Here is a 115,343-nt window from a genome sequence, read left to right on the forward strand (position 1 = left end):
CGTCTCTGCGAGTGCCCACACAGATTGTCTGATAATTTGTTAAAGAGCAGTGCAACATTCGCTGCCGTTTCCGGTCTTCTGCGTTGTTGCGAGGAGGTGCATTCTACATCTTCCTCATTCGGTGTCAAGCGTTTATTTTCAAGGCTTTTCACTTTTTTTCTTTGTTCTCTCAGTCAGTTCGCTTAGCGCCCTGTGCCGTGACAACGAGGACGCATTATAGGGAGTTTTCTGAGGCTGGCAATAGTTTTTTTAAAAAAAATGTTCGTTTGTTGGTAAATTAAACGAAGTGCCTATTTTTTGTGGCTTTTTAGCCATTTTGGCAAGTCTGCAAGGCTATCGAGAACAAAATCTGCACACTGTTGTGCTTCTTCAGTTATCTCTTTTCCTGTGCGAACAAGAATTTTATGACCCACTCCCGCAGCTTTTGCTGCCAACATATCTTCTTTTTTATCACCTACCATATAAGAAGAAGCCATATCGATGTTTAATTGTGCTTTTGCATCCATAAACATACCTGAGGCTGGTTTGCGACAATCACACTCTTTCTTATATTCTTCTACAGTGGCATCAGGATGATGAGGACAATAATAGATACCGTCTAAATCAACACCTCTATCAGCCAAAGACCAATCCATCCATTCTGTTAGGTGTAAAAATTGATCTTCACTATAGTAGCCACGACCAATACCCGATTGATTAGTCACTAGTACCAAGGCATATCCCATAGCTTTTAATTCAGCCATTGCCTCAATGACGCCATCGATAAACTCAAAGTTATCACTTTCAGACACATAACCATGGTCTATATTAATAGTTCCATCGCGATCTAAGAAAATCGCAGAAATCCCCTTACTCACAGCATTACTCCATTTAGATATTTTTATTAGTATCGCATGTTTTTTCTTATATAGAGAATGATATCCACGGCTTTCTTTCTTTATTAGTCTTCAACTCTTTTTTATTGACTTAGCCGTCTAGACGCCTTAACATCTATTTTAACTCGGGCAGAATAGTCTTTATGTCCCATATCTACTTATATAAAGAAAAACATGATTAAACTGACGAATATAAACAAAGTGTTTAAGCAGGGAGAGCGTTCAATACAAGCGCTATCAAACATTAACCTGCATGTGCCTCAAGGGCAGATTTTTGGTGTTATCGGATCGTCAGGAGCGGGTAAAAGTACACTTATACGTTGTGTGAATATGTTAGAAAAGCCAACTTCAGGTGAAGTGCTTGTTGATGGTCGTGATCTAACAAAGTTATCTGATAAAGAGTTAACAAAAGCACGTCGTGGTATTGGCATGATTTTCCAACATTTCAACTTACTGTCTTCTCGTACAGTGTTTGATAATGTGGCGCTGCCATTAGAACTTGATAATACGCCTCGTACTGAAATTAATAAGCGTGTTAATGAATTACTTGAACTAGTCGGTTTGTCAGATAAGAAAGAGTATTACCCAGCAAACTTATCTGGCGGACAAAAGCAACGTGTTGCAATTGCACGCGCACTAGCAAACTCACCGAACGTTTTATTATGTGATGAAGCAACTAGCGCACTTGATCCAGCGACAACACGCTCTATTTTAGAATTATTAAAAGACATTAACCGTCGTTTAGACCTCACCATTTTATTAATCACTCATGAAATGGATGTTGTAAAACGCATTTGTGATCAGGTTGCAGTAATAAGTGGTGGTGAATTAGTTGAAAGTGATGCCGTGAGTGAAGTTTTCTCTCATCCCAAAACACCAGTTTCTCAGGCATTTATCCAATCAACACTACAATTGGATATTCCTGAAGATTACAAAGAACGTATGAAACCAGAGTGGGAAGAAGGTTTATTCCCATTATTGAAACTTGAATTTAACGGTCAATCAGTTGATGCACCATTAATGTCCATCGTTGCACGTCGTTTTGACGCAGATATTAATATCTTAAGTTCACAAATGGACTATGCCGGTGGGGTGAAGTTTGGCGTGATGTTAGCTGAACTACACGGTAAGAATGGTAATACTGAAAAGTCGATTGCGTTTTTAGAAGAGCATCATGTGAAAGTAGAGGTTCTCGGTTATGTCTGAAGGAATGGTTTATTTATTAATTAGTGGGATCTGGGAAACCTTAGTCATGACCTTCGTTTCAGGCTTCTTTGGTTTTGTTATTGGGCTACCACTTGGTGTTTTACTTTATGTCACACGTCCTGAACAAATTATGGCAAATCCACCTGCCTATCGTGTTATCTCAGCACTTGTGAATATTTTCAGGGCAATCCCTTTTATTATCTTACTTGTATGGATGATCCCGTTTACTCGTTTGGTTGTAGGAACATCTATTGGCTTACAAGCAGCTATCGTGCCATTAACTGTTGCAGCCGCACCTTTTATTGCTCGCATGGTCGAAAATACGCTATTGGAAATCCCACAAGGATTAATTGAAGCATCTCGTTCTATGGGTGCAACACCAATGCAAATTATTAAGAAAATTTTATTACCAGAATCTTTACCAGGCTTGATTAACGCTGCAACTATTACACTGATTACATTAGTTGGTTACTCAGCAATGGGTGGTGCTGTTGGTGCAGGTGGTTTAGGTCAAATTGGTTATCAATATGGTTACGTTGGCTATAATGCAACTGTAATGAATATTGTGATTGTTCTACTCGTTATTCTTGTTTTTATCATTCAGTTTTTCGGCGATCGCTTAGTGAAGCTGACAACACATAAATAATTAAATTGAAGGTTTCAATTATTAAATCGAAACCTTTTAGTTAACTGATCAAATAAGGGTGAATGTATGTCATTGAAATTTAAATCGCTCGCAGTCGTAAGTGCTTTAGTTGGCGCATTAGCATTAGCTGGTTGTGGTGAAAAAGAAAAAGATCCAAACCATATTCGTGTTGGTGTTATCTCTGGCTCTGAGCAACAAGTTGCCGAAGTAGCAAAACAAGTTGCTAAAGATAAATACGGTCTTGATGTAGAACTCGTTACTTTCAATGACTTCGTAATGCCGAATGAATCATTGAGTCGTGGTGATATCGATCTTAATGCATTCCAGCACAAACCTTATTTAGATCAGCAAATTAAAGATCGTAATTTCAAAATTACAGCTGTAGGAAATACCTTTATTTATCCTATTGCAGGTTACTCTAAAAAAATTACTGATTTAGCCGATTTACCTGATGGTGCTCAAGTCGCTATCCCTAACGATCCAACTAACTTAGGCCGTTCACTGCTGTTATTAGAAAAAGTAGGTTTAATTAAATTAAAAGATGGTGTGGGCTTATTACCAACTTCTTTAGATATTATTGAAAATCCTAAAAATCTAAAATTAGTAGAATTAGAAGCACCTCAATTACCACGTTCATTAGATGATCAAAAAATCTATTTAGCGGTAATCAATACAACTTATGCTAGCCAAGTAAACTTAACACCAGCAAAAGACGGTATTTTTGTTGAAGATAAAGACTCTCCATATGTAAATATCATTGTTGCCCGTGAAGATAATAAAGACAGTGAGAATGTGAAGAAATTTATCCAAGCTTACCAAACTGATGAAGTAGATAGTGCTGCAAATAAAATCTTTAACGGCGGTGCTGTAAAAGGCTGGTAATACGTTAAAATTTAACTTAATTATAAAAAAGGCGGACATTTGTTCGCCTTTCTCTTTTTTACTTGGCTAATTTGCATTAAATTAGTGCCGTTTAATTTTTGTATAGACAATAATAAAGAGGATATTACCCATGCACATGCGCTTGCTACTTATTGGCATCATGGCGCTGTTTATGACAGGCTGTTCAATGCAAAAATCATCTGATGTTGATCAGTCTAAATTTACGGATATGCGTTTAAATAAACCCGGACAGCCACCAAAACCAAGATCACAGACTTTACCTTCAGTGCGTATTGTTGAAAAAACAGAAGACCTTTTAGGTGCTCCTTTTAAAGATCTCGGTATCGTCGCTGGTGAATCTTGTCGTCAAACATTGCAAGATCCACCAGCAAGTTTACCTATTGCTAAAAAAAGTATGGCAGCAAAAGCAGCTTACAAAAATGCGAATGCCGTTTTATTGCATGAATGCCAAATTGTCACAGGCTTAGGTTGCTATCAATCCGCTATTTGTGAAGGCACAGCATTACTCATTACCAAATGAACACCTACCAAATGAATCCTATAGGGCATATCTCAAGCCCTTATAAAGAAAAATTTGCCGTTCCACGCCAACCTGGATTGATCCAGGATGGCGGCGGTCAACTTATTCTACATACACCTTATAATCACCCTGATGCAGTTCGAGGCTTAGAGCAATTTAGTCACCTTTGGTTGATCTTTGTTTTTCATCAAACAGCACAACAAGGTTGGCATCCTCTCGTTCGCCCCCCTAGATTAGGTGGAAATGCCAAAATTGGAGTATTTGCAACTCGCTCAACCTTTCGCCCCAACCCAATTGGCATGTCATTGGTTGAATTGAAAAAAGTAAATACGGACAACCAGTCTGTTATTTTAGAATTGGGTAGCCTTGATTTAGTGGATGGCACTCCTATTCTTGATATCAAACCTTATTTACCGTTTGCAGAATCGCGCCCAAATGCAATCGCAGGGTTTGCACAAGAAGCACCTAGTAGCGAAATGCCAATTTTCTTTTCACAGATTGCATCAGAACAACTGCAATACTATGCCAATGAGTACCCTCATCTTTCACGTTTTATTACCCAAGTATTACAGCAAGATCCTCGTCCTGCTTATAAAAAGGGCAAACAAAGTGATAGAATTTATGCGGTACACTTACTCGAATTTAATGTTCGCTGGCAAGTCAATGGACAACAGACACTTGTTCTTAGTATAGAACCGCGGTAACTTGCTATTATCTTCATTGATATTGCTATCATGGATAGTCTAATCTGAGAGTCATTCTCATGTCTTTAGACAAATCAGATTGAAAAAAATGCTTTGCCCCTTTTGGCAGACCTAAGTCACTGGTAGACTAAAGTCTTTCTCTAATTATATTGATGTAGACTGGCGTGACAGTCAGCCTAAGTATTTTTGTTCTAATGGAACCTAATAATGCGTACTAGCCACTATTTGCTCTCTACTTTAAAAGAGACACCTGCTGATGCAGAAATTGTCAGCCATCAACTTATGCTTCGCGCAGGCATGATCCGCAAACTCGCTTCTGGTCTTTATGATTGGATGCCGACAGGGGTTCGTGTTCTAAGAAAAATTGAAAAAATTGTTCGTGAAGAAATGGACAACGCTGGATCACTTGAGATTTCAATGCCCGTTGTTCAACCCGCTGACTTATGGCTAGAAAGTGGTCGTTGGGAACAGTATGGCCCTGAGTTACTGCGTTTTTCAGACAGAGGCGAGCGCCCATTTGTTTTAGGCCCAACCCACGAAGAGGTTGTTACTGATATTGTTCGTAATGAAATTACCTCTTACAAACAACTTCCACTGAATTTATATCAAATTCAAACTAAATTCCGCGATGAAGTACGCCCTCGTTTTGGTGTTATGCGCTCTCGCGAATTTATCATGAAAGATGCATACTCTTTCCATATCTCTCAAGAGTCTTTACAAGAGACTTACGACAGAATGTATGAAGCCTACAGCAAAATTTTCTCACGTATTGGTTTAGATTTCCGTCCAGTACTTGCAGATACAGGCTCTATTGGTGGTAACGCCTCTCATGAATTCCAAGTTTTAGCTGACAGCGGTGAAGATGATATCGTCTTCTCTACAGGCTCTGACTATGCAGCCAATATCGAATTAGCAGAAGCAGTAATGCCTGCCACGCCACGAACAGCTGCAACTGAAGAATTACGTTTAGTAGATACACCAAACGCTAAAACAATTGCTGAATTAGTTGAACAATTTAATTTACCAATTGAAAAAACAGTTAAGACACTGATTGTTCATGGTACGAAAGAAAGTGGTCACCCATTAGTTGCATTATTAGTTCGTGGCGATCACGAGCTTAATGAAGTTAAAGCAGAAAAATGCGCTATCGTTGCAACACCTTTAACTTTCGCTACTGAAGCAGAAATCCGCCAAGCTGTAAATGCAGGTCCAGGTTCATTAGGTCCAGTTAATCTGCCACTACCCGTTATTATGGATCGTTCTGTCTCTGTAATGAGTGATTTTGGTGCTGGTGCAAACGTTGATGGTAAACACTATTTTGGTATCAACTGGGAGCGTGACCTGCCTGTTGCTGAAATTGCTGATATCCGTAATGTTGTTGAAGGCGATCCAAGCCCTGACGGTAAAGGAACATTACTGATCAAACGTGGTATTGAAGTTGGTCATATTTTCCAACTTGGCACAAAATACTCAGAAGCATTAAAAGCAACGGTACAAAACGAAGAAGGTCATAACCAAATTGTTACTATGGGTTGTTATGGTATCGGTGTAACTCGTATTGTTGCTGCCGCTATTGAACAAAATCATGATGCTCGCGGTATTATTTGGCCAGATGCGATTGCACCATTCCAAGTAGCTATTTTACCAATGAATATGCATCGTTCTTATCGTGTTAAAGAAGTTGCTGACAGACTTTATGACGAATTGCGTGCTCAGGGTATTGATGTTCTGTTTGATGACCGTAAAGAACGCCCGGGTGTAATGTTTGCTGATATGGAACTTATCGGTATTCCACACACTATCGTGATTGGTGATCGTAATCTAGACAACAATCAAATCGAATATAAAGCGCGTCGTAGTGATGATAAATCACTAGTCAATGTTGACGATGTTGTTGCCTTTATTAAAGAACAACTCGCTTAATTATTAAGCCCTTTATCTTTAAGGGCTGGATTGATAAAACAAAAAACCCGCATCAGCGGGTTTTTTATTAGAAATAAATAGAGACTAAAACTTAACTTCTGCCACCACGATGGTTTCCACAAGAGCCATGGCGATTAAAACGAGGTTTTTCATCAGTAACCACTAACGCTCTGTCATATTTACCATCTTCCATTGAAGGACGAATGCTGTAATAACCATTAACTTCAAGGTAAACAGGTGTTCCACCATCAACACCAGTTGAGAAATAGCCTTTTTCCAATTCAATACCACTGGCTGCGTAAACACGCCCTGATTGGCAGTCTTTAAATGTTCCAGCATCGGCAAAATAGGTAAACTCGCCAGCAAGCTGTTTAGGCTGAACCTTAGCTAAAGTATAATTCAGCTCTGAATTAATCACGTTACCATCAATATCAAGCATGACTAATTTATCTTCACGAGGTAAGTAATAGCTTTTCTCACCATAGCTATTAGTCAACGTCAGCTTATCTTTACCTAATACCCATGTTCCTGATTCAAAGAAACTACGTTTATCATCAGGTGAACCTTGATAGCTTTGCTCCATAACATAAGAGCCATCTTGATTAACAAGAATTGTTGTGTCGATACCAGAGCAATCGGCACAAGGCAGAATACTATTGTAAGTTTGGTCTACAATTTTTCCATCAAGTGATAAGCCAATATTATTTTGGCAACCTGACAGTACAAATAACCCAGCAGCAACAGCTGCAAATAAAAGTTTTTTCCCCATCATCGACTCCCTACATTCTGGGTACTTTTTAATAAATCATTCTCAATATGATTCTAACATTTTTTAAAATAAAAGGGGGTAATAAAACAAGCTTTAAGATAAATGCACCCATAATTGTTAATTATTTCTCAAATCACTTCGAATAAAGAACTATTTCAGAAAATTATTATAATAACTATTGTGCTCACATCGAATAACAGCATAATGATTTTATTCTGAATTATTCACTGGCGGCAACACCGCCACGAACGAGTGGTGAGGGAATATGTCAACAAATACAGAATATCAACCAATTAACTGTGATGATTATGAGTATCTGGAGTTAGCATGCCAGCGTGGTTTAGCACTCCATATTGAACTGCATGATGGTGAGCTTATTGAAGGCGTTGCGGATGACCTTTTCTTAAGCAAGAAGGTTGAATACTTAAAAGTCAAAACATCTGAAGGTTCTAAAGACTTAAGGCTGGATATCATTGCCAGTTTTTCAAATCCCGAACTTGGGACTATTGTTATAAAATCGGAATAACCGAATAAAGAACAACCGCCAATTGGCGGTTGTTCATTCATGAGCCTCTTGCCACTCAATAGTAATAGCGTGTTCTGATGTTGCTTTTCCCTCAAAAGTAACAAACGTATTAATAGCTGCAATTAGCGTATCATTATAATAAATCAAAGGAATTCTAGTTCTACGCCAAGGCGCAACTTCAAGCTCTTGCCAAATCTTTTTACTATGTCGAGCGTGCTCTCGTCCTACAATACGCAAAGATGCTTGTGTTAAACCAAAACGTACTGTGACTTTTTCATCACTAAAAGGCGCTCTAACGGTATTTTTCCCTATTTCAGTTGTTATTGATAAAACACCCAATCCATTAGGTAAATATAAAGGCTCAGTAAGTGACCATTCAATAGCATGCTCAACGGGCTCATTAATCATTGGAACGAGATAAAGGCGCTGCTTATAGCGTCTAACTTCATCTTGATAAAATTGCAATCGAGGCTCGGCATCTTCTTTTGCTAAGGCAACCTCTTGCCATAATCGTAAAATTTGTTGTCTTGATGGCATGGTCTTATTGTGTTTAGCAAACCAGCGCCTCAATAAAGCATTGCGCTTAATAACACTACAGTGAGCCAATTGATTGATATCTAAACTGTGCTCACTGTCCATTAAAGCATTAAGTTCAGAATCTAATAGTTCATCTAATAGTGCTTCTTGTTCACCACACAGAGCCGCACTTCGAGTCACTGCTTGAGAAAAGTGAGGCCATCGTTGAGCCAATAAGGGCATAACACGTAAGCGCAAAAAATTACGATCATAACGATCATCTTGATTACTATCGTCTTCTATCCAATCTAGCCCTTGTTCAGTAGCATAAGATTCAATTTGCTCACGCGTAATATTGAGTAATGGTCGAAACAAATAGCTATTTTCAAATACCATTTTTGCTGGCATTGAAGAAAGCCCAGCAGGACCGCTGCCTCGCTTTAAAGCCAGTAAAAAGGTCTCGGCTTGATCATCTTGATGTTGAGCAGTCACTAACACTTGTTGTGGCTGTAAATATCGACGAAAGGCTTGGTAACGTGCCTCTCTTGCACCATTTTCAAGACCGCCTTCTTTAGGATCTACATTCACTTTTTCACTGATAAAATCGACACACCATTGCTGACAACATTGTTCACAATGAGCAAGCCAGTCATCCGCTTTGATGTTTAATCCATGATGAATATAGATAGCCGTTAATTCTAAAGGTAATTGAAATTCATCACGTAAACGCACAAGCCCTTGTAATAAAACTGTGGAATCTACTCCACCACTAAAACCCACCAAAATTTTAGTGTAAGGATCAATTTGTTGTTTGATTTCTCTAAGGAGTAAGCCGTATTCCTGTTTCATCGTATCGTCATTTATCAGTGAATTCAGATGATTATGTTAAGCTTTTCTACCTGATTTTGCACGAATACAACGTAGTCCTGAAAAATGAATGCGAAATTTAAGATATTGTATTACTCATGAAGAAAAATAAGGCGGAATAAACATCATTCTGCCTTAAATAAACATGATTTACGCAGTAAAACCACCATCTACTAAATAAGAGGCTCCAGTAACAAACGAGGCTGCATCACTAGCTAAAAATACCACAACATTAGCTACCTCTTCTGGCGTACCAAGGCGACCAATAGGATGTCGTGTTGCTAACTTTTGCTTATCAAGTTCACGACCATCTAATAAAGGTGTATCAATATATCCCGGACAAACTGCATTAACACGAATACCTTTGCTTGCATAATCAATTGCAAGTGTTTGTGTCAGTAATTTAACACCGCCTTTTGATGCACAATAGGCAGGAAATTCATGTTGACCAACAAAGGAACAAATCGAACTACAATTAACAATTGTACCAGATAGTTGGTTTTTCAGCCAATATTGGATTGCGGCACGATTAATCAGAAAGAGTCCATTAAGATTAACATCTAATACCCCTTTCCATTTTTCATACTCTAATTTATCTGCGATGTTATCGGTTAAAACACCTGCATTAGCAAAGATAAAATCCAATCGTCCATATTTGTTTACGACATAATCAATAAGTTGTTCATTTTCGTTTTCACTTTTCACATCCATTTGTATAAATTCACCTAAAAATCCTTTCTCTTTTAGGTATTTTTCTGCTGTTTTGCCTCGCTCTAAATTACTGCCAGTGATAACAACCGATGCACCTAAGGATAAAAACTTTTCCGCAGAAGCCAAACCAATACCACTATTACCACCTGTAATAATTCCAACTTTACCATTAAACGATATCATCGCTTTTTCCTCATAAAAGAAATAAATGACTCTATAAAATAATAGATATGACTAATTATTCTTTTAGTAAAAAAGTGAATTAATATTGTTTTTGAGATCAACTTAACACATTGATATATAATATATTATAGTTAATATCACTTGGTTTTATTGTCTTGGAAAGAGATAGTTCTATGGATAAAAAAACCTCATGTCATCAACATGAGGCTCTCTTTTATTTTTGAATAGCATCATGCTATCAGCAGTAACCGTATTCCATTAAACGTTGGTAACGACGGTTTGTTAGCTCTTCTGAGCCAAATGTATCTAGCTCTTCTAAATCAGATTTAATTTGTGCTTTTAAAGACGCTGCAATTTCATCATGATGACGATGTGCGCCACCTAAAGGCTCAGGGATAACCGTATCAATTAACTTCAGCTCTTTTAAACGGTTTGCAGTGATCCCCATTGCTTCTGCAGCTAGAGGGGCTTTATCTGCACTTTTCCAAAGGATAGACGCACAACCTTCTGGTGAAATAACAGAATAAGTGCTGTATTGCAGCATATTCACTTTGTCGCCAACACCAATGGCTAACGCACCACCAGAACCACCTTCACCAATAACAGTACAGATGATTGGCACACCAAAGCGTGACATTTCACGTAAGTTACGTGCGATTGCTTCTGATTGACCACGTTCTTCTGCACCCACGCCAGGATAAGCACCTGGAGTATCAATAAAGGTGATAATAGGAAGATTAAAACGTTGTGCCATTTCCATTAAACGAAGTGCTTTACGATAGCCTTCCGGTGCTGGCATGCCAAAGTTACGGCGGATTTTCTCTTTTGTTTCACGTCCTTTCTGGTGCCCAATAACCATAACAGGACGACCGTCTAAACGCGCGATACCACCAACAATAGCTTTATCATCAGCATAAGCACGATCGCCCGCTAATTCTTGGAAGTCAGTAAAGATACGATGAATATAATCCAGTGTGTAAGGTCTTAATGGATGACGTGCAAGTTGTGCAACTTGCCATGCACCAAGATCAGAAAAAATCTTACGCGTTAACTCTAGGCTTTTTTCTCTTAAGCGTGAAACTTCTTCATCGATATTAATATCAATTTTTTCATCATGTTGGCTAACTGCGGTTAGCGAATCAATTTTCGCTTCTAACTCGGCAATTGGCTGTTCAAAATCCAGAAAATTAAGACTCATAACATTCCTATTTTAGTCAAATTCTAATTCTACCTGCTCATTACCCAGCAGAGTTCGCAGATCCGTTAAAAGCATATCTGTTGGCGTTACACGCCAAGTCGCACCAAATCGTAAGCGTGCGCAGGCATCATGCTTTTCAAAATAAAGGTGAACCGGTATCGTGCCTGAACGATGAGGTTCTAAAACGCCGCGAAGACGATTTAATAATTGCTCATTAATTTGCCTGTCCGATAATGAGATAGCAAGTCCTCGTGCATATTTTTCACGGGCTTCGTTGATATCCATAAGTTCGCGGACTGTCATTTTAAGCCCACCATTGAAATCATCAAAGCTGACCTGCCCAGTGGCAATTAAAATCTTGTCTTGTTCTAATAAATGTTGGTATTTATCCAATGCATCAGAAAATAACATAATTTCTAAGCGACCTGAACGATCATCTAAGGTACAAACGCCGATCCGATTTCCACGTTTCGTTGTAAACACTTTAGAAGCAAGTACTAAGCCTGCAACCTTCACCATTTGACCACGAGGTGTTGGTACTAAATCTTTTAGACGCGTTCCTGCCGCATATCGTTCAATTTCTTTTAAATAACGAGTGATCGGATGACCTGTTAAATACAAACCTAAAGTCTCGCGCTCACCTTCTAAAACGACTTGGTCTGGCCATTTAGGTATATTGGCATAAGAACGCTCAACTTGTTCAGGAGCTTCAGCTAACACACCGAACATGTCCGATTGCCCTATTGCTTCAGCTTTGGCATGTTGGTCTGCGGCTTTTAACGCATCTTCTAATGAAGACATCAAAGCAGCTCGATGAGGCCCCAGCTTATCGAATGCGCCTGACATTATCAGTTTTTCCATCACTCGGCGATTCAATTTTTTCGTTTCTGTTCTAGCACAGAGATCAAAAATATCTTTAAAGTGACCGCCTTGTTGGCGCGCTTCTACAATTGCTTCAATTGGACCTTCACCCACACCTTTAATGGCACCAATACCATAAACGATTTCACCTTCATCATTTACATGGAAATGATAAAGCCCACTATTAATATCAGGAGGAAGAACCTTTAAGCCCATTCTCCAACATTCATCAACCAATCCCACCACTTTTTCAGTGTTATCCATATCTGCCGTCATTACAGCAGCCATAAATTCAGCTGGGTAGTGGGCTTTTAGCCATAATGTTTGATAAGAAACTAATGCATACGCTGCTGAGTGTGATTTGTTAAATCCATAACCGGCGAATTTCTCCACCAAGTCAAAGATCCTCATAGCAAGCTCACCATCGACGCCGTTTTTGATAGCTCCCTCTTCAAAAACAGAGCGCTGCTTTGCCATCTCTTCAGGTTTTTTCTTACCCATTGCGCGTCGTAGCATATCCGCGCCGCCCAGTGTATATCCCGCAAGAACCTGTGCAATTTGCATAACTTGTTCTTGGTATAGGATAACACCATAGGTTGGTTCTAGAACGGGCTGTAAGCTTTCATGTTGCCACTTAACATCAGGGTATGAAATTTCTTCAACACCATGTTTACGGTCGATAAAGTTATCTACCATGCCTGACTGCAATGGCCCCGGGCGAAATAGAGCAACAAGCGCAATCATATCTTCAAAGCAGTCAGGGCGTAGACGTTTGATAAGATCTTTCATACCACGGGATTCCAGCTGGAATACCGCGGTCGTTTCTGAACGCTGCAACATATCAAAGCTGCGCTGATCTGTTAATGGGATTGCTGAAATATCAACAGGTTCAAGTGACTTTTTAGCACGTCGGGCATTAATCATCTCTAATGCCCAGTTAATAATGGTTAGTGTTCTTAAACCTAAGAAGTCAAATTTAACAAGACCAGCATATTCAACGTCGTTCTTATCAAATTGTGTAACGGGGTTATTTCCCTCTGCATCACAATAAAGTGGCGCAAAATCGGTAATTTTTGTTGGTGAAATAACAACACCACCAGCGTGTTTACCTGCATTACGTGTTACCCCTTCTAATTTACGAGCCATATCAATAAGAGATTTAACCTCTTCATCAGCTTCATAAATTTCAGGTAATTGAGGCTCGGCTGCAAACGCTTTTTCCAGCGTCATACCCGGATCAGGAGGAACAAGTTTTGAAATTCTATCAACAAAACCGTAAGGGTGCCCTAAAACGCGGCCAACATCACGAATAACGGCTTTCGCCGCCATCGTACCAAATGTAATAATCTGAGAGACTGCATCTCGGCCGTACATTTCAGCAACGTGATCGATAACTCTATCGCGTTTTTCCATACAAAAATCGACGTCAAAGTCAGGCATCGAAACACGTTCAGGGTTAAGGAATCGTTCGAAAAGCAAGTCAAACTCAAGAGGATCAAGATCCGTGATTTTCAGTGAATACGCCACTAGTGAACCGGCACCTGAACCTCGTCCAGGACCAACAGGAACACCATTATCTTTAGACCACTGAATAAACTCCATTACGATAAGGAAGTAACCAGGGAATCCCATCTGGTTAATCACTTTCAGCTCGATATCAAGACGCTCATCATATTCAGGACGTCTTTTTTGTCGCTCTTCAGGATCTGGAAATAAAAAAGCTAAACGCTCTTCCAAACCTTCTTGTGATTTTTTGACGAGGAAATCTTCTGTACTCATATCCCCTGTTGGGAATTGTGGAAGGAAGTATTCCCCTAAGCGGATCGTAACATTACAGCGTTTAGCGATTTCAACACTGTTTTCTAATGCTTCAGGTATATCAGCAAATAATTCACACATTTCTTCTTCTGTGCGCATATATTGCTGAGGGCTATAATTCTTAGGACGCTTAGGATCAGATAACGTAAATCCATCATGAATAGCGACACGAATTTCGTGTGCATCAAAATCATCACTATCAAGAAAACAGACATCATTGGTTGCGACAACAGGCAGACCTTTTTCAGAAGCCAGTGCAACAGCTTCATGAAGATAAGTTTCCTCATCTGTACGACCTGTACGGATCAGTTCTAGATAATAACTATCAGGAAAGTGAGTTTGATAATACTCAAGGCATTGATCGACTAAAGCTCGATTACCACGAAGTAGGAACTTCCCCACATCCCCCATTCTACCGCCAGAAAGTAACAAGAGCCCTTCTTTATAGGTTGTTAACCACTCTTGTTTAATCGTCGGTCCAACAGCACCGTAACCGTGTTTGTAAGCCTCTGAAATCAGTAAAGTGAGATTTTGGTACCCTATATTATTGCGTGCAAGAATAGTGAGATGAGCATATTCATCACCTAATAATTCTGTTTCAAGGTAAACATCAGCACCAATGATAGGCTTAATGCCAGCACCATGTGCAGCACCATAGAATTTCACTAGCCCACACAAGTTAGTAAAATCAGTAATTGCAAAAGCAGGCATTCCTAGCGAAGCCACTTTCTTCACAAGAGGCCCTGTTTTTGCCAATCCATCGATCATTGAATAATCGCTGTGTACCCTAAGATGGATAAAACGAGGATCTGCCATAGTGTTTAGTTACTCTGTGGATTACTTTAAATTTAAAGCACGTTTTACAGGCGCAAAACTTTTTCGATGATAGGGTGTTGCCCCTAATAAGGCTAGTTTTTCCATATGGAAAACAGTTGGATACCCTTTATGTTTAGCAAAACCATAATCAGGGTAAAGCTTATCTAACTCTTCCATTTCTCTATCACGAGTCACTTTAGCAAGTATAGAAGCTGCACTAATTTCTTGAACTAAACTATCACCTTTTATAACCGCTTGAGAGTCCATAGGTAATTTAGGGCAACGGTTACCATCAATTAAGACCATATCAGGTGTTATTGATAACCCTCCAACAGCTCGTTCCATTGCTTTCATGGTTGCCCAAAGAATATTTAATTCATCAATTTCTTCAGGCTCTGCACGGCCTATCGCCCAGCATAATGCTTTTTCTTTTATTTCGTCGTAAAGAGCATTACGCTTTTTTTCTGTTAACTTTTTGGAGTCTGTTAACCCTTCAATTGGATTTGCTGGATCAAGAATAACGGCAGCGGTAACCACAGCCCCCACTAATGGGCCTCGACCAACTTCATCAACTCCAGCAATAAGATTTGCTTTTGGATATACAAATTCCATTATTTCTCTACCAATTCTAATACTGCATTTGCTGCTTGCTCATCCGCATTACAACGAATGGCGCTATGTAGCTGTAAAAATATCTCTTTTAATTGGCGTACTTTTTCTTCATCGGTTAAAAGAGGTAAAAGCTGTTCTGCTAATGCCGAAGGTTCACACTCTTCTTGCAATAATTCTTTGATAATTTCTCGACCAGCTAACAAATTAGGTAACGAGACATAAGGCGTTTTGACTAATCGTTTTGCTAACCAAAAAGTAAATGGTTTCATACGATAACCAACAACCATTGGGCATTTCGTTAGCATACATTCTAATGCGGCTGTACCTGATGCTAACAGAGTGGCATCACTCGCAGTCATTGCTTCTCTTGCTTGCCCATCAAGAAGTTGTATCTCAAGTTCGGGCGCCACATTTTGATGTATCTGTTCAAATTGGGCTCGTCGCTTAGCATTAACTAATGGTACAACAATATGAAGAGAGGGAATTTGCTGTTTTAGTAACTGTGCTGTTTTTATAAAATCAGCACTTAGCATCTCAACTTCAGCATGACGACTGCCAGGAAGAAGTGCTAAACAAGGAGTTTCTTCAGATATCTCTAGATGTTCACGAGCAGCCTTTTTGTCTGGATTTAAGGCTATGGCATCAGCCATTGTGTGACCAATAAAACGACAAGGAACCTGATACTTATCATAAAACGCTTTTTCAAAAGGCAGAAAAGCTAAGACAAGATCTGTCGCTTTACCAATTTTGAAAACACGTTTTTGACGCCAAGCCCATACAGAGGGACTGACATAATGAATAGTTTTGATCCCTTTTTGCTTTAAACGGCCTTCAAGGGTGATATTAAAATCAGGTGCGTCGATCCCCACGAAAACATCAGGCTTTAACTCTGAGAATCGTTGAGTGAGATCTTTTCTGATCTTTAATAAGCGAGGTAATCGTTCGAGAACTTCAACGATCCCCATGACGGCAAGCTCTTCCATCTCATACCAAGCTTCACAGCCTTCAGCTTGCATAAGAGGTCCTGCAACACCGACAAAGCGAACATTGGGATGCATTTGTTTTAGAGCGCGGATTAATCCCGCGCCCAAGATATCACCGGACGTTTCACCAGCAACTAAGCCGATAACTAACGGACGCTGAGTAGTAGATAATTGGCCTGACAAGGTCATATCCTAATTAGCGAATGATACCGCGGTTAGATTTTGCTGAGTTTTCTAGAAAATCACTGAACAATTTGACATGCGGATTATTATTATCAGCAACCAACTGTCCAATTTCTTCACGCGCTTCTTCCAGTGTTTTACCATTACGATAGAGCACTTTGTAAGCATTACGGATTGCATGAAGATCTTCTTTAGCAAAACCTCTGCGCTTTAATCCTTCAATATTCAGCCCATAAGGGGTTGCGTGGTTTCCTTGTGCAATAACAAAAGGAGGAACATCTTGTGCCACACCTGAACATCCACCGACCATCACGTGAGAACCAATTTGGCAAAACTGATGAACTGCACTCATACCACCGATAATCACAAAATCACCTAAAGTGACGTGACCACCCAGAGTGCCATTATTTGCAATAATACAACGATCACCAATGATACAATCATGTGCGACGTGAGTATTAATCATCAGTAAGTTATCGTTACCAATTTTTGTGATATTACCACCTTGGATTGTTCCACGATGAATAGTCACACTTTCACGAATAAGGTTTCGATCACCAATAATGACTTGCGTTGGTTCACCTCGATATTTCAGATCCTGATTAACTTCACCAATAGAAGTAAATTGATAGATCTGATTATCTCGACCAATGCGTGTGTGCCCATTGATAACAACGTGAGATTTGATGTCGGTTCCTTCACCAATCTCAACATTAGCACCAATGACACAAAAAGGGCCAATGCGAACATTAGCACCAATTACCGCACCCTCTTCAATAATTGAGGAAGGGTGAATTACTGCGGATTTATCTATCATAGGCTAGACCTCACGGCGGCGAGCACACATCATTTCAGCTTCGCAAGCAATTTCCCCATCAACTTTAGCGACGCCTTTAAAGCGAGCAACACCACGACGTTCTTTAATGAATTCTACCTCTAGGATCATTTGATCCCCAGGTAAGACAGGACGTTTAAAGCGAGCACCGTCAATAGCAGCAAAATAGTAGAGCTCACCAGGTTCCAGCTTTCCTACGCTTTTGAATGCTAAAATACCCGTTGCCTGTGCCATGGCTTCGAGGATCAGTACGCCCGGAAAAATTGGTTTTCCTGGAAAGTGACCTTGAAAGAAAGGCTCATTAAAAGATACATTTTTTACTGCTCTTAGAAATTTCTTTTCTTCAAAATCAAGGACACGATCAACCAATAAGAATGGATAACGGTGTGGAAGTAAATCTAAAATTTCTTCGATTTGCAGAGTATGATTCTCACTCATTGCAATACTCTTCCTGTCTAATAAAACTGAGTCTAATTAATAATGACACGACCTGCTGTGACTCAAAAAGTGAGTTAACCCGCAGGTCGCAAAATGGGTAACATTCGTCAATGACGTATATTGTTACTTGTCGCTACTTTTTACTTGACGTTCAAGCGACTTGAGCCTTTTTTGCATTTCATCAATTCGCAACACAAGTGCTGCGGTTTTACGCCATGCTTTATTCGATTGCAGCGGAATTCCTGAAGAATAAACACCCGGCTCAGTGATAGGACGCATTACCATTCCCATACCTGTTACCGTGACTTTATCACAGATTTCCATATGACCATTGATAACACTTGCTCCACCAATCATACAATAGCGACCTATTTTCAGGCTACCCGCCATGATGACACCACCAGCAACAGCGGTATTATCACCAATAATGACGTTATGTGCGATTTGGCACTGGTTATCAATGATAACACCATTACCGATAACTGTGTTATCTAATGCGCCTCGGTCGATTGTGGTGCATGCACCGATTTCAACGCGATCACCAATTACCACTGAACCTAATTGTGGAATTTTAATCCAATTACCACGTTCATTAGCATAACCAAAACCATCTGAACCAATCACAGTACCTGATTGAATTAGACAATCTTTACCAATGATAACCTCATGATAAACGGATACATTTGCCCATAAACGACTATTATCGCCAATATGTGCTTTTTTACCCACAAAACAACCGGCACCAATCACAACATTATCACCAAGGATAACATCAGATTCGATAACCGCATTTGCACCCACTGATACATTCTTTCCTAACTTAGCGTCAGGAGAAATAACAGCACTTGGGTGAATATCCTGTGCTGGCTGCGGTGTTGTATCCATAATCTGTGCCATTTGAGCATAGGCAAGATACGGGTTTTTCACCACAAGTGCGGCAACGGGACAAAATGGAAGATCAGCTTCTGTTAATACAACGGCAGCAGCCTGACATTCGCTTAATTTTTCACGATAGCGACTATCGGAAAGAAATGTAATTTGTTCGCTATTTGCTAGGCTCATTGAAGCAAGACCGGCGATAGTGATATCACCATCGCCGTGTAACTGTGCATTCAACTGCTGAGCAAGATCAGCTAATCGAATTGAAAACATCTATTATTTAACCTGTTTTTGAACCTGAGCAGTAATATCTTTACCATCTGCGAAATAAGGTACAGTGTTAGCATCAAGGATCACATCATAGCCTTCTTTCTTCGCTACTGCATCAACAGCGTCTAATACACGTTTCATGATTTTGTTACGTTCTTCAGCTTGACGACGGCTAAAGTCTTGCTCAAAAGCTTGTGCTTTTTGTGCATATGCTTCACGTTTAGCAACCAGATCTTTCTCTGTATTCGCACGTTGTGTTGCATTCATAGTTGGTGCATCTTTTTGATATTTCTCAACAGCGGTCTGTAGTGCTTTACCTAAGTTCTGCAATTCAGTATCACGTGATTTGAATTCATTTTCCAATTGTTTCTCTACCGCATCACGGTTAGGAATTTGTTGGAGAACTTGACCGATGTTCACAACACCTACTTTATCTGCGGCTTGAACACCTGCTGACATGGTCAATGCCATTCCTAGGGCAGCGGCACATAACAATTTTTTCACGATTAAACTCCTTAAAACCAAAAATAATTTTTTGTCAGAAATCGGATGCCTTTTTCAGCATTATGAATCAGGCATCAACTTTACTTACATCGCTACCACGTTCTACCAATATTAAACTGGAATTGCTCTGATTTATCGCCTTCGTAATCTTTTATTGGCTTCGCATAAGAGAATACTAACGGACCTAAAGGAGATAACCATTGTAACGCAACACCGGTTGAAACACGTATATCACTTGCACGACTATAATCTGGCATACCTGCTGTCCAAGCAGAGTTTGTACTACTCCAATTGGTATCCCATACTGTACCCGCATCAACAAACACCGACGTTCTGACCGAAGAGGAATATTTATCATCCACAAATGGGGTTGGTGTGATCAGCTCGAAACTTGCCACAGCCATAGCATTACCACCAATTGCGTCACTCGATGGTTCACCTGGTTTTGGCTTACCATTTTCACCAAGGTAAATGGCTTTAGGTCCGATATTATTTGAACGGAAACCACGAACGGTGCCAGAGCCCCCCGCATAGAAGTTTTCATAGAATGGTAATTCTTTACCACCTAAACCATCTCCGTAGCCTAAACGACCTTTAAACAGGGTTACCCAAGACTCTTTTTCATCAATTGGGTAGTACGCCATACCGTCCCAAGTTACTTTGTAGTACTTGTTATCAGAGCCAGGTACGGTCACACGTCCACTTAAGTTACTTCTCACACCAGATGTTGGGAAGAAACCTTTGTTTAAGTTATTGAATGTCCAACCAAGGCTGACAGTATAATCATCAGCATTAAAAGATTCGCGATCTTTAAAATTAGGATGTTCACCCATACTTTCAAGATAACGCCACATTGCAACCTGAGGTTCCATACGTGATAGACCATTATGAGTATAGCCTAAGCCAAGACGTGCCGAGTTATATTCATTAATTGGGAAGCCTAACGTACCATCTACACCGTAAGATTTATTGGTATAACCTGATAAATCAGCATCATTAGCGCGGAAGTCGTTATAGAAAATACGACCACCTAAACTCACACCATTAACGGTAAAGTATGGGTCAGTAACAGATAATTCTGCGTAAGTTGAGTAATCATTTTTACTCGCATTAATAGCGACTGCGTTACCTGTACCTAACCAGTTATCTTGAGTAACACCCACTTGGAAACTCACACCACTTTCAGTACCGAAACCGACACCAAAGTTAAGAGAACCCGTGTTACGCTCTTTTACACGATAAACTATATCAACCTGATCAGGAGAACCTGGAATACGCTGAGTTTCTGTTTCAACCGTTTCGAAATAACCTAAACGATTTAAACGCTCTTTACCTTGTTCAACTAAATCGCTACCTAACCACGCACCTTCCATTTGACGCATTTCACGGCGTAAAACAGAGTCTTTAGTGATGTCATTACCCGCAAAACGTACTTGACGAACATAGAAACGGTTTCCTGCATCTACGTTTACATGCAGTTTTACGGTTTTATTTTCATCGTTAATTTCAGGGTTTGTCATAACGCGAGGATAAGCATATCCATAACGACCTAACAGATTTTTAATGTCATTTTCTGTTTTAGTTACTTGTGCACCATTATAAAGAGAGCCCGGTGCAATTTCGATAAGCTCTTCAATTTGTTTAGTGTAGCCAGCCGTATTACCATTGATTTCAGTATTTTCTACTGTGTATTTGTCACCTTCTTTCAGGTTAATGGTAATGTAAATTCCTTTTTTGTCTGGCGTTAAACTGACATTCGTCGATTCAATATCAAAACGTGCATAACCACGATCAAGATAGAAGCTTCTTAATGTTTCTAAGTCACCAGCCAGTTTTTGCTTCTGATATTTTTCATCAGCCGCTAAGTTCCACCAAGGAACATCGTCACGTAATTGGAAGCGGTTAACGAGCTCAGCAGTAGAAAACGCTTTATTACCAACAATGTTGATTTGCTGAATAGTTGCTGAAACACCCTCTGCAAACACGAGTTTTAAGTCGACACGGTTACGAGGAAGAGGTGTAACAACTACTTTTACAGTTGCATTATATTTACCAACACTATAATAGAAATCTTCAAGCCCTTTCTCGATATTTGCTAGCATTGTACGGTCAAGTGTTTCACCGATACGAATGTTAGAAGCATCAAGGTTCTGTTTTAGCATCTCTTCCTTGATTGCTTTGTTACCAGAGAAAGTAATGCTGGCAATAGTTGGACGCTCTTTTACTTGAACAATCAGAGTATTTCCGTCACGCAGGACACGAACATCATCAAAGTTTCCTGTCGCAAATAATGAACGGATAGTTCGGCTGATATCATCATTACCGACCGAGTCTCCAACCCGGACAGGCATGTTCAGTAATGCTGCACCAACGGCGACGCGTTGAAGACCTTCAAATTGAATGTCCTGAACTACGAATCCGTCTGAACCGTATGCAGTGGCGCTGCCCAGCAGCAGCGACGCTATAAGCAACTTTTTCATCGCCATCGTTGTTTTGTGTTTTCCTAACCGGTCCCTGCTTACCAATTATAAGCGAGAGAAATCATTGAAAAGTGCAAGTCCCATTAAAAGCATCAGTGCCATAATACCAATACGATAACAGAAATCTTGTACACGCTCAGATACCGGCCCTCCCTTTATCTTCTCGATAACCAGGAAAAGCAGGTGCCCGCCATCTAAGACAGGCAGGGGAAACAAGTTAATGATCCCCAAATTGACACTGATAAGCGCCATAAACATCAAATAATAAATAAAACCAGAATCAGCGGACATTCCAGCGCCTTTCGCGATAGAAACAGGCCCACTAAGGTTAGTTAATTTGACGTCACCTACGACTAACTTGCCAATCATTTTGACAGTTAAACCCATCAACTGCCATGTTTTATCAGATGCTTCATAGAGCGCCGAAAATGGGTTGTATTGCTGCATTATCAAATATTGCTCATCAGGAGGTAATATTTGTAATTGCGCACCAACTTGCCCTACTTCAGTGCCATCTTTCAGTGCAACAGCTGTCGGTGTAACATTCAATATCAACGACGAGCCGTTACGTTCAACAAGAAGCTCCAAGGCCTTATTTGGGCTTTGTCGAACAAAATAAGTAAATGGATGCCATGTATCAATTGGCTGACCATCAACTTTAACGATACGATCCCCTGCCTGTAAACCTGCTTTTTCAGCAGCCGAGCCTTCGGTAACCTCAATAATTTTTGAGTCTAATCGAGCGCCAACAGGCATTATCCCTAGGGACAAGATAGGATCTTGTTTTTCAGGATCAAAACTCCACTGTTGTAAATTCAGTATATTCTCACTCTCAGAGAGAGAATTTGGATCTGAAACAACGAATGAAACCTCTTCGGCTCCAATTTTACTGACTAATGCTAAACGAACTGCATTCTGATCAGGCGTTTCGATACCTGCAACGGATTTTAGTTCCATTCCAGGCGTTAATTTTGCTTGTTCTGCGATAGAATTCGGACGAATGTCTGCAATTATAGGTTTTAATGCAGGAACACCTATCATAAAAACTATCCAATAGGCGACTATTGCTAACAAAAAGTTGGCAATAGGCCCTGCAGCAACAACAGCCGCACGTTGACCAACTGTTTTATTATTAAATGCTAGATGACGGCGCTCAGGTGCAACCTCAGCGACCCTCTCATCTAACATTTTTACATAGCCACCCAAAGGTATCCATGCGATAACAAATTCAGTGCCATGTTTATCTGTTTTGCGCCAAATTGCTTTTCCAAAACCAATAGAAAAACGCTCAACATAGATACCACAGCGCCTAGCTACCCAAAAATGCCCAAACTCATGTACCGTAATTAAAATACCTAAAACGATAATAAACGCGGCAAGATTCCACAGGATACCCATTACTTACCTTTATAGTTTAAAGCCAGAAGAAATCAGAAAGACCAATCCTGCAAAGACTGGAATAGCCGCAGTCAAACTATCAATTCTATCAAGCACACCACCATGCCCCGGTATCAATTGGCTACTGTCTTTAATACCTGAAACACGTTTAAACATGCTTTCTGCTAGATCACCAAATACCGATACAATGACAACAACGCCAGATATTAATAACAAGTTGCTAGGCACTTCAGTTACAGGTGCAAAATAAGTAAATAACCATGATGCAACACCAGCCGTAATCAACCCACCGATTAACCCTTCAAGGGTTTTACCCGGTGATACTTTAGGCGCCATTTTATGTTTACCCATTAGGCGTCCGAAGGCGTAGGCACCAGAGTCAGCAGCCCAAACTAATAACATGACATACAATAACCACCATGCGCCTGTATAAGTGTCAGTGTTATAACCCAACATACGCAACGCCATCATGCCACAATAAAAAGGAACAATCGTCAATATACCGAACAATAGCTTAATAAAAACTGAATTTTTCCACATATTGGCTGAATTCGGATAACTTACAACTAATAAAATTGCTGCTATCCACCAAATTAAACCCGCCCACAAACCATTTTTTATCATTGGAGTGTCTAGTAGGTGGTCAAAATTAGGCAAAGAAAACTGCATAACGAGTAACAATGCAACAAAGCCGATCCCTGTCGCAATACGTTTACCTTGAGAATGCCAGCCAATAAATTGTGCCCATTCCCAACCCGCTAAGCCTGATATTGCGATAATAACTAATCCGAAACCTGCAGGAGGAAGTAGAAATAGTGCAGCAATAACAATAGGGATTAAAATTAATGCAGTGATGACACGATACTTAAGCAAGTTATCCTCCCAGATTTATATTATCTGTTTCTGATGTAGTACCACCGAAACGTCTTTCCCGTTTAGCAAAAGCATCTAGTGCATTCTGAAAAACTTGTTCATCAAAATCAGGCCATAAAACCTGTGTAAAATAAAGCTCAGCATAAGCTATCTGCCAAATAAGAAAATTACTTATGCGATGCTCACCACCTGTACGTATCACAAGATCGACACCAGGTTGATTATGCAAGCAAAGATGTGAAGATATGGTATTTTCATTAATATCTTCGAGATTAATTTCTCCTTTTGAGAGAGAGGTCGCTAATTGTTTTACACTTTGAGTAATATCCCATCGTCCACCGTAATTAGCAGCAATATTTAAATTAAGCCCTGTATTATTCGCAGTTAGTGCAACAGAATTTTTAATCCTGTCTTGTAGACGACGACTAAAACGACTGATATCGCCAATAACCGTAAGTTTAACATTATGTTTATGTAGGCTTTTCACTTCGTTGTCTAAAGCGAAGACAAATAATTCCATAAGAGAGCTGACTTCTTGCTCAGGCCTATTCCAGTTTTCGCTACTAAATGCGTATAACGTTAGTGATTCAATTTTGTGTTTCACGGAAAAGCTAACCGCATCCCGAACTGCTTTAATTCCCGCGCGATGCCCCGTTACTCGGAGTTTCCCTTGCTTTTTAGCCCAGCGTCCATTGCCATCCATAATGATAGCAACATGCTTTGGTTTTGATGCGGATGAATCGTCACTGGATAAGTTCACTCAATTTAACCCTTTGCTAATCTGATACTGATACAGACAGTCCTCTTCGGATAACCCATGCACAAAAAAAACCGTGTCACCCACGGCCTTTGGCAAAGCCTCAAAGTTGCTAAAGCAGTAGCTTTAGTAATGAACTGTTAATTTTCATTATTGTCTTTAGTGATTCGGCAACTATACCATTAGCCAGAAAGACGAACAAACACCCTATATTAAATATAATCACCATTATACAAATTGAGTGATTATCTGATGAGTTTCTAATCTGGCTAATTTATCAATTTCTAGAACATCATTAATACTTTGAGGCTCTGATAGGTCAAAATGTTCAACAACTTTGCGATTAATTTTAGCAATATCAGTAAACTTCACTTTTTCGTGTAAAAAAGCATCAACAACGACTTCATTAGCCGCATTTAACACTGTTGTTGCCGCTTGCCCACGCTTAGATGCTTCGATGGCAAGTGCTAAACAAGGGTAACGTTGGTAATCTGGACGAATAAACTCTAGCGATTGAATCTCAAAAAAATCTAATGCTTTTGCACCTGATTGAGTACGATGAGGATAAGCCATTGAGTACGCAATCGGTGTTCTCATATCGGGTTCACCAATTTGAGCAATAATGCTGCCATCACGGTAGCGAACCATTGAATGAATAACTGATTGTGGATGAATGATTACTTCCATTTCTTCTTCAGAAGCATTGAAGAAATAACGAGCTTCAATATACTCAAGCCCTTTATTCATCATTGTTGCTGAATCAACTGAGATTTTGCGTCCCATAGACCAATTTGGATGCGCACACGCTTGATCTGGAGTCATTGCTTCCAGCTCTTCTAATGGTGTATAGCGAAATGGCCCGCCAGATCCCGTTAACAGAATACTTGTCACACCTTCATCAGCTAAAGATGCATGGCCTAAATTTTCTTGGATAGCTTTAGGTAAACTTTGATAAATTGCGTTATGTTCACTATCAATCGGCAATACAGTTGCACCATATTTGGCCACTGCATCAAAGAAAAGACGCCCACTGGTTATCAGTGATTCTTTATTTGCTAATAGAATTCTTTTACCTTTTTCAATGGCCGCAAGTGTCGGTTTTAATCCTGCAACACCTGTTATAGCAGACATGACTTGATCAGCTTCATCAAGAGCTGCAATTTCATTGATCGCGTGAGACCCAGATAGAATTTCTGTTTTACAAGATGTATTAGAGAGTAGCTGTTTAAGCTGATTTGCACTTTTTTCATCAGACATCACAGCGTATTTAGGCTGGAAAACAAGGCACTGTTGCGCCATTTTGTCTGCATTTTTTCCTGCGGCTAAAGCAAGAACCTGATACTCATCAGGATTATTTTCAATTACGGAAAGAGTGCTAGTTCCGATAGATCCTGTTGAACCTAATATAGTTATTTGTTTCATTTATTAATCAATCAGTATGTCTACAACGTTTTAATTAAAGAGAATTATATCAGTATGACGAGGTAAATGAGGATTAAAGATGAAAACTTTAATAAATAATGTGACAAAAGAAGGCATTAAGCACGAATTTTCAAATAAATAGTTAAAAATAATGCCGCTAAAAAGCGGCATTATCGAAAAAAGATATAAAAATTAGAATTCCATTAACTCTGCTTCTTTCAGCGCTAATGCATCATCAATTTTTTTAATGAACATATCAGTTAATTTCTGAATGTCATCTTGTGAGCGGCGCTCATCATCTTCGCTGATTTCTTTATCTTTCAGTAATGCTTTTACTTTATCGTTAGCATCACGACGGATATTACGAATAGAAACGCGACCTTGTTCTGCATCACCACGAACAACTTTGATTAGATCTTTACGACGTTCTTCAGTTAATGGAGGCAGTGGAACACGGATAATGGTACCAGCAGATGAAGGATTTAAACCTAAATCTGATGCCATAATTGCTTTTTCAACGGCAGGAGCTAAAGTACGGTCGAATACAGTGATTGCCAGTGTACGGCCATCTTCTGCGACAACGTTAGCAACTTGGTTTAATGGAGTTGGCGCTCCGTAGTATTCAACTACAATGCCATCTAAAAGGGCAGGAGACGCACGACCAGTACGAACTTTATTAATCTGGCTTTTTAGTGCTTCAACGCTTTTATCCATGCGTTCTTGAGCATCTTTTTTGATTTCATTAATCACGTTATAAACCCTTGGGAACTGGTTATCTTCCAGTCGATATGAAAAACATACCGACATAAATGAATTGGCGTACTCTAGATGTTAACGCCAAATTATACCGTTGTCTCTGTGTATTAAGCGTGAGAAATCAAAGTTCCTTCACTTTCACCCATTACAACCCGACGTAATGCACCCGGTTTATTCATATTGAATACGCGGATAGGTAAATTATGATCTCGGGCTAATGTGAATGCAGCAAGATCCATGACTTTCAATTCACGTTCTAATACATCCTGATAAGTCAGTGTTTCATAAAGTACTGCATCAGGATCTTTGGTTGGATCGGCAGAATAAACGCCGTCCACTTTCGTTGCTTTTAGTACAACGTCAGCTTCAATTTCAATACCGCGTAAACACGCAGCAGAATCGGTAGTAAAGAATGGGTTACCTGTACCAGCCGAGAAAATAACGACTCGACCGTGGCGTAATAAGCTAATTGCCTCTGCCCAACTGTAGTTATCGCAGACACCATTTAATGGAAACGCAGACATAAGGCGCGCGTTTACATAAGCACGGTGCAATGAATCACGCATTGCTAAACCATTCATTACTGTCGCGAGCATTCCCATGTGGTCACCCACAACACGGTTCATACCTGCCGCAGCAAGACCCGCGCCACGGAACAAGTTACCACCGCCAATTACGACACCGACTTGTATACCTAATTCAACGAGTTCTTTGATTTCCTGAGCCATGCGATCAAGTACGCTCGCATCGATACCGAAACCTTCTGCGCCTTGCAGGGCTTCGCCACTCAGCTTTAATAAAATTCGCTGATATACAGGTTTTGCATTGGTAGCCATGGTGTTCTGTCCTAAGCAGATTAGTTAATTGGAGGTTTTAGATAGCTTCTCTTTTAACAAAAAAAAGCAAACAGCCAGTGGAGATTACAACAAAACAGAACCGCCATTAGGCGGTTCTGTTAACGCTAAGCGTTATTATTTGCTCATTGCAGCAACTTCAGCTGCGAAATCAGCTTCAACTTTCTCAATACCTTCACCAACTTCGAAACGAACGAAGTTGATAACATCAGCATTGTTTTCTTTCAGCAGTTCACCAACAGTTTTGCTTGGATCCATTACGAAATGCTGACCAGTCAGAGAAATCTCACCGGTGAATTTGTTCATGCGACCGATAACCATTTTTTCTGCGATTTCGCGTGGTTTACCTGATTGCATTGCAATATCCATCTGAATTTGGTGCTCATGTTCAACAACATCAGCAGGAACATCTTCAGGACGAACATATTCTGGTTTGCTTGCAGCAACGTGCATAGCAATGTGTTTGATCAGTTCTTCGTTAGCGCCTTTAGCTGAAACTAAAACACCAATACGAGCACCGTGTAGATAAGTACCTAATTCTTCAGCTTCTAATACAGCAACACGACGAATGTTGATGTTTTCACCGATTTTAGCAACTAATGCAGTACGAGTTTCTTCGAATTTAGCTTTCAGAGCATCGATATCATCAGTTTTGTCTGCTAATACAGCAGCCATAACTTCTTTACCAAAAGCGATGAAACCAGCATCTTTAGCAACGAAGTCTGTTTCACAGTTCAGTTCAACCAGCGCACCGAATTTACCATCAGCAGCAACTTCTGCAAGGATGATGCCTTCAGCAGCAACACGGCCTGCTTTTTTAGCAGCTTTAGCTTGACCTGATTTACGCATGTTGTCGATTGCTAATTCGATATCACCATTAGCTTCAACCAGCGCTTTTTTACATTCCATCATGCCTGCGCCAGTACGTTCACGCAGTTCTTTTACCAATGCAGCGGTAATTCCAGACATTTGTTTCTTCCTCGACTTTTCTATGGGCTAACCATAGATGTTCTCATAGCAGATGTGTAAAGGGGGCCTATTGAGGCCCCCTAACCAATATATAGCAATACCTGGTTAAATAAGGGCTCTTACGAGCATGCCTTATTATTCAGCTTCGACTAAGCCTTCTTCAGCCTGAACAGCCAGATCTTGAGAACGACCTTCACGAACAGCTGTAGCTGCAGCGGTCAGATATAATTTAACCGCACGGATTGCATCGTCATTACCAGGGATAATGAAGTCGATACCATCTGGATCAGAGTTAGTATCAACGATAGCAAATACTGGGATCCCCAGGTTGTTTGCTTCTTTGATAGCAATGTGTTCGTGTTCAGCATCGATAACAAACAGAGCGTCAGGTAAACCGCCCATGTCTTTGATACCACCCAGGCTGTTTTCTAACTTACCAAGTTCACGAGAACGCATTAACGCTTCTTTCTTGGTCAGTTTGTCAAATGTACCGTCCTGAGATTGTGATTCTAAATCTTTCAGGCGTTTGATTGACTGACGAACAGTTTTCCAGTTAGTCAGCATACCGCCTAACCAGCGGTGGTTTACATAAAACTGGTCACAGCTTTCTGCTGCTTCTTTAACAGCTTCAACGGCAGAGCGCTTAGTACCAACAAACAGGATTTTGCCTTTACGAGAAGCAATTTTGTTCAGTTCAACCAGAGCTTCATTGAACATTGGAACAGTTTTTTCCAAGTTAATGATATGAACTTTGTTACGCGCACCAAAGATGAATGGTTTCATTTTTGGATTCCAGTAACGAGTTTGGTGACCGAAGTGAACACCGGCTTGCAGCATATCGCGCATTGAAACAGTTGCCATTTTAGACCTCTATAAATTTAAATTTGGGGTTATTTCGTCCACAAATCCCATACGACCGACTCATCAGCTGTAAAGGTTTAGCCTTTACATAAGAGCACCCCGGCGTTATGTGTCGATTTGTGTGTGTAATTAACACAATTGAATGTTTCAGATTTACTGCCATTACTCATGGTGTGATGCAATAACAGAACTCCGGCGCGCTTTATACCATAAATAACCTTAAGAAACCACTATTACTTACGATTGCCACGGCCTTATTTGACATAAAAACACATCATTTAGGCAAAGAAAAAAACGAGATTAGTGCAGTGATGATAAATATTGCTCTAATATCAATTTGCTAGAAAAACAGCAAATAGAAAAGCGCAATATGTAAAGACAGTCAGATAAAGAAAGCGTAATGTTCGTCATTATTCTCGATATCAGACAGATTGCACACATCCTCTTTATTGGCACACCTACATTCTGCTGATATCATAAATGGTAATCAGAATTATTTCTTATCATCATTCATACAATCTGCAATACAAAATATGAATACAACAAAGCGTGTTATCTAATTCGTATTGTGGCTTTTACTAGACGAAGAACTCAAATGGCTATTGTAATCAAGACAGAAGAAGATATTCAAAAAATGCGCGTCGCAGGTCGTCTTGCGGCAGAAGTTCTTGAAATTATCGCACCGTTCGTAAAACCAGGTGTAAACACCGCTGAATTAGACCGTATTTGTCACGAACATATTGTTAACGCACAACAGGCTATTCCTGCTTGTCTTAACTATCATGGTTTCCCTAAATCAGTCTGTATTTCGGTTAACGATGTTATTTGTCACGGTATTCCTAGTGAAGAAAAAATCCTTAAAGATGGTGATATCGTTAATATTGATGTCACTGTTATTAAAGATGGTTTTCATGGCGATACCTCAAAAATGTTTATTGTAGGTAAACCAACAATCCAAGGTGAACGTTTATGTCGTATCACTCAAGAAAGCCTCTACCTTGCCATTAAAATGGTTAAACCAGGCATTCGCTTACGTGAACTTGGCAAAGCAATTCAAAAATTTGTTGAAGGTCATGACTATTCTGTTGTTCGCGAATATTGCGGCCATGGTATTGGTGAAGGATTCCATGAAGAGCCCCAAGTTCTACACTATGATGCAGATGATAGCGGTGTTGTGTTACAAAAAGGCATGGCATTTACCATCGAGCCAATGGTAAACACAGGTGATTACCGTATTCGTACAATGAAAGATGGCTGGACTGTTAAAACTAAAGACAGAGGTTGGTCAGCACAGTACGAGCATACATTAGTTGTTACCGATAATGGCTGTGAAATCATGACATTACGCAAAGAAGAAGAGCCATTTATTTCAGCAGTATTAGTCAACGAATAAGCTTCTTTAGCTAAAATGTAAAAGCGACATATTTTTTCGAGATGTGTCGCTTTTTTTATTTTATTTGCTGCGAAATGGCAGAATCACTAGTCAGCTTAGCGTTTTAACATTAGTCTTAATGTCATAAGCAAACATTGAGAGAGAAGACGCATAATGACTAATAAAAACGCATTTCAAACACTGCCCCCTTCCCCTTTTTTGCTGACAGAAAATACACAAAATTGCGCTGAACTTAAGCAATCAATTGAACAATTTCAATCTTGGTTAACAGATGCTTTTCATCATGATGTTGATGTGGCTTTATTACTTCAGGCTCGTAGCCATTTCATTGACCAACTCTTAACACAATTATGGCACCATACACAGTTATCTGATTATTCTGATCTTAGTATTATTGCTGTTGGTGGTTACGGTAGACAAGAATTACATCCTCTTTCTGATATTGACCTTCTCTTTTTAAGTGAAACACCGTTATCACCAGAGGCTGAAGATAAAGTCAGTCAACTCATTACACTACTGTGGGATGTACGCCTTGAAATTGGAGCCAGTGTTAGAACAATGGAAGAATGTCTTTTAGAAGGCCTTTCAGATTTAACAGTTGCAACAAACTTACTAGAAGCTCGCCTTATTTGCGGCAATAACTCGCTTTACCAGCAATTAATTAATCATATTTTTAGCCAAGGTTTTTGGCCATCACCAGATTTTTTCGCAGCAAAAGTTGAAGAACAAAAGCAAAGACATCAACGATATCATAGTACTAGTTACAATCTCGAACCTGATATCAAAAGTAGCCCCGGTGGACTGCGTGATATCCATACTTTAATTTGGGTAGCACATCGTCATTTTGGTGCAACATCAGTTTCTGAAATGGTTAATTTTGGCTTTTTGACGCCAGCAGAAGGACAAGAGTTATTAGAGTGTCAATACACACTATGGAAAATTCGTTTTGCTCTCCATCTTGTGCTTTCTCGCTATGACAATCGACTTTTGTTTGATAGACAACTCAACGTTGCCCAACTTTTAAATTATGAAGGTGAAGGCAATCAACCTATTGAAAAAATGATGAAGGATTATTATCGCGTAACTCGTCGTGTTAGTGAGTTAAATGATATGTTACTTCAACTATTTGACGAAGCTATTCTTGCTCTGCAACCTAACGTAAAACCGCGCCCATTAGACAGTGAATTTCAGCTACGAGGTTCGTTAATTGATGTTGTTGATGACAGTTGCTTCCTTGATGATCCTATCGCTATTATGCGTCTCTTTTTGCGTATGGCAGAGCATAAAGAGATCACTGGAATCTATTCAACAACACTCCGCCATTTACGTTATGCTCGCCGACATTTAGTACAGCCTTTATGTGAGTACCCACTCGCACGTCAAGTTTTTATGCAGATATTACGCCACCCTCGTGCGGTTTCTGGTTCATTTGTCCCAATGCATAAACACAGTGTACTCGCGGCTTATTTCCCGCAATGGAATAATATCGTAGGCCAAATGCAGTTTGATTTATTTCATGCCTACACCGTTGATGAACATACTATTCGTGTTTTACAAAAACTTGAAAGCTTTGCTTCTTATGAAAACCATGAAAAACATCCGCTTTGTGTTGATATTTATCCCAAACTTCCTCAACTTGAATTACTACGTTTAGCTGCACTCTTTCATGATATTGCCAAAGGTCGCCATGGTGACCATTCCATATTAGGCGCTCAAGACGTTGCTCACTTTGCTCAGCAGCATGGTTTAAACCAGAGAGAATCAGCCTTAGTTGAGTGGCTTGTTAGTAATCACTTACTTATGTCTGTCACCGCGCAACGACGCGATATTCAAGATCCTGACATTATTTTTCAGTTTGCATCAGAAGTAAAAAATGAAAGCCGATTACGTTATCTTTTGTGCTTAACTGTTGCGGATATTTGTGCGACCAACAGCAGTCTATGGAATAGCTGGAAACAGAGCTTATTACGTGAACTTTTTCTATCAACAGAAAACCAGTTACGCCAAGGTATGCACTCTATTCCTGACCTACGTGAACGTATTCGACATCATCGTTTGCAAGCACTAACTATTTTACGAATGGAACAAGTCGATGAAGAGAAATTGCAAGCAATTTGGGGGCGCTGCCATGCCGACTATTTTTTACGGCATACACCAGAACAAATTGCATGGCATGCGCTTGCATTAATTGAGCATAATAGCGCTGAACCAATGGTGCTAATCAGTCAACAAACTGAACATGGTGGTACTGAAATCTTTATTTGGTGTGCAGATAGACCTTCCCTTTTTGCATCTGTTGCAGGTGAATTAGATAGACGTAATTTAAGTATCCATAACGCTCAAATTTTTACTAACCGCGATAATATGGCTATGGATACTTTTATTGTGTTAGAGCCTAATGGTAAACCACTGGCGATTGATAGATATAATGCTATTCGTAACGCATTGATCCAAGTCGTATCCGCCCCTTATAACGCCAATGCCAAAACTCGCTCATTACCAGCCAAATTGCGCCATTTTGACGTTCCAACAAAAATTAATTTTATAGCCTCTAATCATAATAAACGCACCTATATGGAACTATTTGCACGCGATCGCCCGGGATTATTAGCAATTATTGGTAAAGTTTTTGCTGATCTTTCTCTTTCATTGCATGGTGCCCGAATAACCACAATAGGCGAGCGTGTTGAGGATTTCTTTGTATTAACCGATAGCGAAAATAAGGCATTAAACCAAAAAATGAAGAATGAAGTCGTAGAAAGGTTGACAAAAGCCCTAGTTTCAAAGGATAAAATATAGGAACCCACGACAATACATATAGGAAATACTATTGATGCAAGCATTACAATCTATTATTGATAACGCCTTCGAACATCGTGCAGATATCACTCCAAACAACGTTGAGCCTCATATTCGTGATGCCATTAATAACGTTATTGCACTGCTAGACAGCGGAAAACTGCGTGTCGCGGAAAAAATTGACGGTCAGTGGGTGACTCATCAATGGTTAAAAAAAGCGGTTCTACTCTCTTTTCGTATTAATCACAATCAAGTGATAGATGGCAGTGAAAGTCGCTATTTTGACAAAGTACCTATGAAGTTCGCTGATTATGACCAAGCACGTTTTGAAAAAGAAGGCTTTCGTGTTGTTCCCCCTGCCGCAGTTAGACAAGGGGCTTACATCACTCGCAACACTGTTTTAATGCCATCTTATGTCAACATTGGTGCTTACGTCGATGAAGGTAGCATGGTTGATACATGGGCAACGGTAGGTTCATGTGCTCAAATCGGTAAAAATGTCCATCTCTCTGGTGGTGTTGGTATCGGCGGTGTTTTAGAGCCACTACAAGCAAACCCAACCATTATTGAAGATAACTGCTTTATTGGTGCTCGCTCTGAAATTGTTGAGGGTGTTATTGTCGAAGAAGGCGCTGTTATTTCAATGGGCGTTTATATTGGCCAAAGTACCAAAATTTATGACAGAGAAACAGGCGAAGTACATTATGGCCGAGTCCCTGCAGGCTCTGTCGTTGTATCAGGCAATTTACCCTCTAAAGATGGAAGCTACAGCCTTTACTGTGCTGTGATCGTGAAAAAAGTTGATGCTAAAACACGTGGAAAAGTTGGTATTAATGAATTGTTAAGAACTATCGACTAATATAAGAACAGCGGATAGAATTAATTCTATTCGCTATTCTTTCATTCATCTTTCTATCAGGTGCCAATATATGTACGATAATTTAAAAAATTTAGGGATCCCGCATCCTGAAGATATTGACCGCTATACCCTGCGCCAAGAAGCTAACAACGATATTTTAAAAATCTATTTTCGCAAAGATAAAGGTGAATTCTTTGCAAAAAGCGTAAAATTTAAATATCCACGCCAACGTAAAACAATTTCTGATGGTCAATCAGGACAAGGTTTTAAAGAAGTAAATGAAATCAATACTAACTTACGTTATGTAATTGAAGAATTAGATCAAATTTGCCAACAAGACCAAGTAGAAGTCGATTTAAAACATAAAATCCTAGATGACTTGCGCCACCTTGAACATGTTGTAGCAAATAAAATTGCTGAAATTGAAGCTGATTTAGAAAAGCTGACTCGCCGTTAATAACAGGCAATTTTAGCCAATATATAGGTTAGGTTTATAAAAAACACCGCTTACTTACTGTATAAAGCAGAAACAAGCGGTGTTTTAAAATCAAAAATATTATTCATTATTTTGTTAACCAACTAATTATTGGGTTCTTTTTTATTTAATCTAATAGATTGACCCAGTTTTCAAGCCAATCTATTGCAAATACTTCTGGCTCTGCGACATCCATTCCGTCTATTTTCAATATTTCACCGATACGTTTTGCTTGGTGCTCCTGTAACAACTCATCAAACTTCATCCCCGCACCACAAAAGTAGTCATAGCTACTGTCACCTAACGCAATTAGACCGTAACTTAGGTTTGGCTGATATCCCACATTATCACGCAATTCATGAAATAAAGGTGCGATAGTATCAGGTAAATCCCCTTGCCCTGTACTCGACGTTATCACTAATACGGTCGAATATTTTTTCCAATCCGCAAGAGTTCCTTCTTCATAAACATTAGCTTGGTGTTTATGCTCAAGTAAAATACGTTGAGCCTCTTCAGCAATCGCTAATGCATTTCCGTAAACTGTACCTACAAAAATACCAATTTTAGCCATAATGATTACCTACTTTATGCGGTTTAAAATTCAATAAATTTAGTGTGTCTAACATATAGAAAATTAATCTTTATCTCAAGCTTCAGTGTCTTTAATTACTTAACCTCATCCTTAAATTCACTAGAATAAATAAAATACTTATTATATTTTTATTAACAACATCTTAATTATCAATAACTCCTTTATGCCTTTATTTAACAATAAGCATGTTGAAAATTTTATTCCATTCTTTTCTTTCTTTTGAAAAAAGCCAAAGAATATCATTTTTAGGTTTTGATTCTTTTAAAGTTTTTGTTATTAATTTATTAGCCCACTCAGGTAGTTTTCCATCTTTAAAATCATCGCTATTCAATATGACATTTAAACTCTCGTGCATTAGTATTATATTGCCATGCGCTTTATTATTGATATCTAGTCGTTTTTGATATGATTTAGGAAAAAGAAACTTATATGCTTTAGAAAAAAAACCATTATAATTCTCTCGATCATTATTATTAATAAAAAGTACTGAAGCTATTTTATTAATATCCAATAAAATATTTTCTTTTGGTATTTCACTATTAATCCCAGCAGTGTATTTTTTCAATTTATTATCTAAACTTCTTAACAGTGAAATTTGTCTACCATTAACCGATTCAACAAAAATAAAATATTTATTTTTTATACTTTTTATTCTTTCCAAGCTAGATTTTAATTTCTTTAATTTATCAACCCCATCTATTTCCTCCATTGAATTTAATCTATTAACAATAATTACCTCATTATTAAATTCCGCTTCCTTTGCAATTAATATATCAAAATTTATTTTAGATAAATCATTATATTCTAAAAGATCAACAAGTTTATTTATTGCTAAGGTTGTATCAATTGTTTTTTTATTATTAATTATTATCTTAGAAGATAATTCATTTTCAAGTAATTTCATTTCATCTTGAACTTCTTTAATTTCATCTTTAATTTCATCTTTAATTTCTTGATTTTCTTTAATTTTCTTTTCCATTTTCATAATAGACATATTACATCCATAAAAATCAATATTATTATTTTTAGATGAAGATAAATTAAAAAGCTTATTCCTTTTATTACTCTTATTATCTAAATTATCATTAATATCATCTAATTTGTAAAACTTACCATTATGATTTATAAAACTATTTATAATTGGGTTTTTATCATTGAAGACTACTCCCTCAAAAGAGTTCGTATTATAAATACCCTTTCTCATTTTAGTACAAAAACTTTCCTCTTTTTTATAAGAAAGTAATCCATTAAATATTTTTTCAACATCACCAATATCATTAATGTTTTTCACACTAATTATTTTATCTTTATTATCAAAAAAAGCCTTAACACCTCCTAAGTTAATCCTTTTTCTTAGTTTTTCTATATGATTTTTATTTTCACCGTGATTAGTATATTTATCAATTGAATTGTCTAATTCTTTCTTTATATTGCTTAATAAGAATTTTTTATCTTTATTAGCAATAAAAACATTATCATTTTCTTTTTTAAAAAAAAGTGAAATACTATTTTTATCAAACTCAATACTCTTTCTATTTGTTTTATCACTTATATCTGTTATGGATAATAAAAAAATTCTATGACTATCTATGAAGGTTGTTGACATGATATCTCTCCACTCTGTTTAATACTTAACAGAATGCCATATCCAGTATCAATATTATTGCAATAAAAAAGCACTTCCTATTTTTATATGGGAGTGCTTTATGATTTGATATTACAATCAATAAGTTATTTATTCAGCACTATCCAAAGACCGAATATATTCATCCATTTCAGTTTTTAGATTATCTGACTTAGGACCAAAAATGGCTTGAATACCTGAGCCAACGACTACCACACCCGCAGCACCTAATCGTTTTAATTCATCACGATCCACTTTTTCAATTTCTTTAACACCAATACGTAAACGAGTAATGCAAGCATCTAAGCTGCTGATGTTATCTTTACCACCAAACGCGGCGACTAAAGATTGTCCCATGGCACTTTTATCAGCCTGTTTCGCATTTTTATCTTCCACTTCTCGACCCGGTGTTTTCAGGTTTAGTTTCACGATTAAGAAACGGAAAATAGAGTAATAAGTTATCGCATAAAGTATGCCAATAATTGGGAACAGATACAGTTTACTGCTGTTGCCACTTAATACGATAAAGTCAATTAAGCCATGAGAGAAACTTGTACCATCACGCATACCTAACAAGATACAAATAACAAATGCTAAGCCTGCTAAAATAGCGTGAATAACATAAAGAATAGGTGCAACGAACATAAATGAGAATTCGATAGGTTCAGTGATCCCTGTTAAGAAGGCAGTTAATGCCGCAGAAATCATGATACCGCCCACTTTTACACGATTCTCAGGGCGTGCTGAATGCCAAATCGCAATAGCAGCAGCAGGTAAACCAAACATCTTAAATAAAAAACCACCTGATAACATACCTGCAGTTGGGTCACCAGCCATATAGCGAGGAATATCGCCGTGGAAGACTTGTCCTGCACTATTTACATATTCACCCACTTGCATTTGGAACGGCACGTTCCAAATATGGTGTAAACCAAATGGCACTAATCCACGCTCTACAACACCATAAATACCAAAAGCAACAGCTGGGTTTTGATATGCAGCCCACTCAGAAAAATGTTGAATTGCTGTACCAATAGGAGGCCAAATAAAGGCTAAAATAATCCCAACAAAAATAGCTATTAAGCCTGAAATAATAGGAACAAAACGTTTTCCTGCAAAAAATCCTAAATACTCAGGTAATTTAATTCGATAAAAACGGTTAAACATCGAAGCGGCAATAATACCAGCAATGATCCCCCCTAACACCCCTGTATCAGTAAGGTGTTGAGCCTCAATTTCTGCTGGAGTTAAACCTAAAACCCAAGGAGCAACCACAATCATGGTTTTAGACATGATACCGTAAGCGACTACAGAGGCCAGTGCTGATACCCCGTCATTATTGGTAAAACCTAACGCAACACCAATAGCAAAAATAAGTGGCATATTAGAGAAAACCGAACCACCAGCCTCTGCCATAACTTGGGAAACAGAAGAAGGGATCCATGAAAGATCAGCGGAACCAACCCCTAATAAAATACCGGCAATAGGCAGTACAGATACCGGTAACATCAAGGACTTTCCGATTTTTTGTAAAACAACAAATAGGTTTTTAAACATCAAGCAGACTCCCGGAATGTGGTTTTTTATATGTTGTAAGTTTTTATTTGTTTAAAGTAGTGTGGGTTTTATTTCATAAACTTATCTAATGATAAGCCCTATTTATTTCACATCATAAAATAAATCGCTTAATGAATACATGATAGCTGTCACGTTTCAAAACATGTGATCAGATCAATTAATAGAATTATATATTTTACAAATAGTTAATAGAGATTATAAATTTGCGCAAACTATCAAGGCTTAAGTAAAAAAACCTTGATAGTCACAAATTAAAATCAATATTTGGAATAAGAAAGGAATTAAAAATGATGAGATAAATCTTCGCCATACTGCTCTAATTCAGGTCTCAATCCGCGCCAACCAAATTGATTAATAAGATGTTGCCAAGGCAGATCCCATTTAGCTGTTAAGTTAAGTGGTTGCAATGTAATTGGATGAATTAAGTTTAGATGGCTTGCATGTAACATCAAGCGATGAGATTGAAAATGATTTACAACACCACGGTTTTGACGTAAATCACCATGAGCGGTATCACCAATAATTGGATGTCGAATATGAGACATATGGCGGCGTAATTGATGCTTGCGACCCGTTTCAGGACGTAACTCTAATAGACTAAATCGAGATGTAGAGTAGCGTCCAATTGCAACCTCTTTTTCAACAGTTCCTAATGGCTGGCAATGCGTTACACAATCTTGAATTTGTGGTGGTTGAGTTGCAAATTTATCTGCAATTTTATCGAGTTCCTCGACTAAAGGGCTATCTATAACAGATGCCTCTTCAACGTATCCTCGAACAACAGCATGATAAATTTTTTCTGTTTTATGTTGTTCAAAAGATTGAGAAAGTGCTCTAGCAACATCAGAAGAAAGTGCCATTAATAGAACACCTGAAGTAGGCCTATCTAAACGATGCACAGGGAAAACATGTTGCCCAATTTGATCTCTTAATGTCTGCATGACAAACACGGTTTCATGTCTATCTAACCAACTGCGGTGAACAAGCCAACCCGCAGGTTTATTCACCGCAACAAGATGTTCATCTTGATAAATAATATCTAGCATTATCGGCCTTATGATTTAAACATTGCGTCAAGTTCACGCAAATGATTGAGTAAATCAGTAACATCTCGGCTCTTATCTTCTTTAAATGCTTCTTCGTAATAAGGTGCGATGGCAAATGTATTAGGTAATGGCGTTTCGCTTTCAATCATCGATGACAATCGCGGAATTAATACCCACTGTAGCCATTCATGAGCACTCATTGTATCAATACAGAAAGGCTCAACACTTTCAAATGCTTGTTCAGTAGGAGATTCTAATTGCCATAGCTCAATGTTCTTCATCTCTTCTTCAATCAAGAGCAATTTCGCTAAAATGCGTTGTTCTGGTGTCATCATTTATCCCTCATATAAAACTTACGAATAAGGATAACATTGGGATGGAATAGCAGAAAACAAATAAAAAAATAAAAGGAGCCGAAACTCCTTTTAGACAAGAAAAATAGTTGTCTGTACAACACGTGCATCCAAGCAAGACCGTTTTTATCTATCCCTGTGATTAAGTCCGTATCCACATTAATGGAAATATCCTATTTCCTGTGTCCTTGATTACTCTACATTTTATCGGTCACCAAGCAGTCCCTTAGTTGGTGGACGTAGAATGCCAATAATTGATTAGTTAAACAACCCACAAAACAGAAACAATTAAAGAGTTATAACTATAAATAAAAACAATAAGTTAATAACTTATTGCTCTGCTTAAATAAATCAATTTTATTTTTATCAGTGACATCTTTTTGATAAAAACACACACACTTTTTTGTAAGATATATCTCACAAGAAAAAAGGTTTATAGAGTACGTCAGTCATTATATACAGCGACTAATTCTGATAGAAAAAGAGATAAATTTTCAGCTAAAACTTCTCTTTTCTTTTTGCCGAAAGTTTCAAGAATGACTTCACCGGAAACATTACACACGGAAATTATTTCATTCTCTGAATCAGTGGTGCCAATAAACAATGTAGGTGTAAGTTTTAAACGTTTTTGTGTCACTAAATGACCAATAATATTTTCTTGTAAGCGAATAAAATCTTCTTCACTCCACACTTGGATCAAGCTGAAATCTACCTCTCTAAAACGAACTTGCATATCACCAGCATACTGAGTGGTAAAATAATCATGCAATTCTGGACGAATAATAATTCCCATTGCTTTTTCAACTTTTTCTAGTTTATCTGTTCCAACAAAAGGCTGTGGTAACCAGTAAACAACTTCATCTCCTGTTCTTGATATACAAATAGAAGGAACACCATAAAGATCTTCACTTGCAGGAGGTAAACCTGATTTTTCTTGCCATAAATCAACATATTTTTGCGTAAAAGCTTTTAATTCAGAGGAGATGTTTTCAGTCATGATTGTCTGTTTTATCTATTTAAATAAGAATTTCCTTCATGTTACCTGATTATGTCACTAATTCAGAGCATCAAAAATAAAGCATTCATATACTATTGATGTTTCAATAGTATAATTAACCTTCTTTTATTTTCAGCTAAAGTTAGGATGTAAATTATGTCGTTATATCAAGGCGATAAATCTCTTGAAGCATTATCTCTAGGTAAAGAGACTCAATACCATGACCAATATGATGCCGAATTATTGCAAGGTGTACCACGTAGCCTAAATCGAGATTCTCTCTCTTTAACTGCTGAAAATTTACCTTTTCATGGTGGTGACATTTGGACTCTGTATGAGCTTTCATGGCTTAATAGTAAAGGCTTACCTCAAGTTGCTATTGGTCATGTTGAATTAGATGCAAATACCGAGAATCTTATTGAATCTAAAAGCTTTAAATTATATCTCAACAGTTTTAATCAGACTCGTTTTGAAAGTTGGGATGTCGTCGAAAAAACCTTACTTAAAGATTTAACGACTTGTGCTAAAGGCAAAGTTAATCTGACCATTTATCCACTTTCGCATTTTACATCACAACCTATTGTTGATTTTGCTGGAGAGTGTATTGATGAACAAGATATTGAAATTAATAATTATCAGTTTGATGTGCAATGGTTAAACGAATCGACAACCGATACACTGGTTGAAGAAACCCTTGTCAGCCATCTGTTAAAATCAAATTGCCTGATTACTAATCAGCCAGATTGGGGATCAGTCGCTATTCAATATAAGGGTAAAAAGGTTGATCGTGAAAAACTACTGCGCTATTTAGTTTCATTTAGACAACACAATGAATTTCATGAACAGTGTGTTGAGCGAATTTTCCACGATATCATGCAATTATGTGCACCAGAAACATTAACTGTTTATGCAAGATATACGCGACGCGGTGGATTAGACATAAATCCTTGGCGTAGTAATTGTGAGTTTGTTCCAGAAATTAGTCGATTAGCCAGACAATAACGGGAATAATGCCTGTATGTTAATATGATCTGTGTTATACCAAGATCAGTTGCACTCAGTTTGTTATTTCAGGAGAAAAAGGAGTCCTACGTGATAACTCATGTCAGCCCATTAGGTTCCATGGATCTGCTTTCACAGCTAGAAGTTGATATGCTAAAGAGAACCGCAAGCAGTGATCTTTATCAGCTGTTTCGCAATTGTTCTCTCGCTGTTCTCAACTCTGGTAGCCTTACTGATAGTAGTAAAGAACTGTTATCTAAATACCAAGATTTTGATATTAACGTACTGCGCCGTGAACGTGGCGTAAAACTAGAGTTAGTCAATCCTCCTGAAGACGCCTTTGTTGACGGAAAAATTATTCGCTCACTACAAGCTAACTTATTTGCAGTGCTTCGTGACATATTGTTTGTTCATGGGCAGATCACAACAGCAAAGCGTGATCTTCACCTGAACTTAGAAAATAGTACTCATATCACTAATACTATTTTCTCGATTTTGCGCAATGCGCGAGCCCTTCATATTGATGAAGATCCTAATATGATCGTTTGCTGGGGAGGCCACTCAATTAATGAAACTGAGTACCTTTACGGCAGAAAAGTAGGTAACGAATTAGGGTTACGTGAACTCAATATCTGCACAGGTTGTGGACCCGGTGCGATGGAAGCACCAATGAAAGGGGCGGCCGTTGGTCATGCTCAACAACGTTATAAAAATAGCCGTTTTATTGGTATGACAGAGCCTTCAATCATTGCAGCTGAACCACCAAATCCATTAGTTAACGAACTGATTATTATGCCAGATATTGAAAAACGTCTGGAATCGTTCGTTCGAATTGGACACGGGATTATTATTTTCCCAGGTGGTGTAGGGACAGCGGAAGAATTACTGTATCTGCTTGGTATTCTTATGTCACCAGAAAACCAAGATCAAGTATTACCACTGATTTTAACTGGCCCTAAAGAGAGTGCGGACTACTTTAATGTATTAGATGATTTTATCGCAAATACATTAGGTGACGAAGCTCGACGCCATTACCAAATTATTATTGATGATGCACCTGAAGTTGCTCGTATCATGAAAAAATATATGCCATTGGTAAAAGATAATCGTCGCAGTACTGGTGATGCTTATAGCTTTAACTGGTCAATGAAGATCAATGCTGATTTACAGCTTCCTTTTGAACCAACACATGAAAATATGGCATCACTTAACTTAAGTACCGATCAATCACCTGAAAAATTAGCGGCTGACTTACGTCGTGCGTTCTCGGGTATTGTTGCAGGTAACGTAAAAGAAGTGGGTATGAAGGCGATTGAGGCTTATGGTCCTTATAAAATTCATGGTGATCGTGAAATTATGCGTCGCATGGATATTTTATTAGCTGGCTTTGTTGAGCAACATCGTATGAAACTTCCAGGCGGTACAGCTTACCAACCATGTTACGAGATTATCAGCTAATTTATTATGATACATTTGCTGATTATTGATGCTTTAAACCTGATCCGCCGCATTCATGCGGCATCAGGTTCTTCCTGCCAGACAGTGTGTGAACAGAGCGTCAACCAACTGCTTGGTCACACACAACCTACCCATGCCGTAGCAGTCTTTGATGAGGATGACAGAGACGGTAGTTGGCGACATCAGCTCTTACCTGATTATAAAGCGGGTCGCACGCCAATGCCTGATGACTTGCGACAACAATTACCTGAAATTAAAGCCATGTTGCTTAATTTAGGAATACAGAGCTGGCACTCGGGTGGTGATGAAGCAGATGATGTTGCCGCAACATTGGCAACAAAAGTGGCTAGCGCAGGTTTTCGAGTCACTATTATTTCAACGGACAAAGGTTATTGCCAACTACTTTCGCCCTCTATTCGTATACGTGATTATTTTCAACGACGCTGGTTAGATTTAGAGTTTATTAGAGCTGAATTTGGTGTCGAGCCATCTCAACTTACCGACTATTGGGGATTAACAGGTGTAAGCAGCAGTAAAGTTGCGGGTGTCCCCGGTATTGGACCGAAAAGTGCCACCGAGCTTTTACAAATTCATCCAGATCTAGAATCGCTTTATCAACATATTGATGATGTCCCTACTAAATGGCAAAACAAACTTATTACCCATAAAGAGTCCGCATTTATCAGTCGAAAAATCACCACATTACGTACTGATATTCAATTAAACGGTAATCTACAACAGTTACGTTTAAAATAGTTAAGTTCCCAATCATCAAGATTCAACTCACTGATATTTTTAAATAACTAGCCCATTTAAAAAAGCGAAGCTTATAAATAGAAGCTTCGCTTTTTATTGCCATCAATAAATCAATGTACTTGGGTCATTTTAAAATTCACGATCTGGTCGATAAGCAGCCCAAATATTTTGAATATGAACCGTGATCTCTTCTCTATCATGATAAAGGTGCTTAGCTTGGATCTTAGCGTTGATCCCTTTTTCCGCTAACTCTGACTTTATTTTTTCAAGGATATGAGAAACTTCCTCATAACGCTTTTTCATTGGCAGTTTTAGGTTAAAGATAGCTTCTCGACACCATTCATTAGCAATCCAAGTCGCCATTAATGCAGCAACTTTAGCTGGCTTCTCAACCATATCACAAACAAGCCATGTGATATTTTTAGATGTAGGTTCAAATTTAAAACCGTCAACTTGGTGATGACGAACTTGCCCTGTATCCATTAAAGATTGTGCCATTGGGCCATTATCAACAGCATGTACCATCATACTGCGTTTCACTAATTGATATGTCCAACCACCGGGGCATGCACCTAAATCGACCGCTTTCATTCCGCTTGCTAAACGCTCTTCCCACTCGTCATAAGGAATGAAAATATGAAATGCTTCTTCAAGTTTTAGTGTCGAACGACTTGGTGCATCTGATGGGAATTTTAATCGAGGAATCCCCATGTAAAATGCAGAATTATTGAAACTATAAGAATAGCCAACATAACAACATCCCGGTGCAATAAAAAACACATGGATAATAGGACGGCTAAAATTCTCAACTTTCAGCAAAATTTTCTCATTACGTAAATGATTACGTAATGGCACCGTAAATTTGCGGCAGAATTTTAATAATTCCTTACTTTCGTTAGTGTCTGCAACTTCAACTCGCAATTCACCCGCTTTTTCAACAACACCTTTCAACATTCCAACGATCGGTGTAATTCTATCTTCTGGCGATAAATCTTTAAGTAATTCACCAGTCACAAACATCTGACGAGCAAAAATTAATTCACGGAAACTCACTTCACGAGCGATCTTGTCCGCGTCACCTTCTTGGTAGCATTCAAAGATCACATAACCACTTCCCTCTTTAACACGAGGAAAGCCGTAAACGCCGATTTGACCTGCTTTATCCGTAATCTCAGCCGCGCACTCTTTTTCAAAACCTTGGCGACAATATAATGCAACTTTATTCATGGCGAGACGCCGGTGCCCTTAGACGCAAAGCGCCAATAAAAATTAAAACCCAACCAATAAGAAAACTAAATCCACCAATTGGCGTAAAATAAGATAACAATCTAACTTGTGTTAGCGCCATACAATAAAGGCTACCACTAAAAAGTAGAATACCAACACCAAAGAAAATACCTGCCCAGTAAAACCATAAAATGGTTTTACGCATTAACATTGCCGCGATCCCGACAAGTAATAAGGTATGGACGATTTGGTAGCGCATCGCTAACTGAATGTAATCCCAATGTTGTGGCGATAAATGAGGTGCTAGCTTATGAGTTGCAAATGCACCAAAAGCAACATAGAAGAAGCCACTAATCGCGGAAAACATAAGCAATGTACGACTATTCACTGTTTATTCCTTCCTATCTAGAAGATATTTGCCAATCGCAATATTAAGATGATGTCAGTAAACCCAGCTTTTCTTGCTCATTCGCTGCTTGAGATAAAATCCATTGGCGAAAAGCCGCAATTTTACCCAATTCAGCCTGACTATCTTGGCAAACTAAATAAAATGCATTTTTACTGACAAGGACATCTGGAAAAGGTCTTACTAATCGACCTGATTCTATTTCACTACGTGCCATTACATTATTAACTAATGCAACACCTTGTCCATGTACAGCAGCCTGTATCACCATTGAACTATGGCTAAAAATAGGCCCTTGTTGCACATTAATCTGATTTTGTATCTCTAATTGACGTACATAAGCTTGCCAATCTCGACGAGATGTATCATGTAATAGTGTATGATAAATCAGATCGGATGGGGTTTTTAGTGGTTTTTCACCTGTAAGTAAAGATGGCGCACAAACAGGAATTAAATATTCCGCATAAAGGCGGTCTGTACGTAACCCAGTCCAATTTCCTCGACCATAAAAAATAGCTACATCGACATCATCAGCCAGCTTATCTTCTTCTCTATCAACAGCCTGAATTCGTACATCAATCCCCGGATAAGCTTGGTTGAATCCAGATAACCGTGGTACTAACCATTGAATAGCAAAACTTGGAGAAAGGCTAACGGTAAGAGCGCCTTTCGCGCTTCGAGCTAATAATTTGCGAGTTGCCTCATTAATTGATGAAAAGATTTCTTTAATGTCGAGGTAATAACTTTGCCCTTCTTCTGTTAATAAGAGAGAGCGATTGCGCCTTCTAAATAATTTTAGCCCAAGAAATTCTTCTAATGTTTTAATTTGGTGGCTCACTGCTGCTTGTGTCACAAATAATTCTTCAGCGGCTTTAGTAAAACTTAAATGACGTGCCGCTGAATCAAAAACCCTAAGCGCATTTAATGGCGGTAAACGTTTAGACATATTCGGTTCTTAAACCCCTATTTTGGCTATTAGTAGACCCTAACTTTCATCATTAGTTTTTTTTATGCGAAGCATTATAAATTGTCCCTTGATGATTAGCCAGTAAATACCTATAGTAGGCGCACTTCCTAAGCCGGAACGAAAAGTTGTGTAGTAGTAGTACTGCAAAACTTTTGGCTTTGTGGTTGTGATGTTGTGTTTGCAAGTTGTCTGGAAATTCCAGACTTAGTAGCTGATGCTACTGTTTTTTTTCACTTCCTGTACATTTACCCTGTCTGTCCATAGTGATTTTATAGTGCACCGCCAAGGCGGTGCTTTTTTTACTCCCTATTTTTCTCTACTTTTTAATTACTCACACATACTGTTTTAATGTTTTCATCCATTTTTTATAATAAAGTTATCATCATTATTCTAAAAAAACTCACCACAAATTATCCAAAAAAAATTTAAACAAGAAAAAATAGAATATTAATCGGATCTCAGTGATTTTTTATTGAGTGAACTTTCACCATCTTAATCGTGTTATTATGGACTCAATGAGCCAGAACAAACGGATGCTCCTAGGTTTCCGTTATAAATAAATATAATTAACCGTATAATCTATACGCCCTATTTTTAACGACAAATCGCGAAAATTATTCGTCTACCAATACAGCCTAACTATGAACGTATTTTCACCTGATTTATTTCGACAACAATTTCCTGCTCTTAAAGAAAAAACTATTTATCTTGATAGTGCAGCGACCGCATTAAAGCCTCTCGCCATGATAGAAGCCTCAGATGCGTTTTATCGCTATAATTTTGCAACAGTTCACCGTAGCCAATATCAACATGCTAAAGAAACAACACAACAATATGAGGCGACGCGTCAACAAGTTGCCGAATTAATCAATAGTACTGATAGTGATACGATTATTTGGACAAAAGGCACCACAGAATCACTCAATTTTATTGCTCAAGGCTATTTTCGTCCGCGGTTACAGGCAGGTGATGAAATAATTGTTAGTGAGCAAGAGCATCATGCAAACCTTATACCTTGGTTGATACTGGCGGAACAGACAGGCGCACGCGTGATCCGCTGGGCAATAGAGGATAATTTTCTACCTTCTATTGATAGCTTAAATGCTTTAATCAATAAACGGACACGAATTGTCGCTGTAAGCCAAATGTCGAATGTAACAGGTGCTCAAATCGCATTAGATAAAGTGTCTCATTGTGTTCATCAATATGATAATTGCTTACTGGTTGTCGATGGTGCACAAGGTATTGTTCATCACCCAACAGATGTCACGGCACTCAATATCGACTTCTATGTTTTTTCTGCTCATAAACTTTATGGCCCTAATGGATTAGGTATTTGTTATGGTAAACGTGAGCTTTTAGAAGCGATGGCACCTTGGCATGGTGGTGGAAAAATGCTAACTAACACAACATTTGATAGCTTTACTCCAGCTCCTATCCCTCAGCGTTTTGAAGCTGGGACTCCTAATGTCGCAGGTGTTATTGCATTTTCAGCCACATTAGCATGGTTAGAAAAACAAGATATGCATCATGCTAACCAATATACTCTTGAGCTTGCAGATGAAGCAGAGAAGCGCCTCAGTGAGCTAAATGGGTTTATCAGTCACCGAGCAGCTAACTCATCGGTTGTTTCTTTCAATTTCGAAGGTGTTCATCATAGTGATTTAGCTACACTAATCGCAGAGAAAGATATTGCATTACGCACAGGGCAACACTGCGCTCAACCTCTTATTGATTCATTAAATATTTCGGGCTGTTTACGCATTTCTTTTATGCCTTATAATCAACACGCTGATATCGATGCGTTTATTAATGCCGTTAAATTTGCTCTATCACTCTTAAAAGATGAATAATTGAAATGAATAACAACACACCTCTACTTGCAACTCAGCACCCATTTGGTCATGAAATTACCTTGGCAATCTTGCTTGAAGATTTTCAAAAATCAAAAGCATGGGAAGACAAATACCGTCAATTAATTCAACTCTCGCGTAAATTACCTGCATTACCTGATGAATTAAAAACAACAGAAAAAGAGATCAAAGGCTGTGAAAATAGAGTGTGGCTTGGTGTCGAATTAAATAATAACGGCAAATACCATGTTTATGGCGATAGTGATGGTCGTATTGTAAAAGGCTTACTGACTATTATTTTAGCTACTGTTGAAAATAAAACAGCGCAAGAAATAGCTGATATCGATATGTTAGCTATTTTTGATCAATTAGGATTGGCTAATCAAATTAGCCAATCTCGCACTGACGGGGTGAATGCGATTATCGCACGATTAAAATCTCTCACCTCTCAATCATAACCTTAGCTGAGACTCAAGATCTCAAATAAGTTAATATATAACAAGTCGATACTCTAAATAATTCAAGTCACAGCTAGGCGACAAGTGCAATCAACAACGCTGTGGCCGAGTACGCTGCGCCTTCGCTAGCATCTTCTTCAACGCATGAGATACCGCAATAAAACCAAACGACGCCGTTACCATCGTTACGGCGCCAAAGCCAGCTGAACAATCCATTCTTTTTACGCCATCTGCCGTACTTTTTGCCGCGCAAACCGTACCATCACCTTGTGGGTAAACCAGTTGCTCTGTTGAAAAAACACAATCTATTCCTAGTTTTCCCTTACTATTTTTTACGACATTAAAATCAGATTTCAAACGTTCTCTTAATTTAGCCGCTAAAGGATCTTGAATTGTTTTTGCTAAATCAACCACTTGAATTTGTGTTGGATCGATTTGCCCACCAGCCCCCCCTGTTGTGATCACTGGAATTTTATAACGACGGCAATAAGCTAATAATGCAGCTTTTGGTCTTACACTATCAATTGCATCGATAACATAATCAAAGTTGTTATTCATCATTTCAGCGACATTATCCACCGTGACAAAATCATCAACACTAGTCACTTTGCATTCTGGATTAATTTCTAAAATACGCTGTTTCATCACTTCACATTTTGGTTGACCCACACTCTCTTTCAGCGCATGTATTTGCCGATTAGTGTTAGTCACACACACATCATCCATATCAATTAAGGTGATAGCACCAATACCACTGCGGGCTAATGCTTCAGCAGCCCAACTGCCGACGCCACCTATACCCACGACACAGATATGAGCCTGAGCAAAACAAGACAACGCTTTTTGCCCATAGAGTCGCCCTATTCCAGAAAAGCGTTGTAAATATGAATCTGATAATGAATTTTGCATAATGCGATAACAACCTAAATAACAGAAATAATCATGGCTATTAATATCAATAGCCATGTCGTTTGCATAATTTTACCGTTAATAACGAACAGATAAAGAGTAAATCGTTTTTATAACGAAGGGTTTAATGAATTAAGCTGTGATTTTTTTAATACCCAAACACGTCCATAATGATTATAAAAACCTGCCATATGACCGGCATCTTTACCAATTCCATGATAAATATCGAAATGATGCCCTTTAATTGCACCACCTACATCTAATGCCACCATTAAACGCATTTGATATTCACCTGTAAAATTACCTGCATTATCAAGTACAGGAATTTCAGCCAGTAACACCGTTCCTGCTGGAATAATGCTTCTATCTGAAGCCACTGAGGCAAGTGCAACAAGAGGGATAGCACTAGCACCTCTAACTGGTGTAAAAGGCTCTGGTTTGAAAAAAACAAATGATGGGTTTTCTTCTAATAATTTTCTCACTTCAGCATCATTGTGCTTATCAGCCCAATCTCTAATAGCGAGCATAGACATATCTTTTCTTTCTACTTCACCATTATCAATAAGCACTTTTCCAATACTACGGTAAGGGTGCCCGTTTTTCCCTGCATAACCAAAGAAAGTTAAAGGTTTACCATCACCAAAATCAACATAACCGCTTCCCTGAACTTCCATCATAAAATTATCCATAATGGAGTTACTATAAGCTGCAATTAAAGATTGGCTTAATGCACCATTATAAATAGCAGCACGGGAAGGCAATTTTGAACGACTGTTGGCTGGCATTTTATAAAGAGGATATTGAAACTCACCTTGTGGCGTTAAACGAGCTTCAAGAACAGGAGTGTAATATCCCGTAAATTGAACATTTCCGTAATTATCAACCCCTTCCATTTGAAATGCAGAAAGATTGAACTGACGTAATTGGCGTGTATCTGCACCAGAGCGTATCCAGTTTTCGACCGCCTGATAAGTCTCTTTATTACTATTATACAAACGAGATGATGTTTGGTTTATCTGACTTACTTGTTGTAAGTAATCAGGACCATTAATGGGTGTACCTTGCGTATTTGGCGAACTTACCTCAATGAGATCTTGCTTAAGCTTTCCATCTTTATACTGTTGCCCTTGCTCTGTTGGACGATGACATCCAGTCAAGGCAAGCGCTAACATACCTAAAATTAACGATTTTCGCCAAGTAACCATTTTTGACCCGCTTAATGACTAAATTTGAGTATTGATTTTGGCTTAGAAAGATACCAAAGCAAAATCAATAAAGATATGAATATACCGATTGCTAAAGAATTTCTATTATCACCCAATCAATATGACTTTTAAACATCAAGTATATATTCTAAATACCTTGAAGTAGGACGCGTATAACTGCCTAAATTTGCACCTTGATGTGTTATTTCTGACCGTTTTTAAAAGAAAACTGTAAAAATTTCATAAAAAACTTGCAACTCGGCAGATCCTGAGTATAGTGCCCCTCTGTGGAGACGCGGGGTGGAGCAGCTTGGTAGCTCGTCGGGCTCATAACCCGAAGGTCGTCAGTTCAAATCTGGCCCCCGCAACCAATTCACAAAGTAGTAAGTTATAGTATCAGTCGCGGGATGGAGCAGCATGGTAGCTCGTCGGGCTCATAACCCGAAGGTCGTTGGTTCAAATCCAGCTCCCGCAACCAATTCTATAAACAACAATTCAGTCGCGGGATGGAGCAGCATGGTAGCTCGTCGGGCTCATAACCCGAAGGTCGTTGGTTCAAATCCAGCTCCCGCAACCAATTTCTATTCAAAAGTTCTTCTCATTCTTACTTTCCCTCTTAATTCACAAGCCTAATCGTATCAATCGTAGATTTATTACATTAAATTTCTGTTATCTCAATAACGCATTGTATTGGATAGATTTATTCTGCTAAAAATACAATAAGAGACTCCAATAGAAAGCGAGTGTTCTTGGCTTTCTATTGGAATATAAGAAAAGGGTATAGGAAGAAATTAGCTACGATCAGCTAGCGTTAATTCACCGCCATTAGCGAAATAAGCTTTGATCCCTTTGAAAATAGACTCTGCGATCTGTTGCTGGAATTTAGCGGTTTTTAGTTTTTTCTCTTCTTCAATATTACTGATAAAAGCCGTTTCTACTAAGATAGAAGGGATCTCTGGAGCTTTTAATACCGCAAAACCTGCCTGATCGACTTTATTTTTATGCAGTTTATTAATCCCACCCAACAGCTTAAGTACTTCACTACCAAATTTTAGGCTATCATTAATAGTCGCCGTTTGTACGAGGTCGAGCATTGCATGGTCTACATAGCGATCGCCACTTTTACTCACCCCACCAATTAAGTCAGACTCATTTTGTGTTTGAGCAAGATAGCGTGCTGTGTTACTAGTTGCGCCCGTTTTTGATAATGCAAAAACAGAAGAACCTCTTGCAGAGCGGTTTGTAAACGCATCAGCATGAATAGAAACGAATAAGTCTGCCTGCATTTTTCTCGCTTTAGCAACACGTACTGTCAATGGAATAAACACATCTTCATTACGTGTCATATACGCCTTCATTTTGGCGTCTTTATCGATAAGCGTTCTTAAGCGACGAGCAATTTGTAAAACTACATCTTTTTCACGCGTTTTATATTTACCAATTGCGCCTGGATCTTCACCACCATGTCCTGGGTCGATCATAATAATAATAGGTCTATCTCGCCCTGCTCTGCCCGGTTTGCGTGTATCGGTTTGTGCTGGTACAGCTTGTTGTAAATCACCGTCATTATATTCACGCAATAGCGCTAAAAGAGGATCGTCTTCAGTGTCAGCACCGTGGCTTGGGTAGAAATCTAACACCAAACGGTTTTTAAACTCAGCCACAGGTTTAAGCGTAAACATTTGCGGTTGTACAGGCGTTTTTACTTCAAATACCAGTCGTACTGTTTTAGGTGTATTTTGACCAACGCGAATAAGTTTTAAATAGGGATCGCTAGTCTGAACCTGATTAGCGACACCTCTCAGCACGCTATTAAGTTGAATACCTTCTAAATCCACCACAATACGCTCAGGGTTTGATAATGCAAACTGACGATATTTCAGTGGGGTACTGGATTCTATAGTCACGCGAGTATAAGTCGAGGCAGGCCAAACCCTCACAGCAACAATAGATGCTGTGGCAGCAAGACCAACAGGACTAACACTTAACAATAATAACGCGCCAATTCCTTTAACAAGACGACGACGAGTTTGATTGTGCTCAGAATGACTCATGAAAATATTCCAAAAAAACGATTAACGTCAGTAAACTCTAAAAAGAGATAAAAAAAGTTAAGAACGAAAAACTTTACCCAATCCACACTTCACTGTCACTTAAAAACAGCACAATTACTCACTTTTACACGAATATTCTGCCTTCAGGGAAAACAATAAGATAGGATTTTACTTGCCATTCCTCTCCAAAAAGAATAAAAATACATTAAATGCGAATAAAAATTCACTTGAGAGGGTTTTATGAAAGAGCGTAGCACCGAATTGGTCGATGGATTCCGCCACTCGGTTCCGTATATTAATGCACATAGAGGCAAAACATTTGTCATTATGCTAGGTGGTGAAGCCATTGCTCACGAAAACTTCCCATCTATCATTAATGATATTGGGTTGTTACACAGCCTAGGCATTCGTTTAGTGGTTGTTTATGGTGCTCGCCCACAAATAGATACTGCTCTTGAAGTGCAAAAGGTATCTCCGATTTATCATAAATATACGCGCATCACAGATAGCAAAACCTTAGAAATTGTTAAACAAGCTGCGGGTACATTGCAACTCGATATTACGGCTCGTTTATCAATGAGTTTAAGCAATACGCCATTACAAGGTGCGCATATTAATGTTGTTAGTGGTAACTTTGTTATCGCACAACCATTAGGGGTTGATGATGGCGTTGATTATTGTCATAGCGGGAAAATCCGTCGTATCGATGAAGAAGCTATTCATCGCCAATTAGACAGTAATGCCATTGTATTAATTGGCCCAGTTGCGGTATCTGTGACCGGTGAAAGCTTTAACCTCACTTCAGAAGAAGTAGCAACACAGCTTGCGATAAAGCTTAAAGCACAAAAAATAATTGGTTTTTGTTCATTCCAAGGTGTTGTCGATGAAGAAGGACACATTGTTTCTGAACTATTACCTAATCAAGCCGAAGATAAAATTCAAGAGCTACAAACGGAAGGTGATTACCATTCAGGTACAGTAAGATTCTTACGGGGAGCAGTTAAAGCCTGCCGTCGCGGTGTAGAGCGTAGCCACTTACTAAGTTATCAATCTGATGGTGCTCTTATTCAAGAATTATTCTCTCGTGATGGTATTGGTACTCAAATCGTCATGGAGAGTGCAGAGAAAGTTCGTAGAGCGAATATTAATGATATTGGAGGCATACTCGAACTTATACGCCCATTAGAACAACAAGGTATTTTAGTCAGGCGTTCAAGAGAGCAATTGGAAGTTGAAATTGACCAATTCACCATTATTGAGCGCGATAATATGACTATTGCATGCGCAGCACTCTATCCTTATCCATCAGAAAAAATTGGTGAAATGGCTTGTGTTGCAGTACACCCTGATTATCGCAGCTCTTGTCGTGGTGAAGTTTTACTACAGCGTATTTCAGCACATGCTAAGCAATTAGGGTTAGAAAAGCTGTTTGTTTTGACAACTCGTAGCATACATTGGTTTCAAGAAAAAGGATTTGAACCGGCTGAAATAGATAAGCTACCGATTGAAAAACAAGCACTTTATAATTACCAACGCCGTTCTAAAATTTTGATTTTAGATTTACATAAAGAGTAATTACCAAATATAAAAAAAGACAGGTATCCCTCTCAATACCTGTCTTTTATTATTTTTCATTATTAACTAATGGCTAATAACGTAATTTATCAATTAATCCACTTCGGCGCTGAATACGCGTTTGTATTGCCATTTTCACCATCAGCTCTGAGGCATAAAGAGAAAGCTTCTGTTTAGCCCGTGTTAATGCGGTATATAACAATTCACGACTAACAACAGGTGAAAATTTATCGGGCAGTACTAACGCTGTATGGGTAAACTCAGAACCTTGTGATTTATGTACTGTCATTACATACGCAGTTTCGTGTTGTGGTAACCGGCTAGGTTGGATCGCTTTCAATTTTCCATCAGGTAGTTGGAAAAAAGCTTTCATTTCACCTTCATCATTATTGAGCATAATGCCAATATCGCCATTAAACAGACCTAGCGTACTGTCATTTCGTTGGATCATAATCGGGCGTCCAATATAATCACTTTGATAACTATTTGTAGGGCGGCGGATCAATCGCTGGCGATGCAATAGCATTTCAATTCTATCATTTAAACCACTCACACCAAAAGGACCGTCTCTTCGCGCGCACAATAAACGGTATTGGTTAAATGCATTAAGAATAATATCAGGAGATGCTTTTTCAGAAACTAAAGTGAGATATTTTTGATAAGCGTTAACGGCATCTTGTATCATCAGCAAATAGCTTTCTTTGGACTCTAAAGCAATAAAGCTCACATCTTGAGGCTCTAATGCTATTTCAAGCTGTTGTGGGCTAACCTCTGCTTTTTTCAACAACGCAATGGCTGTGTTGGTTTGTCCCTTATTAACCGCAAAAGCAAGTTGCCCTATCCCTGAATCCTCACCAAAGCGGTAGCTTTTTCGTAGCAGACACAGAGAATCACTAACGACAGAAACTGGTGTTTGAGAGACAGGAATGATACCGCTAGATTTAGCCAACTCACCTTGGGTTAAGTGATTAATCTGATCAAATCTCTTTTGACTAAAACCATCTTCAGAAAAACGGCAAATATCACCTAATACAGCGCCTGCTTCAACAGAAGCAAGTTGGTCTTTATCACCTAAGAAAATAACGTGACATTTTGGTGGAAGTGCATCAATCAATCGCGCCATCATAGGTAAATCAACCATTGATGCTTCATCAACAACTAAAATATCAAGCTGTAATGGATTATCTTTATGGTAACGCACTTGCTGGCTTTCAGGTTGAGCGCCTAATAAACGATGAATAGTTTGTGCCTGCTTTGGCATCCACTTATTTTCTTCTTCGCTTAAATTAAGTTGTGCCAAAGCGTTACCTAAAGATTCCGTTAATCTCGCTGCAGCTTTACCTGTAGGAGCCGCTAATTGAATAATCGGCTTTTCATTCGATGTGAGCATCACAAAAGCCGCTAAAATTTTAGCAACTGTTGTAGTTTTCCCTGTTCCAGGCCCTCCAGAAATAATAGAGATAGGGCTTGTGATAGCAACACTCGCAGCCACTTTTTGCCAATTTGTTTCTTGGCTTTCTTTCGTTGTTGGAAAAAGTTGGTCGAGTACTTTAATTAATTCATTCTCATCAATATCAACAATGGCATGCTCTTGCCTAAAAAACTGAGCTACTTTCTCTTCATAGCTCCACATTCTTTGTAGATAAAGAAGTTCATTATCTAAAATAATGGGGGAAGGTGAATCATCACTACTTTGATTAACACAATGACAATGAGTCAATTCCTCTACTATTTTTTTAGCAGAAGGCTTACCCATTTTTTGCCAAATTTCTTGTGCAAACTCCTTTTGTCTACCATCAAACAGTTGATCTTTTTGAATAATACTCAATGGTAAACAAACATGACCAGCTCCAGTTTGAGCACTTAAATAAGCAAATACAAACAGTAAAATAGGGTTTTCATCTTCCACCAGCATTTGTGCAAATCGAAGATCTAAAGGCCGTAATAAATTTTGTGTAATCGCTTGTTCTAATAGTTTGATCATTTTTATTTCTCACTGACTACATCGAGTTTGCTACTTTTACCTGCAAATAGTGAATCTAGCGCCAAAACAAAAGCTTCATCGGGTAAATAGGCATAAACTCCATTTCCGGGATGTGCTTTGTCTATACCACGTAAGAAGAGATAATAAATCCCACCAAAGTGGCTTTGGTAATCATAATCAGGGATGCGCTGTTGTAAAAAACGATGTAACGCTAAGGTATAGAGTTGATATTGCAAGTCGTAGCGATGATCCATCATTGCATTCATCATCGCTTCTTGTGTGTAATCCTCACTCGATTCACCTAGCCAGTTCGATTTATAATCCACAACATAATATTTACCCTCCCAAGAAAAGACTAAGTCAATAAAGCCTTTAAGCATTCCTTCTACTTGTTGAAATTGCAAAGCCGGGCAACGTTTTGATAGAGGATCAAACTGGCTAATTAACTGAGTCAATTGGGCTGATGATACCTCTTTCTCAATAGGTAAATAGAATTGTAATTCATCAAGTTGTTGTGATTTTGGGATATCAGCGAGACACAATCCTTGGGTATTAAGAGGTGTATGAAACAGAGTTTCCATCCATGAAACTAAAAGAGGAGCCCACTTTTCATCAAAACCTTGGGCAGTCAATTGTCCTTGCATCCACAGTTCATCAATAGGCTGTGAAAAATCTAATACTTCCAGCAAACTGTGTAAGAACGTTCCTGCTACTGCACCACGAGGGAAATGATGAATCGAATTTTCATCAACCTCTCCTTGTTGCTTCTCACCTTTAGCATCTGTATCAAGCCCCGGTGCGATAGATTGTACTAAAGCCTCAATATCACCTAAGTCAAAATGATAACTACGATTTGAATGTTGATAGGTTAACCCTGAATAGCTCGTTATACGCCAGTTATCATGGATCTGGCGTTTAAATATTGCAGCCTCAAGTTTTGTGTCAGCCATTAATTGAGGCTGATAACGATGTGCAGACATAATATCAAGCGTTGTTACACTAATATTATCATCTAATAAAGCATGGATTGATTGATGCAATAATTCACTATTACCCTCTTCGCCTTGCTGCAATAAATACCCTAAAGCATTTTTATGCAAATCGGTAAGGCCTGACTTACGTTTAGTCCCCTTAACAAGAGGAGCAACACCAACATAACAGCAGAATTTTGATCGTGTTAATGCTACATAAAGTAAGCGTAAATCTTCAGCTAAGCGTTCTTCATCCGCTAAGCGCAAACTTTCAGGTCGGCTAAAAATATCTAATTTTGCGTAAAACTTCTCTCTATCATGATAAAGCGCCCCTTTCTGTTCTTGATAATTACAAGCAAAAGGTAAGCAAACAATAGGATATTCAAGGCCTTTAGATTTATGGATAGTACAAATTCGCACAAGGTTTCGGTCGCTTTCCAAACGCATTTGTTGGCTTTCAGACTGCGCATCGGGATGAGAAATTTGTTGTGCTAACCAACGAATAAGGGCGTGTTCACTATCAAGTTGTAATGATGTTTCTTGTAATAATTCACCAATATGCATGATATCTGTAAGCCGACGCTCACCATCAATACTTGCGAGTAAATTTTCTGCAATTTGATTATCCATCATGATCTTACGCAACATTGGTAAAACGCCGCGCTTTTGCCATAGTATATAATAATCAGCAAATTTCTCTACATAGCTATTCCAGCGTGCCTCACTGCAATTCAGATCATCAATTTGCTTTGCGCTAAAACCAAATAATCGACTGGCTAAAGATGCCCTTAAAACACGTTCTTTCTCCGGTGTTACAACTGCTTGTAATAACCAAAGTAGATCTTTAGCTTCATTGGTTTCAAATACACTTTCACGATTGGATAAAAACACCGATTGTATTGAAAGCAAATTCAGTGCGTCACGAATAAGTACTGCTTCTCTACGGCTACGCACTAACACCATAATATCAGCAGATGTAACCGATTTTTTTGTACCTTGTTCAATCAGCCAAGCCTGTTGTTGATCCCCTGCTGATAACCAATCACGAATTTGTGCAGCACATTGTGCTGCCATGATTTGCTCGTAATTTCCTGTAGAAACACTTTCACCTTCAGCAAGCCAAAAATTAAAAGGAGGAATCGGTTTATCATGGTAAATAAAAGCCATGTCTTGGTTTTTTTCAGCCGAGCTTACTTCAATAAAAGGGATATGCTCAAATAAAAATGGGGCATTGGAACGCATAAAAAGCTTGTTAACAGCATTCACCATACCCGGTGCAGAGCGCCAGTTAGTGTTTAATGTGTAGTGATGAGATGTCTGCTTTCTAGCTTGAATATAAGTAAAAATATCTGCGCCACGGAAAGCATAAATAGCCTGTTTGGGATCACCAATAAACAACAAACCGCTGTTTTCATGCTCACCATAAATCGCATCAAAAATACGATATTGTTGGGGATCTGTATCTTGGAATTCATCAATCATTGCAACTGGATAGCGTTCACGAATGGCTTGCACTAAAGCTTCACCACCTTCACGTTTCAATGCGCTATCTAAACGTGTTAATAAATCATCGAACCCCATTTCGCCACGACGCATTTTTTCATTTTCAATACCTTGGCGTATTTCAGGGATCGCGTTGACCAAAATAACATCACGCAAAGTCAGGCTCTGCTTTGTTAATCGTTCAATTTCAACAAAAAGAATATGCTCTGGTGCTGGACCTTTAGTGGCCTTCTCATTCAATGTTTCTTGAGAAAAACGAATTAAACAATCAGGTAATTGATAGCTTTTCGTTTCTAGTGTTGACGCCCACAAAGTGATTTCTTCAATCCATTTAGGTAAAAAACGACTGCTGTAACTACGTTTATCAACACCTGAAGCGGTTATCCATGCTTCAACTTCATGATGATGTTCATTCCAACGAGTTTTAACGTTATTAATTGCTTCGATAACCGCTTGATGGCGCTCTTTTACTGATTCATTTTCGCTATCTAATGCCACACCTTCGATTTCAGGCATTTCACCTTGCAAATAAGGCTGTATTTCATAAAGCAGTTGTTCCGGGCCAGACCAAATCTGGCTTACTGCATTAGCAACATCATAAGAAAGTGGATAACAATGGCGACGCCAGAAGTCAGCACATACCCGTTTTTTGAGCTCATATTCATCTTGGATCAAGACTTGTTCAAACAAGACTCCTGATTCGAATGCATTGTTCGCCAACATACGCTGACAAAAGCCATGAATAGTGTAAATAGCCGCTTCATCCATTTGGCGTTCAGCTTCTAGCAACCACTGCGCAGCTAGCTCTTTATTAGGGATCTGTTTGAGTAACTCGAGGTACGTATTATCACTACTTTCAACATCATGACGGATACAGGCAAGTCTTAGTTCATGGATATTTTTACGAATACGTGCTCGTAATTCATCTGTCGCCGCATCCGTAAATGTCACAACTAAAATCTCTTCAACACTGAGAGGGCGATAGAATGCTGACTCTCCGCCTAATCCAAGAAGCAACCGTAAATACAACAACCCTATTGTATAAGTTTTTCCTGTTCCCGCGGACGCCTCAATAAGGCGTCTTTGGTATAGAGGAAGTGTATACGGGTTTAATGGCTGTGCCTGTATCACGTCACTCACTCTTTAATTTCCTCAACAGGTAAAGTTTTTTGTAATTCACTTACTGTGGTGTAACGTTTCCATTGCTTATTTTCTGCATAATCAGCATCTGTGCCATCTTTACCAATAACTTGAGAGACGAAAATAAATCCATTAGGTTTTATAATTGCTTTTTCATAAAATTCAATAGCTTGTTTTAATGTAACCTTATTAAGTTCAGCTAAGAATTTTTCACGGCCATCATATTTTAAATTATTACGATGGAAGTCATTTCGATAAAGAGAAACTTCTTCATAGAATGTTTGAGGTGGCTGTTTAACTTCGGTAATAATCGCTTGTTTATACTGATTAAAATCAGCTTCGTTCATTTTTTTCAAACGTTCGTAAGCTTGCTGATAAAATGCGTTATAGCGTTCATTCAAGTAGACAGGTGGTTTTGCATTACTTTGTAGTAAAAAGCCGATACCTGATTGCTCACCCATAGTGCCTTGATAAGCAAATACAGCGTAACCTAGTTGCTCTTCTGTTCTTAATTGATCATAGAACCAAGGTTTGATAACTGAGGCTAGCACTGAAGAAATGGCCTGACCTTCAAGACGACTATAACCTGTTGGGATATAAAGCTCACCTAATGCGTTATCGGTGCTCTTCGATTTATTTTGGAATTCAACCGCATCTAATTTATTGAATACTAATGTTTCACCGATCCAATATTCTGTGCCTTGATTACCTAATAATTCGTGTGCAGATTTAGCAATATCACGGCTTTGCTCTGGCGTTAAATTACCAATAATCAGTGCCTGAAGTGCCGCATTTTTAATGACTTCATGGCGATTATCAATAATATCTTGTAGTGTAATTGACTCTAATGCTTTGATTTTATCAGCTTCTTCATAGTACGGGATCGTATTTAATCGGCGAGCCGGCAGCATAGCTGCTTCAAATGCTTTTAAGTTATGAGTCACTTCAAGTTGTTCGCGATACCAAGATTTAGCCTGATCTAGCTCTTCTTGAGTTGATTCAAAGCTCATATAGCTTTTTAGTGTTGCATTAACTAATTCTGGTAAATGTTGTGTATATCCATTTATTGAAAAATCAATACCTTGTCCTGATGAGGATGAGATATTCATTCCGGCAACAGAAGCTTGATAAGATAATTCACTTAATGCTAAACCAGCAAGATAGTCAGTTAAGGTTTGTGTCACTTGCTGCTTAACGGTAATGTCTGATTTCTTATTCACTAAACTTAATGTCACACTAGCTTTAGGCTCATCAGAAAAATAATGTGATGGCATATAAAATAAGCGAGCGCTTTTATCTTGCCACAGCAATTGTGGTTTGATGATTTTGCTGTCCGCATCAATCAGTGAAAGGTTATCAGGGATGTAAGGGTTAAGTGCTGGCAGTGATAATGAAATATCATCCGATAATGTTTGCCATGTTTTTAATTGCTTATCTGTGATTTTATCCACCTGATAAGGTGCATTAACAAAATAGGCTTGTTTGTTGGAAGGTTCATTAGGACTTATCACCCAAATACGAGCCTTCTCTGGTGTAAGAGAGTCAAGACGAGAAAGGATCGCTGAAGGTTCATAATTATCAGCAATATAGTCTGCATTTAAGATATTTTTGATTGGATAGCGTAGCATCATATCCGAAATACCTTCTATGTAATTCATATCTCTTACAATAGAGCCATAACGGAATGAGAGATTTAATACATTCGCAATTTCATCAAAGTAACGCTGACTGATACCTTCGGTTTGAATTAAACGAATATACGAAAAGATAGCAGAAATCACTTTGTCTTTTTGCGCTAATCCTTTATCTGTCAACGCGACATAAATCGTAAATGAGCCTTGGTTACGATCGATATAAGGCTCTGAAGAGGCACTAATACTTTCAGCCAAGCCTTGATCTTGTAACCACGTTGCCAATGTTCCCGCGCTACGATTACCGATTAAATAGCCAATATATTCATCAGATTTACTACGAAAATCGGCGACATTATTATCAATACCAAATTCAATCTGTAAGGTTTTTTGTGGTAAAGCAGGTACAAGATGGATCATTAACCCTTTTTCTTTATCCGTCATAGCAGGTACTGTCGTGACAGGTACGTCAGCCTTTTTATTCGGGATCCGAGCAAAAGTCTCTGCGGCTAATTTAGATAATTCATCAAGTGATTTATTACTATAAATAACACCATTCATTAAATTGCCAGAATAGTGTGTTTGATAGAATTTAATCAATTCATCTTGAAGCTTACTATTTGGTTTATCACTTAATGTCTCTAGATTCCCCCCCATAAAACGAGAACTTGGATGCGCTGGGTTTAAAGTTTCTGCTCTGACTTGCCAAAAACGCATGCCATCGCGTGCGCGCGCCATTGTTAATTCAGCATTAACTGCATTACGTTCACGATCTGCATTTTTAGGATCAAGTAAAGGTTCAGCTAAAGCATCAGCAAGGCGATCAACCGCTTCATTAATGGCACTATTTTCTACTTCTAAATAGAATGCAGTGCGGTAAGTCGTTGTACTCGCATTATGAGAACCGCCATTCTTTTGTAAGAATTCAGACATACTGCCTGACTGAGGATATTTCACCGACCCCATTAGCACCATATGTTCTAAATAGTGCGCAAGACCTTGCTGACTATCTGGATCTTCTAATGCTCCGACAGGTAATGCAACAGCCGTTAATGATTTAACTGCTTTTTCATCAGAAACCAGTAAGACAGTCATTTCATTAGGTAGTTTAATCGCTTGATATTGGCGTGGATCACTCTCACTTTTTTCAATACTATCAGGTAATACTTGCCAGAGAGGATCAGTAGCAAAGCTATTGATACTCACTAGCATCAATAGCAACATGATCCATAGTTGCGAGAAGTATTTTCTCATCTGATATGAGCTCCCTTATTTTTCAAAAATGGAATTATTGGTTTAAATATTGTTAATGCCGTCTGTTTGACCGTTTGTAAAAAAAGTTCATCTAATTGAGAAAAAGCACGCTGAACATACATGTCACTCATTTCACCATCTCGATTATAGCTACCCGTTAAATGTTGCATCAGCACTAATTCTGCTTTTTCAAGTGTCTCTTCATCATCAAGTAAAAACTCTTGTGATTTTTTATCATAGCAAGCTTGCAACCAAGCCCAGCCACTTTTCGCAAATAACGCTAATGGGCTGTTTAACCCTTGTTTATAGTCACTGATTAACTTGTCTAATGTCGCATAGGCAAACTCAGGATCAACCGGTAATAAACACCATTGAGTCTCTTTCCTACCGTAAAACCGACTCTCGCCAGTCCCCTCTTTCAAGCAATAAACTAGGTGCTCAATCCAAAGTTGCAATAAGTCATTAGCTGTTAAGCTGGCAGGTCGCCAACGTAATAAACCATCAGCTTGTACCTCATTTAAACGACCAATCAATGGTATTGCACTAAAACTTTGCTCTAATGTGACAGAATGTGTGGCTAATCGTTCACTTCTTATCTTTTCAGCTAAAGGAAGTAATTCTTCTATTTGTTGCTCCCAATAGATTTGACCAAATGCACTCGCAGGAAGTTGTCCTGCTGCTTTAATACGCTCAAACAATACTTCTGTTGAGGTTTGATCAATCAATGCTTTTAATAACCATTGATTCAATAGATAACGTTGAAGCGCATTGATCACAAACGGCTCTTCTTCGGGTAATTCTGTTTCTTCAATAACGAAATTTGTTTTTAATCTTTGTTGGAAAAAAGCTCGAATAGGATGACGATAAAAACGTGCCAGTGCATCAACAGAAACTTTATCTATTGTGTCATCATCATTAAGTGGTTCGATAAAACTTTGATGAACCTCCCCTTGCCCACTAGCAGCAGGCAGCCATTCAGAGGCATAAGAACGAAAGGAAGCATCTATACGGAAATTTTCTTGAGCAAAAGGAACACGGCTATGTTGTGTTAATAAATGCTGGTTTACACGAGTCGCACTGTCATCAACATTGAGTTCACCATCCTCTGGTAAACGGAAATTTTGCCCAATATAATCTTGTAATTCTTTGATTAAAACTGATGGATTACATTCTCGATCGTCACGTATCGATTTTCCGATATAACTGATATAAAGATATTTTTCAGCTGAGATAAGCGCTTCGAGGAATAAATAACGGTCATCATCACGACGTTTTCTATCACCGCGACGGCGTTTTTCCGCCATTAAATCAAACCCTAATGGCTGAATATTACGAGGATAAATACCATCGTTCATGCCTAATAAACACACCGCTTTAAAGGGAATCGAGCGCATAGGCATTAATGTACAAAAATTAATACTACCGGCTAAAAAACGCTGACTGATTTTTTCATCATCAAACCGTACTGTTAATTCATCACGAATAAGCACTAGCGGAATTTCATTTTGATATTGCGCTTTCAATCCGTTTTCAATCACTTTTTGCCATTGTTGGATAATAAGCGCTAACACTAACTCCGTTTCTTCATCAGACTCAAAAAAGGCATCAACTAATTGTTGTCCAACTTCTAACCATGCTTCTAATGAACGAGTTTCATTCAAACGTGTACGCCAATCACTTAATGTATAAAGAAAATCAGCGAGATGACCTGCAAGTTCAGCGACTAATCCACTGGATTCATCGTAAGGAAGAACGCCTTTCCAAGGACCATTTTCACTTTCCATCGCATAGCCAAGCAACATGCGCAGTAAGCCAAACTCCCATGTATTTTTACCTGTAATGGGTAATAAGAATGAAGCCACATTCTCATCATCTAACCCCCAGCGTATGCCTGACTCATCCACCCATCGGCGTAGCAGTTTTAATTCACTTTCAAAAATAGAAAAATGCCCAGCTAACGCGGGCACTTCAAGTAAGGCTAACACTTGCTCTGCTGTAAAACGACTTTGAGGAAGTTCTAATAGCGTAATAAAAGCTTGTAATACGGGGTGTGCTTGACGTGCTTTTCTATCTGAAATAGCAAAAGGAAGATAACGTTCTGAAGGCGCATTACCAAATACAGCTTGAATATAAGGTGTATAGCTATCGATATCCGCAACCATCACAATAATATCACGCGGTAGTAATTCAGGATCTTGCTCTAACAAATGCAGTAATTGATCTTGTAACACTTCCACTTCGCGCTGTGGACTATGGCTAGCATGAAAAGTCAGTGAATGATCATCTGGCGAAATCACACGTTTATCTTCACTACATTCATAAGTTGCAAGTGTTGTACCCAATTGCGAAAAATCTTCTAAATCAAGGATATCTGCTTGCAATTGATGAAGTAAATTATCACGAGAAATATCAGAGAAAGCAAAAAGTACGTCGGTATATTCAAGTTCAGAAAGAAAATAAAGATTATCTTTACCTAATTTTCCCCATGACGCTAATAGTGGATTACCGATATTTTGCTCTCCCTCATCATTAAATAGCGAAGAGGCATTTTTTTCATCTTTAAACCAAGGTAATTCATGTAATTGCTGATAATGGCGCGGTTTTCTATTATTAAGACGAGCCAAAAATTTAGGATCTTGAATATCACCCCAATATTGCCTACATGGATTAGTGAAAAGTAAAAAAATCTCTGTATGACGTCCTATCGCTTGCAACGCCTGCAAGTAAACTTGAGGTAATGCTGAAATTCCACAAATAAAAATACGAGGAGGAAAACAGTGCTGAAGCTCCCCTTCATCTGCGTTATTTAATGTAGAGATAAATTGTTGATAAAGATTAGAACGATGCCATTGAGGCTGATTAAGGTCTTTTGTGTATTGCTGTAATGCTACCCACAATATTTTTTGCCAGCGTTGGTTTTCGCTCAATCCTTCTATTAATTCATCATTTTCCCACGACATTAGCCAATCCGAACGGTAAACCAAATATTGGTCAAATAAGTCAGCTACACGCCCAGCTAATTGATGAAGTTTACGTTTATCTTCATCATCATCAAGATAATGCAGTAAGGGTTTAAATTCCTCATAAGTTAAAAATTCAGGAAGCAAGGCCATTAATTTCCATGTCATGGCATCTTTAGAAAAAGCACTTTCTTTAGGTATACCTGATAATACCCGAGTAAACATTTCCCAAATAAAGGTTGCTGGTAATGGGTAACGGATATTAGCAGCAATACCCAAGCTTTCGGCAAGCTGGATTTGTAACCACTGAGACATTCCGGGGCTTTGTACAAGGATCACTTCTTGTTCAAAAGGAGAGGAAAGTGGTCTGGTCTGCATAAAGTGCACCATAAGTGACTTTAGTAATGACAATTGATTTGAGTGATATATATGAAACATCAGATCCTCATTTTATTAATAGCATGACCAGTAATACAGCTTTAGTGTGGGTAATACATGATTGGCAACATAACCTTCTATTTGCTGACAACCTTCAGACTGTAAAAGTGAGCGTGTCATTATTCTTCGGTTAGAAGCAAAATAGTCAGGTGATATTTCAGACATTTGTTCAAATAAAACAAAAAGCTCCTGCCCTGCCTGCTGAATTTGGATTAACCGCTGAAAGTCAGCTTTTAATGATTGACTATACCCTATAATAGCGACAAAACTAATATTAAAAAACAGTAGTATAAACATTGTATTAAGTAAAATAGAGCCTCTTTCTGATTTATTTTGGATGTTATCTATAACACACACTCCTTATGCACTAATGGGCAATAATCTAGCCATCCTTTTGGATGTGCAACAATAGATTTATTTTTGTCCTTCGAAAAATCAACCCATTGATAATGATATATTTTATAACTCTTTAAGCTTTCTGCTTGTCCTTGTAATAAGCCCTTTTCCAAAGAGAGCAAAAATAAACAGCTTTTTATTTTAGGATTTGCATGAAAATGACGGCATTGCCATTTATTTAACTGTGACGACGAAATTTCCCAATTCAGCTTTATTCCCCACACCAATGCGGATTCAGCAAATAAAAAAGCTTGTCGTGCTTGTAGCTCTTGCATCACTATTTGTTGAGACTGTCTGTAATAATAAGCAAAACTTCCAAGTGCCGATAAGCTCATAACAATAAACCCTATAACGACAAGTAAACTTGCAAATCCTTGCTCACTTTTATTGTGAATTGAATCAAGACTCATAACGTGGTCACATTCCTTAACCGAATGTTATTATTATAATGTGACTTCACAGCAGGAGATTGTTTTAAATGAAATTTTAAAGAAACTGAAAGATAAAAAAGTCGTTTATCTTTAATAAGATGTTGCCTTGAATAAGGGCGTAAAATAAACTCCGTCACTTCAATCTCATGACTTTCAAAAAATCGTTGCCACCCTGAAGAAGTACAATCTTGTACTCCTCTTAATTGCTCCAATTGCCCATTTTTAAGCCGATAACCAAAATAATCACTCTCTTTTGAAGAATGTACATCCCATCGACCATTGCTGTTTACGTCATAAGCGAAAATAATGCAGGAGTTTTTTTCTTGATAAGAATACTGACCTATTTTTAATGGTGAAGTGTGAAACTTCCTTGACTGCAATGAATGGGTACAATCACCGTAGCAATACCCAGTGCGCCTTAGTTGTGTTTCTAGTACCAATAACCGTTCTCTTAAAAAAATATCTAACTGGTATTGTTGGTAACAATGGATCAAAGTGTTCATTATTTGGGGGTAAGCTCGACTAATACAAAGAAATAGAACCCCACTAATTGCTATGGCAAAAAGACATTCCATCAGCATCATGCCAGATGAAAATGAAAATATTGATCGCTTTAACATGGCGAAAATACCTTAATTGTCTGGCTACATACTCTTATTCTGCCTAAAGATGAAATAACAACTTTCACTTCACCTTCTGAACTTTGAAGCACAAAACTCATTGGTCTTAAGGTTTGACGGATACCCCCAAACGTAAAATTTGAGACTGTTGATTGTTTAAGTTGAATACCTGGCGCTAATTGAAAAATCGTTTGTTTTTCAGGCAAATGTCGCAAAGGAAAAGGAATAGCAACAACTTGATTACTGGGCGACAAATGAAGTGATATTTTAATCTTTATATTAAACAGTAGCGCTTGTTGTCGCTGATAAGAAAGAAAGGCTATGGTTTCTCGCACACTATGTATCAATTGACGTTGATGGGTAAATTGCTGATAGGTCGTAATTGATAAATAACTCAAAATCGAGGTAATCATCATGACAATAAGCATTTCAAGCAGGCTTATCCCAAATTCATTCTCTTGTTCAAGTTTTCTATTTAGGCTTATTTCCATGTCACTGTTCATTTTGTTCTCCTTTAGAGCCTGCGATGAGGATGCAGCTAAACCTTTGTAAGGTAAACAAAAGAAAGTCTTTTTTTAGAACAATGACGCAGTAACAATATTTTCAGAACAAACACAAAAAAATAGTCATCAATGATAATTGATGACTAGCATTAATTTATTGAATTTAAAATTAATAATAGAAATAAAAAGCCCCTGTTTATCACTAAACAGAGGCTTTAAATACAAAAGAAAAATTAAACCGTAAATGGATATTTTATCGCTTCATGGCATTGATAGCCTTCAACGATAAAATCGTCCGTTGTTACCCATGTTTCGATATCTTCCAACGTTTTGATTTTTGGATTGATATGTAATGTTGGTAACGGCAATGGCTCTCTTTTTAGTTGTACATCTCGCATCAGTGGTAATTGATTTTCATAGATATGTGCATTGATTATCTTATGAAATGCTTTACCCGGCTTATGCCCTGTAATTTGAGCCACCAGCGCTAATAATACAAAGCACTGTATTTGGTTGAAATTTAAACCTAATGGCACATCGCAGCTACGTTGATAAGAGGTTAAATAAAGCGTATCACCCACTAATGAAAATGTGTGTGTATGCATACAAGGACGCAAACAACCTAGCTCAGTTTCACCTGGATTATAGAACGTTACGATTTCGCCACGATCATCTATACCTTTAGAGAGGTCATCTACCACTTTACGTAGTTGGTCAAAATGGGAACCATCTGGACGTTGCCATTGGCGTCCTTGAACACCATAAACACGGCCCATATCGTCTTCACCTTTGCGATGAGGGTTATTTAGCCATGCCCCATTTTCATTAGCGTTTGCATTCCATGTATTGCAACCAATTTCACGAAATTGTGCTGCGTTGTCGTAACCGCGTAAATACCCTAACAACTCTGCAATTGCAGCTTTATAGAAACTTTTACGTGTCGTTATCAGTGGAAATTGGTTATTTGCAACATCATATTCCAGATCAGCATTAATCACCGTTAAACAACGGGTTCCTGTCCGTTTATTATCAATCCATTGCCCTTCATCGATAATGCGTTGACACAATGCCAGATACTGCTTCATGTTGTCTCTCTTGTAATTAGCTAATAGTAAAAAATTTATCTCACACTATTTGTGAGCAGGTGTTGGGTTTTGTGGTGTCTTTTTATCTTGACGATAAGCCCATACCATAAAAATAATACCCAATAAAATCATTGGAATTGAAAGTATTTGTCCCATACTCACACCACCAAATAATCCTAGTTGTGCGTCTGGTTGGCGGAAGAATTCAACAATAATACGGAATGCACCATAACCAATAAGGAACAAGCCTGACACACTACCTACTGGGCGACTTTTGCGTACAAAGATATTCAGAATAATAAATAACACCACACCTTCTAACAGCATTTCATAAAGCTGTGATGGGTGACGAGGTAAAACCCCATATTCTTGAATGATTGGCAGTAGTGTTGCTGGATCTTGGGCAACAAGTTGGAGATCTGCAGAACGGGAGGTTGGGAATAAGAAAGCCCAAGGCGTATCAAGTGTAACGCGCCCCCATAATTCACCATTAATAAAGTTACCAATGCGGCCTAACCCTAAACCAAATGGAATTAATGGTGCAACAAAGTCTGCCACTTGGAAGAATTTACGTTTAGTACGTTTAGCAAACCAAATCATGGCACAAATTACCCCAATTAAACCACCATGGAACGACATACCGCCATCCCATACTTTAAAGAGGTAAAGAGGATCATTTAAAAAGACAGGTAGGTTATAGAATAAAACATAACCTAAACGACCACCGATAAACACCCCCACAAAACCGACATAAAGTAATGTTTCAACTTCATTTTTAGTCCAACCACTATTCGGTTTTGCAGCTCGACGGTTTGCAAGCCATAAGGCAAAAACAAACCCAACTAAATACATCATACCGTACCAATGTAATGACACTGGCCCGATAGAGAACATAACGGGATCAATCTCTGGAAATTTAAGGTAGCTTATACTCATTATTCCCTACTTCACTTAATTAATAATTTCTGTGCTGGTCATTTATTACCAACATAGAAAAGGCTTATACGGAGGCCTACTAGATACCTCCGCGAATTAATCCACCTAATCCTTGCCGTTCCATAAATTCAGAAGACAATTTTTTGATTTCTGTTGCCGTTTCAGCTTGCAACACCTGTTGCATAAAGGGCTGTAACATCACAGGATCAAGATGGCGCAATAAGTATTTTACCCTAGGTAAACTACGACCACTCATGCTTAACTGCCTAAAACCGAGCCCTATTAACAGCAATGCCCCGATTGGTGTACCCGCCATTTCACCACAAACACTCACTGGCAACTGATAATATTGGCATTGTGTTGCAATTAAATTCAGTGAACGCAATAACGCAGGATGCAAATTATCATAGAGTAATGCTACATGGGTATTATTACGATCGACTGCAAGTAAGTATTGAGTCAAATCGTTTGTTCCAATAGAGATAAAATCAACCCGATTGGCTAATTGTGACAACATAAACACCAATGAAGGTACTTCAAGCATAATACCTAGCGGAGGTGCAACACATTCACATTTTAGCTCTCGACTCACTTCATCACATGCTCGTAGCAGCAATGTTCTTGCTTCGTCAATTTCATCAATACTTGTCACCATCGGCAACAATATTTTCAAATTTTTAAATTCAAGGTTTGCTTTTAGCATTGCACGTAGCTGAATAAGGAAAATTTCAGGTTGATCGAGCAATATTCTTATTCCTCTCCAACCTAAGCAAGGATTTTCCTCATTAATTGGCATATAAGGAAGTTGCTTATCAGCACCAATATCTAAAGCACGCAAGACAACGGGTTTATCAGGAAAAAAAGAGAGGATCTCACGATAGCGATTTTTCTGTTCATCTTCTGAAGGAAAACCACTTTGTAGCATAAAAGGGATTTCTGTTCGATATAAACCAACGCCATCGATTCCTACACTAATGCGTTGTTCATACTTTATATTTAATCCTGCATTCAGCTGAACGCTAACGGCCTCGCCATTTTTTAAAACTGCTTGCTGTTCAAGCTGCTCTTCTGCAATTTGGCTTAATACACTCTCTTCATCAATAATTTGTTTATATTCCTGAGTAATAAAAGGTTCGGGCTCGATAAAAATCTCACCACGATAACCATCAAGAATAAGCATTCGATTATGTAAAAGCTCAGGCTGAATATCCGCCCCCATAATTGCGGGTATACCCATTGCTCTAACAAGAATGGCTGAATGCGAGTGAGTTGCGCCATCTCGAACAATTACACCAGCAAGCTGTTGCTCTGGCAGCTCTGCCAATAAACTTGCACTTAATTCATCAGCCACCAAAATAAAACGTTCTGGCCAAATATTGGTTGAGCTTAGATCATCATCTAAATGAAATAATAACCGACGTCCTAATGCTTTAAGATCAGAAGCTCGCTCTCGCATATAACCATCTTTCAGGCTAGAGAACTGGGCTGCAACTTTCTCAACCACCACTTTGACAGCCCATTCCGCAACATATCCTTGTGTAATGATTGCGGTCATTTTATGTTTGAGCTGAGGATCGTTAAGTAAATGCGAGTAGAGATCAAAAATGGCGGCACTCTCTTTTTGTGCATTCGCCATAAAGCGCTTACTAAAACGACGACATTCTGCGGTAGCATCTTCTAAAGCCACCATAAGTCGATTTAATTCGGCTTTTATATCAAGAGCACTGGCTTTAAAAACATTTTCAAGGACAGGTTGAGAGACTTCTTGCCAACCATAAGCCATGACCACGCCACTAGAAACTGAAAGTGCTTTAATACGACTTTGACGATATTGTCCAAAAAGCCCTTTAGTTTGTACTTGCGATAATGTGGCGCCAAGCTGTGTCGCCAGCGTCACCATAAAAGATTCTTCGCTCTCATTAAATAAGCGACGCTCTTTTTGCTGAACGACTAATACACCAAGGAGTTGGCGACGATAAACGATAGGAACGCCAAGGAAAGCACGGAGATCGTCTTCTTTAACTTGAGGAAGGTATTTAAAGCTAGGATGTTCACGAATATCAGCGAGGTTGATAAGCTCTGAAAGACGCCCCACTTCACCAACAACGCCTTCATCAAATGAAAGGCTAACGGCTCGCCCTCTAGGTTTTTTTAATCCTTTGGTCGCCATAAGATAAAAACAACTACGTTGTTTATCAGCAAGATAAATAGAACACACATCCGTGTGCATTGCCTGACACGTTTCCTTGACTAAGAGTTCAAGCGCTTCTGGAAGCCCTGCTGCCATAGCCACTTTTTCTACAATTTCTCGCAAACGTGTCAGCATAGTGTTATCTAATACCTTTTACGCCGATATCCATACGATGAACGCGGTAAAGACACTTGTTCTTGCAATGGCATGACTACTGGTGCGAACTCTTTCATGACACGTCGATAAACATCGCGTTTAAAAGAGACGACTTGTCGAACAGGATACCAATAACTCACCCAACGCCAGCCATCAAATTCTGGCGTTTTGCTTTGTTGAACATTAATGTCTTTATCATTACTTGTTAACTGCAAAAGGAACCAACGCTGTTTTTGTCCAATACAAACAGGTTTTGTGTCCCAACGCACCAAACGCTTAGGTAACTTGTAACGTAACCAGTTACGCGTGGAGGCAAGAATTTTGACATCCTTGCGACTTAACCCAACTTCTTCGAACAACTCTCGGTACATTGCCTGCTCTGGCGATTCTCCAGGGTTAATTCCTCCTTGAGGAAACTGCCAAGAATGTTGCCCATAGCGACGAGCCCAAAGCACTTGCCCTTGCCGATTACAAATTACAATCCCTACATTCGGGCGGTAGCCATCATCATCGATCACTAGACTACCTCAATAACCAAATTTGAAAGATAACTCATTGTTTCATACTACCCACAAACGGTAAACCTCTATCAACAGACTTTGCACAACGCGCGTATTTATCTACAATGGGAAAATCTCAACGGGGTGCCTTTCTATTTCTAGGCTGAGAAAAACTCGTGGAACCTGATCCAGCTAATACTGGCGTAGGGATTTGAGTCAGGATGTTGCAATATTTATTGATTTGCCATCCTCACTCCTCAGATCCTACCTGACTTTTACTGAGGAACTAAACGTGTTAACTAAATCACTTCGCTTTACTTTCCTGCTCAGCGCACTGGGTATTATGAGCACTTTTTCGACGCAAGCTTTAGCACAAAAACCCACACTCACTGTTTACACTTATGATTCGTTTACCGCAGATTGGGGTCCAGGACCTGCAATAAAAAAAGCGTTTGAACAGCAATGTGATTGTGAGCTAAAACTGGTTGCTCTGTCTGATGGTGTATCTCTACTTAATCGCTTACGTATGGAAGGTGATAAAAGTAAGGCGGATATTATTTTAGGATTAGATAACAATTTGATCCACGCAGCAAAAGAAACTGAGCTTTTCGCACCAAGTAATATCGATACATCTAAACTCACCTTACCTGAAAAATGGACTGACGATACTTTTGTGCCTTATGACTACGGCTACTTTGCTTTTATTTATGATAAAAACCGTATCCAAAATCCGCCCAAAAACATGGCCGAACTGCTAAACAGCAAAGAAAAATGGAAGATACTCTATCAAGATCCTCGCACCAGTACTCCTGGTTTAGGTTTAATGCTATGGATGCAGTCACTTTATCCTGAAAACACCGCTACTGAATGGAAAAAATTGTCAGAAAAAACATTGACCGTTACTAAAGGTTGGAGTGAGTCTTATGGCTTATTCTTAAAAGGTGAAGGTGATTTTGTGCTGAGTTACACATCATCTCCAGGTTATCACATCCTAGCAGACAAAAAAGATAACTATGCAGCAGCGATTTTTGATGAAGGACACTACTTGCAAGTCGAAGTTGCCGCAAAACTTAAATCGAGCAAACAACCTGAGCTAGCACAGCAATTTATGCAGTTTATGTTAACTCCTGCATTCCAAGAAACTATACCGACTACCAATTGGATGTATCCTGTTATAGATATGCCATTGCCTGAGGTCTATTCTTTAATGCCTAAACCTGAAAAATCATTGCAATTTGATGCAGAAGTTGTCGCAAAAGAGCGCCAGACATGGACGCGTAATTGGCAATCTGCGGTTAGCCGCTAATGGGGAGATGGCTTATCCCGGGGCTGTGTGCCTCGGGTTTACTGCTTATCGTGGCATTATTGTCATTTGGTGCATTGTGGTTTAATGCACCAAGTGGTGAACTGTCCTCGATTTTTGCTGATGAATATTTATGGCATGTTGTTCGTTTTACTTTCTGGCAAGCCTTTTTATCCGCCCTATTTTCAATATTACCTGCTATTTGGCTCGCCAAAGCACTCTATCGACGCCAATTTAAAGGGCGAACACTGTTTTTACGCCTATGTGCCATGAGCCTTGTGTTACCGGTTTTAGTCGCCCTTTTTGGCATTTTAACGGTTTATGGCAGAGTAGGATGGATTGCCCAAATTTGTGAATGGCTAGGGATCGACTACCAATTTACGCCTTATGGTTTGCAAGGCATTTTATTAGCTCACATCTTTTTCAATATGCCATTAGCAACCAGAATGCTATTGCAAGCACTTGAAAGCATCTCATCAGAGCAACGCCAATTAGCCTCACAATTAGGCATGAATGGCTGGCAACGTTTTCGTTTTCTGGAATTCCCTTATTTATGGCGACAAATACTCCCCACAGCATCACTGATTTTTATGCTCTGCTTTGCAAGCTTTGCTACTGTGTTGGCTTTAGGCGGAGGCCCCGCAGCAACAACGGTTGAACTTGCTATTTATCAAGCATTAAGTTATGACTACGATTTACATCGTGCTGCGCTTTTAGCCCTGATCCAGCTTTTTTGTTGTTTAGGCTTAGTGCTTATCAGCCAAAAGCTAAAAGGCACTCTTTTTGTGGGAAACAATCAAAAGCTGCATTGGCGTGATCCCTATGATCCACTCTTTAGCAAAATAACTGATGGTTTAATTATCACGCTTGCGATCCTCTTTTTAGTACCGCCCATTTTGGCCGTGATCACTGATGGTCTTAATAGCCAATTTATACGTGTTATACAACAGCCTATACTTTGGCAAGCTTTTACAACTTCACTAATTATTGCCGTTGGTGCGGGTGTTGTCTGTGTTGTATTAACGATGATGTTGCTATGGAGTAGCCGAGAACTGCGCTTACGCCATTTTAAAAAAGCCGGACAAGCCATGGAAATGAGTGGTTTGATTATTCTAGCGATGCCGGGCATTGTGTTGGCAACAGGCTTTTTTCTGTTATTAAACAATACGATCGGATTACCTGAATCACCTTATATTTTAGTGATTTTGACCAACGCATTGATTGCCATTCCTTATGCTTTAAAAGTGTTGGAAAACCCGATGAATGATATCGCTTCGCGTTATGGCCTTTTATGTCAGTCGCTGAATTTGCAAGGAATAAACCGACTTCGTTGGATAGAACTACGTGCATTAAAAAAACCAATCTCACAAGCGCTTGCCTTTGCTTGTGTTATTTCTATTGGTGACTTTGGTATTGTTGCCCTATTTGGTAATGAAACATTTAGAACATTGCCTTTCTATCTTTATCAGCAAATTGGCGCTTACCACACACAAGATGGTGCAGTAACAGCCATGATCTTATTGCTACTTTGCTTCTCTCTTTTTAGCCTAATAGAACGATTAGCTGGAAAATCTTATGATTAAATTAGAGCACCTTGCTTACACCTATGAACACCAACATCTCTTGTTTAATCTAACGGTTGATGCAGGAGAACGCATTGCTGTATTAGGCCCAAGTGGTGCAGGTAAAAGTACATTACTCAGTTTAATTGCTGGTTTTTTGCCATCAGAAAAGGGAAGCCTGTTTCTTAACGGGCAAGATCATACAAAAACAGTACCGGCAAAACGCCCTATTTCTATGTTATTTCAAGATAATAATTTATTCCCTCATTTGACTGTAAGGCAAAATATTGGCTTGGGATTAAATCCGGGATTAAAGCTGACTGAAGATCAAAAAGCGTTATTAGAGAGTCGAGCAGAGCAAGTAGCGCTTAGTGAATATCTTGAACGTTTACCTTCTCAATTATCAGGCGGTCAGCGTCAACGTGTTGCTATTGCACGTTGCCTTGTTCGCGAACAACCTATTTTGTTACTTGATGAGCCTTTTTCTGCACTCGATCCTGCTTTACGCATTGAGATGTTGGCACTACTCGAGCAACTTTGCTGTGAAAAAGCATTAACCTTATTGATGGTTTCTCATAGCTTAGAAGATGCAGCAAAAATCGCCCCAAGAGCGATTGTGATAGATAACGGTATGATTGTGTATGATGGAAATACAAAATCACTAATAAATGGTGAAGTGGATCAATCACTTATTTTAGGTATTCCGTTTAATTAATCTCAGCCAAAATTAACTGTATAAATAACCACTATATTGACTATAATAAACGCATCTTTAATGAATTATTGGTGTTTATTAGGTGCTCATGATCGGTCATACGGAACAAGGTTTTATTCTTACTCGTCACTGGAGCGACACACCGAAAGGTATTGTCGTCTCTTATTGGCTGGCTACGGATAATGGCCCACGTAAAATTACTGTTCCTATGCAACGCGCAATTGGCTTTGTTGCCCGCCAACATGAAACTATTTTGAGTTCTCTCATTAATAAAAATCCTGATATTGAAATTCGCCCTCTCGATTTAAAAGATTTCGAAAGGCAGCCCGTCTTTGGCATTTATTGCAAACAATACCGCCAACTTGTCCAACTTGAGCAACAACTTAAAGAGCACCATATTCGCCTTTATGAAGCAGATATCCGCCCTCATGAACGTTATATGATGGAGCGATTTATCACCGCGCCAGTTTGGTTTCGCTGTCAGCAAAATAATATTACGACATTAAAACCGGCACCAGATTATCGCCCTGCACTTCGAGCTGTCTCTTTAGATATCGAAACTAGTGAATTTGGTGAGCTTTACTCTATTGGGCTTGCAGGCTGTGGTGATAATGTCGTGTTTATGCTTACTGATGAGTTACCCATAGAGAGAGAAAGTCAGCAACCGGAAGGTTATCGCTTAAATTATGTCAGTAGTCGATTGCGTTTAATTGAAAAGTTAAATGAGTGGATGCAACATTACGATCCTGATGCGATTATCGGTTGGAATTTGATCCAATTCGATCTACGTATTTTGTACACACATGCCCAACGTTATGGCGTCAGTTTATTATTAGGTCGCCAAAACAGTCCATTAGAGTGGCGAGAGCATGGATTTAAAAAAGGTCATTTTTTTGCTTCGGCTCAAGGTCGTTTAATTATCGATGGTATTGATGCATTAAAAATGGCGACATGGAATTTTCCCTCTTTTAGCCTCGAATCTGTTGCTCAAACACTATTAGGTGAAGGTAAAGCCATCGATACACCTTACGCCAGAATGGACGAAATTAATCGGCGCTTTAAAGAAGATAAGCCTGCACTGGCTTATTATAATTGGCAAGACTGTGTCTTAGTAAACCGTATCTTTGATGCGACATCTCTTATGGCATTCTTATTGGAGAGAGCTTGTGTTACGGGGCTTTCCGTTGATAGAAGCGGAGGATCTGTGGCTGCGTTTACACATCTCTATCTCCCTTCAATGCACCGCCTTGGATATGTTGCACCTAACCAAGGCGAAAAACCCGAAGAGCATAGCCCCGGTGGTTTTGTCATGGATTCGGCTCCCGGCTTATATGATTCTGTTGTTGTGCTTGATTACAAAAGCCTTTATCCCTCTATTATTCGTACTTTTTTAATCGATCCCGTAGGAATGATTGAAGGAATGCACCAACCTGATGAACAGTTTTCTATTTCTGGATTTCGTCAGGCACGATTTTCGCGAGAACTACACTGCTTACCCGCTATTGTGTCGCAAATTTGGCATGAAAGAGATAACGCAAAATTACATAAAAATGCCCCACTATCTCAAGCACTCAAAATTATTATGAACGCTTTTTATGGTGTTTTAGGCTCTGTGGGGTGTCGCTTTTTTGATCCTCGTTTAGCGTCTTCCATTACGCTACGAGGCCATGAAATCATGAAAAAAACGCGAGAATTAATTGAAGCCAAAGGTTATCAAGTTATTTATGGCGATACGGATTCAACCTTTGTTTGGCTAAAATCACCTCACACAGAGCAACAAGCACAACAGATTGGGTATCAGCTAGTACAAGATGTCAATCAGTGGTGGAAAACACATCTTTTTGAAAACTACCAACTCGATTGCAAATTAGAACTAGAATACGAAACCCATTATCGTCGCTTTTTAATGCCCACTATTCGAGGTATGGAGACAGGTAGCAAGAAACGCTATGCCGGACTCAGCAATGATAAAATGGTGTTTAAAGGATTAGAAACCGTCAGAACAGATTGGACGCCTCTCGCTCAGAAATTTCAACAAGAGCTTTATACACGCATTTTTCATCAGCAACCTTATCAGCAGTTTATTCGTGATTATGTCGCAGATACACTTGCGGGAAAATATGATGAGAGATTAGTGTATCGTAAACGGTTACGTCGAAAATTATCAGAATATCAGCACCACGTCCCCCCTCATGTCAAAGCAGCACGTAAGGCGGATGAATATAATTTATCCCAAAATAGACCTCAACAATATCAGCAAGGCGGTTGGATTAGTTATATAATTACCCTCTTGGGGCCAGAACCATTAGAGTACATTACCGCTGCACCTGATTACGAGCACTATATTAACAAGCAGTTAATGCCTATTGCAGATGCAATCCTACCTTTTATACAAGATGATTTTTCAACCTTGTTAAATGGACAAATGACACTCTCATTTTAAGTTGTGTCATTTTGCAGGTGACGGTTTGCTTTGCATCTATTAACATAACGCCCCTTTGGTGATAATTAGCTTTCTTTGTTCAAAGATTAAGCCCTTTTTATCCCGCAGATTTTAATGACAACACCGCAATACTGCATTCATTAATAATTCCTAAATTATATATTTGAGAGCTGAGTTTATATATATGCCTTTTACTCTTGGTCAACGTTGGATTAGCGATACTGAAAGCGAGCTTGGACTGGGTACTGTTGTGGCAGTTGATGCCCGCATGGTCACCTTACTTTTTCCTGCCTGTGGCGAAAACCGCCTTTACTCCCGTCATGATGCACCAATAACGCGGGTGATGTTTAATGCAGGGGATACTGTCACCAGTCACGAAGGCTGGAAGCTCGCCATCGATAACGTTGTAGAAGATAACGGCCTACTTATCTACCATGGTGTACGTTTAGACACTGAAGAGCCAGCACAATTACGTGAAGTATTCTTAGATAACAAACTCACTTTTAATAAACCGCAAGATCGCCTCTTTGCAGGTCAAATCGACCGTATGGATCGCTTTGCATTACGCTACCGCGCGCGTAAGTTTATGAGCGAGCAGTTTAAGCAAGCACAAAGTGGTTTACGAGGGATCCGCGCAAGCCTTATACCTCATCAGCTTTATATCGCCAATGAAGTGGGTAAACGTCATAACCCTCGCGTATTATTAGCTGATGAAGTTGGTTTAGGTAAAACAATTGAAGCCGGTATGATTATCCACCAGCAATTAATGGATGGTCGTGCTGAGCGTGTGTTGATTATTGTGCCTGAAAGCTTACAACATCAGTGGTTAGTTGAAATGTTACGCCGTTTCAATCTACGTTTCTCACTGTTTGATGATAGCCGTTATAGCGAATCTTTATTAGATAGCGATAATCCATTTGAAACAGAACAGATGATCATCTGCTCTTTAGATTTTGTGCGTAAAAACAAGCAACGTTTTGAACACTTAGTCGAAGCAACATGGGATATGTTAGTTGTCGATGAAGCTCATCACCTTGTTTGGAGTGAAGATGCACCAAGCCGTGAATATCAAGTAATTGAAGAGTTAGCGGAATCTATTCCTTCTGTATTGCTATTAACTGCAACCCCAGAGCAGTTAGGTCAAGAAAGCCACTTTGCACGTTTACGTCTGCTTGATCCAAGTCGTTTCCATGACTACAACGAATTTATTAATGAGCAACAAAAATACCGCCCTGTTGCCGATGCTGTCACTATTTTGCTATCAGAAGATGATTTAAATACCGAACAACAAAATATCATCAGCGAAATGATCAGCGAGCAAGATGTTGAGCCATTGCTGAAAGCAGCAAATACGCAAGGTGAAGAACGTACTAAATCTCGCCAAGAACTTATCCATATGTTAATGGACAGGCATGGAACGGGTCGTTTGTTATTCCGTAACACACGTTCTGGTGTTAAAGGTTTCCCTAATCGCTTACTTCATGCGATCAAAATGCCACTGCCAACGCAATATCAAACTGCAATTAAAGTGGCTGAGATTATGGCAGCCAAAAAGAGTCTCGAAGTTCGTGCAAAAGAGATGCTCTATCCTGAACGTATTTACCAAGAATTTGAAGGTGAAAACGCAACATGGTGGAACTTCGACCCACGTGTTGAATGGTTACTAGGTTTCTTAACTGCAAATCGTAATGAAAAAGTACTAGTAATTTGTGCTCAAGCTGCAACAGCGCTGCAATTAGAGCAAGTTTTACGTGAGCGTGAAGGTATTCGTGCAGCAGTCTTCCACGAAGGTATGTCATTACTTGAACGCGATCGCGCTGCAGCTTATTTTGCTTCTGAAGAAGAAGGCGCACAAGTTCTGCTATGTTCAGAAATCGGCTCTGAAGGACGTAACTTCCAGTTCGCTAATCAACTAGTTATGTTTGATCTGCCATTTAACCCTGATTTACTCGAACAACGTATTGGTCGTCTCGATCGTATTGGTCAAAACCGCGATATTGATATTAGCATTCCTTATCTTGAAGGTACCGCTCAATCTGTATTATTACGCTGGTATCATGAAGGCTTAGATGCCTTTGAGCATACTTGTCCGACTGGCCGTACTATTTATGACAATAAATATGATGCTCTCGTTAATTACCTTGCACAGCCTAATGAGTTAGCTGATTTTGATGACTTTATTGTCGCTTGTCGTAAACAGCATGATGAAATGAAGCTCAAACTTGAACAAGGCCGCGACCGCCTATTAGAAATGCACTCTAACGGTGGTGAAGTCGGTGTTGAGTTGGCAGGTGAAATTGCAGCACAAGATAACGATCCTGAATTAGTGAACTTTGCACTGAACTTGTTTGATATTGTTGGTATTAATCAAGAAGATCGTAGTGATAGCTTAATTATTTTAACGCCATCTGATCATATGTTAGTGCCCGATTTCCCTGGTTTACCGCAAGATGGTTGCACTATCACATTTGATAGAGAGCAAGCGCTATCTCGTGAAGATACCCAATTTATCAGTTGGGAACATCCTATTATCCGTAATGGCTTAGATTTGATTTTATCTGGCGATACAGGAAGTTGTGCCGTTTCTTTATTGAAAAATAAAGCATTGCCAGTGGGAACGCTGTTAGTTGAACTGATTTATGTCGTAGAAGCGCAAGCGCCTAAGCATCTTCACTTAAGTCGTTTCTTACCTGCAACACCGGTTCGCTTATTACTTGATCTAAAAGGTAATAATCTTGCATCTCAAGTTGAGTTTGAAAGCTTTAACCGTCAATTAAATGCTGTTAATCGTCATACTTCTAGCAAATTAGTCAATGCAGTACAAAGTGAAGTCCACCATGTACTGAAAACGTCTGAACCTTTAATGGAAGTCGAAGCGAAAGAACTTATCCAAAAAGCGAAAGAAGAAGCAGATCGCGTGCTAACTCATGAATTATCGCGCTTAGAAGCTTTACGTGCGGTAAACCCAAATATTCGTGATGATGAAGTCGAAGCAATTGAAAATGAACGTGCTCATATTCTTAATCATTTAGATGAAGCAACGTGGCGTTTAGACTCAATTCGCTTAATTGTCGTTACCCACCAATAATCACCGTTAAAGCGGGGAGTATTTTACTCCCCGTTGTTTTGATGAGATATCCGCCATGATGGAAGTGTATAACCCGCCGACTGATCCTTGGTTACATGTTTTATATCAAGATGAGCATATTATTGCTGTCAATAAACCCAGCGGATTACTATCAGTACCGGGCAAAGCGCCAGAGCATAACGACAGTATTATGTCACGCATTAAAGCAGAGTTTCCGAATGCTGAGTGTGTACATCGCCTTGATATGGCAACTAGTGGCGTTATCGTTGTTGCACTTAACAAAGAAGCAGAGCGCGAACTAAAGCGTCAATTTCGTGAGCGTGAGCCGAAAAAAACCTATATTGCTCGCGTTTGGGGACATATCGAAAAAGAAGAAGGGTTAGTTGATTTACCTTTGATTTGTGATTGGCCTAATCGACCAAAACAAAAAGTCTGTCATGAAACTGGGAAAGCGGCGCAAACTTTTTATGAGGTGTTGGAATATGAAGAGAATGCGACAAGAGTGAAATTATCGCCAATTACAGGGCGTTCACATCAATTGCGGGTACATATGTTAGCGTTGGGGCATCCTATTTTAGGGGATCGCTTTTATGCACATCCGCAGGCAAGAGCGATGGCATCTCGCCTGCAGTTACATGCTCAGGAATTATTTATTACGCATCCTGCTTTCCGATCCCCGATACATTTTGAATGCCTTGCCGATTTTTAGTGTCTTATGACACTAAAACAGTCACTGAACTCAATGAAGCAAGGAGCAGGCAAAGCGCTAATCCCATAACCCCAACAAGAACACGGACGTTTGACATGGATATAGTTCCTTTTTTAAGAGAAGAGAGAATGAAATAATTAAATTTCACTTATATTTTACCGTGATAAATAATAAACTCAACTCAACCTAAGTTATCTCTATCACGGAATAATTCTCTCTTTTCTCATATTCTTTTACAAGATGTTAACGAAATCCTTTTTCTTTTTTAATCAAATCGTAAGCAACTTGTATAGACTGTGCTTTTTGTTTTGCAATTTCCATCATTTCTGGCGGAAAACCTTTCGCAACAAGTTTATCCGGATGATGTTCCCCCATTAATTTTCGATAAGCTCTCTTTATGGTTTTAACATCATCATTCTCATCAACGCCAAGTACCTTACACGCATCAGAGAGCGTTGGGGCTTGGGGTTGAGGCTGATACCCCTGTCCACTTTGATAATGAAAATTCTGACCAGCCTGCATCATTGCTAATATATGTTCAAAATGTGCACGAGAAAAACCTAGCTCATCGATAATAATAAACAGCATTTTTCTTTCATTTGGATGCAGTTGACCATCCGCAAAAGCAGCTTGTAATTGGATTTCCAGAAACATCTGAAGTAAGTCGCGACGCCCCACACAAATTTGTCGAACGCGTTGCAATGTGGCTCTTAAGGGAAAATCAGGTGATTTACCTTCTCTAAAAGCTTGTTGCGCTGCTTGACGACCAACACCATGCAGATTCATGCGATCCATTAATTCGCTGGCAAGAGAGATGTCGGTTTGAGTCACTCGCCCTTTTGATTTTGTCAGGTGCCCTAAAACTTGAAAGGTTGCAGCAAAGAAAAAAGCTTGTCTATCACGCGTATAGCGCCCACCATTTCCTAATTTACTTCGTTGCATGTCATAGAGGTGCCCAAGAAAAACACCAATAACAATGCCCCAAAAGCCTATTCCTGCAAAACTACCAATGGCAAGGCCTAATAATTTTCCCCAATAGCGCATAGACTCCTCAAATCTTCAATGCTCTGACTGCAATTTTGCATTATCATACTATTCATTTGCTTGCACACCTAACACCAAGCAACCTCTAAATAGACTTTTTCTTAAAATGAAGAGATTTACTGTTTCTCTTTGGACAGAGGTAATGCTGTTTTCGTTTAAATTGTGTTAAAGTAAAATGAGTGACCAAACAAATAACTTTAGCGTTGTTATACAGCACGAAATACCGCATCAGCGCGGTGTTTTTTTGTTTCTAATAAGGCTATAACCCTATTTCAACACAGAAACATCGAAAAAATGAGGCTTACGCCTATTTTTCGGTTACCGTTAGAACAATGTTCAGAACGTTGGGCTGGTGTCGCATAACTCCCTGCGTTAGTTTCTCGCTGTTTATCAGCACGAAGCCACTGATGACGGAAGCACATAAATACTTATGAAAAAAAGTTATCCCACACTGCTGGCCACCCTAGTTTGGGCCACAATATACGGTCAGCCTGCTTATGCTGATCTTGCCTCCCAGTGTTTACTGGGAGTTCCTGTTTATAACAAACCATTAGTACAGGGCGATCCTAACAGCTTGCCTGTCACTATCACTGCAAATGATATGCAAGGTGAGTATCCTCGCATGGTCAAATATAAAGGTGATGTTGATATTAAACAGGGAAACCAAACCTTAAGTGCAGACAGTGTTGAACTGACACAAACTGAGGGAGAAACACCATTAAGAATGGTCACAGCAACGGGAAATGTGTCTTATGATGATCCTCAAATCATCTTAAAAGGCCCTCGTGCTTGGTCTAACCTTAATAATAAAGATACGGACATCGAGCAAGGTGATTACCAAATGGTTGGCCGTCAAGGCCGTGGTTACGCTAATAAAATGCAAATGCGTGGTGAAAATCGCTATACCATTATGGATAAAGGCATGTTCACGTCTTGTTTACCAGGAGATGATAGCTGGAGCGTTGTCGGCTCAGAAGTTATTTTAGACCGCGAAGAACAAGTCGCTGAAATCTGGAATGCACGTTTTCGTGTAGCCAATGTGCCTATCTTTTATAGCCCTTATCTTCAATTACCGATTGGTGATAAACGCCGTTCAGGTTTCTTAATTCCAAACGGAAGCTATTCTCGTAGTTCAGGCTTTGATTTCCAACTCCCTTACTATTGGAATATTGCCCCTAATTATGATGCGACCATCACCACCAACTATATTAGTCGTCGTGGTTTAAAATTAGATAATGAATTCCGTTATTTAACCACGCCAGGACGCGGCACCATCGCTGTAGATTGGATTAATCACGATAGCCAATACAATAAAGATAAAGACGAAAATAAAGCGGGCTATCTTCCTCGTGATACAGCAAATCGTTGGTTATTCTACTGGGGACACAGTGGTGTGATGAATAATGTGTGGCGATTTAATATCGACTACACAAAAGTAAGTGATAACAAATACTTCACTGATTTTACCTCTCAATATGGTAACACCACAGATGGTTATGCAACTCAGAAATTTAGTACGGGTTATGCACAACAGAACTGGAATGCCACATTAACCACTAAACAGTTCCAAGTCTTCTCTGATAATAAAGATGCAAAAGCTTATCGCGCAGAGCCACAGCTTGATCTCAATTATTACAAGAATGATATAGGGCCGTTTGATTTCCGTACTTACGCTCAATTTGCTCGCTTTACCAGCGTCGGAGATAATATTCCTGAAGCAAATCGTTTTCATATTGAGCCAACGATTTCACTCCCTGCATCTACAGGCTGGGCAAGCTTTAATAATGAATTGAAGTTAATGGCAACCCATTATGACCAAGATATTCCTGACGCGTATAAAAAAAATAACCCTAATAAATTAGATGACAGTGTTAATCGTGTATTACCACAGTTTAAATCTGATATGAAAGTGGTTTTTGAGCGTCAATACCAAACAAACGATATTACGCAAACTCTTGAGCCTCGAGTTCAATATCTTTATGTCCCTTATAAAGATCAGTCTAATATCAATAACTTTGACTCCGCTTTATTACAATCAAACTATGGCGGACTTTTCCGCGATAGAATGTATGGTGGCTTAGACCGCATTGCATCTGCAAACCAATTAACAACAGGTATCACTTCACGTTTTTATGATAGCGAATTAGTTGAACGTTTTAACGTTTCTGTGGGTCAAATCTACTTCTTTGAACGTCCGAAAACAGGTTCATCAAACGAAATCATCAATAGCAAAGATGAAACAGGTTCAATGGTATGGGCGGGTGATGCATATTGGCGGATCACTGATACCGTAGGTATGCGTGGTGGTTTACAATATGACCGTCGTTTAGGTAGCGTCTCAATGGGCGATGCTGTTATGGAATATCGCGCAGATAGCGATCATCTTCTACAGTTAAGCTATCGTTATGTTGATCGTGACTATATCCAAGCAACGCGTGTTCGCCCTTACGATGGTAGTATTAATAAACTTCCTGAATACCAAAAAGGTATTTCACAAGTTGGTGTCGTAGGAAGTTGGCCATTAGCAGAGCGTTGGGGACTTGTAGGTGCTTATTACTTTGATACCAAAGAATCAGAGCCTGTTAGCCAAATGGTTGGTCTGCAATACAACACCTGTTGCTGGGCTGTGAATGTGGGTTATGAACGAAAAATTGTTGGTTGGAAAGTTGACCACAGCGATATTGATAATAAATGGTCTGTCAATGTGGAACTCAGAGGCCTAAGTAACAATCATAGTTTGGGTAGCCAGAAAATGCTTGAACGCGGTATCTTACCTTATCAAAGAGCATTCTGATTTAATCAGACTACGGAATTGGCTGAATAAATATGTCACCCCGCAATTAGATGCGGAAAATACATAATGGGAAACTTATGAAAAATTGGAAAACGCTGTTTATCGGCTTAATGATCACGGTCGGCGCAGCTACCAGCTCAACAACATTTGCTGCACAAGAATTAAACCGTGTATCGGCTATCGTCAATAACGGTGTCGTTCTAGAAAGTGACGTCAACAGAATGCTACAGACGGTCAAAATGAACGCAAAAAATGCGGGTCAAGAGATGCCAGATGAGCAAGTTCTTCGCCAACAAATTCTAGAGCGTTTGGTCATGGATAACATCATTTTGCAAATGGCACAGCAAATGCAAATTGATATCCCTGATGCTGCAGTAGAATCTACAATTCAGGGCATTGCTGCTGAAAATAAAATTTCACTTGAACAACTGAAAAAACGCCTTGCAGCTGATGGTATTTCTTACAATGATTATCGCCAAGATATTCGTAAAGAGATGATGTTGGCAGAAGTTCGTAACAATGAAGTGCGTCGCCGTATTACTATTTTACCTCAAGAAGTTGATTCTCTTGCTAAGCAAATTGAAAGCCAAGCAAGCCAAAGTATTGATCTAAATCTGAGCCATATCTTAATTCCATTATCAGAAAATCCTGCGCCAGCAGAAATGGAAAAAGCAAAACAAGTCATTACTCGCATTATGAACCAGCTTAAAAATGGTGCAGATTTCGGTAAATTGGCCGCAACTTATTCTGCTGATCCACAAGCTTTAAATGGCGGTAACATGGGTTGGGCATCTATTGATGAATTACCCACTCTGTTTGCTAAAGAATTAACAAATGCACAAAAAGGCCAAATCGTAGGGCCTCTTCACTCTGGCGTTGGCTTACACATTATCAAAGTAAACGATGTTCGTGGTGGAACTAATACCCTTTCTGTTACAGAAGTTAAAAGCCGTCATATTCTGCTAAAAAGCTCACCAATCATGAATGATGAGCAAGCCTATGCCAAGTTACAGCAGATCTCTGCCGATATTCGCAGTGGTAAAATGACTTTTGCTGATGCAGCAAAAGAGTACTCTGAAGATCCAGGTTCAGCATTACGTGGCGGTGAGTTAGGATGGTCAATGCCAGATGTTTACGATCCGGCATTCCGTGATGCGTTAATGCGCTTAAATAAAAACGAATTAAGCCAACCTGTTCGTTCTAACTTTGGCTGGCATTTAATTGAATTAGAAGACACTCGTAGTGTTGATAAAACAGATGCCGCGAATAAAGAACAAGCATACCGTTTACTCTTCAACCGTAAATTTAATGAAGAAGTACAAAACTGGATACAAGAGCTACGAGTTGGGGCTTATGTAAAAATAATGAACGAGAATAATGCAAACTAAGCAAATAAAACCACTTGTTATCACCCCCGGCGAACCAGCCGGGGTTGGTCCTGACCTTATTATCTCATTAGCACAAATGAGTTGGGATTTACCTTGGGTTGTTTGTGCTGATCCTCAATTACTTAAAACAAGAGCAGAATTGTTAAACCTGCCTCTTTCATTAGTTGAATACGATCCTGCCACGCCTCCTCAAGCACACACACCAAGTCAAATTTGTGTACTCCCAATCGCACTCCACACTAATGTCATTCCAAGTACATTAGATAAGCGCAATGGGTTATACGTTGTGGAAACATTAGCTCGTGCTTGTGATGGCTGCCTAAATGGTGAATTTTCAGCACTTGTGACTGGGCCGGTTCATAAAGGTATTATCAATGATGCAGGTGTGCATTTTACAGGGCACACCGAGTTTTTTGCTGATCGTAGCCATTGTGAACGTGTTGTTATGATGCTGGCGACAGATACATTAAGAGTCGCCTTGGCAACCACACATTTACCACTACGAGATGTGGCGGATGCAATTACAGGTGAGCTTCTACATGAAATTATCACCATTTTAAATCACGATTTAAAAACTAAATTTGGTATAGCGGAACCTCAAATTTACGTTTGTGGCCTTAATCCTCATGCAGGAGAAAGTGGTCATATGGGACGTGAAGAAATTGATATTATTGAGCCTGCATTAACACAATTACGTCAGCAAGGTGTTCATCTTCATGGGCCTTACCCCGCTGATACCTTATTCCAACCTAAATATTTAACACATGCTGATGCGGTGCTTGCGATGTATCACGATCAGGGATTACCTGTGCTAAAATATGAAGGTTTCGGTCGCGCCGTGAATATAACTCTTGGCCTTCCTTTTATCCGTACTTCTGTTGATCATGGCACCGCCCTTGAGCTTGCAGGTACGAAAAGCGCAGATGCTGGCAGTTTTTGCACCGCATTAAATTTAGCCATTAATATGATACAAAATTGTAATGAATAATAGAGTCCATCAGGGGCACTTTGCCCGCAAACGCTTCGGGCAGAACTTTTTAACAGACAGCTATATTATTGAAAGTATTGTTGAATCCATTTATCCTCAACCCGGTGAAGCCATTGTTGAAATTGGACCTGGTTTAGGTGCAATTACAGAGCCAGTAGGCGCAAGAATGGATAAAATGACGGTTGTAGAAATTGACCGTGATTTAGCCGCTCGTTTAGAAGTTCATCCTACATTAAAAGACAAGCTGACCATTATTCAGCAAGATGCAATGACGATCGATTTTGCACAATTAGCAAAAGAGCGTCAGCAGCCTCTGCGTGTTTTTGGTAACTTGCCTTATAACATTTCTACACCACTTATGTTCCACTTATTCAGTTTTGCTGACGCAATTTCTGATATGACATTTATGTTGCAAAAAGAAGTGGTTAATCGACTTGTTGCTGGTCACGGTAGCAAAACTTATGGTCGCTTAAGTGTGATGGCGCAATATTATTGCCAAATCATCCCTGTACTTGAAGTTCCACCTACCTCATTTAAACCAGCACCTAAAGTTGATTCAGCGGTTGTTCGCTTGATCCCTTACAAAGAAAAACCATACCCAGTAGCGGATATTGCAATGCTTAGCCGTATTACCGCTCAAGCATTCAATCAACGCCGTAAAACACTACGTAATAGCTTAGGCGGATTACTCACAGCAGAAGATATGATAGCACTTGATATTGATCCAACTGCAAGAGCAGAAAATATTTCTGTTGAGCAATACTGCAAAGTGGCAAACTGGTTATCGCAAAAGCAAGACTCACAAGCATAAGATAAAGCCAGAGACAGGAGGCACTATGTTCACCTCATCAAAAGTGGCGATACAGGTACAAAGCGTTTACATTGAAAGCCAATCTTCCCCTGAAGATGAACGATATGTTTTTGCTTATACCATATCAATTCATAATTTGAATAAATGTGCAATTCGCCTCCTGCGCCGCTATTGGTTAATCACCAATGCACAAGGTAATACCACTGAGGTTCGAGGTGAAGGTGTTGTCGGCGAACAGCCGCTTATTGAGCCAGGCACACAGTACCGCTATACCAGTGGTGCCGTTCTTGAAACACCGATGGGAACAATGGAAGGCCATTATGAAATGATTGACACTGATGGCCGATTATTTCAAATAGAGATCCCCGTTTTCCGCCTTGCACTTCCAACATTGATAAACTAACTATGGCAACTTATTTAATTGGTGATATTCATGGCTGTTACCATGAACTACGTCATCTTCTTGATAAAGTCAGTTTCGATCCAACGCAAGACACATTATGGTTAACGGGTGATCTTGTTGCACGAGGCCCTGACTCACTCGAAGTACTACGCTTTGTAAAAAGCTTAGGTACTTCACTTAAACTCGTCTTGGGTAATCATGATCTTCATCTTTTAGGTGTATTTGCAAAAATTAGTCGCAATAAACCAAGAGATCAGCTGAATAACTTGCTCAATGCGCCAGATGCAGATGAATTAATTAATTGGTTAAGACGCCAACCTGTACTGCAAGTTGATGAAGACAAGAAAATTATTATGGCTCACGCAGGGATCACGCCACAATGGGATTTAGAAACAGCCAAAATGTGTGCTCGTGAAGTTGAAGCTATTTTAAGTAGTGATAGCTACCCTTTGTTTATTAACTCAATGTATGGCGATTTACCGAACAACTGGTCACCAGAGCTTTCAGGTCTAGCGCGATTACGCTTTAGCACTAATGCACTCACACGTATGCGTTACTGCTTTCCTAATGGTCAGCTTGATATGATATGCAAAGATAAACCACAAGAAGCCCCCGCACCATTAAAACCTTGGTTCGATTTACCGAGTCAATTACCTGAAGGTTATAGCATTATATTTGGGCATTGGGCCTCTCTTGAAGGGAAGGGCACTCCTGATAATGTTTATGCGTTAGATACAGGATGTTGTTGGGGTGGAAATCTCACTTGCTTACGTTGGGAAGACAAACAGTACTTCACTCAATCTAGTCTTTCTGCTCCCAAATAACTCACCTATTATCCCCCTTCCTATTTCAAGCGCAAAAATGGCTACATTGCCTTTTGCGCTATGTTGATTTTACCCCTCACATATTACCTAAATTACTCTTTTTTCTTCTAAAGAGAACGTTTTATACACAAAAACGAACACCTAAAAATATTTATAAATTTAATCATTAATAATCAATGTGTTATTTTTTTTTACAGCGAAATAAGTATAAAAAAACACGATATTGAGAATAAAAAATCTCTATATTGATTAATATCTCATATATTATTCTTATAAAATGAGTTTATTAAAATATAAATAATGGTTGGTTTAAAATAATGCTCTTTTTATAAAAAGAAATATTTAAGTAGAATAATAAATCTTCATTCTTATTATTTTTATATTAATAAAATAGGAATGATAAAAAGGGAGATATTTAATCTCCCTTTTTATTTAATTCTTGTTATTTTCTTCTTTTTAATATTTCGAAGCAGTAGTTATGTGAATTATTTTCATCTGCTTCATGGTATTCCATAAAGGTAGAATCCCACTCATCAGGCTCATAATCCGGGAATGTTGTATCACCGATAACTTCAGCATCGATGTGAGTGAGATAGAGTGTATTTGCCATAGGCAGAAATTGCTCATACACTTTACCACCACCTATCACCATGATTTCTTCATTATTTTCAGCCGCTTGCAAAGCTTCTTCTACAGATTTAACCCAAACAACATCGCTCTCTGTTCCTGGCTGGCTACTTAAAACAATATTAAGACGATTCGGTAAAGGACGTCCAATAGACTCATAAGTCACCCGGCCCATAATAACGGGTTTATTTAGCGTATTCTTTTTAAACCATGCGAGGTCACCCGGTAATGTCCAAGGCATTGCCTTTTCCATACCAATAATGCGATCCATCGCTAATGCTGCGATTAAACTAATATTCATTTACACACCTACGGGTAAAGATGGGAAAAAACTGTTCACACTATACGTAAAGCTAAAACCTGAGTCGATACAAATTATGCTTCCTTGATAATAAATAATTGCTTTATACTCGAAGTGTTAACTTAATCATATAAGATTCAATCATTATAATATTGTTATATACAAGGCGCTATTATGCTTGAAACTTCTTTAGTTGTTTTTACAATTGCTTTACTCGGTATGATTTCACCAGGCCCTGACTTTTTTCTCGTTGTAAAAAATGCAGCGCGTTATCAACGATCTGCGGCAATGATGACTGCAATGGGAATTGTGGCAGCATTACTTGTACATATGTCATATTGTGTTGCAGGTATTGCCGTTCTTATCACAACAACGCCTTGGCTCTTTTCCATTTTGAAATATGCAGGTGCTGTTTATTTGCTATGGATCGGTTTTCAGAGTTTGCTCTCAAAATCTAATCATTCGATTGATGAAGACTCAGATAAACATTCGCAGATCAGCTTTAAAAAAGCCTTTATGCAAGGTTTCCTCTGTAATTTACTTAATCCTAAAGCCACCTTGTTCTTTCTTGCCGTTTTCACACAGGTGTTAAGTGTTGATTCAAGTATTGGTGAAAAATTGTGGTATGCCTTTATTATTTGGGGCTTAGCCATAGTTTACTGGCCTTTATTGGTTTTATTAATTCAAAGTGCACCTGTCAGAAAAGTGCTTAATAAAGTCCAAAAAGTAATTGATAAAGTACTCGGTGTTGTACTGATTGGTTTAGGCATTAAAGTCGCATTGAGCTAACTGCATTCTTGGAGCAAAGCATCTATCAAGGTGCTTTATTTTCACTATTCTTATTATATTCATCAAAAAAGTCTATAACTTGCTCAAATCTAATTAAATATTGTTCTTTATCCATAAATAAATCATCCTTAATTTTATTTAAATAGTCCTCACAAAGATCATTAATTTTTGATTTACTATCAACAATATAATTAATAATTTTTTTACATTCATCTTTTTCTGGATAATCGGCTATATATTGTTGTATTGTATCATTCAAGTTTTTTACATAATTATCAGCAGTTCCATACTTATTAATATATTCTTTCACATCAATAAGTTCAAAATCATCAATACCTTTGAGAAAAAAATCAAGATCGATATTTCTATTTATCATATTCTCTATTATATTTTTAAATGCACTTTTTAATTCATCCGACCATTTAATGAGATAATTATTTTTCAAAAGAAAATCGGCTCTTTTTAACGCCTGATTAGATTCGAAGCTAGTTTTATTTCCACTAAAATAATCATCAATAATATTGAAAAAAATTTCTTTTTTAACTTTATTATTGGTTTCCATTATTAGAAAATTGAATAAATATAAAATATTTAATTGGCATGAAGAATTAGATATTAGCTTTAATAGATTAAAGTTATCCTTATTATTTTTTAAAAAACATGCTGTTTTTATAACTAACAACAAATCACCTTTAGTTTTAACGTATTGCTCAACAAACCAATTAAATGATACGGAGTTATCTCCCTTGTTATAATCAACAATGAACTCATGAAGTTGCTCTTTAGTAATTTTTATTTTATCAATATCCTTAACTTTTTTTTCACATATATCATCAGTTAAAAGTATATTGTGATTAAGTTTTCCAGCTATATTAATAGAACCTATTTTCTTTTTAACATTAAAAATAAACTTTATTTTTTCAATAATCTTATGTGTCAACCCTTTATTCTTACATGATAAAAATAAAGAAAAATGAGTATTCTCTATTTTATCCAGTCTATTTTTTATCATATCAAGATCAGAAGTTTCTTTATTATTAATATACATTTCGGATGATGAATTATTATTTAATTTTAAAATCATAAATACTCCTTAAGTTTAAAACAACTAAATTTATAAATGAAAATAATGACAATAAATACAAAAAAAAGCCCTTATCACTAAGGGCTTTAAATATCAAAAAACAAATAATATTTAGAAATTAATTTTCAGTGTTGCATTGATACCACTTGAGCTTACATCACTATTATATTGACCTTGGTAAGAAATACCGAAAGTCGTTGATTTGCTTAATTGCGCATCAACACCTAAGCCAACACCAAATAGATTATCCAGTTTGCCACCACGTAATGTTGCATCACCTGAATTTGATAAGAAGAGGCGTGATTCAGGACGGTTATCACCAAATAAATGACTTGCAGAAATATCGCCTTTTAAAGCCATATTAACGTTGCCAGCCATAAATGGATATCCACCACGTAAACCAATAGTACCGATTTGAATATCTTGTGAATCAGTCTTAGTGGTAAATTTCATATTACCGACATTTTCATTGATATCATCAGTTGATACACGCAACCAGCTAAATCCTGCATATGGCTCAATAGAGTACTGATTAGTATTAAATTGAGTATAAGCACCTTCTAAGAAAATTTGAGTAATTTTTGCATCATAACTTGTAGAGTTATAACCTGCATTTTGTCCTACCCAAAGTGTTCTTTTTGCATCTCTATCTTGGTTAGTATGTGTGAAACCATAGTTTAATGAAGCCACATCATACAGATTAGACACACCATAAGCACCAATATGAATATCGTTACTATCTATTTTACCGTGTTCATTACCTTTATATTTAGTTGAACCCGCACCAAAGAATAAACCAGCTTTGGTATTTTCGGTCACATCAATTTCTGCACCTAATAAGCCGACATAGAAATCAACATCCATATTACTATGGCCATAATCAGCACTACCCCATTGGCCAATACCTGTCATCCAAATGCGTGCATTGCTATTATCCAATTTAGCATAACGGCCTTGACCAATACCTATTGCTTGATCTTTCACAGTACGTGTTAAACCTAACACATTCACGACACTTGCATTGTTAGCATTAAGGTACATATCGCTACCCAATGAATTATAAGTCTTGCTCAAATCTCTTTCATTCATTGGTAATACTGCATTGAATAAATCGCCACGACCTGTGCTATCCAATGTATTCGCAATAGAGCGACCATTTTCATTATTAGCAAATGTGGCTAAAGACGTATTTTCTTTCTTACTTAATGTACCTGTAATTGTGTTGTCTTTTACAGAAACATTTTTATCGAATAATGCATAATCACTATTTGGATTGTTATTTGCTAACATTTTAGTTTTATTGCGGTTATCAACTAAATTGTCCGCATTAACTGTTCCTGTCGCGACACTATTATTAAGATAGATATCTTTTAATTGGCCTTCGTTATCGGCACCAACATCTAAACTAGCCCCTTTATTTAAGGCCATATCACCAACATTAACATCGTGTCCAACGGTAACTAAATACGTTCCTTTATCGTTGATATTGATATTGGCTTTATGACTCTCATTTGATGCTAATTGGCCTTGTTGTGTGAAAGTATCGTTATAGCGATCAATAACACTTAATTTACCACCGTTGACATTAACTGCTTCAGTGCCAAACGATTCGGTAAAGCCATATAACGTTCCTTGCTCGACTGTTGTACCACCACGATAAGTATTATCGCCAATCATAACCAATGTGCCTTCACCTTTCTTAACTAAAGCACCATCATACAAACCGGCGTCAATTTTAGCTTGAATAGCATCAGCACGTTTTTGGTAATACTCTTGACGCCATTTCTCAGCATCTTCTTTGCTAACAATATGGGAAGTTGGATCTGGGTTACCATCGTTAATAACAAAATCCGTTCCTAGATTATAATCACCACCTGCTACAATGCCCTTCTCTTGATAGTCTTTCAGCCATGCTAAATCTTCTTGTTCACGTAGATCTAACGCAGTTTGTGAAATATCATTTGTCCAGACATCAAGCGGTGCCATACTTAAGTTATATTCAAATTTACCTAAGAATTGACCCGGACCATACATCCCTTTATCTAAATCTGGCGTACCCCAACCATAACGCACATCTGGCGTACCTTCTGCTGCCGTCCAGCTATCATATAAAGAGCCATCTGGATTATGGTGATTGGCAGTTGTAAACATCACATCACGCACTTGCATCGCATTCATTGATTGATAGCGTGACATCAATACGCCCATCGCACCCGTAACGTGAGGTGCTGCCATTGATGTACCACTAAATGAAGCCCAATCCGCACTACCATCTTCATTAACAATAGAAGAATAAACGCCCCAACCTGGAGCAACAACAGTCCACCACTTCGCATTACCCGCTTCATTAAAGACTTTAACTAGCTCATAACCTGATTTATCTGCATTTTGTTTCAGACCAGCAACTGCAATCCAATGTTTTTCTGCTTCGGGATTAAAGTAAGGATAAAGAGGACGATAATAAGGCTGAGCAAAATCACGGTTACCCGTTGTAAAGACTTGAACAACATTAGTACCTTTTACTGCGTCATAAGCCGCATCAACAAAGGACGGCTTATCGCCATAGACTTTTTTAAAGTAGAAATATTCGTATTCAGTTTGTGCCGTGGTATCTACTGGCATATGAACAGTTGTCTTACCGCCATCAGGCCCCAATGTTTCATTTGTATTAATAATTCGAGGGTTTGTACCCCAGCTATTATTAATGACTTGCGCACCTGCATCGACCATGGCTTTCCAGCCAGTGTAGAAATAGGTGTAATCTTGGTAAGGGCCGTAGTTATTGCTGTCCGTTGCGCCTGTATTTCCTAAATAAACATCAGCTCCCCACGCTACCCCATGCATACCATTACCGTCACGGTTTGCACCTACAGTACCTGTAACGTGTGTTCCGTGTGTATCATTCACACCTTTGATCCAGCCTCCATCAACATCAAAGGCTTGGCCTTTTTCATAATGCCCACCCAATTCCTGAGGGTATCTCATACCAGTCGTGCCATATTGACCTTTGGCTTTTACTGCATGAAAACGTGCATCATTCAATTCTGGATGTGATAATAATGCACCAGAGTCCATTACACCGATTTTGGCGCCTTGCCCATGAAAACCAAGTGCATAAGCACTAGAGGCATTCATAGCAGCTAGCCCCCAGTCTTTTTGATACTCTTGGCTTTCCCAACTTTTTGCATCGCCTAATTGCCCAGCTTCTGAATATGCTACGGAATATCCAGAAAAAAGAAGTGCTGATGCAACAATGGAAAGCTGAAATATATTATTATTTATTTTATTTTTTTATTCATTTTTTGATGGTGACTTAAAGCTATTTCTTTGTTCATTCTGTACCTTCAGTTATATTAAAATTTAATAACATTAATTAAGGATCAAAAATAAAAGACGCAAAGATTCTCTAGTTTCTAGATAAATAATTACTTGAAGGGCATCTCAAAAATATGATTTCATGCCACAAAAATAGATAGATTGACTACGCAATCACAAATTAACAGATAGATTAAACAAAAATAGATCGCTTATTATTATATTACAAACAATAAAAATTAACCCATTCAAATATTAACCTCATTGATAATAATATTTAAATAAACTTAATAAAAAGAACTTAAATAAACAAACAAAAACATCAAATTGATTAACAATTTATTTTTGAGGATATTTTCTCTATTTAACTTTAGTCTAAAAAATATAATTCACATTATTTTAAGTACAAAAAAACAGTATCTTTATTTTAAAAATACTGTTTTTCTTTTAATTTGATTTAGTGCTACTACTTATTTTTTATTCAAAAGGAGTGATTTCCATTTGTCCTACCATGCCTTTATCTGCATTTTCTAATAACTGGCTATAATACAGGAAGGGGAAATGCGAATAAGAAGGCTGTTTTAATTCCACCAGCAATTCACTTTGGTTTTCGATCCAAACAGTATCTTTCCAACCAAAATCTGCTGGTGCAGGCTTCTGACCATTATGGTTAATCACTTTAAAACGGGCACCTTCAATATGGAATGGTTGTGGTGTTGATACGGTTACAAGCCAACGTTCCCACCCATTTTGCTTGCCTACTAAATCAATTCTTGAAAGCTCCCAACGCGCATTATTTATTCCCGGAGGGCTGTTATGCAGTTGGATGGTTCTAGGCTGAATAGAAGTAGTGATTTGAGTGTCATCTACTGCCAATTGTGCAGGTGCTTTATCTGTCACTAACGACATTAATCCGGTTGGTTTAATGGTTAATACATTGGCGTTACGTAGTAAATCTGAAGGTTCAAAAATACCACGGAGTCTATCCATAAAGCCGGCACTTTGCCCTGCGACAATTGTGACTTCACCGCCTTCAGACATATCAATCAATATTTCACGTCGCTCACCTGGAGCCATTGGAATTGATTTCAGCTCTACCGGAGATGTTAATAGCCCTTGATCGGAGGCGATAAGGTAAAGTGAGCGACCATCATTTGCGGTTAGTTCATAACGGCGAGCATTGGATGCATTAACTAAACGTAAGCGGATCCATCCTCTTGAGACTTCAATATAAGGATCTTCACGCCCATTGACTAACAATGTATCGCCATAAAAACCATCACTAGCGGCTTCTTTGTCATATTGTGGCGTACCAAAATTATCGATACGTTTATCTTGAATAATGATCGGAAAATCATTTACACCATAATGTTTTGGTAAAGGAAGAGATTTGCTCTCTTCATCTTCCACGATCCACATTCCCACCAATCCATTATAAACATGAGGTGCCATTTTAAAGGGAGTATTGGCGTGATACCAACATGTTGCTGCTTTCTGACGAATAGGCAATACCGGCGACCAATAAGCGCCGGGTGACATTAATCTTGCCGCACCACCGACTTGAGTTCCCGGAACTAATAAACCGCTCACCGTCATTGATACTGCTTCATTAAGACGGTTGCTATAAATGAGTTTTATATCATCGCCACTTTTGACTTTGATTGTCGGTCCCGGTGTTGAGCCATTGATCCCCCAAACTTCCGCTTTTTGAGTACCATTAAATGCCCAATGCACATTTTGCAAAGTCAGAAAAAGAGGCTGACCACGGCGAGATTCCAACAATGGCGGTATAGGTAATTGTTTATCATTGACTGATCCAGCACGAACAGAAGAAGATATTGAGCCCAGACATACCGCTAAGCCTGAAGCCTGAATAAACTGGCGACGACTAAATGACATACTTTCTCCGCAACAAAATACAAATATTCCTATCGCATAATCAAAAATGTAGAGACAGGAAAAAAGCTGCTGTGATTTAAAGACAAAAGGACTTAAATGAAATTACGGGAGCATAATAGCGCGGATGTGACATAAATCCTAAAAATAGTTGATAATCTAGTATGTTTTCATTAATTAAAAATGATATAAGCCTGAAAATCAGGCTTATATTGTTATGATCAAAGAAACCAAATAAGTATTAATTTAATTTACCGGGAAAATCACGCTGATTCATTTCTTCAACTTCTTTATCTAGCTCTTCGATTTTAGCTTTCATAATTTGACGACAATCTTCTGCTAATTCTCGAACTTGATCTTTGGTGTATTTTGATACATCAATTGGAGGCAACATTTCAACAATAACGTAGCCATTATTCCAGCGGTTTAGCTTAATTTTATTCTGAGTTGTAGAAACACAAACCGGAATAATAGGTACGCCTGCTTGGATGGCGGCATGGAATGCACCTGTTTTAAACGGTAAAAGGCCACGACCACGGCTACGAGTACCTTCAGGGAACATCCACACAGAAATCTTCTTCGATTTAATTTGATCAGCAACTTGTGAAATAGTGCCATGTGCTTTAGAGCGATTTGCTCTATCGATCAAAATATTACCGGTTATCCAATACAACTGACCAAAAAAAGGAATAAAAATTAAGCTTTTTTTACCCACTGTTACGGTATTAGGTTGTACTGCATTTGACATCGTCACCATATCAAAATTATTTTGATGGTTTCCGATATAAATACTTGGGCCATAGCTTTCCGCTTCTTTTGGAAAACGCTCAACGAGCTTGATACCAAAAACAGTAGATAACTTGCCGAATAAACGTCCATAAGTCATTACGTGTTTAGGATTTCTTGGTGAAAACATGCAATAAATCATTCCAAACGTCACCACAATAATGGTGTAAAGGATGACAATGATGCCTCGAATAATGGCTAACATAAGTTTTAGCGTCCTAAATAGAAGTGGGTCAACAGACCCACTAAATATCAATTAAGTATTAGATTTAATTGGTTTCAATATCAATATGATCGATAACTTGGGCACCACGAGGTAAAGAGGTTCCTCGGCGTCCACGTTTTGCTTTGAAGTTAACTAGCTCATTCATCGACATAGTCATTTTACGTTTACCAAAATGCAGTGTCACAGAGGCATTCTCAGGTAATACTCGTAACCAAGCGACGTTATCCTCACCACTTGCTGCTTGTGAAGCAGGAATAGAAACCATCTGATTTCCCTTCCCTTTTACCATCGTTGGTAATTCTGCCGCTTCAAAAATCAGCATTCTGCCACCTTTCGTAATGATCATAATGAGATCCGTGAGCTCATTATTCAAGCGTTGTGGCGGTAATGGTAATGCATTTTCAGGTAAAGTCAGTAGTGATTTTCCTGCTTTATTTTTAGAAGTTAAATCATCAACCTGACAAATAAAGCCATAACCAGCATCAGATGCCATTAAGATCTTATCAGTACTTTCGCCCATAACAACATGGCGTAATTGCGCACCTTTCTGAACTTTTAATCGTTCAGTTAGCGCATCGCCCTTGCTACGACCAGAAGGTAATGCATCAACATCAACGGTATAGCTTTGACCTGTTGTATCAATCAAGTGTACCGGTTGGTTACTCATGCCTTCAACGGCATCAAAATAATCATCACCGGATTTAAAGCCAACCGATTTAGCATCAATATTATGTCCTTTCTGGCAACGAATAAGCCCTTTTTCAGACATAATGACGGTAACAGCCTCTGGATGTAGATGTTTTAACGGAATAGGTTCATCGCCCGCATTACCACTAAAATAATTGAGTTCTTCTGCTTTAAGTACTTCTTGCTGACCATCAACAGTAAAAATTAATGCTTCATCTTTAGGTGCAAACAGCATTTGTTCAATCACATCACCTTGCTCTTTCCCCAAAGCAACAAGACGTGTACCACGTCCTTTTTTATTCATTTCATTTAGCTGTTCGGCTGAAATGGCTAAAATTCGTGTTTTATCAGTGATGATAATAAACCAGTGTTGCTCATTTTTCTTCTGAGGATCAACTAAGAGTGGTGCTAATAACTCTGTCTCTTCAGAAACAGTCAGCAACCCTTTACCTGTCTTATTCTTTGTTTCCATCTCATCGTAAGAGAGAACAGAGCCATAACCTTCTTTTGTCGCCAGTAAGTACTCTTGCCCAGCACTTCCCGCTAACATGTATTTCACGCTGGCATCAGGTGGGAAAGTTAACTTACCAGTTAATGGCTCGCCTTGGCTACGCCCTGAAGGCATATCATTTGGACTTAAGGTGTAACTACGTCCCGTAGAATCCAAGAATAGAACAGGCTGATTACTCATACCACGTACTGCGCTGTGATAACTATCTCCTGCACGATAACTCATACCACTCGGATCAATATCATGTCCTTTCGCATTGCGTACCCAACCCATTTCAGATAGAACAATGGTGACAGGCTCTGATGGCAACATATCTTGTTCATTAACTACTTTCGCCTCTTCTTGAGGACGGATCGGCGAACGACGATCATCACCAAATTCTTTTGCGTCAGCTTCAATCTCTTTTTTCAGTAAAGTATTTAAACGACGTGGTGAACTTAACAACTTCTCAATGCTATCGCGTTCTTTTTCAAGCTCATCACTTTCGCCTTTTAGTTTCATCTCTTCAAGTTTAGCTAAATGACGTAAACGTAACTCTAAAATAGCTTCTGCTTGAATATCGGATAACTCAAAGCGGCGCATTAATTCTGCTTTTGGCTCATCTTCATGACGAATAATTTCAATCACTTCATCAATATTGAGATAAGCAATTAATAAACCTTTGAGAATTTCTAAGCGACGTAAAACTTTTTCTAAACGGTGAGTTAAGCGGTTTGTGACTGTTTGGCGACGATAAACTAACCATTCGTTTAAAATAGTCAGTAATCCTTTTACTGCCGGGCGGTTATCTAACCCAATCATATTTAGGTTAACACGATAACTTTTCTCTAAGTCAGTATTCACAAACAAGTAGTACATTACTTGTTCTAAATCGACGCGATTACTACGAGGAACAATAACAAGTCTAGTTGGATTTTCATGATCAGATTCATCACGTAAATCTTCAACTAAAGGCAGTTTTTTGGCACGCATTAATGCAGCAATTTGCTCGAGTACTTTGGCGCCAGAAACTTGATGAGGTAATGCAGTGATCACCGCACATCCTTCTTCTTTCTGCCACACAGCCCTCATTCTAACGGAGCCACGCCCTGTTTTATAAATCTTTTTGATATCATCTTGAGCGGTAATAATTTCAGCTTCAGTCGGATAATCAGGGCCTTGAACATATTGCATCACGTCAGATAATCCCGCATCAGGATTATCTAAAAGCATCACTAAAGCTTGTCCTATTTCACGCGCATTGTGCGGTGGAATATCCGTTGCCATCCCAACAGCAATACCTGTTGTGCCATTAAGCACGATATTAGGTAAGCGTGCAGGTAACATTTTCGGCTCTTGCATCGTGCCGTCAAAGTTAGGGATCCAATCTACCGTACCATGTCCTAATTCACTCAATAATGTTTGTGAATATTTAGAAAGGCGTGATTCGGTATAACGCATCGCGGCGAAAGATTTAGGATCATCTGGCGCCCCCCAGTTACCTTGTCCATCAATTAATGGATAACGGTAAGAGAACGGCTGAGCCATAAGCACCATAGCTTCATAACAGGCACCATCACCATGCGGGTGATATTTACCTAGCACGTCACCAACTGTACGGGCTGACTTTTTAAATTTTGCGTTATTACTTAAACCAAGCTCTGACATCGCATAAACGATGCGACGTTGTACGGGTTTTAGCCCATCTCCAATAAAAGGTAATGCACGATCCATAATGACGTACATGGAGTAGTTGAGATAGGCATTCTCTGTAAATAAGTGGAGCGGTTGACGCTCTACACCATCATGAGTCAATTCACTCATTCAATTTTTTCCTCAGACTCTTGTGGTATCCATTACACTTCGATGTCAACTTCATCGCCTTTCTCTTGTAACCAATTTCGGCGATCTTCAGAGCGTTTCTTTGCTAACAACATATCCATCATACCTAGAGTTTCTTGATAATTTTCATCATCAATCACCAATTGCACTAAACGACGCGTATTAGGATCAAGCGTTGTTTCACGCAATTGAAGAGGGTTCATTTCACCCAATCCTTTAAAGCGCTGTACATTAGGCTTTCCTTTTTTACGACTTAGACGTTGTAAAATGGCATTTTTTTCTGATTCATCAAGGGCATAATGAACTTCTTTACCCAAATCAATACGGTAAAGTGGTGGCATCGCCATATAAACGTGCCCTTCCTTAACAAGAGCAGGAAAATGGCGCACAAATAAAGCACACAGTAAGGTTGCGATATGTAAACCATCTGAGTCAGCATCCGCAAGGATACAAATTTTACCGTAACGTAATTGGCTTAAATCATTGCTGTCAGGATCCATACCAATCGCTACTGAAATATCATGGACTTCTTGTGACGCTAGTACTTCATCTGAAGAGACTTCCCATGTATTTAAGATCTTACCGCGCAGAGGCATAATCGCTTGATATTCACGATCCCGAGCTTGTTTAGCAGAGCCTCCCGCAGAGTCCCCTTCAACTAAAAATAGTTCGGTGTAACGTAAATCTTGAGAAGTACAATCAGCCAATTTACCCGGTAATGCTGGCCCTGAAGTGAGTTTCTTTCGCACCACTTTTTTGGCGGCACGCATACGACGCTGAGCGCTACTAATTGCCATTTCAGCAAGCAATTCACCGACTTGAACATTCTGATTTAGCCATAAGCTAAAAGCATTTTTTACAGCATTTGCAACAAACCCACTGGTTTGTCTTGAGGAGAGTCGCTCTTTGGTTTGCCCTGCAAATTGAGGATCTTGCATTTTCACTGATAATACATAAGCACAACGCTCCCATGTATCATCAGCCGTTAACTTAAGGCCTCTTGGTAGTAAATTACGGAATTCACAAAATTCACGCATTGCATCTAACACGCCTTGGCGTAAACCATTTACATGAGTACCACCTTGAACCGTCGGAATTAAGTTAACATAGCTTTCAGTGAGTAGATCGCCACCTTCAGGCAGCCATAACATAGACCATTCAACGGCTTCATTATCACCTTCAAATTTACCAGTAAAAGGCTCTTCAGGAAGGCGAACAAATTCTGCAACAGCTTCACTTAAATAATCGGTTAAGCCATCAGCGTAGCACCAGTTTTCTTGAGTGTTATTTACTTTATCTACAAAAGAAACATTAACACCTGGGCACAGTACCGCTTTGGCTTTTAATACATGAGATAAGCTCTTAGAAGAAAAACGAGGAACATCAAAATAGGAGCCATCAGGCCAAAAATGTACACTCGTTCCTGTATCTCGTTTCGCACAGGTGCCAATTTCGTGTAACTCTTCAACTTTATCGCCATTTTCAAAGGCAATTTGGTAAATTTTACCATCACGACGAACAGTTACTTCAATACGCTTTGAGAGGGCGTTAACAACCGAGATCCCAACACCATGCAACCCGCCAGAAAATTGATAGTTTTTATTAGAGAATTTTCCTCCGGCGTGGAGGTGAGCAAGGATTAGCTCGATAGCAGAAACATTAAGTTCAGGGTGAATATCGACAGGCATTCCTCGCCCATTATCGATGACTTCGATAGATTGGTCTTCATATAAAATGACATCGACCTTCGATGCGTGTCCCGCAAGCGCCTCGTCCACGCTATTATCTATCACTTCCTGTGCCAAATGGTTCGGTCTTGTTGTATCTGTATACATCCCGGGACGGCGACGTACAGGCTCTAGACCATTAAGAACCTCAATATCCTTTGCGTTATAACTTGATTGAGTCATTGTTTTAATCTGCGGTTCGCTGTTAGAAAAATACTGTTTATAATAACAGGTGTTGGCGGCAATATGATATTAATTTTCGGCTAGATACATCAACCTACGTTTTACAGGTTAATCGACCGAAAGGCTAAATTATCTTTAAAAATTGAATAATTTTCGGAAAAAAACGTTCAAAACCCACAAAAGCATGGTTTCCATCCGATTCTATGGTTTGCCTACACGCGCCAAGATATGAGACAGCTTGACGATAATCAAGTATTTCATCTCCAGTTTGTTGAAGCAACCAAATAAGTTCCGGTGATGTGATTGTGGGAATACGCAAAGCAAGTAGCTCATCCATATGATAAGGTTCTAGCTTATATTTTTGATGTGTATAAGGATTTTCGTTCTCCCCCAAGAAGTCTTGCAAAAGATCGAACGGTCGTATTGCAGGATTAACAACAACAGCAGGTAAATTAAAACGTTGAGATAGCCAAATAGATAAATAGCCACCTAATGATGAGCCAATTAATCCTAGTTTGTCATCTGCGCTCTTTTTAACTAACGTTTCAATTAGCTGAGCGGCTTCTTGAGGATAAGGTGGTAATTGAGGAATTAATAATTCAATTTCAGGATGAGTTGCTTCAAGCCATTGGCGAAAAGCCTGTGCCTTTGCTGATTTCGGTGAGCTATTAAAGCCATGTAAGTAAAGAATACGAGGCATAACTTAATAGCCATCCGCATCAAGATCAGGACAAAATTCAGTGCCTGCTAAACGATAAACCTGTGTGTCAATTTTGCCCTTCTCATCAGATAAAAGTGACATTTCCAAATAGCGCCAGCCTGGAGAAACAGTATCTAATGTAAAATTTGTACAATGAGGGCGAAACTGAATGCACGTAGAAGGCGTCGCCAGCAAGCGAATACCATTCCACATTTCATCCATTTCTTGGTGAATATGGCCACAAAGCATCATTTTTACTTGAGAGTGATCTTTTAAACGCTCAGCCAACTCTTGAGAATTTCTTAAACTATGTTGATCTAACCATGTACACCCTGAAGGCATAGGATGATGATGCAACAAGATAATCGTATCCCTGTGTTTTTGACTTTCAAGACAGCGTGTTAGCCAATCTAACTGACAATCTGATAACTCACCATGAGGAACGCCTTGAATTTGGCTATCTAATAATAGCATCTGCCAATTATCACCAATCAACACTTGTTTAGCTGACAAAATTCCTGCCTGATTTAAAGCATCAATCATTGCGGGCTGATAGTCATGATTGCCCGGCAACCAAACACAAGGAGGTATCAACGTCGCGATGCCATCAGCAAAATGCTGATAAGCTTCAAAGGTTTGATCTTGAACTAAATCACCTGTCGCAACAATCAAGTCAACATCAAGACCCTGCTCTCTAATCGCATTTAATACCGCATGGTAGCTACGATAGGTATTAATGCCCAGCAGAGTATCTTCCACATTAGCAAAGAGGTGGGTGTCTGTGATTTGTAATATTCTTACGGTGTTTTTATGTTTCACCGATAATTCAAGCTGGCTTTCCAAAAGGTTTCCTTGTTTCACTCTCATTAGCCGTTATGTTAACGTATTTTCGTAGTAAAGATCTGCCAACCAATACACATTTCAAAAGATTAGTGAGAAATATTCTCGCTTTCAATCACGTTTTTTTCACTTCATTTTACAATTTAATTCATTTGATATCGTACACTTAGAGATAGTTACTCTACTTGATAATATTACTAAAAACATCCTTTGAAGATTGATTAGTGTATTAAATTACTGACCAACGCTCTCTTAGTGCAATATGATGAAGTTGTAACCATTGCAGAGCAATAACAGATGCCGCATTATCAATAACGCCTTCTTCAACCCAACGATAGGCTTGCTCTCGACTCACTACATGAACACGAATATCTTCGTTTTCACACGCTAATCCATGAATACCTTTTGCCGTTGTTGCATCAACTTCACCGACGTAAACATGCATTCTTTCACTCGTACCACCGGGGCTTGAAAGATAACTCACAACAGGTTCACATCGTCCAACAACAACACCCGCTTCTTCTTGGGCTTCACGTCTAACAACATCTTCAGGGCTTTCTCCTTGTTCGACCATGCCCGCAACTACTTCAAGCAACCAAGGTGTCTCGCTGGTTTCATACGCAGGAATACGTATTTGCTCAATTAACACCACTTCATCACGTTTGGGATCATAAGCGAGCAAAACACCTGCATTGCCTCGTTCAAAAACCTCACGTTTAACTTCTTCACTCCATCCACCTTCAAAAAGGCGATGTTTAAAGCGATACTCGGTCATGCGAAAAAAGCCTTTATATAAATCTCTCTGATTGAGCAATTTCACATCTTCACGACCGTATAAAAATGGTGTATTTTCCCTTTTCTTCATACAATGTTCCTTAAGTTACATTTAAGAGTCTTTTTATTGCTTACGTTTAATACAGATTTAAAGAAATTTGCCAACAATTCATGTAAAGTTAATCTAAAATAAAAGGATATGGCACAAATGGCTACCCCTACTTAGGGAAACAATCTGCTAGAATTATCCCCAATCAAGATTAACAGAGGCAACTCAGCGAAACTGTTGCAACAAGGAATTAAAATGAAAAAACTGCTCTCTCTTTTGGTCACGATGAGTTTGGCAGGATTCAGCACTGCAAGTCAGGCTGAGGATCTGCTTCAAGTTTATCAAAAAGCAAAGGACAGTAACCCTGAGTTACGCAAATCATTAGCTGAACGAAATCAAGCTTTTGAAAAAATTAATGAAGCTCGTGGCTCATTATTACCACAATTAGGATTAGGAGCATCTGCAGACTATAAAAGCGGCTACCGTGATGCAAGAGATACCGAATCTAATTCTATTGGGGCAAGTTTAACGCTGACTCAAAGTGTGTTTAATATGGCCTTATGGCGTCAATTAAACATGCAAGAAAAAACAGCGGGTATGAGCGATGTGACTTACCAAACAAGTCAGCAAAAACTGATTTTAGACACCGCGACCGCTTACTTTGATGTCTTGCGTGCTATCGATTCACTATCATTTATTGAAGCGCAAAAAGAACAAGTTTACCGCCAGTTAGATCAAACAACTCAACGTTTTAACGTGGGTTTAGTAGCAATTACTGACGTACAAAATGCGCGTGCAAATTACGATAGCGTACTGGCACAAGAAGTGGTTGGTCGAAATCAATTAGATAATGCATTAGAAAAACTACGCCAAGTAAGTGGTATCTATTACATTAATCTTGCCTCACTCAATATTGGTCGTTTTTCAACAACTTCACCAGACTCTATTGAGAAACTGCTAAAAGATGCTGAAGAACGTAACTTAAGTTTATTAAGTGCTCGTTTAGGTCAAGATTTAGCGCGCGAAAATATTCGTTTAGCGCAATCAGGTCACTTACCAACCGTAGATTTAAATGCATCAACGGGTGTATCAAATAGTCATAGTCACGACCATAGACCAGACGCATTAGCAGGTCATAGCAACAGCTATAGCGGTCAAAATAGCATTGGTTTGTCTGTTAGCATCCCTCTGTATACTGGTGGCAGAACAAGTTCACAAGTTGAACAAGCACAATATGGTTTTACTAGTGCAAGCGAACAATTAGAATCGGTTTATCGTTCTATCGTTCAAATCGCTCGTTCTTCTTATAACAATATTTCTGCGTCGATCAGTAGCATTAAAGCCTATCAACAAGTCGTTGTATCTGCACAAAGTTCATTAGATGCAACTGAAGCGGGTTACCAAGTGGGTACTCGTACTATTGTTGATGTGTTGAATGCCACAACAACGCTTTATGATGCAAAACAGAAATTGTCCAACGCACGTTATGACTATTTAATTAACCAATTAAATATTGAATATGCTCGTGGCACATTAAATGAAAATGACTTAATTCAGCTAAATAATACTCTGGGTGCAGAAATTTCCACTTCACCAGACAGCATTATTCGCCCGTTAACAAACCCTGCTCTTAACGTTGCGCCTTAATCGTGAATTAAGAAGTTAGTTACTTATAAAAAAACCGCTTTCAGCGATAAACTGATAAGCGGTTTTTTTTATGCTTTCTCTTCACATAAGATATTGTGTTATGGATTAAATTAAGATCTCTACAATATCTATATTCTTGTAATAACAAATACCTTAATTACAATTAGGTTAAAAAGAGAGGATTTACCTAATTTTATTACCCTTAACCTTATAAAGATCACAAATTTCTGGTTATCCCTGATGATTAGGCGTTTCTTATTTATTTTCTAGACTATTTAACCTATCCTAGCTTTTATTTTGAACGTTTTACCTTTTATGGATCTTATCAATATGCCAATGAAACGTACCAAATCGATTAATCGTGATGCTTTCCGTAAAGCATTTCGCCCTTATCGTCTGGCGCCTGTTGCAATCGCCATCACTGCTGTATTCGCGCTTTCAGGATGTGAAGAGAGCGATGAGACAGTTTCACTGTATATGAACGCACAAGAATGTGCTCAAGCAAATCCTTCACAAGCGGCCCAGTGTGAAGACTCTTATCGCACTGCATTGCAAGAAGCACAGCGTACAGCACCTAAATATGCAACATTAGAAGACTGCGTAGCTGAATTCGGTGATGCACAATGTACTCAAACTGCATCTATTGATGGACAGCCTGTTAGTACTGAAAATGCCAATAATTTAAACCCAGACAGCTCACAAATGGCTCAAGCTAACTCCGGTGGTAGCTTCTTTATGCCATTGATGGCGGGTTATATGATGGGTCGTCTAATGGGTGGTGGTGCGCCAGCACAACCTCTGTTTAGTTCGCGTAACCCAACAAGCCCTGCAAATGGTAAATTTGTGGATGCAACAGGCCGTAACTACGGTCCTGCGGTTGGCGGTCGTCAAATGAACGTACCAAAAACAGCCATGACACCAAAACCATCAACAACCTCAACGGTAACTCGTGGTGGCTTTGGTAACACTGTATCAAGACAAGCAGCTGCTCAACGTACCAATGCAACAAATAATAACCGTAGCTCAACCGGTTCGTCTTCTTATCGTTCAGGTGGTTAATTAAAACCATGAAACGCGAAAATATCATTGAACGCCCGGATTGGCGTGAAAAAGCAACGGAATTTGGCTTCAACTTTCATACAATGTATGGCGAGCCTTATTGGTCTGAAGATGCTTATTATCAATTCTCAATGGAAGAGGTTGAAACGTTAGAAGAAACGACGGAAGAGTTACATCAGATGTGCTTACAAGTCGCTGATAAAGTGGCTAATAGTGAAGAGTTACTGACTCGCTTTCAGATCCCGCGTCACTGCTGGGATTTTGTGCGTGATTCTTGGAAATCGTCTCAACCGTCCCTCTATTCACGTCTTGATTTAGCGTATGACGGTAAAAGTCCGGCAAAACTGTTAGAAAATAATGCAGATACTCCGACATCACTGTATGAATCTGCTTTTTTCCAATGGATCTGGCTTGAAGATCAAGTCAATGCAGGTCGTTTACCGCAAAATGCCGATCAATTTAATAGCATTCAAGAGAAGTTAATTGATCGTTTTGCAGAGCTTCGTGATCAATACGGAATGCGTTATCTGCATATGTCTTGTTGCCAAGATACTGAAGAAGATCGTGGCACAGTTCAATATCTACAAGATTGTGCTGAAGAAGCCCAAGTAACGACTGATTTTGTTTTTATTGAAGATCTGGGTTTAGGTGAACGTGGTGAATTAACTGATCTGCAAGATCAGATAATCAGTAATATGTTTAAGCTTTACCCTTGGGAATTTATGTTCCGCGAAGACTTCTCAACTAAACTTGCTGATGCAGGTATTCGTTGGTTAGAGCCTTCTTGGAAGAGCATTATTTCGAATAAAGCATTGCTACCAATGCTTTGGGAGATGTTCCCTAATCACCCAAATCTGCTACCTGCTTATTTTTATGATGGTAAAGCGCCTGATTCATTATCGCGCTATGTTATCAAGCCACTGTTTTCACGCGAAGGTGCAAATATTCGCATTGTTGAAAACGGCAAGGATATTGCTGTCGCAGATGGCCCTTACGGTGAAGAAGGCTTTATTGTTCAAGATTTCCATCCACTACCAAAATTTGGCGATAGCTATACATTAATTGGTAGCTGGTTGGTTAACGACCAATCTGCAGGTATTTGTATTAGAGAAGATAGAGAGCTTATTACTCAAGATCTCTCACGCTTCTATCCACATATTATTTTAGATTAATAGAAATCTTAAAATCATGTTGAGCACCTTATTGCTTATAAACGGTAAGGTGTTTTTTATTCAAAATAGGTTTCGTTATCAGTAAAAAAGGCCAAATTCCATAAAAGGAATTTAGCCTTTCACTTCTATAAATCAATTAGTTTTTATTGGATAGTTTTATCCAATTTGAAACGTCATCATGCTTAGCGATTTATTCACAATATCATTATTCAGCACTGTTACCTTTTCACCCTCTTGTTTTAAGCCTAATAAATACAACGCAGGTAAAAAATGGTCGGGTGTAGGATGTGCCAACCGCCCTTCTTCTGTTGATAAAATCGTAAATAACGTTTCTGGTACATTATCACTTCGTAAGCTGTTTTCGACTGTCTCATTAAAGGCTAATGCCCAAGAATAAGGCGTCGCATTGCTATTTTGCCAATCCATCATTCTTAAATTGTGAACGATATTACCGCTACCAATGATTAAGACGCCTTCTTTACGTAATTCAACCAGCTTTTGTCCCAATTCATAATGCCACTGCGCTGATTGACGAGCATCAATGCTTAATTGGACAACAGGAATATTTGCGTTGGGATACATTTTTTCAAGTATTCCCCAACTTCCATGATCTAATCCCCATTGATCCATATCGAGTTTTAATTTAATCGGATCGATAAGATCTTCAATTAGTGCGGCCAAGCCTATCGACCCTCGCGCTGGGTATTCTATTGCGTATAGCTCTGGTGGAAATCCATAAAAATCATGAATTGTCTTTGGTTGCGACATTGCTGTTACATAAGTTCCATCAGTATACCAATGAGCTGAAATCACTAAAATTGCTTTAGGTTGAGGAAGCGTTTCCCCTAATTTTGACCAGAGGCGAGTATATGTATTATCTTCTAATACATTCATTGGGCTACCGTGTCCAATAAACAGCGCTGGCATCATTTTTGTGTCCATAATCACCTCTTATGGCTTGTGATCTTATGGCGTTAGCATAGCGCCTTCTTACTTGAAATATAGTCAAAGAAGTATGAAATAGTTATTCAAAAAAGATGAAAAAAGCCACCTAAGTTTCCTTAAATGGCTTGAATAAGTGTGTGTGTTTTCAGTGTCGGTTATAACATGTTAATTTCAGCCAGCTTTTTTCTCCTCACGAAGACGATAAGCCACTAAATCTTCAATAGTTAGTACAGGCATATTGTGCTTTTTAGCAAAAGTGATCACTTCTGGTGCTCTTGCCATCGTGCCATCGTCATTTGTTAATTCGCATAACACTGCAACTGGTTTAAAACCGGCTAAAGTTGCTAAATCAATCGATGCTTCTGTGTGCCCGCCACGCGTTAGCACACCACCAGGTTGGGCACGTAATGGGAATACGTGACCAGGACGATTTAAATCACTTGGTTTTGCATTATCAGCTGCCGCTGCACGTACTGTGGTTAAACGATCAGATGCTGAAACACCGGTTGTTACACCTTGTGCTGCTTCAATCGTTACTGTAAATGCCGTATGGAAATGACTGGTGTTATTTTCCACCATCATAGGCAAATCAAGTTGTTGACGGCGTTCTTCTGTAATACATAAACAAACAATGCCACTGCCATGACGAATAGACATCGCCATTTGTTCTGTGGTCATAGTTTCTGCTGCGAAAACCATATCGCCTTCATTTTCGCGGTTCTCGTCGTCGAGCACCATCACGCCTTTACCAGCACGAAGGGCTTCTAGAGCAAGTTCAACACGCTCAAATGGATTACCGAATTCGGAAAGTAGCGTCTGATTCATGGTAAAAAAACCTCAATAATTAATGAAAGTTACCAGAACCAGGGCAGTCTTAGGAGTGGATCTCTGCTTAATTAATACATAAGCAGAAACAACAGGAATGGATACAATGATCCTACTGATGCTATTTTATTCTCTCCCATCCAGACTTTAACTGTCGGCTCCAGAATTACACTGGATCTGCTGACCTTTGCATCACAATGGCAATACAAAGCGCTCGCGGGCTTTACCTAAGTATTCAGGTATCTACCGCCGGTGGGGACTTTCACCCCGCCCTGAGATTAACGGTGAAACTATACGCTTTAAAATTATAAGAGGCAATCATCAATCGGCGACAATCTTTGTTTCATCACATAATCATTTTATGACATACGGTTATTTAACTATTTATAATAAAAAAGTAACAATAATCTTGATATCTGGTTTTATTCCCTCTGTCCTCATATTACACTTAGCCTCAGCTTTCTATTTTATTTGTGAGGACTTCCCATGTTGGACCCGAAAAAACTTGAACAAGTCGCGCGCCAAATCCAAAACGTCCTGCCACAGGGCATTAAAGATTTTGGTGATGATATTGATAAAAAAATCCGCACTGTTCTACAATCTCAATTAAACAAATTGGATTTAGTTAATCGCGAAGAGTTTGATGTACAAACTCAAGTCTTATTACGTACTCGTGAAAAACTTAATCGTTTAGAGCAACGTTTAAATGAGCTAGAAGCTGGTCTGCAGGCAAAACCTCAAGCTGAAATTGCCCAAGTTGAAGAAGTTGAAGAAGTTGAAGAAGTTGAAATTGTGGTAGAAACTCCAGCAGAAAATAAAGCTTAATCTATTCACTTTATGACTTATTTTAGTTATAAAGCAAAACCCTGTATCTCATAAAGACACAGGGTTATTTTTTATATACTC

Annotated in this window: 91 protein-coding genes, 3 tRNA genes, 2 pseudogenes and 2 riboswitches; of the genes and pseudogenes, 37 read left to right on the forward strand and 59 right to left on the reverse strand. The window is 38.8% G+C overall.

The annotated features are described in order from the left end of the window. Window positions 1–290: 290 nt before the first annotated feature. The gene (gene gmhB, locus DK857_RS08995) at window positions 291–857 is read right to left on the reverse strand and encodes a D-glycero-beta-D-manno-heptose 1,7-bisphosphate 7-phosphatase (RefSeq protein WP_109394042.1); all 567 of its coding nucleotides are present in this window, start codon (window positions 855–857) and stop codon (window positions 291–293) included. A gap of 192 nt (window positions 858–1,049) precedes the next feature. Between gmhB and metN the strand changes: the two genes are divergently transcribed. From metN to proS, 6 genes are all read left to right on the forward strand, one after another. After that, window positions 1,050–2,081, forward strand: a complete 1,032-nt coding sequence (gene metN / locus DK857_RS09000; protein ID WP_109402010.1) for a methionine ABC transporter ATP-binding protein MetN — start codon at window positions 1,050–1,052, stop codon at window positions 2,079–2,081. Next, window positions 2,074–2,727: a methionine ABC transporter permease MetI gene (locus DK857_RS09005; protein WP_023582692.1), complete on the forward strand. Its 654-nt coding sequence runs from the start codon at window positions 2,074–2,076 to the stop codon at window positions 2,725–2,727. Before metN ends, DK857_RS09005 begins: the two co-directional genes overlap by 8 nt. 66 nt (window positions 2,728–2,793) lie before the next feature. Further along, window positions 2,794–3,609, forward strand: coding sequence for a MetQ/NlpA family lipoprotein (locus DK857_RS09010; protein ID WP_075671666.1), 816 nt, complete (start codon window positions 2,794–2,796; stop codon window positions 3,607–3,609). Window positions 3,610–3,739: 130 nt separating this feature from the next. Beyond that, window positions 3,740–4,150, forward strand: coding sequence for an Rcs stress response system protein RcsF (gene rcsF, locus DK857_RS09015; protein WP_083629073.1), 411 nt, complete (start codon window positions 3,740–3,742; stop codon window positions 4,148–4,150). Further along, complete coding sequence (gene tsaA / locus DK857_RS09020; protein WP_109402011.1) at window positions 4,147–4,854, forward strand: tRNA (N6-threonylcarbamoyladenosine(37)-N6)-methyltransferase TrmO; 708 nt, start codon at window positions 4,147–4,149, stop codon at window positions 4,852–4,854. The genes rcsF and tsaA overlap by 4 nt, the downstream gene beginning before the upstream one ends. Window positions 4,855–5,061: 207 nt before the next feature. After that, window positions 5,062–6,777: a proline--tRNA ligase gene (gene proS / locus DK857_RS09025; RefSeq protein ID WP_109394045.1), complete on the forward strand. Its 1,716-nt coding sequence runs from the start codon at window positions 5,062–5,064 to the stop codon at window positions 6,775–6,777. A gap of 91 nt (window positions 6,778–6,868) precedes the next feature. Here the strand turns inward: proS and nlpE are convergent, their stop codons facing one another. Then, window positions 6,869–7,549, reverse strand: coding sequence for an envelope stress response activation lipoprotein NlpE (gene nlpE, locus DK857_RS09030; protein WP_083629074.1), 681 nt, complete (start codon window positions 7,547–7,549; stop codon window positions 6,869–6,871). Between the two features lie 262 nt (window positions 7,550–7,811). Between nlpE and rof the strand changes: the two genes are divergently transcribed. Further along, entirely contained in the window at window positions 7,812–8,072 is a 261-nt protein-coding gene (gene rof / locus DK857_RS09035) for a Rho-binding antiterminator (RefSeq protein ID WP_109394046.1), read from the forward strand. 33 nt (window positions 8,073–8,105) lie between these two features. Here rof and tilS read toward each other — a convergent pair whose 3' ends face one another. The 19 genes from tilS to rpsB all read right to left on the reverse strand — a co-directional run bounded on the left by tilS (window position 8,106) and on the right by rpsB (window position 30,116). Continuing rightward, complete coding sequence (gene tilS / locus DK857_RS09040; protein WP_109402012.1) at window positions 8,106–9,437, reverse strand: tRNA lysidine(34) synthetase TilS; 1,332 nt, start codon at window positions 9,435–9,437, stop codon at window positions 8,106–8,108. Window positions 9,438–9,605: 168 nt separating this feature from the next. Then, complete coding sequence (locus DK857_RS09045; RefSeq protein ID WP_109402013.1) at window positions 9,606–10,349, reverse strand: SDR family NAD(P)-dependent oxidoreductase; 744 nt, start codon at window positions 10,347–10,349, stop codon at window positions 9,606–9,608. Between the two features lie 238 nt (window positions 10,350–10,587). Then, window positions 10,588–11,547 carry an acetyl-CoA carboxylase carboxyl transferase subunit alpha gene (gene accA / locus DK857_RS09050; RefSeq protein WP_109394049.1) on the reverse strand — a complete coding sequence of 320 codons (960 nt, stop codon included), beginning with the start codon at window positions 11,545–11,547 and terminating at the stop codon, window positions 10,588–10,590. 12 nt (window positions 11,548–11,559) lie between these two features. Next, window positions 11,560–15,042 (reverse strand): DNA polymerase III subunit alpha, encoded by a 3,483-nt coding sequence (gene dnaE, locus DK857_RS09055; RefSeq protein ID WP_109402014.1) that lies wholly within the window; start codon window positions 15,040–15,042, stop codon window positions 11,560–11,562. Window positions 15,043–15,063: 21 nt separating this feature from the next. After that, window positions 15,064–15,654, reverse strand: coding sequence for a ribonuclease HII (gene rnhB, locus DK857_RS09060; RefSeq protein ID WP_109402015.1), 591 nt, complete (start codon window positions 15,652–15,654; stop codon window positions 15,064–15,066). Then, window positions 15,654–16,826 (reverse strand): lipid-A-disaccharide synthase, encoded by a 1,173-nt coding sequence (gene lpxB / locus DK857_RS09065; RefSeq protein ID WP_109402016.1) that lies wholly within the window; start codon window positions 16,824–16,826, stop codon window positions 15,654–15,656. Before lpxB ends, rnhB begins: the two co-directional genes overlap by 1 nt. A 7-nt stretch (window positions 16,827–16,833) precedes the next feature. Further along, window positions 16,834–17,637 carry an acyl-ACP--UDP-N-acetylglucosamine O-acyltransferase gene (lpxA, locus tag DK857_RS09070; protein WP_109402017.1) on the reverse strand — a complete coding sequence of 268 codons (804 nt, stop codon included), beginning with the start codon at window positions 17,635–17,637 and terminating at the stop codon, window positions 16,834–16,836. 3 nt (window positions 17,638–17,640) lie between these two features. Next, complete coding sequence (fabZ, locus tag DK857_RS09075) at window positions 17,641–18,093, reverse strand: 3-hydroxyacyl-ACP dehydratase FabZ (protein WP_006535887.1); 453 nt, start codon at window positions 18,091–18,093, stop codon at window positions 17,641–17,643. 123 nt (window positions 18,094–18,216) lie between these two features. Next, window positions 18,217–19,245, reverse strand: a complete 1,029-nt coding sequence (gene lpxD, locus DK857_RS09080) for a UDP-3-O-(3-hydroxymyristoyl)glucosamine N-acyltransferase (RefSeq protein ID WP_109402018.1) — start codon at window positions 19,243–19,245, stop codon at window positions 18,217–18,219. Window positions 19,246–19,248: 3 nt separating this feature from the next. Continuing rightward, the gene (locus DK857_RS09085; RefSeq protein ID WP_036934019.1) at window positions 19,249–19,746 is read right to left on the reverse strand and encodes an OmpH family outer membrane protein; all 498 of its coding nucleotides are present in this window, start codon (window positions 19,744–19,746) and stop codon (window positions 19,249–19,251) included. Window positions 19,747–19,838: 92 nt separating this feature from the next. Continuing rightward, a complete protein-coding gene (gene bamA / locus DK857_RS09090; RefSeq protein WP_109394054.1) occupies window positions 19,839–22,232 on the reverse strand; it encodes an outer membrane protein assembly factor BamA in 2,394 nt (797 codons plus the stop codon). Window positions 22,233–22,271: 39 nt separating this feature from the next. Further along, the gene (rseP, locus tag DK857_RS09095; RefSeq protein ID WP_109402019.1) at window positions 22,272–23,624 is read right to left on the reverse strand and encodes a sigma E protease regulator RseP; all 1,353 of its coding nucleotides are present in this window, start codon (window positions 23,622–23,624) and stop codon (window positions 22,272–22,274) included. A gap of 9 nt (window positions 23,625–23,633) precedes the next feature. Continuing rightward, the gene (gene cdsA, locus DK857_RS09100; protein ID WP_109394056.1) at window positions 23,634–24,497 is read right to left on the reverse strand and encodes a phosphatidate cytidylyltransferase; all 864 of its coding nucleotides are present in this window, start codon (window positions 24,495–24,497) and stop codon (window positions 23,634–23,636) included. Between the two features lies 1 nt (window position 24,498). Beyond that, a complete protein-coding gene (gene uppS / locus DK857_RS09105) occupies window positions 24,499–25,200 on the reverse strand; it encodes a polyprenyl diphosphate synthase (RefSeq protein ID WP_405124801.1) in 702 nt (233 codons plus the stop codon). 282 nt (window positions 25,201–25,482) lie between these two features. After that, window positions 25,483–26,676 (reverse strand): 1-deoxy-D-xylulose-5-phosphate reductoisomerase, encoded by a 1,194-nt coding sequence (ispC, locus tag DK857_RS09110; RefSeq protein WP_109394058.1) that lies wholly within the window; start codon window positions 26,674–26,676, stop codon window positions 25,483–25,485. A gap of 192 nt (window positions 26,677–26,868) precedes the next feature. Next, window positions 26,869–27,426: a ribosome recycling factor gene (frr, locus tag DK857_RS09115; RefSeq protein ID WP_075671704.1), complete on the reverse strand. Its 558-nt coding sequence runs from the start codon at window positions 27,424–27,426 to the stop codon at window positions 26,869–26,871. Between the two features lie 113 nt (window positions 27,427–27,539). Then, window positions 27,540–28,268 carry a UMP kinase gene (pyrH, locus tag DK857_RS09120; RefSeq protein ID WP_023582710.1) on the reverse strand — a complete coding sequence of 243 codons (729 nt, stop codon included), beginning with the start codon at window positions 28,266–28,268 and terminating at the stop codon, window positions 27,540–27,542. A 135-nt stretch (window positions 28,269–28,403) separates the two neighbouring features. Then, a complete protein-coding gene (gene tsf, locus DK857_RS09125; protein WP_088494696.1) occupies window positions 28,404–29,255 on the reverse strand; it encodes a translation elongation factor Ts in 852 nt (283 codons plus the stop codon). Window positions 29,256–29,390: 135 nt separating this feature from the next. After that, window positions 29,391–30,116: a 30S ribosomal protein S2 gene (gene rpsB / locus DK857_RS09130; RefSeq protein WP_023582712.1), complete on the reverse strand. Its 726-nt coding sequence runs from the start codon at window positions 30,114–30,116 to the stop codon at window positions 29,391–29,393. 595 nt (window positions 30,117–30,711) lie between these two features. Here rpsB and map point away from each other — a divergent pair. The 4 genes from map to DK857_RS09150 all read left to right on the forward strand — a co-directional run bounded on the left by map (window position 30,712) and on the right by DK857_RS09150 (window position 35,624). Then, on the forward strand, window positions 30,712–31,509 hold the full coding sequence (gene map / locus DK857_RS09135; protein WP_075671708.1) for a type I methionyl aminopeptidase: 798 nt from the start codon (window positions 30,712–30,714) through the stop codon (window positions 31,507–31,509). A gap of 153 nt (window positions 31,510–31,662) precedes the next feature. Then, the gene (glnD, locus tag DK857_RS09140; RefSeq protein WP_109402021.1) at window positions 31,663–34,308 is read left to right on the forward strand and encodes a bifunctional uridylyltransferase/uridylyl-removing protein GlnD; all 2,646 of its coding nucleotides are present in this window, start codon (window positions 31,663–31,665) and stop codon (window positions 34,306–34,308) included. A gap of 34 nt (window positions 34,309–34,342) precedes the next feature. Next, window positions 34,343–35,167 (forward strand): 2,3,4,5-tetrahydropyridine-2,6-dicarboxylate N-succinyltransferase, encoded by an 825-nt coding sequence (dapD, locus tag DK857_RS09145; protein WP_109402022.1) that lies wholly within the window; start codon window positions 34,343–34,345, stop codon window positions 35,165–35,167. A 70-nt stretch (window positions 35,168–35,237) separates the two neighbouring features. Continuing rightward, entirely contained in the window at window positions 35,238–35,624 is a 387-nt protein-coding gene (locus DK857_RS09150) for a DUF3461 family protein (RefSeq protein ID WP_006535910.1), read from the forward strand. 145 nt (window positions 35,625–35,769) lie between these two features. Here DK857_RS09150 and DK857_RS09155 read toward each other — a convergent pair whose 3' ends face one another. The 6 genes from DK857_RS09155 to syd all read right to left on the reverse strand — a co-directional run bounded on the left by DK857_RS09155 (window position 35,770) and on the right by syd (window position 41,832). Beyond that, entirely contained in the window at window positions 35,770–36,213 is a 444-nt protein-coding gene (locus tag DK857_RS09155) for a flavodoxin (protein WP_109394060.1), read from the reverse strand. Window positions 36,214–36,403: 190 nt separating this feature from the next. Further along, complete coding sequence (locus DK857_RS09160; RefSeq protein WP_109402023.1) at window positions 36,404–37,840, reverse strand: hypothetical protein; 1,437 nt, start codon at window positions 37,838–37,840, stop codon at window positions 36,404–36,406. Window positions 37,841–37,969: 129 nt separating this feature from the next. Next, entirely contained in the window at window positions 37,970–39,415 is a 1,446-nt protein-coding gene (ptsG, locus tag DK857_RS09165) for a PTS glucose transporter subunit IIBC (RefSeq protein WP_109394062.1), read from the reverse strand. A 302-nt stretch (window positions 39,416–39,717) separates the two neighbouring features. Then, entirely contained in the window at window positions 39,718–40,482 is a 765-nt protein-coding gene (truC, locus tag DK857_RS09170) for a tRNA pseudouridine(65) synthase TruC (RefSeq protein WP_109402024.1), read from the reverse strand. Window positions 40,483–40,490: 8 nt separating this feature from the next. Beyond that, on the reverse strand, window positions 40,491–40,814 hold the full coding sequence (locus DK857_RS09175; RefSeq protein ID WP_109402090.1) for a YqcC family protein: 324 nt from the start codon (window positions 40,812–40,814) through the stop codon (window positions 40,491–40,493). 466 nt (window positions 40,815–41,280) lie between these two features. Further along, window positions 41,281–41,832 (reverse strand): SecY-interacting protein, encoded by a 552-nt coding sequence (gene syd / locus DK857_RS09180; protein WP_109394064.1) that lies wholly within the window; start codon window positions 41,830–41,832, stop codon window positions 41,281–41,283. A 156-nt stretch (window positions 41,833–41,988) separates the two neighbouring features. Here syd and queF point away from each other — a divergent pair, with 156 nt between their 5' ends. From queF to xni, 3 genes are all read left to right on the forward strand, one after another. After that, on the forward strand, window positions 41,989–42,834 hold the full coding sequence (gene queF, locus DK857_RS09185; protein WP_109402025.1) for an NADPH-dependent 7-cyano-7-deazaguanine reductase QueF: 846 nt from the start codon (window positions 41,989–41,991) through the stop codon (window positions 42,832–42,834). A gap of 90 nt (window positions 42,835–42,924) precedes the next feature. Next, window positions 42,925–44,292 (forward strand): nucleotide 5'-monophosphate nucleosidase PpnN, encoded by a 1,368-nt coding sequence (gene ppnN, locus DK857_RS09190; RefSeq protein ID WP_036913815.1) that lies wholly within the window; start codon window positions 42,925–42,927, stop codon window positions 44,290–44,292. A 6-nt stretch (window positions 44,293–44,298) separates the two neighbouring features. Next, a complete protein-coding gene (gene xni / locus DK857_RS09195; protein WP_098941999.1) occupies window positions 44,299–45,048 on the forward strand; it encodes a flap endonuclease Xni in 750 nt (249 codons plus the stop codon). Window positions 45,049–45,177: 129 nt separating this feature from the next. Here the strand turns inward: xni and rlmM are convergent, their stop codons facing one another. The 3 genes from rlmM to DK857_RS09210 are packed head-to-tail and all read right to left on the reverse strand — an operon-like array spanning window position 45,178 to window position 47,627. Continuing rightward, window positions 45,178–46,275 carry a 23S rRNA (cytidine(2498)-2'-O)-methyltransferase RlmM gene (gene rlmM, locus DK857_RS09200; RefSeq protein WP_109394066.1) on the reverse strand — a complete coding sequence of 366 codons (1,098 nt, stop codon included), beginning with the start codon at window positions 46,273–46,275 and terminating at the stop codon, window positions 45,178–45,180. Continuing rightward, entirely contained in the window at window positions 46,268–46,663 is a 396-nt protein-coding gene (locus tag DK857_RS09205; RefSeq protein ID WP_109394067.1) for a DUF423 domain-containing protein, read from the reverse strand. Before DK857_RS09205 ends, rlmM begins: the two co-directional genes overlap by 8 nt. 43 nt (window positions 46,664–46,706) lie before the next feature. After that, complete coding sequence (locus tag DK857_RS09210; protein ID WP_023582728.1) at window positions 46,707–47,627, reverse strand: transcriptional regulator GcvA; 921 nt, start codon at window positions 47,625–47,627, stop codon at window positions 46,707–46,709. A 662-nt stretch (window positions 47,628–48,289) separates the two neighbouring features. On the opposite strand from DK857_RS09210, the gene csdA reads away from it, so the two are divergent. Together csdA and csdE are read left to right on the forward strand one after the other, a co-directional pair. Next, the gene (gene csdA, locus DK857_RS09215) at window positions 48,290–49,501 is read left to right on the forward strand and encodes a cysteine desulfurase CsdA (protein WP_109402026.1); all 1,212 of its coding nucleotides are present in this window, start codon (window positions 48,290–48,292) and stop codon (window positions 49,499–49,501) included. Window positions 49,502–49,506: 5 nt separating this feature from the next. Then, window positions 49,507–49,959: a cysteine desulfurase sulfur acceptor subunit CsdE gene (gene csdE, locus DK857_RS09220; RefSeq protein ID WP_109394069.1), complete on the forward strand. Its 453-nt coding sequence runs from the start codon at window positions 49,507–49,509 to the stop codon at window positions 49,957–49,959. A gap of 90 nt (window positions 49,960–50,049) precedes the next feature. On the opposite strand, the gene tcdA is transcribed toward csdE, so the two are convergent. Continuing rightward, window positions 50,050–50,868: a tRNA cyclic N6-threonylcarbamoyladenosine(37) synthase TcdA gene (gene tcdA / locus DK857_RS09225; protein WP_098944048.1), complete on the reverse strand. Its 819-nt coding sequence runs from the start codon at window positions 50,866–50,868 to the stop codon at window positions 50,050–50,052. Window positions 50,869–50,978: 110 nt separating this feature from the next. Further along, window positions 50,979–52,073, reverse strand: coding sequence for a murein transglycosylase A (gene mltA / locus DK857_RS09230; RefSeq protein ID WP_098941995.1), 1,095 nt, complete (start codon window positions 52,071–52,073; stop codon window positions 50,979–50,981). A gap of 294 nt (window positions 52,074–52,367) precedes the next feature. Between mltA and DK857_RS09235 the strand changes: the two genes are divergently transcribed. From DK857_RS09235 to DK857_RS09245, 3 genes are all read left to right on the forward strand, one after another. Then, window positions 52,368–52,444, forward strand: a tRNA-Met gene (locus tag DK857_RS09235). A gap of 30 nt (window positions 52,445–52,474) precedes the next feature. After that, window positions 52,475–52,551, forward strand: a tRNA-Met gene (locus DK857_RS09240). Window positions 52,552–52,573: 22 nt separating this feature from the next. Continuing rightward, window positions 52,574–52,650, forward strand: a tRNA-Met gene (locus tag DK857_RS09245). A gap of 214 nt (window positions 52,651–52,864) precedes the next feature. Here the strand turns inward: DK857_RS09245 and amiC are convergent. Beyond that, entirely contained in the window at window positions 52,865–54,127 is a 1,263-nt protein-coding gene (amiC, locus tag DK857_RS09250) for an N-acetylmuramoyl-L-alanine amidase AmiC (RefSeq protein WP_109394070.1), read from the reverse strand. 240 nt (window positions 54,128–54,367) lie between these two features. On the opposite strand from amiC, the gene argA reads away from it, so the two are divergent. Next, on the forward strand, window positions 54,368–55,702 hold the full coding sequence (gene argA, locus DK857_RS09255; RefSeq protein WP_109394071.1) for an amino-acid N-acetyltransferase: 1,335 nt from the start codon (window positions 54,368–54,370) through the stop codon (window positions 55,700–55,702). Window positions 55,703–55,775: 73 nt separating this feature from the next. Here the strand turns inward: argA and recD are convergent, their stop codons facing one another. The 12 genes from recD to rppH all read right to left on the reverse strand — a co-directional run bounded on the left by recD (window position 55,776) and on the right by rppH (window position 74,419). After that, window positions 55,776–57,686: an exodeoxyribonuclease V subunit alpha gene (recD, locus tag DK857_RS09260; RefSeq protein WP_109402027.1), complete on the reverse strand. Its 1,911-nt coding sequence runs from the start codon at window positions 57,684–57,686 to the stop codon at window positions 55,776–55,778. A 2-nt stretch (window positions 57,687–57,688) separates the two neighbouring features. Beyond that, complete coding sequence (gene recB / locus DK857_RS09265) at window positions 57,689–61,300, reverse strand: exodeoxyribonuclease V subunit beta (RefSeq protein ID WP_109402028.1); 3,612 nt, start codon at window positions 61,298–61,300, stop codon at window positions 57,689–57,691. Next, entirely contained in the window at window positions 61,297–64,185 is a 2,889-nt protein-coding gene (gene ptrA, locus DK857_RS09270) for a pitrilysin (RefSeq protein ID WP_109402029.1), read from the reverse strand. Before ptrA ends, recB begins: the two co-directional genes overlap by 4 nt. After that, window positions 64,182–67,583 (reverse strand): exodeoxyribonuclease V subunit gamma, encoded by a 3,402-nt coding sequence (recC, locus tag DK857_RS09275; RefSeq protein WP_109402030.1) that lies wholly within the window; start codon window positions 67,581–67,583, stop codon window positions 64,182–64,184. Before recC ends, ptrA begins: the two co-directional genes overlap by 4 nt. Window positions 67,584–67,598: 15 nt before the next feature. After that, window positions 67,599–67,940 carry a hypothetical protein gene (locus tag DK857_RS09280; protein ID WP_227003146.1) on the reverse strand — a complete coding sequence of 114 codons (342 nt, stop codon included), beginning with the start codon at window positions 67,938–67,940 and terminating at the stop codon, window positions 67,599–67,601. Further along, window positions 67,928–68,389 (reverse strand): DUF2509 family protein, encoded by a 462-nt coding sequence (locus tag DK857_RS09285; protein WP_109394076.1) that lies wholly within the window; start codon window positions 68,387–68,389, stop codon window positions 67,928–67,930. The genes DK857_RS09280 and DK857_RS09285 overlap by 13 nt, the downstream gene beginning before the upstream one ends. Further along, window positions 68,386–69,030: a prepilin peptidase-dependent protein gene (locus DK857_RS09290; RefSeq protein WP_109402031.1), complete on the reverse strand. Its 645-nt coding sequence runs from the start codon at window positions 69,028–69,030 to the stop codon at window positions 68,386–68,388. The genes DK857_RS09285 and DK857_RS09290 overlap by 4 nt, the downstream gene beginning before the upstream one ends. After that, window positions 69,024–69,533 (reverse strand): potassium:proton antiporter, encoded by a 510-nt coding sequence (locus tag DK857_RS09295; RefSeq protein WP_227003147.1) that lies wholly within the window; start codon window positions 69,531–69,533, stop codon window positions 69,024–69,026. Before DK857_RS09295 ends, DK857_RS09290 begins: the two co-directional genes overlap by 7 nt. Window positions 69,534–69,766: 233 nt before the next feature. After that, on the reverse strand, window positions 69,767–70,618 hold the full coding sequence (locus tag DK857_RS09300; RefSeq protein WP_109402032.1) for a thymidylate synthase: 852 nt from the start codon (window positions 70,616–70,618) through the stop codon (window positions 69,767–69,769). A 45-nt stretch (window positions 70,619–70,663) separates the two neighbouring features. Beyond that, the gene (lgt, locus tag DK857_RS09305) at window positions 70,664–71,554 is read right to left on the reverse strand and encodes a prolipoprotein diacylglyceryl transferase (RefSeq protein ID WP_109394079.1); all 891 of its coding nucleotides are present in this window, start codon (window positions 71,552–71,554) and stop codon (window positions 70,664–70,666) included. Window positions 71,555–71,633: 79 nt separating this feature from the next. Further along, window positions 71,634–73,880, reverse strand: a complete 2,247-nt coding sequence (ptsP, locus tag DK857_RS09310) for a phosphoenolpyruvate--protein phosphotransferase (RefSeq protein ID WP_109402033.1) — start codon at window positions 73,878–73,880, stop codon at window positions 71,634–71,636. An 8-nt stretch (window positions 73,881–73,888) separates the two neighbouring features. After that, the gene (gene rppH / locus DK857_RS09315) at window positions 73,889–74,419 is read right to left on the reverse strand and encodes an RNA pyrophosphohydrolase (RefSeq protein WP_109394081.1); all 531 of its coding nucleotides are present in this window, start codon (window positions 74,417–74,419) and stop codon (window positions 73,889–73,891) included. A gap of 112 nt (window positions 74,420–74,531) precedes the next feature. After that, window positions 74,532–74,629, forward strand: a riboswitch (TPP riboswitch). A 115-nt stretch (window positions 74,630–74,744) separates the two neighbouring features. On the opposite strand from rppH, the gene thiB reads away from it, so the two are divergent. The 6 genes from thiB (at window position 74,745) to rluA (ending at window position 84,221) form a co-directional block, all read left to right on the forward strand. Continuing rightward, the gene (gene thiB, locus DK857_RS09320) at window positions 74,745–75,707 is read left to right on the forward strand and encodes a thiamine ABC transporter substrate binding subunit (protein ID WP_109402093.1); all 963 of its coding nucleotides are present in this window, start codon (window positions 74,745–74,747) and stop codon (window positions 75,705–75,707) included. After that, window positions 75,707–77,287 (forward strand): thiamine/thiamine pyrophosphate ABC transporter permease ThiP, encoded by a 1,581-nt coding sequence (gene thiP / locus DK857_RS09325; protein WP_109394082.1) that lies wholly within the window; start codon window positions 75,707–75,709, stop codon window positions 77,285–77,287. The genes thiB and thiP overlap by 1 nt, the downstream gene beginning before the upstream one ends. Further along, complete coding sequence (thiQ, locus tag DK857_RS09330) at window positions 77,280–77,981, forward strand: thiamine ABC transporter ATP-binding protein ThiQ (RefSeq protein WP_109394083.1); 702 nt, start codon at window positions 77,280–77,282, stop codon at window positions 77,979–77,981. Before thiP ends, thiQ begins: the two co-directional genes overlap by 8 nt. 88 nt (window positions 77,982–78,069) lie before the next feature. After that, the gene (locus DK857_RS09335; RefSeq protein ID WP_109402034.1) at window positions 78,070–80,424 is read left to right on the forward strand and encodes a DNA polymerase II; all 2,355 of its coding nucleotides are present in this window, start codon (window positions 78,070–78,072) and stop codon (window positions 80,422–80,424) included. Between the two features lie 184 nt (window positions 80,425–80,608). Then, window positions 80,609–83,512: an RNA polymerase-associated protein RapA gene (gene rapA, locus DK857_RS09340; RefSeq protein WP_109402035.1), complete on the forward strand. Its 2,904-nt coding sequence runs from the start codon at window positions 80,609–80,611 to the stop codon at window positions 83,510–83,512. A 55-nt stretch (window positions 83,513–83,567) separates the two neighbouring features. Next, window positions 83,568–84,221, forward strand: a complete 654-nt coding sequence (rluA, locus tag DK857_RS09345) for a bifunctional tRNA pseudouridine(32) synthase/23S rRNA pseudouridine(746) synthase RluA (RefSeq protein ID WP_109394086.1) — start codon at window positions 83,568–83,570, stop codon at window positions 84,219–84,221. Between the two features lie 243 nt (window positions 84,222–84,464). Here the strand turns inward: rluA and djlA are convergent, their stop codons facing one another. Continuing rightward, window positions 84,465–85,265 carry a co-chaperone DjlA gene (gene djlA / locus DK857_RS09350; RefSeq protein WP_109402036.1) on the reverse strand — a complete coding sequence of 267 codons (801 nt, stop codon included), beginning with the start codon at window positions 85,263–85,265 and terminating at the stop codon, window positions 84,465–84,467. 430 nt (window positions 85,266–85,695) lie between these two features. Here djlA and lptD point away from each other — a divergent pair, with 430 nt between their 5' ends. From lptD to apaH, 6 genes are read left to right on the forward strand one after another with little or no spacing between them, the layout of a single operon-like run. After that, window positions 85,696–88,059: an LPS assembly protein LptD gene (lptD, locus tag DK857_RS09355; protein ID WP_109402037.1), complete on the forward strand. Its 2,364-nt coding sequence runs from the start codon at window positions 85,696–85,698 to the stop codon at window positions 88,057–88,059. 50 nt (window positions 88,060–88,109) lie between these two features. Further along, window positions 88,110–89,447, forward strand: coding sequence for a peptidylprolyl isomerase SurA (gene surA, locus DK857_RS09360; RefSeq protein WP_109402038.1), 1,338 nt, complete (start codon window positions 88,110–88,112; stop codon window positions 89,445–89,447). Next, window positions 89,437–90,435 (forward strand): 4-hydroxythreonine-4-phosphate dehydrogenase PdxA, encoded by a 999-nt coding sequence (gene pdxA, locus DK857_RS09365; RefSeq protein WP_109394090.1) that lies wholly within the window; start codon window positions 89,437–89,439, stop codon window positions 90,433–90,435. The genes surA and pdxA overlap by 11 nt, the downstream gene beginning before the upstream one ends. After that, entirely contained in the window at window positions 90,428–91,246 is an 819-nt protein-coding gene (gene rsmA / locus DK857_RS09370; protein ID WP_109394091.1) for a 16S rRNA (adenine(1518)-N(6)/adenine(1519)-N(6))-dimethyltransferase RsmA, read from the forward strand. The genes pdxA and rsmA overlap by 8 nt, the downstream gene beginning before the upstream one ends. A gap of 25 nt (window positions 91,247–91,271) precedes the next feature. Further along, window positions 91,272–91,649 (forward strand): Co2+/Mg2+ efflux protein ApaG, encoded by a 378-nt coding sequence (apaG, locus tag DK857_RS09375; RefSeq protein ID WP_006535978.1) that lies wholly within the window; start codon window positions 91,272–91,274, stop codon window positions 91,647–91,649. Window positions 91,650–91,651: 2 nt separating this feature from the next. Continuing rightward, on the forward strand, window positions 91,652–92,473 hold the full coding sequence (gene apaH / locus DK857_RS09380) for a bis(5'-nucleosyl)-tetraphosphatase (symmetrical) ApaH (RefSeq protein ID WP_109394093.1): 822 nt from the start codon (window positions 91,652–91,654) through the stop codon (window positions 92,471–92,473). 442 nt (window positions 92,474–92,915) lie between these two features. Here apaH and folA read toward each other — a convergent pair whose 3' ends face one another. After that, on the reverse strand, window positions 92,916–93,401 hold the full coding sequence (gene folA, locus DK857_RS09385; protein WP_109402039.1) for a type 3 dihydrofolate reductase: 486 nt from the start codon (window positions 93,399–93,401) through the stop codon (window positions 92,916–92,918). 174 nt (window positions 93,402–93,575) lie between these two features. Here folA and DK857_RS09390 point away from each other — a divergent pair, with 174 nt between their 5' ends. Beyond that, complete coding sequence (locus DK857_RS09390; RefSeq protein ID WP_109402040.1) at window positions 93,576–94,190, forward strand: LysE family translocator; 615 nt, start codon at window positions 93,576–93,578, stop codon at window positions 94,188–94,190. Window positions 94,191–94,215: 25 nt separating this feature from the next. On the opposite strand, the gene DK857_RS09395 is transcribed toward DK857_RS09390, so the two are convergent. The 10 genes and pseudogenes from DK857_RS09395 to nudF form a co-directional block, all read right to left on the reverse strand. After that, on the reverse strand, window positions 94,216–95,274 hold the full coding sequence (locus DK857_RS09395; RefSeq protein WP_109402041.1) for a hypothetical protein: 1,059 nt from the start codon (window positions 95,272–95,274) through the stop codon (window positions 94,216–94,218). A 111-nt stretch (window positions 95,275–95,385) separates the two neighbouring features. Further along, a pseudogene (gene pta, locus DK857_RS09400) lies at window positions 95,386–98,609 on the reverse strand (autotransporter Pta). A gap of 457 nt (window positions 98,610–99,066) precedes the next feature. Continuing rightward, entirely contained in the window at window positions 99,067–100,488 is a 1,422-nt protein-coding gene (ftsP, locus tag DK857_RS09405) for a cell division protein FtsP (RefSeq protein ID WP_109402043.1), read from the reverse strand. A gap of 238 nt (window positions 100,489–100,726) precedes the next feature. Beyond that, the gene (locus tag DK857_RS09410; RefSeq protein ID WP_098941966.1) at window positions 100,727–101,476 is read right to left on the reverse strand and encodes a 1-acylglycerol-3-phosphate O-acyltransferase; all 750 of its coding nucleotides are present in this window, start codon (window positions 101,474–101,476) and stop codon (window positions 100,727–100,729) included. A gap of 64 nt (window positions 101,477–101,540) precedes the next feature. After that, window positions 101,541–102,266, reverse strand: coding sequence for a DNA gyrase C-terminal beta-propeller domain-containing protein (locus tag DK857_RS19585; RefSeq protein WP_375804071.1), 726 nt, complete (start codon window positions 102,264–102,266; stop codon window positions 101,541–101,543). 51 nt (window positions 102,267–102,317) lie between these two features. Continuing rightward, window positions 102,318–104,498, reverse strand: a pseudogene (parC, locus tag DK857_RS09415) (DNA topoisomerase IV subunit A); the annotation flags it as partial. 32 nt (window positions 104,499–104,530) lie between these two features. Then, window positions 104,531–106,426 (reverse strand): DNA topoisomerase IV subunit B, encoded by a 1,896-nt coding sequence (parE, locus tag DK857_RS09420; protein ID WP_109402044.1) that lies wholly within the window; start codon window positions 106,424–106,426, stop codon window positions 104,531–104,533. A 124-nt stretch (window positions 106,427–106,550) separates the two neighbouring features. Continuing rightward, window positions 106,551–107,126 (reverse strand): esterase YqiA, encoded by a 576-nt coding sequence (gene yqiA, locus DK857_RS09425; RefSeq protein WP_109394101.1) that lies wholly within the window; start codon window positions 107,124–107,126, stop codon window positions 106,551–106,553. Window positions 107,127–107,129: 3 nt separating this feature from the next. Beyond that, window positions 107,130–107,969, reverse strand: coding sequence for a 3',5'-cyclic-AMP phosphodiesterase (gene cpdA, locus DK857_RS09430; RefSeq protein WP_109402045.1), 840 nt, complete (start codon window positions 107,967–107,969; stop codon window positions 107,130–107,132). A 226-nt stretch (window positions 107,970–108,195) separates the two neighbouring features. Beyond that, window positions 108,196–108,831: an ADP-ribose diphosphatase gene (nudF, locus tag DK857_RS09435; RefSeq protein ID WP_109394103.1), complete on the reverse strand. Its 636-nt coding sequence runs from the start codon at window positions 108,829–108,831 to the stop codon at window positions 108,196–108,198. A 213-nt stretch (window positions 108,832–109,044) separates the two neighbouring features. On the opposite strand from nudF, the gene tolC reads away from it, so the two are divergent. From tolC to DK857_RS09450, 3 genes are all read left to right on the forward strand, one after another. Then, a complete protein-coding gene (gene tolC / locus DK857_RS09440) occupies window positions 109,045–110,436 on the forward strand; it encodes an outer membrane channel protein TolC (RefSeq protein WP_109402046.1) in 1,392 nt (463 codons plus the stop codon). Window positions 110,437–110,766: 330 nt separating this feature from the next. Beyond that, on the forward strand, window positions 110,767–111,495 hold the full coding sequence (locus tag DK857_RS09445; protein WP_075672908.1) for a DUF1190 family protein: 729 nt from the start codon (window positions 110,767–110,769) through the stop codon (window positions 111,493–111,495). 8 nt (window positions 111,496–111,503) lie between these two features. Next, window positions 111,504–112,667, forward strand: a complete 1,164-nt coding sequence (locus DK857_RS09450; RefSeq protein WP_075672907.1) for a glutathionylspermidine synthase family protein — start codon at window positions 111,504–111,506, stop codon at window positions 112,665–112,667. A 156-nt stretch (window positions 112,668–112,823) separates the two neighbouring features. On the opposite strand, the gene ygiD is transcribed toward DK857_RS09450, so the two are convergent. Further along, a complete protein-coding gene (gene ygiD / locus DK857_RS09455; protein WP_075672906.1) occupies window positions 112,824–113,609 on the reverse strand; it encodes a 4,5-DOPA-extradiol-dioxygenase in 786 nt (261 codons plus the stop codon). Window positions 113,610–113,783: 174 nt separating this feature from the next. After that, on the reverse strand, window positions 113,784–114,437 hold the full coding sequence (gene ribB, locus DK857_RS09460; protein ID WP_023582768.1) for a 3,4-dihydroxy-2-butanone-4-phosphate synthase: 654 nt from the start codon (window positions 114,435–114,437) through the stop codon (window positions 113,784–113,786). Between the two features lie 124 nt (window positions 114,438–114,561). Beyond that, a riboswitch (FMN riboswitch) is annotated at window positions 114,562–114,721 on the reverse strand. A 202-nt stretch (window positions 114,722–114,923) separates the two neighbouring features. On the opposite strand from ribB, the gene ubiK reads away from it, so the two are divergent. Beyond that, window positions 114,924–115,262 carry a ubiquinone biosynthesis accessory factor UbiK gene (ubiK, locus tag DK857_RS09465; protein WP_109402047.1) on the forward strand — a complete coding sequence of 113 codons (339 nt, stop codon included), beginning with the start codon at window positions 114,924–114,926 and terminating at the stop codon, window positions 115,260–115,262. The last annotated feature ends 81 nt before the right edge of the window (window positions 115,263–115,343 follow it).

The organism is Proteus terrae, from assembly GCF_003144325.1.
In the GTDB taxonomy this organism is placed as follows: Bacteria; Pseudomonadota; Gammaproteobacteria; order Enterobacterales; family Enterobacteriaceae; genus Proteus; species Proteus terrae.

Bases quoted from the DNA above. Each gene is read 5' to 3' on its own strand.
- metN (WP_109402010.1), top strand. From the start codon at position 1,050: ATGATTAAACTGACGAATATAAACAAAGTGTTTAAGCAGGGAGAGCGT.
- DK857_RS09005 (WP_023582692.1), top strand. From the start codon at position 2,074: ATGTCTGAAGGAATGGTTTATTTATTAATTAGTGGGATCTGGGAAACC.
- DK857_RS09010 (WP_075671666.1), top strand. From the start codon at position 2,794: ATGTCATTGAAATTTAAATCGCTCGCAGTCGTAAGTGCTTTAGTTGGC.
- rcsF (WP_083629073.1), top strand. From the start codon at position 3,740: ATGCACATGCGCTTGCTACTTATTGGCATCATGGCGCTGTTTATGACA.
- tsaA (WP_109402011.1), top strand. From the start codon at position 4,147: ATGAACACCTACCAAATGAATCCTATAGGGCATATCTCAAGCCCTTAT.
- proS (WP_109394045.1), top strand. From the start codon at position 5,062: ATGCGTACTAGCCACTATTTGCTCTCTACTTTAAAAGAGACACCTGCT.
- nlpE (WP_083629074.1), bottom strand. From the start codon at position 7,549: ATGATGGGGAAAAAACTTTTATTTGCAGCTGTTGCTGCTGGGTTATTT.
- rof (WP_109394046.1), top strand. From the start codon at position 7,812: ATGTCAACAAATACAGAATATCAACCAATTAACTGTGATGATTATGAG.
- tilS (WP_109402012.1), bottom strand. From the start codon at position 9,437: ATGAAACAGGAATACGGCTTACTCCTTAGAGAAATCAAACAACAAATT.
- DK857_RS09045 (WP_109402013.1), bottom strand. From the start codon at position 10,349: ATGATATCGTTTAATGGTAAAGTTGGAATTATTACAGGTGGTAATAGT.
- accA (WP_109394049.1), bottom strand. From the start codon at position 11,547: ATGAGTCTTAATTTTCTGGATTTTGAACAGCCAATTGCCGAGTTAGAA.
- dnaE (WP_109402014.1), bottom strand. From the start codon at position 15,042: ATGGCAGATCCTCGTTTTATCCATCTTAGGGTACACAGCGATTATTCA.
- rnhB (WP_109402015.1), bottom strand. From the start codon at position 15,654: ATGGAATTTGTATATCCAAAAGCAAATCTTATTGCTGGAGTTGATGAA.
- lpxB (WP_109402016.1), bottom strand. From the start codon at position 16,826: ATGACCTTGTCAGGCCAATTATCTACTACTCAGCGTCCGTTAGTTATC.
- lpxA (WP_109402017.1), bottom strand. From the start codon at position 17,637: ATGATAGATAAATCCGCAGTAATTCACCCTTCCTCAATTATTGAAGAG.
- fabZ (WP_006535887.1), bottom strand. From the start codon at position 18,093: ATGAGTGAGAATCATACTCTGCAAATCGAAGAAATTTTAGATTTACTT.
- lpxD (WP_109402018.1), bottom strand. From the start codon at position 19,245: ATGTTTTCAATTCGATTAGCTGATCTTGCTCAGCAGTTGAATGCACAG.
- bamA (WP_109394054.1), bottom strand. From the start codon at position 22,232: ATGGCGATGAAAAAGTTGCTTATAGCGTCGCTGCTGCTGGGCAGCGCC.
- rseP (WP_109402019.1), bottom strand. From the start codon at position 23,624: ATGGGTATCCTGTGGAATCTTGCCGCGTTTATTATCGTTTTAGGTATT.
- uppS (WP_405124801.1), bottom strand. From the start codon at position 25,200: ATGGATGGCAATGGACGCTGGGCTAAAAAGCAAGGGAAACTCCGAGTA.
- ispC (WP_109394058.1), bottom strand. From the start codon at position 26,676: ATGAAACAAATAACTATATTAGGTTCAACAGGATCTATCGGAACTAGC.
- pyrH (WP_023582710.1), bottom strand. From the start codon at position 28,268: ATGGCTACCAATGCAAAACCTGTATATCAGCGAATTTTATTAAAGCTG.
- tsf (WP_088494696.1), bottom strand. From the start codon at position 29,255: ATGTCTGGAATTACCGCTGCATTGGTAAAAGAACTGCGTGAACGTACT.
- rpsB (WP_023582712.1), bottom strand. From the start codon at position 30,116: ATGGCAACTGTTTCAATGCGCGATATGCTGCAAGCCGGTGTTCACTTC.
- map (WP_075671708.1), top strand. From the start codon at position 30,712: ATGGCTATTGTAATCAAGACAGAAGAAGATATTCAAAAAATGCGCGTC.
- glnD (WP_109402021.1), top strand. From the start codon at position 31,663: ATGACTAATAAAAACGCATTTCAAACACTGCCCCCTTCCCCTTTTTTG.
- dapD (WP_109402022.1), top strand. From the start codon at position 34,343: ATGCAAGCATTACAATCTATTATTGATAACGCCTTCGAACATCGTGCA.
- DK857_RS09150 (WP_006535910.1), top strand. From the start codon at position 35,238: ATGTACGATAATTTAAAAAATTTAGGGATCCCGCATCCTGAAGATATT.
- DK857_RS09155 (WP_109394060.1), bottom strand. From the start codon at position 36,213: ATGGCTAAAATTGGTATTTTTGTAGGTACAGTTTACGGAAATGCATTA.
- DK857_RS09160 (WP_109402023.1), bottom strand. From the start codon at position 37,840: ATGTCAACAACCTTCATAGATAGTCATAGAATTTTTTTATTATCCATA.
- ptsG (WP_109394062.1), bottom strand. From the start codon at position 39,415: ATGTTTAAAAACCTATTTGTTGTTTTACAAAAAATCGGAAAGTCCTTG.
- truC (WP_109402024.1), bottom strand. From the start codon at position 40,482: ATGCTAGATATTATTTATCAAGATGAACATCTTGTTGCGGTGAATAAA.
- DK857_RS09175 (WP_109402090.1), bottom strand. From the start codon at position 40,814: ATGACACCAGAACAACGCATTTTAGCGAAATTGCTCTTGATTGAAGAA.
- syd (WP_109394064.1), bottom strand. From the start codon at position 41,832: ATGACTGAAAACATCTCCTCTGAATTAAAAGCTTTTACGCAAAAATAT.
- queF (WP_109402025.1), top strand. From the start codon at position 41,989: ATGTCGTTATATCAAGGCGATAAATCTCTTGAAGCATTATCTCTAGGT.
- xni (WP_098941999.1), top strand. From the start codon at position 44,299: ATGATACATTTGCTGATTATTGATGCTTTAAACCTGATCCGCCGCATT.
- rlmM (WP_109394066.1), bottom strand. From the start codon at position 46,275: ATGAATAAAGTTGCATTATATTGTCGCCAAGGTTTTGAAAAAGAGTGC.
- DK857_RS09210 (WP_023582728.1), bottom strand. From the start codon at position 47,627: ATGTCTAAACGTTTACCGCCATTAAATGCGCTTAGGGTTTTTGATTCA.
- csdA (WP_109402026.1), top strand. From the start codon at position 48,290: ATGAACGTATTTTCACCTGATTTATTTCGACAACAATTTCCTGCTCTT.
- csdE (WP_109394069.1), top strand. From the start codon at position 49,507: ATGAATAACAACACACCTCTACTTGCAACTCAGCACCCATTTGGTCAT.
- tcdA (WP_098944048.1), bottom strand. From the start codon at position 50,868: ATGCAAAATTCATTATCAGATTCATATTTACAACGCTTTTCTGGAATA.
- mltA (WP_098941995.1), bottom strand. From the start codon at position 52,073: ATGGTTACTTGGCGAAAATCGTTAATTTTAGGTATGTTAGCGCTTGCC.
- amiC (WP_109394070.1), bottom strand. From the start codon at position 54,127: ATGAGTCATTCTGAGCACAATCAAACTCGTCGTCGTCTTGTTAAAGGA.
- argA (WP_109394071.1), top strand. From the start codon at position 54,368: ATGAAAGAGCGTAGCACCGAATTGGTCGATGGATTCCGCCACTCGGTT.
- recD (WP_109402027.1), bottom strand. From the start codon at position 57,686: ATGATCAAACTATTAGAACAAGCGATTACACAAAATTTATTACGGCCT.
- ptrA (WP_109402029.1), bottom strand. From the start codon at position 64,185: ATGAGAAAATACTTCTCGCAACTATGGATCATGTTGCTATTGATGCTA.
- recC (WP_109402030.1), bottom strand. From the start codon at position 67,583: ATGTTTCATATATATCACTCAAATCAATTGTCATTACTAAAGTCACTT.
- DK857_RS09285 (WP_109394076.1), bottom strand. From the start codon at position 68,389: ATGAGTCTTGATTCAATTCACAATAAAAGTGAGCAAGGATTTGCAAGT.
- DK857_RS09290 (WP_109402031.1), bottom strand. From the start codon at position 69,030: ATGTTAAAGCGATCAATATTTTCATTTTCATCTGGCATGATGCTGATG.
- DK857_RS09295 (WP_227003147.1), bottom strand. From the start codon at position 69,533: ATGAACAGTGACATGGAAATAAGCCTAAATAGAAAACTTGAACAAGAG.
- DK857_RS09300 (WP_109402032.1), bottom strand. From the start codon at position 70,618: ATGAAGCAGTATCTGGCATTGTGTCAACGCATTATCGATGAAGGGCAA.
- lgt (WP_109394079.1), bottom strand. From the start codon at position 71,554: ATGAGTATAAGCTACCTTAAATTTCCAGAGATTGATCCCGTTATGTTC.
- ptsP (WP_109402033.1), bottom strand. From the start codon at position 73,880: ATGCTGACACGTTTGCGAGAAATTGTAGAAAAAGTGGCTATGGCAGCA.
- thiB (WP_109402093.1), top strand. From the start codon at position 74,745: ATGAGCACTTTTTCGACGCAAGCTTTAGCACAAAAACCCACACTCACT.
- thiP (WP_109394082.1), top strand. From the start codon at position 75,707: ATGGGGAGATGGCTTATCCCGGGGCTGTGTGCCTCGGGTTTACTGCTT.
- thiQ (WP_109394083.1), top strand. From the start codon at position 77,280: ATGATTAAATTAGAGCACCTTGCTTACACCTATGAACACCAACATCTC.
- DK857_RS09335 (WP_109402034.1), top strand. From the start codon at position 78,070: ATGATCGGTCATACGGAACAAGGTTTTATTCTTACTCGTCACTGGAGC.
- rapA (WP_109402035.1), top strand. From the start codon at position 80,609: ATGCCTTTTACTCTTGGTCAACGTTGGATTAGCGATACTGAAAGCGAG.
- rluA (WP_109394086.1), top strand. From the start codon at position 83,568: ATGATGGAAGTGTATAACCCGCCGACTGATCCTTGGTTACATGTTTTA.
- djlA (WP_109402036.1), bottom strand. From the start codon at position 85,265: ATGCGCTATTGGGGAAAATTATTAGGCCTTGCCATTGGTAGTTTTGCA.
- lptD (WP_109402037.1), top strand. From the start codon at position 85,696: ATGAAAAAAAGTTATCCCACACTGCTGGCCACCCTAGTTTGGGCCACA.
- surA (WP_109402038.1), top strand. From the start codon at position 88,110: ATGCGGAAAATACATAATGGGAAACTTATGAAAAATTGGAAAACGCTG.
- pdxA (WP_109394090.1), top strand. From the start codon at position 89,437: ATGCAAACTAAGCAAATAAAACCACTTGTTATCACCCCCGGCGAACCA.
- rsmA (WP_109394091.1), top strand. From the start codon at position 90,428: ATGAATAATAGAGTCCATCAGGGGCACTTTGCCCGCAAACGCTTCGGG.
- apaG (WP_006535978.1), top strand. From the start codon at position 91,272: ATGTTCACCTCATCAAAAGTGGCGATACAGGTACAAAGCGTTTACATT.
- apaH (WP_109394093.1), top strand. From the start codon at position 91,652: ATGGCAACTTATTTAATTGGTGATATTCATGGCTGTTACCATGAACTA.
- folA (WP_109402039.1), bottom strand. From the start codon at position 93,401: ATGAATATTAGTTTAATCGCAGCATTAGCGATGGATCGCATTATTGGT.
- DK857_RS09390 (WP_109402040.1), top strand. From the start codon at position 93,576: ATGCTTGAAACTTCTTTAGTTGTTTTTACAATTGCTTTACTCGGTATG.
- DK857_RS09395 (WP_109402041.1), bottom strand. From the start codon at position 95,274: ATGATTTTAAAATTAAATAATAATTCATCATCCGAAATGTATATTAAT.
- ftsP (WP_109402043.1), bottom strand. From the start codon at position 100,488: ATGTCATTTAGTCGTCGCCAGTTTATTCAGGCTTCAGGCTTAGCGGTA.
- DK857_RS09410 (WP_098941966.1), bottom strand. From the start codon at position 101,476: ATGTTAGCCATTATTCGAGGCATCATTGTCATCCTTTACACCATTATT.
- DK857_RS19585 (WP_375804071.1), bottom strand. From the start codon at position 102,266: ATGTCTGAAAAAGGGCTTATTCGTTGCCAGAAAGGACATAATATTGAT.
- parE (WP_109402044.1), bottom strand. From the start codon at position 106,426: ATGACTCAATCAAGTTATAACGCAAAGGATATTGAGGTTCTTAATGGT.
- yqiA (WP_109394101.1), bottom strand. From the start codon at position 107,126: ATGCCTCGTATTCTTTACTTACATGGCTTTAATAGCTCACCGAAATCA.
- nudF (WP_109394103.1), bottom strand. From the start codon at position 108,831: ATGAAGAAAAGGGAAAATACACCATTTTTATACGGTCGTGAAGATGTG.
- tolC (WP_109402046.1), top strand. From the start codon at position 109,045: ATGAAAAAACTGCTCTCTCTTTTGGTCACGATGAGTTTGGCAGGATTC.
- DK857_RS09445 (WP_075672908.1), top strand. From the start codon at position 110,767: ATGCCAATGAAACGTACCAAATCGATTAATCGTGATGCTTTCCGTAAA.
- DK857_RS09450 (WP_075672907.1), top strand. From the start codon at position 111,504: ATGAAACGCGAAAATATCATTGAACGCCCGGATTGGCGTGAAAAAGCA.
- ygiD (WP_075672906.1), bottom strand. From the start codon at position 113,609: ATGGACACAAAAATGATGCCAGCGCTGTTTATTGGACACGGTAGCCCA.
- ribB (WP_023582768.1), bottom strand. From the start codon at position 114,437: ATGAATCAGACGCTACTTTCCGAATTCGGTAATCCATTTGAGCGTGTT.
- ubiK (WP_109402047.1), top strand. From the start codon at position 114,924: ATGTTGGACCCGAAAAAACTTGAACAAGTCGCGCGCCAAATCCAAAAC.